At 68.9% G+C, this 115,343-nt stretch carries 86 protein-coding genes (1 of these 86 running past the window's edge); 38 read left to right on the top strand and 48 right to left on the bottom strand.

Annotation, left to right across the window (positions count from 1 at the left end; genetic code table 11):
• Positions 1-532: 532 nt before the first annotated feature.
• From E8A74_RS10735 to E8A74_RS10750, 4 genes are all read left to right on the top strand, one after another.
• Entirely contained in the window at positions 533-742 is a 210-nt protein-coding gene (locus E8A74_RS10735) for a hypothetical protein (protein ID WP_136928870.1), read from the top strand.
• A gap of 27 nt (positions 743-769) precedes the next feature.
• Positions 770-1,846: an RNA polymerase sigma factor gene (locus E8A74_RS10740; protein WP_170229036.1), complete on the top strand. Its 1,077-nt coding sequence runs from the start codon at positions 770-772 to the stop codon at positions 1,844-1,846.
• Positions 1,847-2,196: 350 nt separating this feature from the next.
• The gene (locus tag E8A74_RS10745) at positions 2,197-2,823 is read left to right on the top strand and encodes a hypothetical protein (protein ID WP_136928872.1); all 627 of its coding nucleotides are present in this window, start codon (positions 2,197-2,199) and stop codon (positions 2,821-2,823) included.
• A 31-nt stretch (positions 2,824-2,854) separates the two neighbouring features.
• A complete protein-coding gene (locus E8A74_RS10750) occupies positions 2,855-3,184 on the top strand; it encodes a hypothetical protein (RefSeq protein ID WP_136928873.1) in 330 nt (109 codons plus the stop codon).
• A gap of 43 nt (positions 3,185-3,227) precedes the next feature.
• Here E8A74_RS10750 and E8A74_RS10755 read toward each other — a convergent pair whose 3' ends face one another.
• A complete protein-coding gene (locus tag E8A74_RS10755) occupies positions 3,228-4,562 on the bottom strand; it encodes a DUF6688 domain-containing protein (protein WP_232379488.1) in 1,335 nt (444 codons plus the stop codon).
• Positions 4,563-4,697: 135 nt separating this feature from the next.
• Between E8A74_RS10755 and murA the strand changes: the two genes are divergently transcribed.
• From murA to E8A74_RS10775, 4 genes are all read left to right on the top strand, one after another.
• Positions 4,698-5,969, top strand: a complete 1,272-nt coding sequence (gene murA / locus E8A74_RS10760) for a UDP-N-acetylglucosamine 1-carboxyvinyltransferase (protein WP_136928874.1) — start codon at positions 4,698-4,700, stop codon at positions 5,967-5,969.
• Positions 5,966-6,607, top strand: coding sequence for an ATP phosphoribosyltransferase (hisG, locus tag E8A74_RS10765; RefSeq protein WP_136928875.1), 642 nt, complete (start codon positions 5,966-5,968; stop codon positions 6,605-6,607). The genes murA and hisG overlap by 4 nt, the downstream gene beginning before the upstream one ends.
• A 61-nt stretch (positions 6,608-6,668) precedes the next feature.
• The gene (locus E8A74_RS10770; protein WP_136928876.1) at positions 6,669-8,960 is read left to right on the top strand and encodes an FG-GAP repeat domain-containing protein; all 2,292 of its coding nucleotides are present in this window, start codon (positions 6,669-6,671) and stop codon (positions 8,958-8,960) included.
• A gap of 20 nt (positions 8,961-8,980) precedes the next feature.
• Positions 8,981-10,414, top strand: a complete 1,434-nt coding sequence (locus E8A74_RS10775) for an Ig-like domain-containing protein (protein ID WP_136928877.1) — start codon at positions 8,981-8,983, stop codon at positions 10,412-10,414.
• On the opposite strand, the gene E8A74_RS10780 is transcribed toward E8A74_RS10775, so the two are convergent.
• The 7 genes from E8A74_RS10780 to E8A74_RS10810 all read right to left on the bottom strand — a co-directional run bounded on the left by E8A74_RS10780 (position 10,415) and on the right by E8A74_RS10810 (position 20,184).
• On the bottom strand, positions 10,415-12,007 hold the full coding sequence (locus tag E8A74_RS10780) for a hypothetical protein (RefSeq protein ID WP_136928878.1): 1,593 nt from the start codon (positions 12,005-12,007) through the stop codon (positions 10,415-10,417). It abuts the gene before it with no gap.
• A gap of 127 nt (positions 12,008-12,134) precedes the next feature.
• Positions 12,135-13,658, bottom strand: coding sequence for an NCS1 family nucleobase:cation symporter-1 (locus tag E8A74_RS10785; RefSeq protein WP_136928879.1), 1,524 nt, complete (start codon positions 13,656-13,658; stop codon positions 12,135-12,137).
• A gap of 30 nt (positions 13,659-13,688) precedes the next feature.
• Positions 13,689-15,074, bottom strand: a complete 1,386-nt coding sequence (preA, locus tag E8A74_RS10790) for an NAD-dependent dihydropyrimidine dehydrogenase subunit PreA (RefSeq protein ID WP_136928880.1) — start codon at positions 15,072-15,074, stop codon at positions 13,689-13,691.
• Positions 15,075-15,077: 3 nt separating this feature from the next.
• Positions 15,078-16,433, bottom strand: a complete 1,356-nt coding sequence (locus E8A74_RS10795; protein WP_136928881.1) for an FAD-dependent oxidoreductase — start codon at positions 16,431-16,433, stop codon at positions 15,078-15,080.
• Entirely contained in the window at positions 16,430-17,836 is a 1,407-nt protein-coding gene (gene hydA / locus E8A74_RS10800) for a dihydropyrimidinase (protein ID WP_136928882.1), read from the bottom strand. The genes E8A74_RS10795 and hydA overlap by 4 nt, the downstream gene beginning before the upstream one ends.
• A gap of 24 nt (positions 17,837-17,860) precedes the next feature.
• Positions 17,861-18,736, bottom strand: coding sequence for a nitrilase-related carbon-nitrogen hydrolase (locus tag E8A74_RS10805; protein ID WP_136928883.1), 876 nt, complete (start codon positions 18,734-18,736; stop codon positions 17,861-17,863).
• On the bottom strand, positions 18,736-20,184 hold the full coding sequence (locus E8A74_RS10810) for a CoA-acylating methylmalonate-semialdehyde dehydrogenase (protein WP_136928884.1): 1,449 nt from the start codon (positions 20,182-20,184) through the stop codon (positions 18,736-18,738). Before E8A74_RS10810 ends, E8A74_RS10805 begins: the two co-directional genes overlap by 1 nt.
• Before the next feature lie 294 nt (positions 20,185-20,478).
• Here E8A74_RS10810 and E8A74_RS10815 point away from each other — a divergent pair, with 294 nt between their 5' ends.
• From E8A74_RS10815 to E8A74_RS10825, 3 genes are all read left to right on the top strand, one after another.
• A complete protein-coding gene (locus E8A74_RS10815; RefSeq protein ID WP_170229037.1) occupies positions 20,479-21,684 on the top strand; it encodes a PAS domain-containing protein in 1,206 nt (401 codons plus the stop codon).
• Positions 21,681-22,913, top strand: a complete 1,233-nt coding sequence (locus E8A74_RS10820; protein WP_136928886.1) for a PAS domain S-box protein — start codon at positions 21,681-21,683, stop codon at positions 22,911-22,913. Before E8A74_RS10815 ends, E8A74_RS10820 begins: the two co-directional genes overlap by 4 nt.
• Positions 22,914-23,030: 117 nt before the next feature.
• Positions 23,031-23,690 (top strand): CAP domain-containing protein, encoded by a 660-nt coding sequence (locus tag E8A74_RS10825; protein ID WP_232379489.1) that lies wholly within the window; start codon positions 23,031-23,033, stop codon positions 23,688-23,690.
• A gap of 235 nt (positions 23,691-23,925) precedes the next feature.
• Here the strand turns inward: E8A74_RS10825 and E8A74_RS10830 are convergent, their stop codons facing one another.
• From E8A74_RS10830 to purM, 6 genes are all read right to left on the bottom strand, one after another.
• Positions 23,926-24,861, bottom strand: coding sequence for a sigma factor-like helix-turn-helix DNA-binding protein (locus tag E8A74_RS10830; protein WP_170229038.1), 936 nt, complete (start codon positions 24,859-24,861; stop codon positions 23,926-23,928).
• A 42-nt stretch (positions 24,862-24,903) separates the two neighbouring features.
• Entirely contained in the window at positions 24,904-25,794 is an 891-nt protein-coding gene (locus E8A74_RS10835; RefSeq protein WP_136928888.1) for a hypothetical protein, read from the bottom strand.
• A 256-nt stretch (positions 25,795-26,050) separates the two neighbouring features.
• Positions 26,051-27,106, bottom strand: a complete 1,056-nt coding sequence (locus E8A74_RS10840) for a hypothetical protein (protein WP_136928889.1) — start codon at positions 27,104-27,106, stop codon at positions 26,051-26,053.
• Positions 27,107-27,374: 268 nt separating this feature from the next.
• On the bottom strand, positions 27,375-28,319 hold the full coding sequence (locus E8A74_RS10845) for a hypothetical protein (RefSeq protein WP_136928890.1): 945 nt from the start codon (positions 28,317-28,319) through the stop codon (positions 27,375-27,377).
• A 5-nt stretch (positions 28,320-28,324) separates the two neighbouring features.
• Positions 28,325-29,218 carry an SPFH domain-containing protein gene (locus E8A74_RS10850; RefSeq protein WP_136928891.1) on the bottom strand — a complete coding sequence of 298 codons (894 nt, stop codon included), beginning with the start codon at positions 29,216-29,218 and terminating at the stop codon, positions 28,325-28,327.
• 41 nt (positions 29,219-29,259) lie between these two features.
• Positions 29,260-30,312, bottom strand: coding sequence for a phosphoribosylformylglycinamidine cyclo-ligase (purM, locus tag E8A74_RS10855; RefSeq protein WP_136928892.1), 1,053 nt, complete (start codon positions 30,310-30,312; stop codon positions 29,260-29,262).
• A gap of 50 nt (positions 30,313-30,362) precedes the next feature.
• Between purM and E8A74_RS10860 the strand changes: the two genes are divergently transcribed.
• Both E8A74_RS10860 and E8A74_RS10865 read left to right on the top strand, forming a co-directional pair.
• Positions 30,363-30,788: a (deoxy)nucleoside triphosphate pyrophosphohydrolase gene (locus E8A74_RS10860; RefSeq protein WP_136928893.1), complete on the top strand. Its 426-nt coding sequence runs from the start codon at positions 30,363-30,365 to the stop codon at positions 30,786-30,788.
• Positions 30,789-30,832: 44 nt separating this feature from the next.
• Complete coding sequence (locus E8A74_RS10865) at positions 30,833-32,209, top strand: flavin monoamine oxidase family protein (RefSeq protein ID WP_136928894.1); 1,377 nt, start codon at positions 30,833-30,835, stop codon at positions 32,207-32,209.
• A gap of 7 nt (positions 32,210-32,216) precedes the next feature.
• On the opposite strand, the gene E8A74_RS10870 is transcribed toward E8A74_RS10865, so the two are convergent.
• The 4 genes from E8A74_RS10870 to E8A74_RS10885 all read right to left on the bottom strand — a co-directional run bounded on the left by E8A74_RS10870 (position 32,217) and on the right by E8A74_RS10885 (position 37,351).
• Positions 32,217-32,858, bottom strand: a complete 642-nt coding sequence (locus E8A74_RS10870; protein WP_136928895.1) for a hypothetical protein — start codon at positions 32,856-32,858, stop codon at positions 32,217-32,219.
• A 355-nt stretch (positions 32,859-33,213) separates the two neighbouring features.
• A complete protein-coding gene (locus E8A74_RS10875; RefSeq protein ID WP_232379490.1) occupies positions 33,214-34,878 on the bottom strand; it encodes a sensor histidine kinase in 1,665 nt (554 codons plus the stop codon).
• A gap of 10 nt (positions 34,879-34,888) precedes the next feature.
• Positions 34,889-36,121, bottom strand: a complete 1,233-nt coding sequence (add, locus tag E8A74_RS10880) for an adenosine deaminase (RefSeq protein WP_136928896.1) — start codon at positions 36,119-36,121, stop codon at positions 34,889-34,891.
• 60 nt (positions 36,122-36,181) lie between these two features.
• Positions 36,182-37,351 carry a vitamin K epoxide reductase family protein gene (locus E8A74_RS10885; protein WP_170229039.1) on the bottom strand — a complete coding sequence of 390 codons (1,170 nt, stop codon included), beginning with the start codon at positions 37,349-37,351 and terminating at the stop codon, positions 36,182-36,184.
• Between the two features lie 178 nt (positions 37,352-37,529).
• Between E8A74_RS10885 and rnr the strand changes: the two genes are divergently transcribed.
• Positions 37,530-39,872, top strand: coding sequence for a ribonuclease R (rnr, locus tag E8A74_RS10890; protein WP_232379491.1), 2,343 nt, complete (start codon positions 37,530-37,532; stop codon positions 39,870-39,872).
• Here rnr and E8A74_RS10895 read toward each other — a convergent pair.
• From E8A74_RS10895 to E8A74_RS10905, 3 genes are all read right to left on the bottom strand, one after another.
• Positions 39,869-40,330 carry a 1,2-dihydroxy-3-keto-5-methylthiopentene dioxygenase gene (locus tag E8A74_RS10895; RefSeq protein WP_136928898.1) on the bottom strand — a complete coding sequence of 154 codons (462 nt, stop codon included), beginning with the start codon at positions 40,328-40,330 and terminating at the stop codon, positions 39,869-39,871. The two genes, rnr and E8A74_RS10895, sit on opposite strands and share 4 nt — an antisense overlap.
• 62 nt (positions 40,331-40,392) lie before the next feature.
• Complete coding sequence (locus E8A74_RS10900; protein ID WP_136928899.1) at positions 40,393-41,361, bottom strand: FHA domain-containing protein; 969 nt, start codon at positions 41,359-41,361, stop codon at positions 40,393-40,395.
• A 46-nt stretch (positions 41,362-41,407) separates the two neighbouring features.
• Positions 41,408-43,762 carry a methyl-accepting chemotaxis protein gene (locus E8A74_RS10905; RefSeq protein ID WP_232379492.1) on the bottom strand — a complete coding sequence of 785 codons (2,355 nt, stop codon included), beginning with the start codon at positions 43,760-43,762 and terminating at the stop codon, positions 41,408-41,410.
• Between the two features lie 550 nt (positions 43,763-44,312).
• Here E8A74_RS10905 and E8A74_RS10910 point away from each other — a divergent pair.
• A complete protein-coding gene (locus tag E8A74_RS10910; RefSeq protein ID WP_232379493.1) occupies positions 44,313-46,049 on the top strand; it encodes a sensor histidine kinase in 1,737 nt (578 codons plus the stop codon).
• Between the two features lie 130 nt (positions 46,050-46,179).
• Positions 46,180-48,897, top strand: coding sequence for a TolB family protein (locus tag E8A74_RS10915; RefSeq protein ID WP_136928901.1), 2,718 nt, complete (start codon positions 46,180-46,182; stop codon positions 48,895-48,897).
• A 9-nt stretch (positions 48,898-48,906) separates the two neighbouring features.
• Here the strand turns inward: E8A74_RS10915 and E8A74_RS10920 are convergent, their stop codons facing one another.
• Complete coding sequence (locus tag E8A74_RS10920; RefSeq protein ID WP_136928902.1) at positions 48,907-50,142, bottom strand: aminotransferase class V-fold PLP-dependent enzyme; 1,236 nt, start codon at positions 50,140-50,142, stop codon at positions 48,907-48,909.
• A 141-nt stretch (positions 50,143-50,283) separates the two neighbouring features.
• On the opposite strand from E8A74_RS10920, the gene E8A74_RS10925 reads away from it, so the two are divergent.
• The 3 genes from E8A74_RS10925 (at position 50,284) to E8A74_RS10935 (ending at position 52,648) form a co-directional block, all read left to right on the top strand.
• Complete coding sequence (locus tag E8A74_RS10925) at positions 50,284-51,138, top strand: hypothetical protein (protein ID WP_170229040.1); 855 nt, start codon at positions 50,284-50,286, stop codon at positions 51,136-51,138.
• 43 nt (positions 51,139-51,181) lie between these two features.
• On the top strand, positions 51,182-51,718 hold the full coding sequence (locus tag E8A74_RS10930) for a TlpA family protein disulfide reductase (RefSeq protein WP_136928904.1): 537 nt from the start codon (positions 51,182-51,184) through the stop codon (positions 51,716-51,718).
• Between the two features lie 591 nt (positions 51,719-52,309).
• On the top strand, positions 52,310-52,648 hold the full coding sequence (locus tag E8A74_RS10935; RefSeq protein ID WP_136928905.1) for a helix-turn-helix domain-containing protein: 339 nt from the start codon (positions 52,310-52,312) through the stop codon (positions 52,646-52,648).
• A 63-nt stretch (positions 52,649-52,711) separates the two neighbouring features.
• Here E8A74_RS10935 and E8A74_RS10940 read toward each other — a convergent pair whose 3' ends face one another.
• Positions 52,712-55,516, bottom strand: coding sequence for a radical SAM family protein (locus E8A74_RS10940; protein WP_170229042.1), 2,805 nt, complete (start codon positions 55,514-55,516; stop codon positions 52,712-52,714).
• A gap of 63 nt (positions 55,517-55,579) precedes the next feature.
• On the opposite strand from E8A74_RS10940, the gene E8A74_RS10945 reads away from it, so the two are divergent.
• Positions 55,580-56,929, top strand: a complete 1,350-nt coding sequence (locus E8A74_RS10945; protein WP_136928907.1) for a hypothetical protein — start codon at positions 55,580-55,582, stop codon at positions 56,927-56,929.
• Between the two features lie 3 nt (positions 56,930-56,932).
• On the opposite strand, the gene E8A74_RS10950 is transcribed toward E8A74_RS10945, so the two are convergent.
• Genes E8A74_RS10950 through E8A74_RS10960 form a run of 3 tightly spaced genes read right to left on the bottom strand, consistent with a single transcriptional unit; the run spans position 56,933 to position 62,199 of the window.
• Entirely contained in the window at positions 56,933-59,560 is a 2,628-nt protein-coding gene (locus tag E8A74_RS10950) for a B12-binding domain-containing radical SAM protein (RefSeq protein ID WP_136928908.1), read from the bottom strand.
• A 37-nt stretch (positions 59,561-59,597) separates the two neighbouring features.
• Complete coding sequence (locus E8A74_RS10955; RefSeq protein ID WP_136928909.1) at positions 59,598-60,179, bottom strand: hypothetical protein; 582 nt, start codon at positions 60,177-60,179, stop codon at positions 59,598-59,600.
• Between the two features lie 49 nt (positions 60,180-60,228).
• On the bottom strand, positions 60,229-62,199 hold the full coding sequence (locus E8A74_RS10960; RefSeq protein ID WP_136928910.1) for a serine/threonine-protein kinase: 1,971 nt from the start codon (positions 62,197-62,199) through the stop codon (positions 60,229-60,231).
• 183 nt (positions 62,200-62,382) lie between these two features.
• Between E8A74_RS10960 and E8A74_RS10965 the strand changes: the two genes are divergently transcribed.
• Positions 62,383-63,768: a cystathionine beta-synthase gene (locus tag E8A74_RS10965; protein WP_136928911.1), complete on the top strand. Its 1,386-nt coding sequence runs from the start codon at positions 62,383-62,385 to the stop codon at positions 63,766-63,768.
• Positions 63,769-63,831: 63 nt separating this feature from the next.
• Here the strand turns inward: E8A74_RS10965 and E8A74_RS10970 are convergent, their stop codons facing one another.
• From E8A74_RS10970 to E8A74_RS10980, 3 genes are all read right to left on the bottom strand, one after another.
• Entirely contained in the window at positions 63,832-64,539 is a 708-nt protein-coding gene (locus E8A74_RS10970; protein ID WP_136928912.1) for a glutathione S-transferase N-terminal domain-containing protein, read from the bottom strand.
• Positions 64,540-64,622: 83 nt separating this feature from the next.
• Positions 64,623-65,399 (bottom strand): hypothetical protein, encoded by a 777-nt coding sequence (locus E8A74_RS10975; protein ID WP_211365332.1) that lies wholly within the window; start codon positions 65,397-65,399, stop codon positions 64,623-64,625.
• A 117-nt stretch (positions 65,400-65,516) separates the two neighbouring features.
• A complete protein-coding gene (locus E8A74_RS10980) occupies positions 65,517-65,906 on the bottom strand; it encodes a hypothetical protein (protein WP_136928913.1) in 390 nt (129 codons plus the stop codon).
• A gap of 374 nt (positions 65,907-66,280) precedes the next feature.
• Here E8A74_RS10980 and E8A74_RS10985 point away from each other — a divergent pair, with 374 nt between their 5' ends.
• Entirely contained in the window at positions 66,281-69,508 is a 3,228-nt protein-coding gene (locus E8A74_RS10985) for a protein kinase domain-containing protein (protein ID WP_136928914.1), read from the top strand.
• 6 nt (positions 69,509-69,514) lie between these two features.
• A complete protein-coding gene (locus E8A74_RS10990; RefSeq protein ID WP_136928915.1) occupies positions 69,515-70,504 on the top strand; it encodes a zinc-dependent alcohol dehydrogenase family protein in 990 nt (329 codons plus the stop codon).
• On the opposite strand, the gene pgeF is transcribed toward E8A74_RS10990, so the two are convergent.
• Positions 70,505-71,281: a peptidoglycan editing factor PgeF gene (gene pgeF, locus E8A74_RS10995; RefSeq protein WP_136929037.1), complete on the bottom strand. Its 777-nt coding sequence runs from the start codon at positions 71,279-71,281 to the stop codon at positions 70,505-70,507.
• A 193-nt stretch (positions 71,282-71,474) separates the two neighbouring features.
• Between pgeF and E8A74_RS11000 the strand changes: the two genes are divergently transcribed.
• Both E8A74_RS11000 and E8A74_RS11005 read left to right on the top strand, forming a co-directional pair.
• Positions 71,475-72,842: a serine/threonine-protein kinase gene (locus tag E8A74_RS11000; RefSeq protein ID WP_136928916.1), complete on the top strand. Its 1,368-nt coding sequence runs from the start codon at positions 71,475-71,477 to the stop codon at positions 72,840-72,842.
• A gap of 42 nt (positions 72,843-72,884) precedes the next feature.
• Positions 72,885-75,518 carry a penicillin-binding protein 1A gene (locus E8A74_RS11005; protein WP_136928917.1) on the top strand — a complete coding sequence of 878 codons (2,634 nt, stop codon included), beginning with the start codon at positions 72,885-72,887 and terminating at the stop codon, positions 75,516-75,518.
• A gap of 21 nt (positions 75,519-75,539) precedes the next feature.
• Here E8A74_RS11005 and E8A74_RS11010 read toward each other — a convergent pair whose 3' ends face one another.
• The 11 genes from E8A74_RS11010 to E8A74_RS11060 all read right to left on the bottom strand — a co-directional run bounded on the left by E8A74_RS11010 (position 75,540) and on the right by E8A74_RS11060 (position 85,192).
• Entirely contained in the window at positions 75,540-76,151 is a 612-nt protein-coding gene (locus E8A74_RS11010) for an L-threonylcarbamoyladenylate synthase (RefSeq protein WP_232379495.1), read from the bottom strand.
• A gap of 84 nt (positions 76,152-76,235) precedes the next feature.
• Positions 76,236-77,171, bottom strand: coding sequence for an ATP synthase F1 subunit gamma (atpG, locus tag E8A74_RS11015; RefSeq protein WP_136928918.1), 936 nt, complete (start codon positions 77,169-77,171; stop codon positions 76,236-76,238).
• A gap of 3 nt (positions 77,172-77,174) precedes the next feature.
• Complete coding sequence (atpA, locus tag E8A74_RS11020) at positions 77,175-78,959, bottom strand: F0F1 ATP synthase subunit alpha (RefSeq protein WP_136928919.1); 1,785 nt, start codon at positions 78,957-78,959, stop codon at positions 77,175-77,177.
• A 79-nt stretch (positions 78,960-79,038) separates the two neighbouring features.
• The gene (gene atpH / locus E8A74_RS11025; protein WP_136928920.1) at positions 79,039-79,581 is read right to left on the bottom strand and encodes an ATP synthase F1 subunit delta; all 543 of its coding nucleotides are present in this window, start codon (positions 79,579-79,581) and stop codon (positions 79,039-79,041) included.
• Positions 79,578-80,540 carry a F0F1 ATP synthase subunit B family protein gene (locus tag E8A74_RS11030; protein WP_232379496.1) on the bottom strand — a complete coding sequence of 321 codons (963 nt, stop codon included), beginning with the start codon at positions 80,538-80,540 and terminating at the stop codon, positions 79,578-79,580. The genes atpH and E8A74_RS11030 overlap by 4 nt, the downstream gene beginning before the upstream one ends.
• Positions 80,537-81,079: an ATP synthase F0 subunit B gene (locus E8A74_RS11035; protein WP_136928921.1), complete on the bottom strand. Its 543-nt coding sequence runs from the start codon at positions 81,077-81,079 to the stop codon at positions 80,537-80,539. The genes E8A74_RS11030 and E8A74_RS11035 overlap by 4 nt, the downstream gene beginning before the upstream one ends.
• 296 nt (positions 81,080-81,375) lie before the next feature.
• Positions 81,376-81,768 (bottom strand): PIN domain-containing protein, encoded by a 393-nt coding sequence (locus E8A74_RS11040; RefSeq protein WP_170229043.1) that lies wholly within the window; start codon positions 81,766-81,768, stop codon positions 81,376-81,378.
• Positions 81,769-81,773: 5 nt separating this feature from the next.
• Positions 81,774-82,052 carry a type II toxin-antitoxin system Phd/YefM family antitoxin gene (locus E8A74_RS11045; RefSeq protein ID WP_136928923.1) on the bottom strand — a complete coding sequence of 93 codons (279 nt, stop codon included), beginning with the start codon at positions 82,050-82,052 and terminating at the stop codon, positions 81,774-81,776.
• 48 nt (positions 82,053-82,100) lie between these two features.
• On the bottom strand, positions 82,101-83,438 hold the full coding sequence (locus E8A74_RS11050; RefSeq protein WP_136928924.1) for a hypothetical protein: 1,338 nt from the start codon (positions 83,436-83,438) through the stop codon (positions 82,101-82,103).
• Between the two features lie 5 nt (positions 83,439-83,443).
• Positions 83,444-84,046 carry a tRNA isopentenyl-2-thiomethyl-A-37 hydroxylase MiaE gene (miaE, locus tag E8A74_RS11055; RefSeq protein WP_136928925.1) on the bottom strand — a complete coding sequence of 201 codons (603 nt, stop codon included), beginning with the start codon at positions 84,044-84,046 and terminating at the stop codon, positions 83,444-83,446.
• A 90-nt stretch (positions 84,047-84,136) separates the two neighbouring features.
• Positions 84,137-85,192 carry a hypothetical protein gene (locus E8A74_RS11060; protein WP_232379497.1) on the bottom strand — a complete coding sequence of 352 codons (1,056 nt, stop codon included), beginning with the start codon at positions 85,190-85,192 and terminating at the stop codon, positions 84,137-84,139.
• 805 nt (positions 85,193-85,997) lie between these two features.
• On the opposite strand from E8A74_RS11060, the gene dnaA reads away from it, so the two are divergent.
• Both dnaA and E8A74_RS11075 read left to right on the top strand, forming a co-directional pair.
• Entirely contained in the window at positions 85,998-87,452 is a 1,455-nt protein-coding gene (dnaA, locus tag E8A74_RS11070) for a chromosomal replication initiator protein DnaA (RefSeq protein ID WP_136928926.1), read from the top strand.
• A 53-nt stretch (positions 87,453-87,505) separates the two neighbouring features.
• On the top strand, positions 87,506-89,119 hold the full coding sequence (locus E8A74_RS11075) for a thioredoxin-like domain-containing protein (protein WP_136928927.1): 1,614 nt from the start codon (positions 87,506-87,508) through the stop codon (positions 89,117-89,119).
• 18 nt (positions 89,120-89,137) lie between these two features.
• Here the strand turns inward: E8A74_RS11075 and E8A74_RS11080 are convergent, their stop codons facing one another.
• The 3 genes from E8A74_RS11080 to grpE form a co-directional block, all read right to left on the bottom strand.
• Entirely contained in the window at positions 89,138-93,055 is a 3,918-nt protein-coding gene (locus E8A74_RS11080; protein WP_136928928.1) for a serine/threonine-protein kinase, read from the bottom strand.
• 87 nt (positions 93,056-93,142) lie between these two features.
• Positions 93,143-94,990: a molecular chaperone DnaK gene (gene dnaK, locus E8A74_RS11085; protein ID WP_136928929.1), complete on the bottom strand. Its 1,848-nt coding sequence runs from the start codon at positions 94,988-94,990 to the stop codon at positions 93,143-93,145.
• Positions 94,991-95,074: 84 nt separating this feature from the next.
• Positions 95,075-95,680, bottom strand: a complete 606-nt coding sequence (grpE, locus tag E8A74_RS11090; RefSeq protein WP_136928930.1) for a nucleotide exchange factor GrpE — start codon at positions 95,678-95,680, stop codon at positions 95,075-95,077.
• A gap of 130 nt (positions 95,681-95,810) precedes the next feature.
• On the opposite strand from grpE, the gene E8A74_RS11095 reads away from it, so the two are divergent.
• The 4 genes from E8A74_RS11095 (at position 95,811) to E8A74_RS11110 (ending at position 100,902) form a co-directional block, all read left to right on the top strand.
• A complete protein-coding gene (locus E8A74_RS11095; protein ID WP_136928931.1) occupies positions 95,811-97,064 on the top strand; it encodes an aspartate aminotransferase family protein in 1,254 nt (417 codons plus the stop codon).
• On the top strand, positions 97,061-98,023 hold the full coding sequence (gene argF / locus E8A74_RS11100) for an ornithine carbamoyltransferase (protein ID WP_136928932.1): 963 nt from the start codon (positions 97,061-97,063) through the stop codon (positions 98,021-98,023). The genes E8A74_RS11095 and argF overlap by 4 nt, the downstream gene beginning before the upstream one ends.
• Before the next feature lie 9 nt (positions 98,024-98,032).
• Positions 98,033-100,381 (top strand): HAD-IC family P-type ATPase, encoded by a 2,349-nt coding sequence (locus E8A74_RS11105; RefSeq protein WP_136928933.1) that lies wholly within the window; start codon positions 98,033-98,035, stop codon positions 100,379-100,381.
• Between the two features lie 65 nt (positions 100,382-100,446).
• Positions 100,447-100,902: a Fur family transcriptional regulator gene (locus tag E8A74_RS11110; RefSeq protein ID WP_232379510.1), complete on the top strand. Its 456-nt coding sequence runs from the start codon at positions 100,447-100,449 to the stop codon at positions 100,900-100,902.
• 57 nt (positions 100,903-100,959) lie between these two features.
• On the opposite strand, the gene E8A74_RS11115 is transcribed toward E8A74_RS11110, so the two are convergent.
• Entirely contained in the window at positions 100,960-102,024 is a 1,065-nt protein-coding gene (locus tag E8A74_RS11115; protein ID WP_232379498.1) for a hypothetical protein, read from the bottom strand.
• 300 nt (positions 102,025-102,324) lie between these two features.
• On the opposite strand from E8A74_RS11115, the gene hrcA reads away from it, so the two are divergent.
• The gene (gene hrcA, locus E8A74_RS11120; RefSeq protein ID WP_136928935.1) at positions 102,325-103,374 is read left to right on the top strand and encodes a heat-inducible transcriptional repressor HrcA; all 1,050 of its coding nucleotides are present in this window, start codon (positions 102,325-102,327) and stop codon (positions 103,372-103,374) included.
• Here the strand turns inward: hrcA and E8A74_RS11125 are convergent.
• Positions 103,366-104,463: an RluA family pseudouridine synthase gene (locus E8A74_RS11125; RefSeq protein WP_136928936.1), complete on the bottom strand. Its 1,098-nt coding sequence runs from the start codon at positions 104,461-104,463 to the stop codon at positions 103,366-103,368. The two genes, hrcA and E8A74_RS11125, sit on opposite strands and share 9 nt — an antisense overlap.
• Before the next feature lie 270 nt (positions 104,464-104,733).
• Between E8A74_RS11125 and E8A74_RS11130 the strand changes: the two genes are divergently transcribed.
• The 5 genes from E8A74_RS11130 to E8A74_RS11145 all read left to right on the top strand — a co-directional run bounded on the left by E8A74_RS11130 (position 104,734) and on the right by E8A74_RS11145 (position 112,131).
• A complete protein-coding gene (locus E8A74_RS11130) occupies positions 104,734-105,519 on the top strand; it encodes a response regulator (protein WP_136928937.1) in 786 nt (261 codons plus the stop codon).
• A gap of 194 nt (positions 105,520-105,713) precedes the next feature.
• Positions 105,714-106,448, top strand: coding sequence for a hypothetical protein (locus E8A74_RS52125; RefSeq protein WP_170229044.1), 735 nt, complete (start codon positions 105,714-105,716; stop codon positions 106,446-106,448).
• A gap of 71 nt (positions 106,449-106,519) precedes the next feature.
• Complete coding sequence (locus E8A74_RS11135) at positions 106,520-107,890, top strand: neprosin family prolyl endopeptidase (RefSeq protein WP_170229045.1); 1,371 nt, start codon at positions 106,520-106,522, stop codon at positions 107,888-107,890.
• 834 nt (positions 107,891-108,724) lie between these two features.
• Entirely contained in the window at positions 108,725-111,526 is a 2,802-nt protein-coding gene (locus E8A74_RS11140) for a valine--tRNA ligase (protein ID WP_170229046.1), read from the top strand.
• Between the two features lie 32 nt (positions 111,527-111,558).
• On the top strand, positions 111,559-112,131 hold the full coding sequence (locus E8A74_RS11145; RefSeq protein WP_136928940.1) for a Uma2 family endonuclease: 573 nt from the start codon (positions 111,559-111,561) through the stop codon (positions 112,129-112,131).
• A 4-nt stretch (positions 112,132-112,135) separates the two neighbouring features.
• Here the strand turns inward: E8A74_RS11145 and E8A74_RS11150 are convergent, their stop codons facing one another.
• Together E8A74_RS11150 and rpoN are read right to left on the bottom strand one after the other, a co-directional pair.
• Positions 112,136-113,080, bottom strand: coding sequence for a hypothetical protein (locus E8A74_RS11150; RefSeq protein WP_136928941.1), 945 nt, complete (start codon positions 113,078-113,080; stop codon positions 112,136-112,138).
• Between the two features lie 32 nt (positions 113,081-113,112).
• Positions 113,113-114,648 carry an RNA polymerase factor sigma-54 gene (rpoN, locus tag E8A74_RS11155; RefSeq protein WP_136928942.1) on the bottom strand — a complete coding sequence of 512 codons (1,536 nt, stop codon included), beginning with the start codon at positions 114,646-114,648 and terminating at the stop codon, positions 113,113-113,115.
• A gap of 351 nt (positions 114,649-114,999) precedes the next feature.
• Here rpoN and E8A74_RS11160 point away from each other — a divergent pair, with 351 nt between their 5' ends.
• On the top strand, positions 115,000-115,343 hold the beginning of the coding sequence (locus E8A74_RS11160) for a Crp/Fnr family transcriptional regulator (RefSeq protein ID WP_136928943.1). The gene runs 382 nt beyond the window's last position; only the first 344 of its 726 coding nucleotides appear in the window; it begins with the start codon at positions 115,000-115,002; the stop codon falls past the right edge of the window.

Here is a 115,343-nt window from a genome sequence, read left to right on the forward strand (position 1 = left end):
TGCGCAGACGTCTGCGCGCGCTTGCTGTCGAAGCTCGATGCGCCCGGCGGCCGGACGAACGCGCGTGCGCGCGGCGCCTGCCACGGCAGCGGGCCGGCGTCCAGACGGGGGTGAGCGAGGTGATACGGCGAAGTGCCCGGAGGGAAGCTCGACGCCCTGCGCGCAGTCCGTATCCGTGGGCCCGTTGCCAGGCCCGACGGCCGAAGCCTGCGCTGTCACCACACATCCGTCCCCCGCGTTCTGGAAGGAGACTGGCTGGAAACGGCGTTGGATCGCGTGCCGTGGGAACGTCGACGAACTGCGCTGCGGGGACAGCGAAGCGTGCGCGCCGAATCGCCCCCTGCCCTTCCTCCAATGCGTATGGCGTACCGGGAAGCACTTGCAATGCCCGACGAATTACCAGGACGGTCCGCACGTGCTGTATCCAGAGCTGGCCATCCATGACAGCCGAGACTGCACCAGGTGCGAATGCGGTCCGCCGGTCGGGAGCGCGTGCCTCGCTACCATCCGATTTTACGATGATGCAGCATGCATGTCCGAATTTCCCGGGGACACACTCGCCTCCTACGGCGACCAGTGCAGCAATATCTATCCTGCCGGCCGAGCCATCGGGGCCAAGGCCATCACGGACCTCCACTACGTAGGCGGCTCCTGTCTCGCAAGCGGCGGCGAGCCGATCGGTGAGGCCACGCCCGACGACGCCCAAGCCGTCACGTTCTGCTGTTACCATCCCTTCGACTGACACGTCATGCTGCCTACTGAAGCCTCGGTGAACCGCTCGGCGAAAAAAGTGGGGATCCATTCGCCCCCGGAGCCACTACTAGGTGGCATGAACGCATCCAGGATGACGTCGATGCTCGACGAACTCCCGAGGTTTCGCCGGAAGATCATGAAGTGGCTCGCTGGGTTCGGCGTTCCCGCCGACGACGTCGAGGACCTCACCCAGGAGGTTCTCAGCGCAGCGGTTCGCTACAGCGAATCTTACGATCCGACCAAACCGCTGACCCCGTGGCTGCGGATGATCGCGCGAAACATCGCGATCCAATACTTCAAGGCGAAGGGGGATTGGGCTTCTGTGGAGGCTGTGGAGGAGCCCACGGCGCACGGCGAGACGCCGGAGCGGACCGCGTTCGACAGGGAGATGGTGCGCACGCTGGCCGAGGTCTTCGAGGAGCTGACCCCCGCGGAGCGCGAGCTTTTGACGCTGCGCTTCCACGACGGGCGGTCGACCAAGGAGATCGCCGCGCTGCTTTCGATCCCAGAGCCGACCGTCAAATCGCGCCTTCAGCGCACGCTGGATCGCTGCTTTGAAGGCTTCCGCGCTCGGGGCGTCGCGGATCGCCCCGGCTCCCTCCTCGTGCCGCTCCTCTTTGCCAGCCGTCAGGAGCAGAGGACTGGAGGCGGCGCCGCGAATGGTACGGGCTTCATGGGCTCGCCTCCGGCGCCTGCGGCCCCGCAGCGTCCGCCGTGGCGCCGTGCGCTGACGTCGCGCGGGACGGCATTCGTTGCGGGCGGCGTCGCCGTGTACCTCCTTCTGGCTCGGCAGCCTCCCGAACTCGCCGCTTGCATGACGTGGCTCCGTGCGTTCCCGGTGCCCATCGAGGGGGCCTGCGTCGCGCCGGCCAGCGGCGCCGAGCTGCGCGACGAGCTGCCGGAGCGTGGCGCTGCGCGCGACGGCGAGAGGCCGCGCAAGGCGAGTGCCGCGGGCACACAGGTGGCGGCGCAGGTAGGGGCATCGGAACCGTTCACGGATTTTGCCGATGTGGAAGGGGTCGACACGGGGGACATCGTGCCGGACGACCGTTACGACCTCGAACCCATGATCGACTTCGGATCCGAGAGGTAGGACAAGGTCCCACCAATTTCGCGGGATCCGTCATCCGGTTGGTCCCGGTCCCACTATCAGGAAGCGAGACTCAGACGAACACGGCGCCGCGACGCGGCGGCGCCGCGCTCGGATTTGTCCGATCGTCGCTCGTAGACGGGGCGCCTTTCGCCGCGCGCCCCGACTGCGTCATGTACCGGATGGCCAGGTTCCGAAAAGGGAGCGGTGTGCCCGAAAGGCGCCCCGTCTTCGGGCGACGACCGTTTCAAATAACGACCCCCAGGAGGGGACGATGGGGGAGTGGTTCTCTGGGCGAGCATTCCTCCCTTATCGCCCCCTCCTGGGGGTCGTGTCCTACCGCTTGGAGGCTCATGGATACCTTGCGGGATATCGACGACGACGCAGCAACAACGGTCATGGCGCGGCCAGCGCTTCCGCCGCAGAGCGGGACCCGCGTCAGCACGGCACACTCCGAGCCGCCGGGGGATCCCCTCGCGGATCTGCCCTCCGCGTGGAGCCGCGCCCGTGCTTTCGCGGGCGCCGTGCTCCGCGATTGGCGCGAGCGCGTTCGTAGAGCGCGTCTTTCGGATCGCCTCCCACCGCTTCCGCCGCCGCGATCCGCGAGGGCAACGTGGGTCTCCGCGGGCGCCATCCGCCACGACGAGCGCGGCGAGTTGCTCTTGCTTGAAATCATGCGCGCGCCCCCGACCTACCAGCGCGCCGCCGTCTACGTGGCAAACTACGCTGCGGCCCTCCGCAAGCTCGGAAGCGAGGCGTATGCCGAGGGGCTCGCCCATTTCGTGCTCTCGCGTATGCGGCCGGATGCCGATGGATTCGTCTCGTTTGCGCGATTGCGTGACATCCTGTGCGACATGTCGGTTTCCCGTACACTCGTGCCGGCATTGCTTCGCCTGGAGAAGGCGGGCATCGTCATCATTGAGAGAACCCAGGAAGCGCCGTCGCTGCCGGATCGCGTTCAGCTCCGAATCCCCCTCTGACCAGTAACCCGTGACAACCCGGCTGCCGACCATGGAAACCGAGCTTGTTCTTGCGAGTGACGGAGCGATCTACGTCCGATTCGAAGAGGAGCCGCCCGCCGGCCGGCGCGTGTTCACCGGATACGCGCTGACTGCCGAGGAACGCGCGCTGCACGGCACGCAGGGCTTGCTCCGCTGGGCCTGCCTACAGCTCCTCGCGCTCGGGAGCGATGGCTGCGTGTACGTCCAAGAGGGGCCGCTCGATCCCCAGGGGCGCAAAGAGTTCCGGGGCTACGCCCTGACTCCCGCAGAAACCGAACGCGTCGCCCATGAGATCCACCGAACGGCGTTCAACGTCACCATAGCGGCAAGGGCCACGTGATGGCGAGCCCTCCCAACGGATCCCCGCGGCGCCATGACGCGACCTACCGATACATCCGATCGATCCGCGCCTCCGGCGAGCGCGGATCGAAGAGCACGAGCGCCACGTAGAAGACCCACTCCGCCGGCTTCATCACGAGGTACACCACGTCCGACACCCACGCCGGGCGCAGGTGGTTGCACACCGGCCGCGCGAGCAGGTCGTACGTTCGTCGTGCCAAACGACCGAAGCGGGGCCAGCGCTCGTGGAGCAGGTCCTCGAACGCGTTCGCCACCGCGAGCTGCCGGTTCACCACGATCGGCACGCCGCCGCGCCGGCCCATGCGGAGCGGGCGCACGAGCCAGGAATGGCCCCGCGCCGCCACGGTGCAGAGGTAATGGCAATCGCCGGGGAGCACCTCCACCGGGAGCCGCGAGAGCGTGTAGTCGCACGTCCGCGTGAAGACCTGGAGCGCGCCCGCTGCGTGGCCCAGCCAAACCGCCTGGAGGACCGCGTGCGCGCCGAGCAGCACCGGCGACAAGGCGAGTGCGCGGAGCAGCGTCGGGCGGTGGATCTTCTCGGGCAGGAAGGATTGCTCCGGGCCTTCGCGATACACGGCGAGCGGCTTTCCGATCGCCCGCGCGTCCGCGCCCCGCAAGCGCAGGCGGTGGCGAAGCTCCGCGCCGTAGAGGATCACGGTCAGGACCGGGGACAAACAGGGCAAGAAGGCCGGCGGGAACACCACGCCAATGAGCACCCATTTGCCGAAATGCACCGCGAGCAGCACGTGGATGGTGATGCCCGCGAGCAAAGCCGCGTGCACGAGGAGCTCGGCCATCGCCGGGTGCAGCGCCGCACGCCTGCGCCGCGAGACCATGTAGGCGAGCGCCGTCACGAGGTGAAACGCGAGCAGGCCGAAGACCTCGGGCTCGGCGAGCGGGCGGAAGACCTCGCCGCTCGCCTCGCACTCCATCACCTGGCAGGTCGCGTTGACGATGTGGTTGTAGAGCAGCCCCCACGCGGGGAGGATGCCGAGGACGAGGACGTCCGCCCACGCCAGAGCCGCGCCACGCCCGTGCGTTCGGGTGCGACGGTAGAGCTTGATGACGGCCCAGAGCCCCATGCCGACGGCCGCGAGCCCGAAGCAGATGAACGCGACGCCGCGGGCTCCCGTGGCGAGCGCGACGAGAGCCGCGACGGTCGGCGAGACGTACCCGATGACGAGCAACGTCACGAGCGCGGCGTCCGCGACGCGGCTGTGCGTGGAGGGCGAAGGCGCGGGCGCCTCCGCGAGCGGGGCCTCGGGCGGCGCGAAGGGAAGCATCTCGGCCTTCGGCGGGGCCCCGTCTTCGGCCTTTGCCTCGGGCTCCTTGTCGCGTTCGTGTTCCCCGGAATTCATGCGCTCTCCGATGCCCATCGTACCTTGCGTCCTGCGAGCTGACACGCGGATCCTACCCACGCCTACATACGCGGCACGGTGCGCAACGCGCCAAACGTTCGCCTTCCCGCGCGAATCATGCGAAGAGTCGGAGCCATGGACGTCATCCGGATTCGCGGTGGAAAGCAGCTTCAGGGCAAGATCCGCGTGAGCGGCGCGAAGAACGCGGCGCTGCCGATCCTGTGCGCGACGCTCCTCTCGGACGGCGAGAGCATCCTGCGCAACGTGCCGGCGCTCAAGGACATCGAGACCACGGGGGAATTGCTCCGGGTGCTCGGGCGCAACGTGATGGTCGACCCGCCCCTCGTGCGCGTCGCCGGCGGCCCCGAGGCGAACCCCGAGGCCCCCTACGAGCTCGTCAAGCAGATGCGCGCCAGCGTGCTCGTGCTCGGCCCCCTCGTCGCGCGCTACGGCCGCGCCAAGGTGAGCCTCCCCGGCGGATGCCAGATCGGCTCGCGCCCGGTCGACCAGCACTTGAAGGGCCTCGAAGCGCTCGGCGCGACGATCCGCCTCGCGAACGGCTACATCAACGCCGAGTGCAAGCGGCTGAAGGGCGCCGAGGTCGTCTTCGACATGCCGACCGTGACGGGCACCGAGAACATCATGATGGCCGCGGCGCTCGCGAAGGGCCGCAGCACGCTGGTCAACTGCGCCCGCGAGCCGGAGGTCGAGGAGCTCGGCCGCGTGCTGAACAAGATGGGCGCGCGTGTCGACGGCGCGGGCACGGACGTCATCCACATCGAGGGGCGCGACGAGCTCGACCCGTTCGACCATGCGATCATCTCGGACCGCATCGAGACCGGGACGTACATGGTCGCGGCCGCGGCGGCGGGCGGCGACGTGCTGCTCGAGAACGCGCCGCTCGAGGACCTCGAAGCTGTCGTGGCGAAGCTCCGCGCGACGGGCGTGGAGGTCGGGCGCGAGGGCGACTGCGTGCGCATCCGCCGCGACCCCGACCGGCCGCTGCGCCCGGTCGACGTGGTGACCGCGCCGCACCCCGGCTTCCCGACGGACATGCAGGCGCAGTTCATGGTGCTGATGTGCCTGGCGCGCGGGACGTCGCGGATCAACGAGACGATCTTCGAGAACCGGTTCATGCACGTGCCGGAGCTGCGCCGCATGGGCGCGGAGATCGACACCGACGGGCACACGGCGCACGTGCACGGCGGCCGCCCGCTCTCGGGCGCGAAGGTGATGGCCACGGATCTCCGCGCGAGCGCGTCGCTCGTCATCGCGGGGCTGCTCGCGACGGAGGGCGAGACCGAGGTCTTGCGCGTCTATCACCTCGATCGCGGCTACGAGTACATGGAGCGCAAGCTCGCGACGCTCGGCGCGGATACGGTGCGGATCAAGGGGCAGCCGGGGTGAACGAGGGGCCGCTCTCGATCGCCGTCCCGAAAGGCCGCATTCTCAAGGCGCTCGCGCCCCTGTTTTCCCGGGCGGGCCTCGACGTGGGCCCGCTCGTCGCCGACGACCGGCGGCTCGTGCGCGACGACGCGGCGGGCCGCCTGCGCTACGTGTTCCTGAAGCCCGACGACGTGCCGACGTACGTGGAATACGGCGCGGTGGACCTCGGCATCGCCGGGCGAGATACGCTGCTCGAAAAAAAGGCGGACCTCTACACGCCGCTCGACCTCGGAATCGGCCGATGCCGCCTGGCGGTGGCGGGGCCGCGGGGCAAGCAGGCGCCGGACGTGCCGCGCGTGGCCACGAAATACCCGCGCGTCGCGGCGGACTTTTTCGCGAAAAAGGGGATTCAGGCCGAGGTGATCCCCGTCTCGGGCTCGGTGGAACTCGCGCCGCTCGTGGGTTTGTCGGACCTGATCGTCGACGTGGTCGAGACGGGAAAGACCCTCGAAGAGAATGACCTCGAAGTGATCGAGACGGTCGCCGAGGTGAGCACGATGCTCATCGCGAACCGGGCGGCGTACAAGCTCCGCGCGGCGGAGATCCGGCCGCTTTGTGAGGCGATCGGCAGGGTCGTGGCGGAGGCTCGGTCTCCCTGATCCGGCGTTGACCTCGCTCTCGAAGCCGGCCTACGATATCGTAGAAAGCGAGGAATCCATCATGAACATGCGCGGAACGATGCGCGTCGCGGCGCTCGGGCTGCTCGCGGGCGGAATGGTGTTCGCCTGCGGAGACGGCGGGAGCACGACCTCCACGGGCACGAACACGGGCGGCTCCGGCGGCACGGGCGGCGGCCCGACCGGCGGCGGCGGGACGGGCGGGGACGCGGGGTCGGGCGGCGACGTGTTCACGGACGCCGGATGCCCGCCGGCGCAGATCTGCGGCGATGCGTGTTGTCCCACGGGCGAGACCTGCGCGCTCGGGACGACGTGCGCCCGCGCGCAGCCGCCTTGCACGACGAACGACGATTGCTTGTTCGATAGCTACTGCAACGAGGGGCAATGCGTCCCTTATGGCATTCCCGGCGCGCAGGAGAACGATCCGAGCTGCACGAGCCCCGTGGAGATCGGTGCCATCGTGCCGTCGGAGCAATGCCGCTGGACCGGGCCGCCCGACGGCGACGCGCATCCGAACAACTTCCAGGTGATGGCCACGCCCGTCGTCGTCGATTTCGACTTCGACAGCGACCCGAATACGCTCTCGCCCTCGATCGTCTTCACCTCGTTCCCCACGGCGGGCAGCTACACGAACCCCGGCGTCCTGCGCGTCATCAGCGGGAAGGATTGCTCGCAACAGTGGAGCTTCGACGCCGCGGGGGACGCGACCATGTCGCCCGCGTCGGTGGCCGTGGGGGACCTCGACGGCGACGGCCGGGCGGAGATCGTCGCGGCGCGCCACGGCGGCGGCGTCCTCGCGTTCCGCTTCGATCCCGCGACGAATACGTTCGCGCAGCTCTGGCGCTCCGGCACGTGCCCGGGAGGCTCCGGCCCGCCCACCACGTTCGACACGACGGGCGGATCCGACAAATGGAGCGGGCCTTCGATTCACGACCTCGACGACGACGGCAAACCCGAGATCCTCTACGGGGCCACGGTATACCGCGCCGATGGCTGCATGGCCTCGAACGGACTCGGCTTCCCGGCCTACAGCAAGGGCGTCGTGCCCGTCGTCGCCGACGTCGACGAGGATGGGAAGATGGAGCTCGTGCTCGGCAATGGGATCCATCAATGGGATTCCGCGGCCGGCGATTGGGTCGCGGAGGCCTATTTCACGCCCGGCAACCTCGCCGCGGGTCAGGTGGCCGTCGCCGAGCTCGGCAGCTTCCCGCTCGACGCGTTCGGCGGGCAGGATCGCGCCGAGATCGTGGTCGTGTCGGGCGGGAACATCCGCGTGCAGACGCTCGCCGGCACGGTGGTCTTCGGGCCCGTCACGATCCCGGGCGGCGGCACGGGCGGTCCCCCCACGATCGCCGATTTCGACGGGGATGGCCGGCGCGAATTCGCGAGCGCGGGCGGGACGCAGTACGTCGTCTTCGATTTCGACTGCCTCGCGGGCGGCGACCCCGCGAAATGCGGAGGGCAATCGCCCGGCACGGGCATCCTCTGGAGCCAGCCTTCGAAGGACGCGAGCTCCAACGTGACCGGGTCGAGCGTCTTCGATTTCGATTACGACGGCAAGGCCGAGGCGGTCTACGCCGACGAATGTTTCCTCCGGGTCTACGACGGGACCACGGGGGCCGTCATTTACAGCGTCGCGCGTTCGTCGGGGACGACCTACGAGAACCCCGTGATCGTGGACGTGGACGGGGATTACCACACGGAGATCGTCACGGCCGTGAACAACTACGCGGGCAACCTCGGCTGCCCCGCCACGGATCCGCTCTTCCCGAATGCGACGTTCGCCCAGAACCACGGCATTCTGGTCCTGCGCGACGAGCAGGAGCGCTGGGCGGCCTCGCGGCCGGTGTGGAATCAGCACGCGTACGCCGTCACGCACGTCGGTGATCACGGCGAGATCCCCAAGACGTCGAGCGTGGCGGTCAACTGGAAGGCGCCGGAGCTCAACAATTTCCGCCAGAACGTGCAAGGCGACCTCGAAGCGCTCGGGCAACCCGATCTCACGGCGGGCGGGGACGTGGGCGCCGTGAAATGCGTGGGGACCCTCGCGACGATCGAGGCCCGGGTATGCAACCGCGGCACGCTCCCGATGGTGAGCGGCACCGAGGTCACGTTTTATGACGGCTCGGCGATGGGGCCCGCGCTCTGCACGGCCGCGATCCCGGTCGCGCTCGGCGTGAAGGAGTGCACGATCGTGAGTTGCCAGGCGGATCTCGGCGGCAAGAAGCTCGACATCTACGTCCGCGTCGACCCGCAGACGCAGACGCTCGAGTGCCACGAGAAGAACAACGACGCCCTTTATACCGGCGTCGAGTGCGGCGCCGTGCCGAACTGACGCCCTCCCCTCGCCTTGCCATGTATCATCCCTCCCTGGAGGTGATGATGCACGCCCCCCGCTTTTCCTCGATAAAACGCCCCCTCGCCGCCCTCGGCATTCTCCTCGCGACGCTCGGCGCCGCAAAGACCGCCTCGGCCACGGGCATGCAGGGCCATATCTACATGGCCCACTGCGCCGCCGAGCAGGTCACGGAGCCGCGGCTCCGCGCCGTCTTCGACGCCCACGAGAACGATCTCTCGAACGGCGCCTTTTTCCCCGACTCCGGCTATACCGCGGAGGACCACGATCAAGGCGAAATTCCGCACTGGGAGCGATACGTTCAAGGATACGTCGAGCTGATCCGGACGAAGTACGGAGACAAACCGCTCGACAACCCGGAAGCCGCGGTGCACGTGGCGTTCTTGATGGGGCTCGCGGCCCATGGGATCACGGATTCGACGTTTGATTCGCTGCTCTACGAGCGCGCGGACCAGGTCGACCCGGGAGACATGGATACCTTCGACATGGCGATGGATATCTTCCTCGTCCACGACCATCCGCGGTACTACCTGCCCGAGGTCGCCGTCGACACGAAGGCGCAAAGCGAGATCTTCGAGCAGAAGATCGCCCATCCCGTGACACCCGAGGCGATCCAGAAGGCCATGTCGACGGCCAGGTCCGGCATCTTCTTGGTGGCGAACTACCTGTACATCGGCGCCGACGAGTACGGGGAGCGGTTCCCCTGGGCCCGGCAAAGCCTGCGGGATCCGCGGACGCCCGGCGGATATCCGTTCGGCGCCCAGGTCACGAAGGGGTATTACCGCGAGATCCTCCGCCGGCTCGACGGCGATCTTTCGGCCGACGCCGTGGTCATCGGCCAATACCCGGACGAGGCCTATCCGCTCGCGACGCTCGATAACACGCGGCCCGACGGAAACCTCGTGTTGTTCTTCGGCGAGGGAATGGACCGGGCCACGATCGACGACGCGGTCGTGACCGTGCGCGACGGCGCGGGCGCGGTGGTTCCCACGAAGGTCAGCGTGTATCGCGGCGATCAATGGGCGAACGTCCTGCGCATCTCGGCGCAAGAGCCCTGGCAGCCGTCGACGAAATACACGGCGACCTTGCACAAGTCGATCAAGACGCTCGCCGGTGTCTCCCCGACCGAGGATCACGTCTTTTCGTTCACGACCTGCACGCCGGAATCCCCGGGCGGTGATTGCCCGGCGCAGGTCGGGCCGCCGCCCGCCTCGCCCTGCCCGAAGCTCGACGCGGCGTATACGATGCGGCCCGAGGATACGCCTCCGGAAGAGGAGGAGCCGCCCCCGCCGACGAATGTCGATCCCGTCACGCAAGACGAGAGCGGATGTACGGCCGCGCCGGCCCGCCGCGAGGCGAGCGCCGGGTCGCTCCTCGCGCTCGCCGGCGCATGCGTGGCGCTCGTCGCGCGGCGGCGCGGCCGTCGTCCCTGATCAGCCGCACATCCCGTTCGGCAAGCACCGCTCGCCGACGGCACATTGCGTGCCGCCGCAGGTGCATTGCCCGTTGCCCCCGCAGGTGCCCGCCGTTCCGGCATTACAATCGGCGTCCGCGTCGCAGCGGCACGAGGGCGCCTGCGGGATCATGCCGCCGCAAACGAAGCCGGTCGGGCAGGCTCGGCCACAAGCGCCGCAGTTCGCGGCGTCCGTGTAGGGGTCGACGCAAGCCGCGGGGCTCTGGCAGCAGAGCATGTTCGCGGCGCACGCAGCGCCGCCGTTGCACGTGCATGCATTGCCCATGCACACCTCGCCGGCCGCGCAGGTCGTCCCGTTGCAGCTACAGAGCCCCGTGGCACCGGCGCAGTTGCCACCCCCGCCGCACTCGTTGTTCGTGTTGCAGCCGCAGAACTTCTGCTGAAGGGGACCGCGGTCGCAATCGAGGCCGCCGCTGCAATCGTTGCCGCAGCCGCCGCAGTTGGCGTCGTCTTGCTGGGCGTTACGCTCGCAGCCGTTGTCGTTGCCCATCGCGGGCCTCGAACAGTTCGCGAACCCGAGATCACACGTCGAATCACAGACGCCGGCCGTGCAGCTCTTCGAGGCGACGTTCGTCCCGGAGCACGCGCGGCCACAGGCGCCGCAGTGATTGATGTTCGTCGCCGTGTTCGTCTCGCAGCCGTCTGTCGGATCGTTGTTGCAATCGGCCGTGCCGGCCGCGCAATCGAGCTCGCACATCCCGCTCGTGCACGACGTGCCCGAGGGACAAACGTTCCCGCAGGTGCCGCAGTTCTGCGGGTCGTTCTGGAGGTTCACCTCGCAGCCCGTCCCGTCCATCATGTCGCAATCGCCGAAGCCGCCCTCGCACGCGCCGAGCGTGCACGTGCCCATGTCGCACGTCTCGGCTGCGTTCGCGAAGTCGCACGTGTCGCCGCAGAAGTTGCAATCGAGCAGCGTGCCGAGCATGGTCTCGCAACCGTCGCTCGTGTTCATGTTGCAATCGGCCGTCCCCGGCTCACAGGGGTTCGGCTCGCACTGGCCGGCGATGCAGGACTCGAAGACGGTGCAGGCCGAACCACACCCACCACAATGCAGCGGATCCGCCTGGGTGTTCGCCTCGCAGCCGGTCTGCGCCATCATGTCGCAATCGGCAAACCCCTGCGTGCACGAGCCGAGCCCGCACTGGCCCGCCTCGCACGTCGCCGTCGCGTTCGCCGCCATGCAGACCGTACCGCACGCGCCGCAGTTGCTCGGGTCGGTGGCCGTCTCCGACTCGCATCCGCTCGTCGCGAGGCCGTCGCAATCGAAGAACCCTGCCTCGCACGTGTCCACGGCGCAGGCGCCGTTGGCACACGCGGCCGTCGCATTCGGGACGTTGCAGGGGCTGCACCCGGTGCCGCAGCCGAAGGCCGGATCGTCGGCGGCGACGCACACGTCATTGCAGCTCACCTGGCCGGTCGGGCACGCGGCCGCGCCGCCATTGCCACCGCTGCCCCCCGTCGGTTCGAACTGATCGAAATCCTGGGTACAGCTCGCGACACCCAGGCCCGCGAGGGCCAGGGCCATGAGGGCAGACAAAACACCAAACCGCATCGACGCCTCCGTCGGGGAAAACCGCGACCGCGGCCACGATTATCCAGATCGACGGAAAGTTCAATTGTTTTGTCGATGTACGCCCGGCAGAAGGGCGCGCGCGCCGGCCGCCAAAGCGGAGGTGTCGTCAGGCTTCGGCCTTCACGGCCGTCGCCTCGGTCCTGCCGAAGATCCGCGTGAGGACGACGTAGAGGCCACCCGAGACGAAGAAGCCCACGAACCAGGCATAGTTGTAGAGCTTCATCCACATCGGGTCGACGGTCATGACCTTGATCGTCCCGAGGAAGCCCGGCAGGTTCGGCAGGATGCCCGCGCAGAGGGCGATGATCGCCGCCAGGTTGAAGCCGCCCCGGTACCAGTAGGAGCCCTCGCGCACGTAGAGCTGCACGAGGTCGAGCTTCGTTTTGCGGACGATGAAATAATCCGCGATGAGGATGCCGCCGATGGCGCCGAGCAGCGCCGAATACCCGACGAGCCACGTGAAGATGTATCCCGAGGGGTCCGAGACGAGGCGCCAGGGCTGGATCAGAATGCCAATCACGCCCGTGATGAAGCCGCCCGTGCGGAACGAGATGCCCTTCGGCCAGAGGTTCGCGAAATCGTTCGCCGGGCTCACCACGTTCGCTGCGATGTTCGTCGCGAGCGTGGCGATGCAGAGCGAGAAGAGCGCGACCACGAGCAGGACCGGGTTCTTGAACTTCGTGATGAGCACGACCGGATCCCAGATCGTCTCGCCATAGATCACGGCCGTCGCCGAGGTGACCGCCACGCCGATGAACGAATAGAGGCCCATCGTGGTGGGCAGCCCGAGCGCCTGCCCTACGACCTGATCCCGCTGCGAATACGCATACCGCGTGAAATCAGGGATGTTGAGCGAGAGCGTCGCCCAGAAGCCGATCATGCCCGTGAGCGCGGGGAAAAAGAACGACCAGAACTGGCCCTCTTTCTTCCCGCCCGCAGCAAACGCCGAGGGCGTGTCGAGCATCGGGCCGAACCCGCCCGCCTTGCCATAGGCCCATGCGAGCAGCGCGAGCCCGAGCGCGATGAGCAAGGGGGCTTTGATGTTCAGGAGGACCCGGATCGAGTCGATCCCCTTGTGGATGACCCACATGTTGATCCCCCAGAAAAACAGGAAGCAGAGGAGCTGGGGGAGGCTGATGCCGAGGATGTTCGCGGGCGCGCTCTCCCACGAGGGGACGAACACGGCGATGATCTTGTAAATCGCCCAGCCCCCGATCCACGCCTGGATCCCGAACCAGCCACACGCGACGAGCGCGCGCAGGATCGCCGGGATGTTCGCGCCGAGAATGCCAAACGACGGGCGGCAATACACCGGGAAGGGAATGCCGTACTTGGTGCCCGCGTGCGCATTCAGGATCATCGGCAAGAGGACGATCGTATTGCCGAGGAAGATCGTGACCACGGCCTGCCACCAGCTCATCCCCTCGGCGATGAGCGAGGAGGCGAGCATGTACGTGGGCACGCAGGCCGACATGGAGATCCAGAGCGCGGCGATGTCCTTCATCGCCCACTTGCGATCCTTGATCCGTGTCGGCTCGAGGTCGTGGTTGATGTAGGGCGAGACGATCTCGCCCTCGATCTCGTGAATGTCACCAGAGACGCGGACGGCGATGCGAGCGTCGGTCGTCATGGAGGGCCCCCGCAGAGGTAGGATCAGCCGCTAACGTTTGGCGCGCTCGACCTCGGTGACGTGAAGGCCACCAGGTACGAAATCGGCGCCGCGCTGGACCCGATCGTTCCAGCTCTCGTTGGGTTTGCCCGAGGGCACTTCCTTCATCGTGATGCAGCCCGAGACGGGGCAAACGAGCTGGCAAAGATTGCAGCCGATGCATTCGTCGTCGTCGACGAACGGCACGCGTGCCCCCGGCGCCCCGCCCCTCGCCGTGACCGCGCGGTCCGGGATGAGCTTCGGGATGTGGGTATGCCCCGCCTTGCGCGCCTGCTCCTCGGTGCGGCCAGGCAGGTGGATGCACTGGTGCGCGCCGTCCATGCAGGCGACGTAGCAGAGCTGGCAGCCGATGCATTTGTCGGTCGAGATGTCCGCGACGACGCGATACCCGAGGTCGAGCTCGCCCCAGTTCTTGTATTGCGGCGCGGCACGGCCCCGGAGGTCCAGGATCGATTTCATGCCCTTCGAATCGAGGAAATCGTTCAGGCCCTCGATCATGTCCTCGACGATGCGGTAGCCGTAATGCATGACCGCCGTGCAGACCTGCACGCTCGTGCAGCCGAGCGCGATGAACTCGGCCGCGTCGCGCCAGTTCGAGATGCCGCCGATGCCCGAAATCGGGAGCTTTGAAACGTACGGATGCCGCGTCAACTCGCCGACCATGTGCAGCGCGACGGGCTTGACCGCCGGGCCACAATAACCGCCGTTCGTCGAGGCGTTCCCGACGCGCGGCAAGGGCACCATCCGGTCGAGATCGATGGCCATGATCGACTTGATGGTATTGATCAAAGAAATCGCGTGCGCCCCGGATTCGAGCACCGCCTCGCCCGGCTCGACGATGTCCGTCACGTTGGGGCTCAGCTTGACGATGACCGGCTTCGTCGCGAATTCGACGGCCCAGCGCGCGATCTCCCGAAGCACCTTCGGCTCCGAGCTCACGGCCGAGCCCATCCCGCGCTCACACATGCCGTGTGGGCAGCCGAAATTGAGCTCGTGGCCGTCCGAGCCCGCCTCCTCGGCGCGCTGAATGATCTCCTTCCACTCCTCCTTCGTCTCGACCATGAGCGAAGTAATGACGGCGTGGTTCGGATAACGGCGCTTGACCTCGCGAATCTCGCGGAAGTTCACTTCGAGCGGGCGGTCCGTGATGAGCTCGATGTTGTTGAGCCCCATCATGCGCGTATTGCCGTAATCGATGCCGCCGAACCGGCTCGACACGTTGACGATCGGATTGCCGAGCGTCTTCCACACAGCGCCGCCCCAGCCGGCGTCGAACGCGCGCATGACCTGGTCGCCCGTGTTCGTGGGCGGCGCCGAGGCGAGCCAGAACGGGTTCGGGCTCTTGATACCCGCGAAATCAATCGATAGATCTGCCATGTCTCAGGCTCCCACGCCCATCAGGTACGCGTGCATGCTCGTGACCGCGATCTTCGCCTCGGCGACCGCGTTCACGACCTCCTTGCCGCCATTGACGCAATCGCCGGCGCTCCAGACCTTGGGGTTGCCGGTGCGATACGTCTTCGGATCGACGATGACCCGGCCGCGCATGTCGAGCTCGACGCCCGGAAACGAGCGCGCGACCTCGGTCATGCGACTCTGGCCGACCGCGACGACCACGAGGTCCGCCCGGAGGTCCTCCTCGGTGCCGGCGACGGGCTTTTTGTCCTCGGTCCGGATCACGCGCATACCCGTGATTTTGCCGACGTTGTCCCGTAAAACCGCGACCGGCGAGCGCTCGCAAAGGACCTTCATGCCGTCGACGCGGCCGCTCGCGAGCTCGTGCTCGTAGGCCGAGAGGTCCTCCTCGCCGCCGCGGTAGAGCATGGTCGCGTCGATGCCGAGCAAGGCGAGCTCGTGCGCGACGTCGACCGCCGTATTGCCGCCGCCGACGACGATCGCCCGGTCGACGCCCTTGAAGCGCAGCGTCGGGTCGGCCTTGAGCCGCTCGATGAGGTGCGTCGCGCCCACCACGCCGCCGCCGTCCTCGCCAGGGATCTTGAGGCGCGAATCCGGGCCGAGGCCGAGGCCGAGGAAGACCGCGTCGTATTGCTGGAGCAGCGACGAGGCCGAGACCTCCTCGGACGAGCCCGAGACAGGGACGATCTCCACGCCCTGGTACAGCTCGACATTGCCGAGCGAGAGCACCCAGGTGATCTCCTGGAGCGCCTCCTCGACCTTCATCTTGTACGGGGCGATGCCCAGCGTATTGAGGCCGCCCGGCAGGAGCTTCTTTTCGTAAATGGCCGCCTCGTGCCCTTCGAGCGCGAGCCAGCCGGCCGCCGCGACGGACGCCGGGCCCGCGCCGACGAGCGCGATGCGCTTGCCCGTCGGCGCCTTGGGCTTGAAGATCTGCGGATCCTCGGCGAGCGCCTTCTCGACGGCATACCGCTGGAGCCGGCCGATCTTGATCGGATCACGGTGCCAGTCGTTGTAGACGCAAGCGCCGGCGCAGAGGACCTCCACCGGACAAACCTGGCCGCACGATTTGCCGAGCAGGTTCTGCGAGAGAATGGTGCGCGCCGCGCCCTTGACGTTGCCCGTGCCGATCTTCCGGATGAACGTGGGAATGTCGATCGCGGTCGGGCACGCCTTGATGCAGGGCGCGTCCACGCAATACAGGCACCGGTTCGCCTCGGCGATGGCCTCGGCGTCTTCGTACGGCGGCTTCTTGTCCTCGTACAGGACCTCGAGCCGATCCCCTTCGACGTCCGGGATGTGCGGCGAATGATGGGTCATCGGACCTCCCTTGCGGCAGCCGGCGCCTCGAGCTTGCGCGGGAGATAACGCCCCGCGCCGCGCACGACGTCGAGCTTGCCGTCCTTGTATTGGACGCGGCCGTGGACGATGGTGTGGCTCACCTTGCCCTTGACCTCGAATCCCTCGAAGATGTTGCGATCGCAGCGGTGGTGGTGCGTCTTCGCCGAAATGACGCTCGACCCCTTCGGGTCGAAGATCACGAGGTCGGCGTCGGCGCCCGGCACGATCGCGCCCTTGCGCGGATAGAGTCCAAAGATCTTCGCGGGCTGCGTGGAGAAGAGATCGACGAAGCGGTTCACGTCGATGTGGCCGCCGAGGACGCCGTAGGTCCAGAGCAGGCCGAGGCGATTCTCGATGCCCGCCGCGCCGTTCGGGATCTTCGTGAAATTGTCCCGACCCATGTCCTTCTGGCCGACCTGATTAAAGGGGCAATGGTCCGTCGCGACCACCTGGATGAGCCCCGAGGCGATGCCCGCCCAGAGCGCCTCCTGATGTCCCTTCGGCCGGATCGGCGGGCTCATGACGTACGCCGCGCCCTCGAAATCGGGTTTGTCGTAGACCGAGTCGTCGAGGATCAGGTATTGCGGGCACGTCTCGGCGAAGACGAGCTGGCCGCGCCGGCGCGCGTCGGTGACGGCGTCGAGCGCCTCGCGACACGTGAGGTGGACGATGTAAATGGGCTCGCCGATCATACGCGCCATCATGATCGCGCGGTTCGTCGCCTCGCCCTCGACGGGCGCGGGGCGCGAGAGGGCGTGATATTTCGGGTCGAGTTTGCCCTCGGCGACGAGCTTCTTCTGCAAGGCGACGACGACGTCGCCGTGCTCGGCGTGCACCGTGACGAGCGCGCCGAGGTCCTTCGCCGTCTGCATGACCTGGATGAGCTCGACGTCGTCGACGCCGATCGCGCCGCGATAGGCCATGAACGTCTTGAAGGAGGGGATGCCCTCCTCGCGGACGCATTGCTCCATCTCGGACTTCGTGCGGTCGCCCCACCAGGTGACCGCCATGTGGAAGGCATAATCGGCGACGGCCTTCTTCGCCTTCTCCTTCCACATGGCGAGGCCGTCGAGCAAATGCTGGCCGCGCGCAGGGATGACGAAATCGATGATCGACGTGGTCCCGCCGGCGACGCCCGCCGCGGTGCCCGTCTCGAAATCGTCGGAGCTCTCCGTGCCCATGAACGGCAGCTCCATGTGCACGTGCGCGTCGATGCCGCCCGGGAAGACGAGCTGGCCCGAGGCGTCGATGACGACGTCGTCCGCGCCCTGCTTCACGAGCCCGGACCCGACCGCCACGATCTTGTCGCCATCGCAATATACGTCACCGACGAACTTGTCGGCGGCGGTGACGATCTCGCCATTCTTGATCAGGATGCCCATCTCGTCCTCCCGAACGCCCCTCGATCAGGGCAAGAGCTTGACCATGTCCTCGTACGTCTCGGGCCTGCGGTCGCGATAGAACTGCCAGGTGCGCCGCACTTCCTCGATCAGGTCGAGGTCCATCTCCGCGACGACGAGCTCGTCACGGTCCTCGCTTCCGACGGCGAGGAAATTACCCCGCGGATCGCAGAAATAGCTGGTCCCGTAGAACTTGCCGATGTTCCACGGCGCCTCGGTGCCGACGCGGTTACTCGCCGCGATGTAATACCCGTTCGCCACGGCGTGCGCAGGCTGCTCGAGCTTCCAGAGGTATTGGGACAAACCGGCCACGGTCGCCGAAGGGTTGAAGACGATCTCGGCGCCGTTCAGGCCGAGCAGGCGCGCGCCCTCGGGGAAATGGCGGTCGTAGCAGATGTAGACGCCGATCTTCGCATACCGCGTCTGGAACGTAGGATACCCGAGGTTGCCCGGCTTGAAGAAATACTTCTCCCAGAAGCCGTTCGTCTGCGGGATGTGGTTCTTGCGGTATTTGCCGAGGTAGGACCCGTCCGCGTCGATGACGGCCGCCGTGTTGTAATACACGCCGGCCTGCTCCCGCTCGTAGACGGGAATGATCATCGCCATCTGGTACTTCTTCGCGTACTCGGCGAGCCGCTGGACCGTGGGGCCGTTCGGCACCGCCTCGGCCGTGTCGCACCATTTCGCGTCCTGCGAGGGGCAGAAATACGGGGTGTTGAAGACCTCCTGCAAGCAGAGGATCTGCACGCCCTTCTTGCCCGCCTCCTCGATGTACGGGAGGTGCTTCTCGTACATCGCGTCGCGGATCGCGAGCACCGAGGCGTTCGGATCATTGAGCGGATTGCTACACTGAATGAGCCCGCCGATGACTTTCCTGGCCATTAGAACCACCTCTCGATGACGATCTTGCGCTCGGTGTAAAAGTCGACGCCGGCCGCGCCGTGCGCCTTCGTGTCACCATAGAGGCTCGCCTTCTGGCCGCCGAACGGGAAGAAGGACATGGGCGCCGCGACGCCGATGTTCACGCCGACCATGCCCGCCTCGACACGCGCGCCGAACTCGCGCGCAGCCTTGCCGTTCGTCGTGTAGATGCTCGACGCGTTGCCGTATTCGCTCGCATTCGCAAGCCGAATCGCCTCGTCGAGGTCCTTCGCCCGCATGAAACACGCGACCGGCCCGAAGATCTCCTCGCGCCCGATCACCATGTCGGGGCGCACGTCCTCGAAGATCGTCGGCCCGATCCAGTTGCCGTCCGGCAAGCCATCGACCGTCGCGTTGCGGCCGTCGAGCACGAGCCGCGCGCCCTCCTGGATGCCCTTCTCGATGTACGAGAGCACGCGGTCCTTGTGCGCCCCCGAGACGACAGGGCCGAGCGTGGTGCCGGGCGCCTTGCCGTCGCCGAGCACGAGCTTCTTCGCGTACGCGACGAAGAGGTCGCGCACGCGCTCGTACGCGTCGCCGACGGGGACGATCACGCTGCCCGCGAGGCAACGCTGGCCCGCGCAGCCGTAGCAGGACTCGACCGCGTTCTGCACGGCGCGCTCCATGTCCGCGTCGGGCATGATCACGATGAAGTTCTTCGCGCCACCGAGCGCCTGGACACGCTTGCCGGTCTCGCCGCACTTCCGGTAGACGATCTTCGCGACGTTCGAGGAGCCGACGAAGGAGACGCCCTTCACGTCCGCGTGCTCGCAGATCGCTTCGACGACCTCACGGCCGCCGTTCACCAGGTTCACGACGCCGTTCGGCAGGCCGATCTGCTGGATGAGCTCGAAGATGCGGCGCTGCGAGAGCGGCACCTGCTCGCTCGGCTTGAGCACGAAGGTGTTGCCCGTGGCGATCGCGTACGGGAGGAACCAGAGGGGCACCATCGGCGGAAAGTTGAACGGCGTGATCGCCGCGAAGACGCCGAGCGGCTGGCGCAGGACCTTCGTGTCGATGCCCGAGGCGACGTCCTCGAGGTTCTGCCCCATGAGCAGCGACGGGATGCCACACGCGTGCTCGACGTTCTCGATGCCGCGGCCGAAATCGTTGTACGACTCGGAGAACGTCTTGCCGTGCTCGCTCGTGCAGATGCCCGCGATCTCCTCGCGATGCTGGTCGAAGAGGCTCTTCAGCTTGAAGAGGTACCGCGCGCGCTGCACCGGCGGGACGGCGCGCCACGCGGGAAACGCAGCCTTGGCCGCCTGCACCGCGGCGTCGACGTCGGCCGAGGTCGAAAGAGGGACCTTGGCGAGCAGCTCCCCGGTCGCGGGGTTCTTCACGTCGAGCAACGTGGTGCCCGTCGAAGCAACCCAGGCGCCGTTGATGAAGTTCTCGAGCACGCGCATAAAACGACGATCCTCCTCCTGACTGACGTGGGCCTTCGCCCATCCCCCCGCGCACGCCGCCCGAGCCCCGACGGGGGCCGAGCGAGACACGCCGAGCACAATCAACCGTGATTTTCTCCCCGCGACAAGGCCCAAGGGCGAACCCTCGCACGGCAACGGCGCATGCCGCCCCGCGTCGTCGCAGGCACGGTTCGGGCGCGTCTGGCGCAGCGCGGGCGCTTGCGAGCGCGCCCAGGATGCTCTTACGCTGAGGCGTACATGCCGGGAGCCGAAGTTTCCGCGTTCCGACAGGCGATGTCGCAAAGGCGCCCGGAGATCTTCGCGCGTATCGTGGAGACGAGCGCAAATGGCGGGGCCTGCGAGCTCGGCGAGGTGCCGCCCGAGCTCCACGCCGAGCTCGGCGCGAGCTTCGAGACGTGGCTCGACACCGCGGAAAACCCGGCCACGAGCGAGCTCGAAGCCTGGGTCCACCGCCTCGGCGACGTGGCCAGGGAGCGCGGCTGGGACATGCGCAAGGTGCTCGCATGGCTCGAACGCACAGGCCAAGGCCTGCTCGAAGCCGCGCTCGAAGCCGTGGACGAGGGCGTGCCCGGCGCAGACACGGGCGCGCGGCGCATCATCGGCGCGATGAACGCAGCGGCGGCCACGTTCAATCGGGCGTTCCGGGCGAAAGCGGAAGAAGCGGCGAAGCACGCGACGGTGCTGCGCGCAGTGGCGCAAAACGCGCCGGACGGGATCGGGATCGCCCTCCCCGACGGGACGGTGATCTACGCGAACCCGGCGTTCTGCGCGATGATGGGCTCGGAAGAAGCAGGGCGCGGGCACTTCAAGAACTTCGTGCACCCGGACGAACAAGCAAAGCTCGCGCACATGGCCGAGGTCTCGCAGCGCATGGGGTACTGGGAGGGGAGCCTGCGGTACCTGCGCGCGGACGGGGTGTCGTTCAACGCGCGGCTCAAGGCGTTCCGTGTGAAGTCGGCGTCGGGCGAGACGATCGCGCGGTGCGTGCTCGTGCGCGACGCGACGCCGGAGGAGCGGGTCGAGGAGGAGCGGCGCGCGCTCGAAGAAGAGATGCAAAGGGTGCAGGCCGCGGCGCTGCAGGAGCTCGCGGCGCCGCTCTTGCCGCTCGCCGAAGGGGTGCTCGCGATGCCGCTCGTCGGCGCGCTCGACGCCACGCGGACGCCGCGGATCATCGAGGTGATGCTGGAAGGGATCACGCGGACGGGCGCGGGGCACGTGATCGTGGACATCACGGGCGTGCCGGTGGTGGACGCGGAGGTGGCCGAATCGATCGTGCGCGCGGCGCGGGCCGCGGAGCTCGTCGGCGCGGAGGTGGTGCTGACGGGCGTGCGGGGCGCGGTGGCGAAGACGCTGCTCGATCTCGACGTGGACCTCGGCGGCATGGAGACGTGGAGCACGCTGCGCGCGGGCGTGGCGCACGCGATCGGGCACGAGCGGCTGAAGCGGCAGATGCGCCGAGGGGCGGCGCCGAGGCGATGAGCGAGCCCGTGGGGACGAAGGGCGTGGTGTTCGCGGAGGTGTTCGCCGCGCGCCGGGACAAACTCGTCGATCGGCTGACCGAGGAGGCGCTCGTGGTGCTCGGCGGGACGCTCGGGGCGTCGATGGAGGCCTTCCGCGCCGACCGCGCCATGGAGGTCGACGCGGCCATCGCGGCGCTCCGCGACGGCACCATGCCGTTCGCGGTCGAGAGCTGGAGGCGCTGGATCGACAGCTCGGTGCAGCGCGGCTGGTCGGCGGCGACGCTCCAGGGCGTGCTCGGCGCGATGCGGCAGGTGTTCGTCGACGTGGGGCTCGAGCTCCGCGCGGCGGGCGTGCCGGACGCGACGTCGCGGATCCGCACGTTCATCCGCACGTCGAGCGAGGCGCTTTGCCTCATCGACGAGGAGCTCCGCACGCGGGCGGAGCTCCTGCACCACAAGGCGCAGATCTTCGAGGCGCTGATCCACAACGCGCCGGACGGGGTGGGGGTGGCGGCGCCGGACGGGACGCTGCGCTACGTGAACCCGGCGTTCGAACGGCTGCTCGGGCGCGACGATCTCGTGGGCCGCTCGGTCCACGACACCCTCGCGCCGCAGGCGGAGGCTGTGCATCGCGAGCAAGTGCTGACTTCGGTGCTCCAGCAAGGCTCGTGGAGCGGGGTGCTCCCGTACCAGCGCGGCGACGGCACGACGTTCGACGCGCACGTGACGGCGTTCCTCGTGCGCGACGAGCAAGGTCGGGGCATCGCGCGGTGCGCGATCGTCCGTGATCTGACGACGTCGCGGCGTGCGGAGGAGGAGCGGCGCAGGCTCGCGGCCGAGGTGATCGCGGCGCAACGAGCGGCGCTCGAAGAGCTCGGGACGCCGCTCGTGCCGATCGCGGAGGGCGTGCTCGTGATGCCGCTCGTCGGGGCGATCGAGCCTGCGCGGGCCGAGCGAATGCTCGGCGTGCTCCTCGAAGGGATCGGCCAGCAGAACGCGAAGGTCGTGATCCTCGACTTGACGGGCGTGAAAGAGGCGACCGCGGAGGCGGCCGATGCGCTGCTCCGCGCGGCGCAGGCGGCGCGGCTGCTCGGCGCCGAGGTGGTCACGACGGGGACGGGGCCGGAGCTCGCGCGGACATTCGTGGAAATTGGGGCGGAACTTGGAACGATCGTGACCAAGGGGACCTTGCGCGACGGCGTGGCCTACGCGCTCCGCGTGGCGCGCGGGCAGGCCCCGCGTCGCTGATGGTTCTACGTCCAACGAACGCCGCTGACGACGAACCATTACGAATACGATGGAAGCACGAATGCGGCGCCATTGAGGGATTCGTGAAACGAGGATAGGGTGATACTATCCTTGGCTATGAAAAACATTACATTGTCCCTGCTCCTCGTGATGGGCTCGCTCACGGTGATCGGCTGCGGCGGCCCCATGGAAGCAGAGGACGAATACGCGGACGATTCGGCCGATGAAATCGGCGGGGCGCTGGGCGAGGCCCTGGAGACCACCGCTGCCAACGACGAGAACGCAAAGGCGCTCCCCCAGGAGGCGGACACGGCGGATCTCGTGGCGTGGTGCGACGACATCCTGACCTGGGATCAGGCCTGGGTGGATTACGAGGCGCAGGTGCTGACGCTGGTGAACCAGAAACGCGCCGCCGGCGCGAGCTGTGGAGGCGTGGCCTATCCGCCGGCGCCCCCGCTCGTGGCCGAGGAGCGGCTGCGGTGTGCGGCGCGCAAGCATTCGAAGGACATGGGCGTGAAGAATTTCTTCAGCCACACCGGATCGAATGGATCAACGCCGTGGGCGCGCATCAAGAGCGCCGGCTACACGTACAAGTCGGCGGCCGAGAACATCGCGGCCGGGTATGCCACCCCGACCGCCGTGGTGAATGGGTGGATGACGAGCACGGGGCACTGCAAGAACATCATGAATGCCTCGCTCAAGCAGATCGGCGTGGGGTATTACCAGGGGACGACGGGGTACAAGAAATACTGGACGCAGGATTTCGGGACTCCCTGAAAGTCATAACGTTCTGATGACAACGTGAGGCGAACACGCACGCGCGTCGCAGGCCGCCTCCATCGCTTGATTCCCTCCAGGAGCGATCCGCAGAAGGGGGCGATGGAGACGCGAGGTGCTTGCCCAGAACGCACACCGCCTCCATCGCCCGCTTCTACGGATCGTTCCTCGAACGAAGCTGGTTGGTTCGTCGCGCCAAAAAGGTTCCGCGGCGCGGTCGATTTTCGGGAGGTGCCTACCCTGTGAGGAGCCAACCGAACATCGACCGCGCGCGGATCGGGTCGGTCGGGTACGCGCGGAGATAACGCTCCAAGGCGCTGCGCGCGGCTTGCACGTTGCCCTGCATGACCGCGCGCTCGACCGCCTCCACCATGGCCCGCGGCCGGCTCACGCTCGTCGGCTCGTCGCATACACGAACCGGCGCGGGCGGCACCCTTGACGGCGGTCCTTCACATGGGCTCTCCGCGACGACGCTGACGAACAGCCGCGGCGACGAGGACACAGCGACCATGGGCGGCTCGGCGTGCACGAGGACCCACGTCGCCGCGGAGGCGCCCGCCGCGGCGAGGAGCACCGCCGTCACGCTCGCCCATAGGCCCCCCTCCTTTTGCATCTCCGACGCCACGAGCAGCGCGGGGAAGACCGCGTGGAGCTCATCGCGGTAGTCCTTCAACCGCGCATAGGCCTGCTCGCGAGCCCGGGAGCGCCGCGACTTCACGGTCCCCTTGGGAATGTCGAACGCCACCGCGGCCTCTTCCTCCGACAGCCCGTTCATGTCGCACGCGAGAAGGACGTCGAGCAGCTCGGGGCGCATGCCTTCGAGCCGGGCGAGGACGAACGCGTGCACGCTGCGCGAAGCGACAATGTCTTCGGGCGTGGGAGAGGGGGATGGCGCGGAAAAGCTCTCGCCATGGGATTCGTCGAAGATCTCGCCGTGACGTCGCAGCTCTCGTTTGTGGTTTTTCGAGAGCCGGACGGCAAAGCCGTACACCCAGCTCTTCACCGTGGCGCGCGTGGGATCGTGGGCGTCGGCGCTGGCCGTGGCGGCCGCGATGACCTTCTGCGCGAGGTCTTCAGCGTCCGCGGGCTGGTGGCCGAAGGCGCGCATCCAGAGAACGACGAAGGGCCGCAGCGCGAGGATCGCGTCCCTTGGGCTCGGAACGTGGCTCATGCGCATGCTTGGCGTGTCGCCGGGAAAAGGTTCCCGGGATCGTCAAGGCACGCAGCAGAACGTGATGGGTTCGGAGGGTTCGGCGACGCCTTCCAGCTCGCCGCCGCTCGGAGCGCACGTGCCGGAGGTGTACAGCAGGTCCGTGACGCGCTTGCTGCCGAGGGGCTGGCCCGCGGGGCTCATGTCGATGCACGCGCCCTTGTCCGAGGAGACCGACGTGCCGAGGAGAAACGCGCCGCACGCGTCGTCCTTGTACGCCGTCACCGCGGCTGTGCACGCGCTGCCCTCCACGGCGCCGCACGAGCACACGGAACACGTCCGTGTGTTCGTGAAGGTCCGGTAGTACACGTGCCGCTCCGTGTACCCTTCGATCGGGCAGGTGGCGTCGCCTTCGAGGAAGACGCACGATTGGTAGCCCGCGTTGGCGAGGGGGACGCACATCTCGTCATCCGCGCACGCGGCGAGCCCGGAGTCTTCGAGCCCTTCGCATGCGACGGCCGCCTCTCCCCAATGCGGCTCGGGGAGCGGCAACGTCGAGGGCGCCGAGGGCGCGCAGCCGCCATCCGTCTTGCCCAGCTTCCCGACGGTGAGCGACTGGACGCATGGCACGCCGCCGCAGTCGAGGCTCGCCGGGACGGCGTTCTCCGCGGTGCACGCGCCGTCCCATACGTCGGGCGAGGTGAAGGGAGTCTCGGCAGCGCCGGATACGAGATCACAGACCGCTGCATGCGCCACGAAGGTGCTCGGTGGTGTGCAGCTCCCGGTGGAGGAGCTGCACGTGCACGCATCACACGACGCGGCCGGGACGATGAGTTTACGGTAGCGGGTGAACTGATGGAGAAGATTGCCAGGGCACGTGGGCGCCATGTCTGCCGGGCCGAACCAGACCAGGTGGGGGAAGCTCCACGCATAGTTGGTCGGCCGGAGAGGCACGCACGTGCCATCACATTTTGGGGAGGCGTCCTCCTCGGTGGCGTCAGGGCCGGCGTCTTCGCCTGGGCCGGCATCGCAGAACTCACAGAAACGGCCGTCGATGCAACAGCAGTTATCGAAGCCTGTCGCCGGCGTCCAGCAGTCGGGCGCCTGGCCTACAATCTCGCCGTTCCCACATGCAGGGACTGCTATCGCGACCATCACCGGTAGAAAACAACAACTTAAAACCAGATAAATTCTCGAATTCACACAACCCTCACTTGAACTCGAACCGTGGCGAAATCCCCAAAGTCCATAGGGCTCCGGTTCGCCAGAGGATCACCTCACCCGAGGTAGACCTCATCAGCACTTTCGTCTCCTGAAGCGGCGCCAAAACCTCCCCGAACAGGGCGACGGACATCCGCTCGCCGTGGTACATGAAAAACGTTGCGCGCGCGCCTGCCCATATCAGCGTGTCCGACCAATCGACTGGCGAAATTTCCGTAGCATACATCACATTGAGACTGCCCCCGCCCCCCATGCCGCATAGACCAAACCGCTCATGGGGCGTCACGCAGCCGATCCCGAGCCCAGCCCATGTCGTCGCCTGGACGGGTACCACGCCAACCTCCTGTTCCCATGTACCCATCCCACGGAACTCCACGCCGACAGACCATAAACGCCAGCGCGCGTCAAGGGACAAACCTCCACCCACCCCTATCCCGGGCAAACCCGCGGGGACAAACAGGGCGTTCGCGCCAACCGCCCAGGTCGGACCGGCCAAACCCTGTTCGATCGGCGCAGGCGGCGGAGTCGGCGTCGTCTCCACACGGTAAAACGGATCCAGGGTTCGTCGGCGGAGGGGGGCATCATCATCGTACGCCACGAAGGGACGCAAGGGTGGAGACGGCGCCGCCGTACCGACCTCGATCTCCGGCGCACGCAGGAGCCACGAAGGCGCTTCCTGCTTCTTCAGCTCCCACTTCCCGAGGTTCAGCGAGATCGCATAGGCCGTGTCCTGCATCAGCTCGCGACAGTCGATCGGCCCAGGGATCATGGCCTCCCAGCGCTCCACCCCTGCGTCGTCCAAGGCGGAGACATGCGCCTCCATCTTCCGCCCGCCACCTTTCAGGATGATCCGAACGAGCGCGCGGGCGTCGTCGCGCACGACGCGGTAGCCGAAGTCCCCTTCGAGAAACAACGCCAGCGTGTCGTGATCCATGCACCCGCGCGCCGGCTGGTAATCGAGACGGAAAGCCACCTCCTCAGCAGCACTCACGCGCGCGGGAGCGATGACGAGCAGGAGGCCGAGGAACACGGGAAAGCGACGCATGCCCGAGCTTTACCGCATCCGGGTTGGTCCGGGGAAGCATGCTGATTGGTTTTGGGTCAGGAGCGCAGAACTCCACGCAGGCCTCTGAAGACGACCTTACCCGAGACAAACTCGGATGTCAAGCCCTGGACAAACGTTTTTTGTTCCAGGACGAACGGGAGGTGGGCACTTGCCGTCGAAGCGGAGGAGCCGGGTCTCGGCCCACGAGGGTGTCACGGTAGGGAAACGCCCACCCCGACGCTCGCGACGCCAACTTCGTGAAGACGCTTTAACGAATTTTCGAGGCCCCGAGCGCGGCCACGATGAGGGCGCTCGCCACATCGGCCCGCTCCGCACTCACGAGGACATCGGCCGACACGCGCAGGCGCGGCACCTTCACCTCACCGCGTGTCACCATTGCCTTGTCGGGGCCGGGCACGAGCTCCACGAGCACGACGCCCGAGGCGCCGATCACCGCGAGCCACGTCTCGCCGTCAGGACGCGTGATGGGCACGCAAACGGCGCCCTTCCCGGCGAGCGAATGGGCGAGCCTGGCCTCGGGCTCCGGGAGCTCCGGCACAGGCCCGTCGAGGCGCAGGCCGAAATGAACGGCCGACGCAGGGTCGTCCGCCGTCGCAGCCGCATCCCGCACCGCCGACGTGAGGCTCTCCGCGAGCGGCGGCTCCCGCTCGATCCGCGCGAAATCGGCCGGGTCGAGGCGCAGGAGGAAACGGCGCATCGAGCGGGCCGCGGCCTGCACGTACGATTGCTCCATCGAGGCCCGCCGCAGGATGCCCTCCGCCTCGCGGTTTTTCCGGGCCTTGCAAAGCTCGGCCGCGCCGCCGAGCACGGCCGCAGGCGGAGGCGGCGGCTCGGCGCGCGCAGCCGGCGCGTCGCGGTAGGCGTGGCGATGAAACCCCGCGCCCGTGGGCGGGAGCGCGAGCACGAGCGAGAGGCCCCCAAGCTCGGTCTCGGGCGTCCGCGCAGCCGCGGCAAACGCGTCGCGCAGGGTCGAGAGCCGGTTCGGGTGCGCCGTCAAGAGGACGTGATCCTCCGCGGAGACCGTGAGCACCACGCGATACGCGCGCACCTCGCGCGCGCCCATCGACCAGCGATCGGCCTCGCCCACGAGCTCGACCGCGCTGCGCTCGACGAGCGCCGCGAGCTCGGCCTGGCCCCCCACGTCGAGCAGGCTCCTCGCGCCCGCAGCGAGCGCACTGCCTTCGGAGAGCATCGCGGCTAGATCTTCCGGCCCGTCATGAACTTGCGGGCCTGGAGCTCGGCCTCGGCCTCCGCGATGGCCTCGGCCTCGTGCTGCGCGGCCGTGCGGAGCGCGCCTGCGCCGGGGTTGTCGACGCGCACGCGCTGGTCGGTCGTGGCCGCCTCGGCCATCACGGCCGCCGTGTGCCGGACGTCGTCGTAGGGCTTGGCGAGGTCGAAGATGACCTTCGTGTTGCCCTGGCTCAGGTTCGCGAGGGCCTCGAAGCGCCGCAGCTCCATCGCGCCCGGCGACTTCGAGAGGATCGAGGCGGCCTCGGCGAAGTTCTTCGCGCTCTCCACGTCGGCCTCGCTCTTGATGACCACGTACTTGCGGTCGCGCTCGGCGATCGCGACCTTCGCCAGAACCTCCTGCATCTGCGGCGGGAGCTGCACGTCCTGGAGGCCGATCAGCTCCACGTGCAAGCCCCACTGCGAGACCGTGCTCTCGACCTGCGTGCGCACCTTGGCCGCAACCTCCTCGCGATGCGCGAGAAGCTCGTCGAGGCGCGTCTCGCCGACGACGTCGCGGAGCACGACCTTCGCCCGATCCTTCACCGCGGCCTCATAGTTTTCCACGGCCAGCGTGGCCTTCTCGGGGTCGACGACGCGGTAATAGAGGACCGTGTCGACCATGGTCGTCACGTTGTCGCGCGTGATCACCATTTGCCGCAAAAGGTCGCGGTTTTTCGTGCGCGTGTCGATCTTGCGGAGCGACTGGAAGCCGGGGAGGAAGAGCGTCACGCCGGGCTGCACCCGTCCGGAGAGCTTGCCGAGCGTGAAGCGCAGCGCGACCTCCCACTGGTTGATCTGCCGGAGGCCCGCGAGGAGATACGCGACGAGGAGAAACCCGAACACGAAGAGGAGCGGTTCCATGGTTTCGCCAATGTAACCGGCGAATCCGCGGCCACCACGGTCTATCGGTCGAATCGCACCCGATCCTCGAACGGCACGTCGGCCCCGACCTCGACGACCTCGCCGAGCCGGAAGGCCTGCTCGCCCGCCCCGCGCAGCGCATCGAGCGCAGCCGCCTCGGCCTCGGGCGCGACCACCACGACGAGGCCCACGCCGAGGTTGAACGTGCGGCGCATCTCGGCCTCCTCGACCGGCCCTTGCTCGGCGATCACCCGGAAGATCGCCGGCCGCTCGTACACGGACAGGTCGAGCCGCGCGCCGAGGCCCTCCGGCAGGACACGCGGGAGGTTGCCCGGCAAGCCCCCGCCCGTGATGTGCGAGAGCCCGCGCACGGCCGCAGGCACCGCCGCGAGCAGCTCACGCACCGCGCGCGCGTAAATGCGCGTGGGCACGAGGAGCGCCTCGGCCGCGGTGCGCCCGAGCCCGGGGACCTCGTCGTGGATGCCGAGCCCCATTCGCTCGAACAGCACCTTGCGCGCCAGCGAATACCCGTTCGAGTGGAGCCCACTCGACGCGACGCCGAGCACGACATCACCGGCGCGCGCCTTCGTGCCGTCGAGCATCTTCGCCCGCTCGACGACGCCCACCGCGAAGCCCGCGAGGTCGTACTCGCCCGCCGCGTACATGCCCGGGAGCTCGGCCGTTTCGCCGCCGAGCAGCGCGCAGCCGGCGAGCTTGCAGCCCTCGGCGATGCCCCGCACGACGGCCTCGCCCACGTCGAGCTCGAGCGTCCCCGTCGCGAAATAGTCCAGGAAAAACAGGGGGCGCGCGCCGACGGTGATGACGTCGTTCACGCACATCGCGACGAGGTCCTGGCCCACGGTGTCGTGCACGTTCGCGGCGAACGCGACCTTGAGCTTCGTGCCGACGCCGTCCGTTCCGCTCACGAGGATCGGGTCGACGAGCCCGCTCGGCAGGGCGCAGAGGCCCGCGAAGCCGCCGACGTCGGCGACGACCTCGGGGATGCGCGTCGGGCGCGCGAGCTTTTTGATGCGCTCGACGAGGGCGTCTCCCCGGTCGATGTCCACGCCGGCCTGGCTGTAGGTGATGGGCATGGCGCCGGAATGTCACAGCTTGGGGCGAGGTGCTAGGGTTCGTCGCCGCCATGACCGATGCTTCCTCCCGCCCGCCCGTCCTCGTCGCCGCCGCCGTCCTCGTCGAGGAGGGGCGCGTCCTGCTCACCCAGCGCAAACGCGGCACGCACCTCGCAGGCGCCTGGGAGTTCCCCGGCGGCAAGGTCGAGCCCGGCGAGGACCCGCGCGCGGCCCTTGTGCGCGAGCTACACGAGGAGATCGGCATGGAGGTCTCGGTCGGGGATCCCGTCGAGGTGACGTTTCACCGATACCCGGAAAAATCCGTGCTGCTCCTGTTCTTTGTAGTGACGCGCGCGCCGGGATCCCCCGATCCGCAGGCGCTCGACGTCGCCGACGTGAAGTGGGCCGGGCCGGGCGACCTTCACGACGAGCTCTTCCCGCCGGCCGACGTCGCGATCCTGTCGAAGGTGCGGGCCTTGCTCGCGCCCCATCGGTAAACGGAGCACACGACCGGCCCGAACAGCGGTATCCTGCCCCCGCGATGAAAGAAACCGGGCAAGGAGCGCCGCGCGAGGCATCCGTGGTGGTCGTCGGCGCGGGGCTCAGCGGCCTCGTGGCGGCGCGAAAGCTCGCAGCCGCGGGCGTCTCGGTCGTGGTGCTGGAGGCGCGGGACCGGGTCGGCGGCCGGACGCTGAGCCATACGACGGCGCAGGGCAACCGCGTGGATCTCGGCGCGCAATGGATCGGCCCCACGCAGGACCGAATGACGAAGCTCGTCGCCGAGCTCGGCCTGTCGACGTTCAAGCAATGGGGCGACGGCAAGAAGGTGCTCTCGCTCGGCGGGACGCTGACGACCTACAAGACCTCGATCCCGAGCCTGTCCTTGATCGGCGCCGTCGACCTCGGGATCACGATCCAGCGCATCGAGACGCTCGTGAAGGAGGTGCCGATCGACGATCCGCTCTCCGCGCCGAAGGCGCTCGAATGGGACGGGACCACGGTCGAGGCGTGGAAACGCAAAAACGTGAAGACCCGCGGCGCCAAAGCGATGCTCGACACGGCCGTGCGGGCGGTCTTCGCGGCGGAGCCGTCGGAGTTGTCCCTCCTGTTTTTCTTGTATTACCTGCGCCAGGGCGGCGGGCTCATGCGCTTGACGGAAGTCGAGAATGGCGCGCAGGAGACGCGCCTCGCGGAGGGGTTTCAGGAGGTCTCGAATCGGCTCGCGCGTGGGCTCGGCGAGGAGCGGGTGGTCCTCGGCGCGCCGGTGCGGCGCATCGCGCAGGACGCAGAGGGCGCGACCGTGACCTCGGACGCGGGCACGTGGCGGTGCAAGCGGGTGATCGTGGCGATACCGCCCGCGCTCGCGGGGCGCATCGATTACGAGCCGGCCCTGCCCGCGTCTCGGGATCAGCTCACGCAGCGGTCGCCGATGGGCAGCGTGATCAAATGCGTGGCGACGTACGCGTCTCCGTTCTGGCGGCAAGCGGGATATTCGGGCGAGGCGCTCTCCGACGTGGGCTCCGTCAAGCTCGCCTTCGACGATTCTCCCGAGGACGGCTCGCACGGCGCGCTCGTCGGATTCTTCATGGGCAAGGACGCGCGCGCCATGAGCGGAAAGAATCCCGAGGAACGAAAAAAAGCCGCCGTCGACTCCTTCACGCGTTTCTTCGGCCCGAGCGCGGCCGCCCCGATCGATTACGTCGATCAGGACTGGCCCGCCGAGCGCTGGTCGCGTGGCTGTTATTCGATGGTCCTCGGCCCGGGCGTGCTCACCGCGCACGCCGCGGCGCTGCGCGCGCCCGTGGGACGTGTCCACTGGGCCGGGACGGAGACGGCGCGCGTGTGGACGGGGTACATGGAAGGCGCCCTCGAAGCCGGCGAGCGCGCCTCGGACGAGGTGCTCGCCGTCCTCGGCTGACCCTGATTCAACGCCTCCGCATGGGCTCGGGCTCGCGCGGGGTGCCGTCCGGCGCCGAGACGAAATACAGGAGCCCGCGGCGCGGATCATGAATGCCCGCCGCCCGCTCGACGAAGGGCGTCAGCGGCGAGACCACGACGAGCCGAAGCATACGCCGCGCCTCGGCTTCGAGCAACGCGTCGTCGACCAGCTTGCGCGGGATGTCCGAGAGCGCACCGCGCAAAATCGGCATGGGCACGCCGGGCGCATTGCGATACGCCCCGTAGAGCCGCCCCATCGCCGCGAGGATCGCGGAAATCACGTCCGGGTCGGGCGCCTTGCCGCGCGAAGCGAGCAATCGTTGCGCATGAAGGAGGACATCCCCGAGTTCGCGAATCTCCATCTTTCGGAGAATTTCGTTCATCTCGTCGAGCGGCGTCCGGAGCCTCCGGCTCCCGGGGGCCGAGCGCGGCTCCGTCGAGAGCACATGCACCACGCCCGCGGGCTCGGGCGGAATCGAGAAATAATCCGGCGCCATCGGGCGCATCGCGGAGCGAGGCGCATACCGCTCGGATACGGGCTGCGCCGTCTCGGCCGATGCCGCCGTCACCGTGCCCAGGCGCAACGTGCGGAGCGGCGAACGCGTCTTCGTCCCTGCCTCGTTGTTCATCGGTCCTCTTCGTCAAGCAATGAGCAATGGCCCGACGCCCATTTCTCCGATGCTCGGCCCGCCCAGCTCGACCGCAGCCACGAGGCAAAAAGTCGAGCTCGCTTGGAGGCCGTCCCCGTCGAATGTCGCGCTAGTGCCCAGCCTTGACCGAAGAGGCAGCAAGGGCGCGCGACCGCTCGTCGCGCCTTCGCTTGACGTGTTCACCCGCAAGGAAAGGCAAGAGCGCGAATCCACCCGGGGCCACGATCGCCACCACCCAAAGAACGATACGGAGCCAGGGCGCCATGAACGGGTGACCATTGCAGCGGCCGTGCCACGCAGGGTGTCGCCGTCGTGCACGACGCTTCGCACCGCCTCAAGAAGACCGCGCCTCCTCCTCGTCCGCAGCGAGGGACCGCTCGACCGCAGCACGCGCCTCGGCGCTGTCCGCGCGGGGCAGCCGGATTCGAAAGCGCGCGCCCCCGAGCGGCGACGTCGTGGCCTCGATCGTCCCTCCATGATCGACGACGATTTTCTTCACGATGGTGAGCCCGAGCCCCGTGCCGTCGCGCTTCGTCGTCACGTAAGGATCAAAGAGGACGTCGCGCACCTCGGCCGAAATGCCCGGCCCGTCGTCGTCCACGTCGACGACGTACGAGCCGCCCACGGCCCGCGCCGCGACCACGACCCGCCCCCAGGAGCCCTCGCTCTTGCCGGCGCGCTTGCGCGCATCCCGGAGCGCCTGCGCCGCATTCTGCACGACGTTCGTGAGCACGCGGTGGAGCATTTCCCGATCGAGGACCGCGGGCATCGAGCCCTCGGGCACGTCGAAGCGGAGATCGACCTTCGAGAGGAGCGCCTCCTCGTCGGAGGTCCTGCCCCCCTCCGTCCGCGCCGAGAAATGGTCGCGTTGCTCGCGCAGGAAGGAGCCGAGGTCGACGGGCGCGAGGTCCGCCCGCGGCAGCCGCGCGAAGCTCGAAAACTCGCCGACGAGGCGGCGGAGCGTGCCCACCTCCTCCTCGACGACCTCCAGCGTGGTCTGCACGATGCGGCGGTAATCGGGGTCGTCGCCGGCATACCGGCGATGGCATTCCTGCACGGCGAGCTGGATCGGCGTGAGCGGATTCTTGATTTCGTGCGCCAGGTGCCGCGCCATCTTCTGCCATTCGCTCATACGGCGCAGAAATTCGACCCGAGCGCGGCTCTCGTCGAGCTCCTCCAGCATTCGATTGAACGCGCGCCCGAGGTCGCCGACCTCGTCGTCCCCCGTCACGGCGACCCGCACCGTCAGATCACCCGCTGCCACGGGCCGCGTCGCCGCCGCGAGCTCGGCGATCCGCCGTGTTACCGGCCGCGCGACCACGATGCCGGCGAGCGCGGCGAGCAAGATCAAGAGACCAAACAAAAGGCCAAACGCCCGCGTGTACGTCCGATCGACGTACTCCTCGCGGTGATGTCGTTCGATCTGATGATATGCCTGGACGAACTCCTGCGCGGATTCCATCTCGGCAAACCGCGCGTTTGGCGCAGCAAACGTGGCGACGAGGAAAGGGCCCTCGTCCTCGGAGGCCTCGCCGAGCGGCCTGCGCACGAGCAACGTGCGCTCGGCGGCCGGATCCACGGGCCGCTCCCGCTCGTGTTTGCCGAGGACCGTCCCCGAAGCATCCTCGATCTTGAGCGATACGAGCGAAGGATGCGCCGCGAATTCACGCGCGAGCTCCGCGGCGACCCGCTCCCCTTCCCCCGCCTTCGCCACGCGCGAAAGCTCCGGCCGCATCGCAATGGCGTCGGCCTCGTACCGCATGCCTTGCTTGATCGTCTTGGCGAGGTCCGCATACACGCCGAGCGCCCGGTCGAGGTGCGCGCCGAACTCCGGCTGAAACGCGGTCGCGCTGACGCGGGCCACCATCGCCCGCGCCATGAGCAGCGCGGCGACGAGCGGGATGACGGCGGTCACGAGCACCGCGAGGACGACGCGGCGCTCGATCTTTCGTGTCTTGATGAGGGGAGCGGGGCGAGGAGGATTCGGTGGGCCGGACACGGACGCGATACTAGTTCGCTCCGTCCTCGATGGCGCGCTCGACGGCGGCGTGCACCGGCGAAACGTCCGACGCCGGCTTGGCAACGTCGAAGCTGACCGGCGGCACCACGCCGCGCGGCAGCCACGTCTCCTGCTCGTGGCGCGAGGCGTCGGGCTTGCGCGCCGGCAGGATGCGCCCGTCCGGCTGGAAGCGCTCGAGTTCCTCCGTCACGCGCCGCAGATACGACTGCTTGATGTGGAACGGCATGAACGCGCTCTTGAACCCCGAGACGAGGATCGTCTTGATGTCCCGGAGCGACATGCCCATCTTCGTGTGGCAGAGCCAGAGCTCGTTCGACACCGTCGTGTCCGTCACGAGCCGGTTGTCCGTGTTCACCGTGACGCGCAAACCGAGGTTGTAATAGAGCTTCAGCGGGTGCGACGCGAGATCACGCACCGCGCCGGTCTGCACGTTCGACGACGGGCAGGCTTCGAGCGGGATGCGGTGATCGTTCACGTAATGCAGGAGGTCGCCGTTCTCGCGCAGGCGGCAGCCGTGGCCGATGCGATGCGCGCCGCAGACGTGGATCGCCTGCGCGATCGACTCGGGGCCGTACGCCTCGCCCGCGTGGATCGTGCAGTTGATGTTGTTGTCGCGGACGAGCTGGAAGGCGGCCTTGTGGTGCTTGGCGGGGTTGTCGTACTCGGCGCCGGCGAGGTCGAAGCCGACGACGCCGCGGTTCTTGTAGGCCACCGCGAGCTCGGCCATCTCCAGCGAGGAGTGCGGCGAGATGTTGCGGATGCCGCACACGATGACCGCGCTCTCGATGCCGAGGTTGTCATGCGCGGCGCGCAGGCCCGCGAGCACCGCCTCGACGACGCTCGTGAGCTTGAGCCCGAGCCGCGTGTGGAGCATCGGCGCGTAACGAACCTCCATGTAGCGGACGTTCTCGCGCGCCGCGTCTTCGGCAAGCTCGTAGGCGGCACGGAAGAGCGCTTCCTCGGTCTGCAGGACGCGCAGCGTGACGTCGAACGCCTTCAGGTACTCGACGAGCGAGCCCGTGTTTTGCCCGAGCCGCATCGCACGCCGGAGCTCGGCCGGGTCGTACGACGGCATGTCGACGCCGTGTTTCTTGGCGAGGTCGATGATCGTCTCGAGTCGCAGCGAGCCGTCGAGATGGACGTGGAGGTCCGTCTTCGGGAGCTGCTGGAAGAACTCGAGGGGCAGCGTACCTACGCTGCCCGTCGCTGTATCTGTCTCCATGGTGAAGTGTTACACGGACAGCGATGCAAGGGGAGGCCGATCCGCCCGGCCCGGCCAGCGTCAAGCGGACGGCGAGCGCTCCTTGCGCGGCGCGTCTCCGTCCAGGTCGCCGACCGAGGTCCTCAGCGTCACGAGCGCCGCGAGCAAGAACGCCGCCCCGAGCACGACGAACATGCTCCAGAGCGGCAGCGAGAGGCGCGCGCCCCCGAGCTCCTGCGTCATGGCCATCTCGACGCGATCGGGGTTGTACCCGAGCACCACGCGCTTCCCTACGAACGTGAACGGTAGCCCACGGCCACCGAGCTCCTCGAAGAGCTTTTTGTCCCGTTCCAGATCGGCGATCGTTTGCGGCGCCTTCATGCAGCTCGCGAGGGCGTCGGCTTCGAGGCCCGCCGTCGGAGCGATGAGCTTGGGGAGGGCCTCGCGCGTGAGCTGCTCGGGTTCGGCCGCGTAGAGCTGATCGGCGACGGCCTCGCGTTTTGCCGCGGGCACGCAGAGGTACACGAGCGCCGCGGGCTCCGCGCCCGGGTGGCCCGAGAGCGGCATCATCTTGCGCACGAGCGTCACGCGGTCGCCGTACTTCTCGGCGACGCCGTGCAGCACGGGGTGCATCCGCCGGCAGAAGGGGCACTCGAAATCGGTGAACCCGACGATCGTGACCTTGCCCGGGGCTTGCTCGGCCTGGATCACCGCAGGCAGCGGCGGCTCGACGGGATACCGGCCCCACACGAACGGCACGACCACCGCGAGCATCGCGGCCGTGACCCACGCGGTCGTGACGGACCTGCGTTGCGGCAAGAGGACGCTGCCTTCGTCCTTCCACGCGCGGATCGCGATCCACACGGAGGTCAACGCGATGACGATCGCAGAGAGGTCGACCGCGACGCACCAGGCGCAAAACGCGCCGATCTCGGTCTTTTGCAGCCACAGGAGGAAGGCCGCGAAGAGGCCGCCGGGCACGGCGAGCGAAGCGACGAGCACGTGCTGGGATTTGCGCCGAGCGACGAGGGTCAGGCCGAAGAGGAGTGCGTACGCCGCGAGGCCGAGGCTCGGCAGCGGGGCGAGGCCGAACAGGCGCGACCAGGGGGACATGCGCACCGCGAAGCAGCCCGATGTCACGCCGCAGAACGCGGGATCGCCCGCGTTCGTGTACTCGACGACGAGCGCGGCCGAAGCGGCGATCGCGACGAGCAGGGGCAAACGGAGCAAGAGGACGGGCCACGTGCGCATCGGCTCATGTTTTGCACAAGCGCCGTCCTTTCGCAGCCGGCTTGGTTCGGGACATGCTAGGAAACCGCCCAGCGCGCGCCCCCAACGCGAACAGGAGGGGGTTTGGGGCGTAGCTCGGCCCGTCCGAGCGTAGCCCCAAGCGTTGAAAGGAATGTCCGGCCTCCGGGCACCACGACCCATGACGTCGATCGGCCGCGTAACCATCGCCGAGGTGCTCGCCGAGCACAGTCGCCCGCTGCACATCCACGAGATCGCCAGCCGGCTCGGGCTCACGGAGGGCGCCTACGAGCCGCTCCGACGCGTGCTCGACGATCTGTGCTGGGACGGAAGCGTCATCGCCTTGCCCGGCCAGCGCTTTCGCCTCGCTGTCGCGCGCACCCGCGAGGAGCGGCGCGGCAAAGAGCACGAGGGGACGCTGAACGTGAACCCGCGCGGCTTCGGGTTCGTCACGGTGCTCGACCTACCCGACGACGTCTTCGTGCCGCAAGAGGCGATGGCCGGCGCGCTGCACGGCGACACGGTGGCGATCCGCGTGGTGACGACGTCACGCCGGGGCATCGAGGGCGCGGTGGTGCGCGTGGTGAAGCGCAAGACGACGCGCGTCGCAGGCGTCCTGCGCAAGCGCGGGCGGAGCGCGTGGATCGAGCCCGACGACTCGCGTCTGCGCGGCCCGATCGTCCTCAAATCCGAGCCTCGCATGAAGCTCGAAGACGGCCTCGCCGCCGTCGCCACGATCACGCGCTTCCCGGAGATGCCCGACGAGAATCCCGAGGGCGTGCTCGAAGCCGTGCTCGGCGTGCCAGGCGATCCCAACGTGGAGGTCGCCAAGGTGCTCGTGCGCGAGGCGATCGAGGAGGAGCATTCGGCCGAGGCGATCGCGGAGGCGGAGGGCTTCGGCGACGAGGTGCCGCACGAGGCGCTCGCCGGCCGCGAGGATCTGACGCACCTGCCGCTGCCGACGATCGACCCGGAGGACGCGCGTGATCACGACGACGCCGTATGGGCCGTGCGGAAGGAGGACGGCTCGTACCGCGCATGGATCGCGATCGCGGACGTGTCGCATTACGTGCGTCCAGGGACGGCGCTCGACGCGGGCGCGATGGCGCGCGGCAACTCGATCTACCTGCCGGATCGGGCGATCCCGATGCTGCCGCGCGCGCTCTCCTCGAACCTGTGCTCGCTCGTGCCGAACGTCACGCGCCTCTGCTTGTGCGTGGAGATCGACCTCGACGCGACGGGGACCGTGCTGGGCGCGCGGATCTTCGAAGGCTTCATGCGTTCGCGCGCGGCCCTCACGTATCCGGCCGTGGCGCGCGCGCTCGGGCTCGCGAAACACGCGGTGGCGAACCCCGACGCCGAGGCGATGCGCGACGACCTCGAAGTGCTGTGGGAGCTCTCGCGGCAGCTCCGCGCGCGGCGCATGCGGCGCGGCGCGCTCGACTTCGATCTGCCCGAGGCGAAGGTCGTGCTCGACGTGGAGACGGGCGCGCCGCTCGACGTGGAGAAGCGCGCCCACGATCCCGGCGTGAAGAAGGCGTACGAGCTCATCGAGGAGTTCATGCTCCTCGCGAACGAGACGGTCGCGCGGGAGCTCGTGACGCGAAACACGCCGGCGATCTTCCGGGTCCACGCGCCGCCGAACCCGGAGCGGCTCGAGCGCTTCGTCACGATGTGCGAGACGCTCGACGTGGGCTTCGAGCTCGAAGACGCCTCGGATCCGAAGAAGCTCGCGACGTTCCTGAAGCGCATCGCGAACCATCCGCAAAAGCAGGTGCTGCACTCGCTGCTGCTCCGCGCGATGAAACAAGCGGTCTACGACGTGGGCAACGGCGGCCACTTCGGCCTCGCGTCGACGGCGTACCTGCACTTCACCTCGCCGATCCGCCGCTATCCGGACCTCGTCGTGCACCGGGCGATGCGCGCGCTGCTCCAGAAAGAGCGCATCGACACGAGTGCCGAAGCCGAGGAAAAGCTGCGCCTCGCCGCGTCGACGGCCTCCGACTGCGAGCGCCGCGCGATGGACATCGAGCGCGAGGTCGTCGACCTCTACCGCGCGCTCTTCATGCGCGCGCACATCGGCGATATCTACGAAGGCACGGTGACGGCCGTCGTGGGCACGGGCCTCTTCGTGGCGATCGACAGCCCGTTCGTGGACGTGCTCGTGCGCCTCGACGCCCTCGGCCCCGACGGCTACGAGGTCGACGAGACGGGCCTCTACGTGACGGGCACGCGCAGCGGCGAGCAGATCAAGCTCGGCGACTCGATGCTCGTGCAAATCGAGGACGTCGCCGTGCTACGTCGCTCGATCTATGGCCGGCGCGTGATCGCGGTGGAAGAGGAAGGCGCGCCTCCGCCGAAGCGCAAGGTCCGCCGCACGGCGTCGACGAACGGCCAGGACAAACGCGCCCGCGGCAAGGCGGAAAAGGTGTCGACGAAAGGTCGCGCCGCACGCGGCGGCGCGGATGGCTCGAAAAAGACGAAAACGAAGAAGGTCGCGAAGTCGAAAAAGACGCGGCGTTAGCCGCCGCGTGTATCGTCGCTCGACGCGCGATAGAGCGGCGAGAGGCCCCCGCGCTCCGCGTACGGTTGCAGGTAGCGGAGCGACACGTTCGCGCTCGGCAAGAAGCGGTGATAACGCTTCTCCGGGATCACGAGCGCGTCGCCCGGACCCACCCATATGCGCATCCAGCGCTCGTCGGCCGCGCGCACGTCGTAGACGCCCTCGCCTTCGAGAAAAAGCCGCACCTCGGCGCCGAGGTGCAAATGCTCGTCGATCTCACGCGCGATCGTCGCTTCGTCGCGCGGGTTCGCCACGCTGAGCCGGACGTCGTCCTGCTTGGTAAAACCACGGTCGGCCCGAATGCGTTCGAGGAGCGGCTGCATCGATCCTGAATCGAATGCCTCGGCGAAGATCCCCTCGGCCCGCAGCTCCTCGGGGCTGCAAACGCGCTCACTCGGGCTCATCCACACCGCTCGCATCGCATCCTCCGTACGATCCCCCCCAAATCATCCCGCCCGGACGGAGGCGCGGCGTCAAGGACCTAACGCCGGATCAACCAGAAGAAGCCGACGACGCTGAGGACGAGGACGAAGGCCGCAAAGAGAAACACCACACCATCGGTGAGGCTCCAGCCAGACTCGGGGGCCGGCGTGGCCGAGCGCTGAGGCCGGAGCGGGCGCGAGGCATCGTCCTCCACGGGCGTCGGCTCCGGCGCCGCGGCCGCGGAAGGCGTCTCGTCCTCCGCCATGGGCGGCGGGGGCGCGTCTTCGGGCCGCATCGGCTCATCCGCGCACCGCGACAGCTCCGCGAGCGCCTCGGCCGCGGGATACTCGAACACCACGACATTGCGGCCCATCGCGAGGGTTTGTCCGGACCGCCAGGTGACGTCGGTCGGGCCGAGCGGCGCGCCTTCGAGGAGCGCGGCCTTCGAGCCGAGGTCCCGCACGAGCAGGTGCTCGCCCTTGAGGCCCACTTCCACGTGGCGGAACGCGGTGTCGGGATCGTCGAGCGGGAGGTCTACTTCCCGCGCGCGGCCGAGCACGTACCGCCTGCCCGCGTCCGTGAGCGCGAGCGTCTTGCCTTCATCGGGCCCCGACACGACGACGAGCTTCGGCCCCGCATCCTCGCCCTGCGCGGCGAGCCCACGCGCGACGAGGTCGAGCGCCAGCGCCTTCGTCGTCGCTGGCGTCGCGCGCGCGGTCGCGAGCGGATCGATCTTCACTTCGAGCCACACGCGGCCGAGACGAAAGAGCTCTCCCGATCGGAGGACACGCGGCGATTGCGGCGGCAAGAGCACGGAGCCGAGCGCCGTGCCGTTCGTGCTGCCCTCGTCGACGATCACGTACTCGTGGCCGCGTTGCCGGATCGAGGCGTGACGGAGGCTTACGCTGGGGTCGGGGAGGCGGAGATCGGAGCCTTCGCCGCGGCCGATGAACACGCGCGGCATATCGAAGGTGAGCGCGAGATCGTCGCCCGTCGCCGATGCCCGCACCGTGATCGTGACTGCCATGAAACCTCGGGCGAACGCGCGGCGAGAGGCTCTGCCGCGCGTGCCTTCAGGCGCCGATGCTCCGGCGCACGCGCTCCACGGCGTTGCCGAGCTGGCGCATCGTCTGCTCCTGAATGCGCGCCGCCTCCTCGATCTTCTTGGAGGCGTCGAGGAGCTGCTCGAAGCCGCGGTTCTGGTTGCGCTGCGACGCGTTCAGGTTGTTCACCATCGCGGAGATCTGCTCGATCGAGCTCGTCATCTGCCGGCCCCCGCGGGCCTGCTCCTGGCTCGAACGCTCCACGTGCTGCGTGATCGTGCGCATCTTCTCGGCGCTCTTCATGATGAGCTCCGAGCCGCGCGCCTGCTCGGCCGTGGCCGCGGCGATCTGCTGCACGGTCTCGGCGATGCGGCCGATCGCGTCGGTGACCTGCTTCGAGCCCTTGGCCTGCTCGACCGTGGCGCGCGCGATGGCGCGCACCATGTTCGTGCTCTTCTGCGAGCTGTCGAGGATCTTCTTCAGCGCGCGCTCGGCTTCGTTCGAGACCTCGACGCCGCGGTCGACGTTGTGCGCGCCGCGCTCGACGGCGGCGATCGCGTTCTTCGACTCGGCCTGGATCGTCTTGATGAGGTCCGCGATCTCCTTGGTGCTGCCGCCCGCGCGATCGGCGAGCTCCTTGATCTCGTCGGCGACGACGGCGAAGCCCTTTCCGTGCTCGCCGGCCTGCGCCGAGAGGATCGCGGCGTTCAGCGCGAGCAGGTTCGTCTGCTCGGCGACGTCGTCGATGACCGCGAGGATCTGGCCGATCGCCTCGATGCGGAAGCCGAGGTTCGAGATGACGCTCACCGCCTCCTGGCTCGACTCCTTGATGCGGTAGATCTCGCTGATCGTCTTCAGGATCGCCTCGGCGCCCTTCTCGGCGTCCATGGCGACCTCCTCGGACAGACGCGCCGTCTCGTTCGCGTTCGACTGAACCTGGTCGATGGACACGTCCATCTGGTTCATCGAGGAGCTCGTCTCCTCGGCCGTCAGCGAGAGGCCGTCGACGTTCTTCGCGACCTCGCGGATCGAGTAGGCCATCTCCTCGATCGAGGAGACCGTCTCGCGCACGCTCGCCGCGAGTTCACCGACGTTCTCCGCGACCTCGTCGCTCGTCGCCGTCATCTCGAGGATGCTCGACGAGGACTCTTCCGCGCTCGTCGCGAGCATCTCGATCGACTGCGAGAAGGTCGACAACGAGGCGTTGATGTCGCGCGCGTGCGCCGTCGCCTGCTCGGCCGAGGAGAGCACGGTGCCGAGGCCATCACCGAGCCGCGGCAGGTACTCGTCGATGACGCCGAGCGCCTCACCGAGCTCCGCGCGCCGCTTCTGCTCGCGTTGCTCCGAGCCGCTGAGGCGCTCGCCGATCGACGCGAGCTCCATGTAGATCCGCGCGACCTCGGGCTTCGCGCCCACGGGCGCGCGAACACGCTCGCCCTCGCCGGCGCGTTGCACCGCGGTGACGATCTCGCCTTCGAGGATCTGCATCGCTTCGGCGAGCTCGGCGCGGCGCTTCTGCTCGCGCTGCTCGGCCTGGGTGAGGCGCTCGCCGATCGAGGAGAGCTCCATGAAGATGCGCGCCACCTCCGGCTTCGCGCCGGGCGGGGGACGGACACGCTCGCCCTCGGCGACGCGCTGGACCGCGTCGATCACGTCGGCCTCGACGTTCGCCAGCGTCTCGGCGAGCTCGCCCTTGCGCTGGGTCTCGCGCTGCTCGGCGGTCTGCGCGCGCTGCTCGGCGGCGGAGAGCCCTTGCTCCGCGGCGATCGCGCGCTGCTCGGCGGCCGAGATCCGCGCTTCGAGCGACTGGAGCCGCTGCTCGGCGCTGCCGGCGCGCTGCTCGGCGACGTTCGCGCGCTCCTCGGCGAACTGGACCTTCTTGTCCGCGTCTTTCGTCGCGTCGCGGACCACCTCGGCGACACCCGAGAGCTCCGCGTAGATGCGCGCCATGTCGGGCTTCGCGCCTGCAGGAGCGCGCACGCGCTCGCCGGACGCGGCGCGACCGAGGGCTTCGATCACCTCGTCGACGTTCACGCTGCTCGTGCCTGCGTTCTGTTCGAGCTTCGCGACCTCTTCGTTGAGCTCCGAGGTCTTCTTCGAGAGACGCTGGATCTCCTCGTAGACGTCCGCGAGCTCTCCGGTCACGCCTTCGGGCAACGCCGGCTTCTTGCCGCGGGCTGCGGCCTTCAGCGCGTCGACGAGCCCGCCGAGCTTGACGTTCGCGCCCTGCGACGCGCTGGCGACGAACATCGCGACCGCGGCGCCGAGGCCTATCAGGTAGAAGAGCTCGGACGTGAAGTCCTTGAGGAGAGACTTCGTTCCGATGCCGAAGAGGACGGCGGCGACGAGGACGACGGCGGGGGGGCCGAGCTGCCTTGAGTTCATGGTCTGACGCGGCTTGCGGGTGGCGCGGATCGGGCGACGCTCCGGCCGAGGGGCAGGCGCGAGCCGACACGCGAACGCTCGCCGAGGTTAAGAGCGCCGGGGCCTCCGGTGCAAGGAGAGGGATCATTTCCTCGCGATCGAGGCCTAGGACCCGCCCCGATGGCCGGCCCCCTCGCCGCCCCTGCGCCTTGAATCCCCCGCCCCCTCGGTGATTTTCGCCGGCGTGCTGTAGTCCGGCGAGGTCCCGAAGGGCTTGTCGTATCCGCGACGATGCGGAGGTCTGCGGGTCGGGCCACCGTCGTTCGATCCGATGAACGTGCCGCACCCCACAAGCATCCCGGAAAGAAGCAGCAACCCGACGAGTCTCCTCATGGATGAGCCCTCCCTGCGCTGATGTCGGACCCCGAACTCCGTGGACGTCGGCGGCCCGGGGCACCCTACGGCGCGGGGCTAGAATTTTTTGCCGCATGAAGCCTCACGCGCAAGGGACGTTGCAGCGCGGGAGCGCGGCTGCGCCTATGATGCGGGCCGTTCTGAGGCTTCTTCGCCCGTGACCCTCGCTGCCCGGCTGCTCCTCGCCTTCGGCCTCGTCGCCATTTTCGCCGCGGCGCTCGTGGGTCTGTCGCTGCGCGACGCCTCGCGTCAGATCATCGAGAGCGACTTCGAGGACCGGATCGAGGCCGCCGCGATGGGCGTGCGTCGCGAGCTCGCGCGGGAGGCGCGCGAACTCGAAGGGTTGCTCGGGCCGTTCTGCGCACACGACACGTTCGTGGACAAAGCGCACCTCCTGCTCGAACGCGCGCGGGGCGACGAGGCCGCGATCGAGTCGGACGCGCGGATCTCGATGCGGCACTTCGTCCCCGATCAAGCGCGCGCGCTCGGGCTCGACGACCTCGTGCTCGTCACCGACAAGGGCTTGATTCTGGCTGCCTCGGACGTCTCGCGCACGGGCACGAAGGCCCCCGATCTCGCGAAGCTCTTGCGATCCCCGACGGGCGGCGCGCCGCGGCTCAGGCCCGATCCGAAGGGCGGCGAGGCTTCCCTCGAAGTGCACTGCGCGCGCTCGGGCGGCGGCGTCGAGATCGGGCTGGTCGGTGCGCGCCGCGTCGGCAAGATCCTCGAACGCATCGGCGCCTCGCACGGCGTCGAGCTGCGCGTCGAAGGGCCCGAGCGCGTGAAGACGGTGGGCGACGCGGTCGTCCGGCCGATCGACGTCGTCGAGGTCCCGGGCCTGCGCGTCGTGGCCATCGCCACGCGCGACAAGCTCCACGGCGCGCTCGCGAAGCTCGATCGCGCGATGCTCTTCGCCGGCTCCGTCGCGCTCGTGCTCGGCCTCGCCATCGCGTTCGTCCTCGCGCGGAGCCTCTCGCGCCCGCTCGTCGAGCTCGCCCGCGAGACACGCGAGGTCGTGGCCGGCGCGCCGCGCACCGTGAAGGGGCGCGGGGGCCGCGAGCTCACCGACCTCGCCGACGCCTGGAACCACACGATCGCCGAGCTCGCCGCGATCCGCAGGCGCCTCGCCGCGACGGAGAGGATCGCCGCGCAGCGCGAGGTCGCGCGGCAGATCGCGCACGAGATCAAGAACCCGCTTGCCCCGATCCGCGCCGCCGTCGAGACGCTGCGCAGGCTCCGCGCCCGCGAAGATCCCGCGTTCGACGAGTACTTCGAGGAGGCGACGGTCACGGTACTGCAAGAGGTCCACCGGATCGCGAACATCGTCACCGAGTTCACCCGCTTCGCGCGTCTGCCCCCGCCGAACCCTGCGCCGCTCGATCTCGTCTCCGTGGCGAAGGGCGTGGTCACGCTGCACGTCTCTGCGGGCGAAGGCGTCGAGCGCACGGGGACGCGGCGGGTCGAGCTTTCGTCCGAGCCGATCCCGAAGGTGATGGCCGACCGTGATCAGATGGTGCAGGTGCTGACGAACCTGATCCAGAACGGCCTCGACGCAGCGAGCGCCGTGCGTCCCGACCCGCGTGTGCTCGTGACGATCGGCCCGCTCGCGGAGAACAAGGTCCGCATCGTCGTGCGCGACAACGGCCCGGGCGTACCTGCGGAGATGGTGCCGCGGCTCTTCGAGGCGTACGCGACGACCAAGGAGAAGGGGACCGGCCTCGGCCTCGCGATCGTCCAGCGGATCGTGTTCGAACACGGCGGAGAAATCGCCTACCGCGAGGCGAAAAAGGGCGGCGCGGTCTTCGAGGTCTGGCTGCCCGTGTCGGGTCCGCCGCTGCTCGACAAACCACCGACCCTCGAGACCACGCTCCGCGGGCCGGACAAGGCCGCCTAGAACCGGGGCCAAGCCCGGACGATTCCCCCCGAGACGAAGCTCGCTTCGTGATCGCGCAGAGCGCCGAATCGTTCGGCGCCCTGGGGCCTCGGCGCTGGCGAGCGTCGATCGCCTCTGGCATGGTCCGGCCATGCGAAGTTCGACGGCACGCGTTGCGTTCGCCCTCTCGCTCGTGGCTCTCACCTCGCTCGCGCCGGGTTGCGGCGGCGCACCTCCGAAGCAGACGCGCACGTCGCGCCCGAAGCCTACGCTCGGCCCCACCACGAACCCCAAGCCCGCCGTCACGATCCAGGGCCCTGCGCTCTTGCCCTCGTACGTCCTCACGCGGCTCGACGACGAGAACACGTCGCCGTACGTCGCGCGACGCGGCGACGACACGCTCGTCTTCTACGACGCGCGCGGCCACCTCTACACACGCCTTTGCGGGCCGGAAGGGAAGCCCAGGACGGCCGAGCCCATCGACGTCGGCCCCGCCTCGGCCGAGATCCCCGTCGCGGCGATCGAGGCCGTCGGCGACGGCTACCTCGCCGCGTGGGTCGAGGGCATGAAGAGCAACGCCGCGGTGAAGATCCTGTCCCTCGACGCGACGGGGGCCGCGCGCGGCGCGCCCATCACGCTCGCGCAGTCGGCCGACGAGGTGAGCTGGGTCGAGATCGTCGCGGGCCCGAGCTCGGCGCTCGTCGTCTGGGAGGTACCGCGCGACGACCACTTCGACGTGCTCGCAGCGCCCGTGACGCCCGGAAAAACCCCGTCCGCCGCCGTCGTCCTCGCGCACGACGCCCTCGGCTGGGATCTCGTCGCGACCGAACGCGGCGCCGCAATCGCGAGCGTCGTCGCCGGCGCGAACGGCGCGCAGAACGAGGCCGAGCAAGGCCGCGTCGGTCGCGTGCTCTACGCCGACGTCGATCTCTCGGGGAAGGTCTCGGCGCCCGTCGTCGTGAACCCCGAGGCCACGGCGCAGAACGACATCATCGTGGGCCTCGCGGGCGGCCGCACGCTCATCGGCTGGACCGACGTCCGCAACATCGACTCCAGCGTGTACGTCGCGGCCGTCGAGCCCGGCGGCAAGATCGTCACGCCTCCGAAGCGCGCGACCACGCCGGTCGGCGAGCAGGCGCTCGTCTCGCTCGTCTCGGGCGCGGGCGCGGGCGCGGGCAAACGCGCGCTGCTCGCGTGGGAGGATCTGCTGCGATCGCCGCGCGATGGACGCCTCATCCACCTCGCCACGATGGACCCCGACGGCAAGCTCGGCGCCGAGCGCGCGACGCTCGTCTTCAGCGCGAGCGGCCCGCCCGACATCACCGCCGACGGCGACGGCTTCGCCGCGCTCACGCTCGCGCCCGCCTCGACCGGCGCGGGCCCGCTGCCCAAGGACGCGCCGATCTGGCCTGCGTTCGTGCGCTTCGGCCCGGACCTCCAGATCCGCGCCTCCGAGCCCGTGCGCGCCGAGCCCTTCGCGAGCAGCGAGGGCATCCCCTACCTCACGCGAAGTTTGTCCTGCCACTCCGGCGCTTGCATGATGCTCGCGTCGAGCGAGGGCTCGCCCGCGACACTCGCGGCGGTCGGCTTGCCCGTGCGGCAGAGCCCCTGGCGCGCGCCGGCATCGCGGGATCCCGAGGAGACCCCGCCGCGCCCGCTCGGCGTCACGGCCCTCTACGACGGCGAGCACCTCGCCCGCGTGGCCGCGACGGAGCGCCCCTCCGGCGGCTCGCTCGCCGCGTGGGTCACCTACCACATCGAAGCGAACAACGACCGCGACGGCGGCAAGCCTGCGCGCAAGGACGACCCGCTCGCCACCGTCGGGGTGCGCGCCGTCTCCGCGGCCGGCGTTCCTGGAAAAACCCAGGTTCTCTCCCGCCGCGCGCTCTCGATCGGCGGCGTCGCGATCGCCTCCGCGCCGGGCGGCAAGACCGAGGAGAGCGCGCTCGTCTGGGCCTCACGCGACAAGAACGAAGCGCAGGTCCAGATCGCCAAGCTCGGCCCCGAGGGCGACAAACTCGCGCAAAAACCGCTCACCACGATCGCGCGCAAGCTGAGCAAGGACGGCGTTCCGAGCGAGGTCTCCGACGTCGCCGTCGCCTACGCGCCTCCGTCGGATCCGGGCAAGACCGACGACGGCTTCATCGTCGCGTGGGTCGACACGCGCGACGGCAACGCCGAGGTCTACGCCGCGCGCGTCGATCGCACGCTGCGCAAGGTCGTCCAGGACCGACGCATCACCGAGGCCCCCGGCGACTCGGCCGAGGTGCAGATCGCGGTGCGCGGCAAGGAGACGTTCCTCGTGTGGTCGGATGCGCGCAGCAACCCCGACGAGGGCGCCGGCGACATCCACGTCGTCCGCCTCGACACGCGCACGCTCCAGAAGGTCGGCCCCGAGACGCGCCTCTACGCTTCCCCCGCGCACTCGCGCTCGCCCTCGGTCACGCTCGCCGGCGATCGCGTGGTCGTCGCGTGGATCGAAGAGGCCGCCCCCGACGCGAAACCCGAAGCATCCGATGCAGGCGTACGCATCGCGATCCTCGACGAGCGCGGCACCCTCGCCGGCAGCCCTCGCCTCGTGCGGGGCGAAGAGCAGAGCGCGGTCACCTCCGTGGCCCTCGCGTGCGGGCCCTCGAAGTGCCGCGGCGTCCTCACCTCCGTGCTCCGCGACAGCATGCTCCTCGACGCGTTCGAGCTCTCGCCCGGCGCGCCCCCCGGACCGCTCAAGGCCCTCGCCGCGCTCACGGGCGGCGCCAACGCGGACGTGTCCCCTGCGTTCGCCGGCCGCGAGGGCACCTCGCTCTTCTTCGGCGACGACGCCATCGGCGGCACCGGCCGCGTCCGGTTCATGACGATCGGCTGGCCCTAGACCGTTCTCCTACCAATCCTCCGATCGCGCCCGCGGCGCGCCTCGCAGCTCGGCGAGCGCGTCCTCGGTCGAGAGGAGCACCTGCTCCGCCTCGTCCACGTGGTTCGGCCAGTGCGGGCTGAACCGCAGCACGCCGTCCGGGATCGCCGTGCTGATCCCACGGGTGAGCAGCGCGCGCTGGAGCGCCACCACGTCGATGTCCTTCGGCGGCAGCACCGCGAGGATCCCGCTCCGCCGGTTCGCCTCGGGCGCGCGCAGGCTGGTGAAACCTCGCTCCACGAGTCCCGGCTCCACCGCGTCGCCCCAGCGCACCACGTGCGCGTGGATCGTCTCCACGCCGAGCTCGACCACGAGATCCACCGCCGCTTCGAGCCCCACGAGCCCGATCGCGTTGATGCAGCCGACCTCGAACACCTCTGCGCGCTTCTTGAACGGCCGGTCGTACCGCATGTGGCCCGGCCCTTCGAGCAGGAAGCGCACCGCGTCCTCGTGGCTCAACCACCCCGCGACGTGCGGTTGCAGCGCCTCCACGCGCTCCTTCCGCACGTACAGCATCCCCGTCCCCTCGGGGCCCATCAGCCACTTGTGCCCGCCCGAGGCCCAGTAATCGATGCCGAGCGCGCGCACGTCCACCGGCACCGCGCCCGTCGCCTGGATCCCGTCGACGAAGAGCTCCGCCCCGTGCGCGTGGCAGAGCCGCGCCATCTCCCCGAGCGGCATCCGTAACCCCGTCCGGAACTGCACCGCGCTCACCGCCACGAGCCGCGCGCCCTTCGCGAGCTCCTCCGCGAGCCGCCCGAGCCCTCGCTCGTCGCTCTCCTGGAAATCCGACAGCGGCAGGAACACAGGCTCCACGCCGAAGAGCTCCCCCGCGCGCATCCACGGCGTCACGTTCGCGGGGAACTCCCCTTCGAACAGGATCACCCGATCGCCGCGCTTCCACGGGAACGACAGCGCGATCGCCGTCACGCCCGACGACGTGTTCGGGAGGAACGCAATCTCCTCAACCGACGCGCCGATCAGCCGCGCGAGCTTCTCGCGTAGCCGCGCCCGCTGCGCCCCGTAGGTCCCGAAGGCCTGCGACCCGCGCCGCCCCCAGTCTGCGATCGCGTTTTGCATCGCGCGCCGCACGGGCCAGGACGGCGGCGAGATGGCCGCGTGGTTGCAATAGACGAGCGGCTCCAGATCCGGGAAATGCTCCCGATCACCGAGTTTTGCCGTGAATTTGACGTCGTCGCGACCCATGGGCGAGAGGATGCCCCTCCCCGAGGCCTCCTGGCAAGGCGCGGCGCTCGCGCACGGCGCGCGGCTCGGATACCCTCCCAGGCCGACGTGCGCGGCAACGACGGTGCTTACCGAGATCCGCTCCAGGGCTTGCGTACCCGTGTGCAGGACCTCGCTCGGGAGGTCGAAGAACGCGAGGCCACGCTGACCGACGCGCTCCTCGACCACCTACCTCCCAAGCTCGCCGAGGCCCTCCGCGACGGCCGCGCCCGCGCGCGCCTCCCGGCGACCACCGAGGCCGAGCTCCTTGCCGCCGAGGCCACACTCCTCGTGTATCGGGACGCCCTCGATCACGCGATCGAGCTCGCGCCCGACCTCGAGGACGAGCAACGCGCGCTCCCCGAGGAGGCGCCCGATCCGCAGCTCTCGGGCTCGTTGCGCCCCTTCATCGACCTCTTCATCGCCCGCATCGTCCTCGAGACCTGCGAGGCCGCCGAGCGTGGGCTCCGCCTGGCCGCGCTCGCCCTCGCCAAGGACGCCGAGGTCGAGGCCGAGACCAAGTACGCCTTTCGCGCCCGCTTCCACGCGCACGACGCGCCCTTCTCGATCCTCGCCCAAGTCGCCTACGCGCAAAACGACACCCCGGCCGAGGTCCATGTCTTCGTCGCGACCTCCGTCGCCGCCGGAACACCGCCATTGCGGATTCGCCCCCAGACGTTCTTGCATGGTGTCGGCAAGGCGATCGGCCTCGTGCGCGAGGCGGAGGTCGGGGACGAACGTTTTGATGATTTGTTCTTCATCGAGGCCGAGCCCGACGACGCCAAACGCCTCCTCGGCCCCTCGGTGCGCAAGGCGCTCCTCGGCGTCGCCTCCTTCGACATCCCCGATCTCGACGTGCGCGGGGGCCGCGCCTTGCTCCACTTCCGCTTTGAGCCGAACGAGCGCCTCCTTCGCAACGCCACCCTCGCGCTCGCGGGCATCCGCAAATCCCCCGTCTCGGTCACGCTCCTGCGCTGATACCCGCGTCTTCCTTCGTTTTTCGCGTGGTACATTGCGCGCGATGAAGGCCGCATCGAAGTGGAAATGTTTGGCGCTATCGTTCTCCATGGCCGCGATCCTGGGCGCCGCGGCATGTTCAAACGACCCGACCCCGACGCCAGAGCCCAAGCCGGCTGCATCCGCGGCGTCGAAGGGACGTGTCGAGTGGGTCCGTGCGACCGAGGGGGAGGACGTCGCGACGTCCGTGCGGCGCGAGATCGAGCGTGCTCGCAAGGACGGACGAGATCTCCTCGTCTACGTGGGCGCGACGTGGTGCGAGCCCTGCCAAAGGTTCCATCACGCGGCTGAGAAGGGGGAGCTCGACGACATCTTTCCTCGCCTGCGGATCCTCGAGTTCGACCTCGATCGTGACGCCGAGCGGCTCGCCGTTGCTGGTTACGCATCGCGCCTCATCCCCTTATTTGTCGCGCCAAACGATGACGGCACCGCCTCGGAGCGGCGCATCGAGGGCTCGGTCAAGGGCGAGGCGGCGGTCATGGAGATTGCGGGCCGGCTCCGCCGCATCTTGCCGCGCGCCTCGGCCGGCCCTACCGGCTGAGCCGCTCGCCATTCACGGACCCGCCACGGACCGAAGCGCCGGGCCGACTGCTACGTTCTTTTCGCACCCCTCGCGTCTCGAACGAAACCCGCGAGGGCTGTGGGGGTCCCTTTCGGTGCGCCCATCGCTTCCGCGCGGGGTACGAAGGTTCGGCCGAGCCGATCATAACGATCACGTCAAAGGCCGCCGGCGCGTCATCGTTGCACGCGCCGCATCATCGAGATCTTCGGGAAGACGCGCGTGTTCCCTCGCGTTTTGCGCGCGTCTGCCGGTCACCGAGGCGAGCGCATCGCCTCGGGAGGGGAGCGTGCGCGCATGCATCGATACGTAACACGAATTACAACCCTGAGTTCCTTTGACAAACGGGGCGCGGGGTCGGTTCCATCAATAAAACCGTATTTTCCAGTGCCCAGGTTCGTCGGAACGGTGCATAGTAGGGGCGTGCTCGCCCAAAAGCATAACAGGGTGGACGTGGGGCCTGCGCCCGCCCGACGACAAACCAGGTTCCAGGTCCTGCAATCAACCACTTCCTTGATCCGGCACGTGGAGGGCCGGCGGGGTCGTCCGTGAGGATGTCCCGAAAGAAACGCCATGCCGCGACGAACCGTACCGGATCCTTTCGCAACGCAGGTGGGTGGCCGCATCCGTGAGCTTCGTCTGGAACGAGGCATGTCCCTGGCCGAGCTCGCGGACGCGAGCGAGCTGTCGAAGGGACACCTTTCCAGCGTCGAACACGGGCTCGCAGCCATCACGATCCAGACGATCTCCCGGCTCGCCCGGGGGCTCTCGCTGCCGCCCCTCTACTTGCTGACCTTCCCGGGGGAAGACGAGCGCGCGCACGCCGCGGAGCTCGTTCGCAAGCTCCCGACCGATCAGGTCCGCAAGCTCCGCCGTCAGCTCCAGGTGCAGCTCGGTCTGCGCAAACGCTGATCCCGGCGTATACCTCGTGCTGATCCCGTAATCGGGGCCGCCCTGAAAAGCGGCCCCGATTTTTTAGGTCGACCGCGACGAACGGCGCTCGATCGGCGCGACGCACGTTTCCCCGAAGCGCTCGACATCGATGTGCCGAACGCCGAAGCACGCCGATTGAACGGCGCAACGCTCGCACGCGGGGACCTTCCGGCGAAACTCGACCGGCCCGGGGATGGGTTTGCCCGAGAGGACCCGTTCGTCGGCGTCGAACGCGCAGAGGGGCGGGCCGCAGGGCCCATCGAGCCCGCGCACCACGATCCCCAGGACAAACGCGCGATCGAGCGCCTTTCGCAGCGCGGCCCGGAGGCGCGCGGGATCCGGCACGATCGTCCCGACGAGCGCACGATCGAACGGCATCGTCGGGTACGAGATCATGAGATGCATCAGGCTCGGATGGCGGCCAAACGTGTCGTGGATGAAATCGGGCAACGCTCCGAGCGCGTCGATGCCCTCCGCCGTCGTCACGGCGTTCAGCGCGACCGGGATGCCCGCGTCGAGCAGCGCATGGATGCCCCGCACGGTCCGCTCGTGCGTGCCGGGCGCTCGCGTGATGGCATCCGAGACCGCGGGATCGCCGCTATGGAGCGAGACGAACGCCTGCGTGACGCCCGCCTTCGCGAGGCGCGAAGCATACCCCGGCTTGCTCGCCTGGATGGCGTTCGTCTCGAGCGTCACCCCGGTAAAACCGAGCGCGCGCGCTCGCTCCACGTAACGAATGAGCTCGGGGTCGAGCATGGGCTCGCCGCCCGAGACGATGAGCGCACGCGCGCCGGCCGCCCATAGGTCCTCGATCCATCGAACGACCTGCTCGGGCCCGTAGCGCCCCCAATCGCGGCCCTGCCAGCACATGCCGCAGTCCTGGTTGCAGCCGAAGCCCGTCCGCACGATACCCTCGGGCGGCTCGATGCCCGCCACGATCTGGCGGAAGAAGCCGAGCGGCACACCCACGGGCAGCCGCGCGAGCTCCTTTCCGAGCCCCGCGGCGCGCTCCCATCGCTCTTTCGTCGTCGCCACGACGAGCCGCGCCGCCATCGCCTCGAACGCCTTCGCCCACCGCGCGGCCTCGGGTACGCTCGAACAAACCTCCACCGTGGCTTTGCCCGCGGCCTTGTCCCAGCCGAGCCGCAGGCGCGCGATCGGATCCCGTTTCCCGAGCACGAGCTCGACGTGATGTTTGTCCGCATTCACGTCGAGCAGCGTGAGCCCGAACGCGGGCAGGTCCACGGGCAGCGACGGCGCGTTCACGATCGTCCGGGCGAGCTCGCGCTTCTTCGCGGCCGCCTCGCCCTCGACGCTCGGCGGATCCCGAAAGACGACGCCGTTTGTCTCGGCCACGTCCCGGCCGCGCGCGCGGCCCTTCGCGGCCATGGCGCGCTCGACGTCGTCCACCGTCACGAGCGCCGGATCGGCCGCGGACGAGACGAGCGCGAGCAACGTCTCGAAGAGCGTGAGCTCGTCCCGGCCCCCGCTTCGCCGGATGGATGCGGCCGCGAGCTCGGCGATGGCTCGGACACGTTTGTCCTGGAACCGCCATGGGCGCGCCGGCAGATACCCATAACGCGCGCTCGCGTCGTCCTCGGGGCTCTCGTAGGCGTCAGCGAGCAGCCCGTCGCGCTCGGCGAGATAGTAGAGCGCCGTGTCGGGATAAAGCCGCACGCGCGAGAGCAAGAGGTGCCCGCGAAGCTCGTGCATGCCGGTTTGTCGCATGCATGCGAGGTTTGTCCGGAGGTCCAAAAGCGTCGTCCACGGCGTGAACAGGATGAAGCCGAAGGCCGCGTGCGAGAGATCCATCGCGGGCGCGTATTCGGTGTTCCAGCGGCGGAGCGCTTCGAGGAAGCGGACGAGCGTCTCCTGCGTCGCGCCTTTGTTGAAGCGATCGAGCTCGGGCTGGGAGAAGTTCTCCACGCCGACGAGGAAAGGCGCGAGGCGGATCGACGAGCGCCGCGCGGACGCGAGCGCGCGCGTGAAGCGGGTCGTGTTCTGGAGCCACCAGTCGGCGCGTGATTCGATGAGCAGCGTGAAGGGCCCGAGCTTTTCGGCCTCGGCCGCCTCGACGAGCTCGGTGAGGTAATAAAACGGGTTCTGGTCGCGCAGGACGAGCGCCTCTATCTCCGGCGCGTTCGCGCGCAGATACCGGAGCTGGACGAGCGCCCAGGCGAGCGCCTCGTCGCGCGATTTGTGCTCGTAATGGTTGCCCGTGGTGCAGAACCCGCAGCCGCGGCCCGCGCCCTCGGGGATCTTCGTGCCCGCATAAAGCGGGTTCTCCCGCGCGTCGGCCTGGTACGGGCAGCCCGTGTTGCCCGTGATCGGAAACGAGGGGAACCGCGGGCGCGCGTCCGCGGTCGCGTACACGGGCCGGAGCAGCGGGGCATACCGCGGCAGCGGCTCATCCGGGAGCGCCCGGCCCGCGAGCGCGGAGAGGAGCGCGACCACCGCCTGTGGTTCTGCCGGACAAACGTGGTTCGCCGGCGCGTCCGAGAGGTCGTGCTCGCCGACGAGGCGGACGAACGTCGTTTCAGGCAATTCGCGGGCGAGCCGCGCGACGATCGCCGTGCTCCAGAGCCGCTCGTAAAGGATCGTCGGGTACGGGCGAAGCGCACGGACGAGCGCGTCCCAGGCCGCGCTCGCTTCTGCCTCTGCGCCGCGCGGCAGGTGCGCCACGACGAGGTCGCCCGGGATCCCCGCGGCGCGCATCGCGCCCGCGATGTGGTGGAGCCCCACGTCGTCGAGGAACGAGCGGTCGCGATGGCTATGCAAGCTGAGGACGGCCGCTGGCAGCGCGCCTTCGCCGCGCGCATCTTGGGCAGGCAGAGAGAGGGGCGGCACACCCGCCTCGCGAACGAGCGGCAAGGATCGCATCGGGGCCCGGAAGCCCGTAGGCTACACCGGGTGCGGCAGCCCGTCATCCTCCTCGGCAAAGGCGACGTCTCGCTCGCGGCGGCGGATGGGGACGTGCTCGTCGAGCCCGAAGGCGGCGGCCTCGAAGCGATCGAGGCGCTCTTGGCCCGGAGCCCGCGCGCGGCCGTCGTGACCTCGGGGGGAGACGAAGGTTTTTTCCGGGCGAGCCTGTGCCTCGAACGAGGCGTGAAGGCGGTGATCCTGCGCCGCGGTGCGTTCTCCGAGGCGCACGAAAAGGAGCTCGCCGCGCGGGCGCGGAGCTTCGGGCACGAGCTCTTCCTGCACGACGATTCGCGCGGATACGGGCGCGTGCGCGCAGGCGGCGAGCGTGTGCAGGTGGGCGCGCCCGAGGTCGCCGCGTGGGAAACGGCGGCACGCGGAGCGCTTGGGCAAAGCAGGCGGGCGGCCGCGATCGGCCTCGACGTGGATCCCGCCTGGGAAGAGGCCGCAGAGGCCGCGGAGCCGCTGCCCATGGACGCGCCCGTGCCGGGTTTGTCCGAGAACCTGGAGGAGGTCGCGTTCACGAACGGGGACAAACCCGTGCTGTATCTGGTGGTCCCCGCCCGCTCGCTCGAAGCCGCGCGCGCGCGGCACCCGGGCGCGGCGATGGCCCTCGCGCGCGCGGAGGCAGCGCCGCTCGCGGTCGAGGGCGCGACGGGCCGGCGCATCGAAGGCGCCTCGGGCGAGGCGACCGTGCATGCGTTTTTCTCGACCGACCCGGATCTCGCCGCGCGCGCGGCATCGCTCTGGGAGCAGGGTTCGTCCCGGAACGCTCTTGGGATCGGGGAGCTGCTCGGCTATCCGCCCTGCTGCACGGCCGCGTTCGTGGCGCTCGCCGATCGCCGGAACAACGCGGCGCTCGTGTACGTCACGGCCGCGCGCACCCGCGCGCTCGGCGCGTCGTTTCATCCGCTGCTCGACGTGGCCGTGCGGCGCGTCGTCCCCTTCACCCCGTGCTCGTTCGGCTGCGAACGCGCCGCGGCCGTGGCCTCGCGTGTCGTCGCCGCGCTCCCGCGCGTGCAAGCCGAGGCGCTCACCCGCGCGCTTACGCGGCCCGTGCTTTACCTCGACGAGGCGCGGGCCGTCGCGCTCGAAGGCGCCCGGGTGGACGGTGCCGCGCTCTCCTTCGAATCCGCGGTTTTCCTCCCCGCCCCGGCCCCGCTCGACCCCGACGGCGAGATGTTCGCGCGAAAGCTCTTGGGGGCATTCTTCAAGGGCGGCGGCACGCTCGTGTGCACGGACGATGGATTCGAGGTGCGCAGCGCGTCGTTCACGCGGCGCCTCGGACGAACCTCGCCGCGGCTCGGGGTGCTCTTGCCGTTCGGCAGGCTGTCCGGGTAAACCTCAGCCGAGATAGCCCGAACCGCCCGGAGTCACGTCCACGCGCCCTCGCTGGCCGCCCGGGGCCATCGCCGCTTGGTTGCGCCGCCCCACGGGCCGCGGCGGGATTTCGAGCAGGTACTTCGTCACGGTCGCCTTGTCGTACCGTCGCGACATCCAAAAAAGATCATACTCGTTGATCTTGTCGAGCGTGCGGATGCCAAGCTCGCCCATGCGCGCGAGGATTCGATTGCGCGACGCATCGATCACGTCGCGTTTCTCCTCCCATTTCAATCCGCCGATCTCATCGTACGCGAGCGTCACCTGGCCCGTCTTCAATCGGTCGAAGCCCGGGCGCAGCACGATGCCGGCGTCCTCCGGGTCGACGCCCATGCCGGGGAACAGGTAAAACCCCTGGAAACAGCCGACGATGTCGATCTCCTCGGCGAGCGTCTCCACGAGGTGCACCGTGGCGTCGACGTCCTCCTCGGTCTCGTGGAAATAGCCGGAGATGAAATTGACGCGGTTGATGATGCCGGCACGATGCGTATTCTGCAGCGTCTCGATGATGTCCCGCGAGAGCAGGCCCTTCTTCATCAATTCGAGAATCTTGTCGCTGCCGCTCTCGGCGCCGTAGTTGAGCAGGAGGCAGCCGGATTCGCGCATGAGCGCGGCGAGCTCGGCAGAGATGTCGGTGGGGCGGCAGGAGTCGGTCCATTGCAGGCCCGCCTTCGAATCGACGAGCCGCCGGCACATGCGTTCGAGCAAGCGCGGGCTCACGTTGACGAGGTTGTTCAGGAACATGAAGTCCCGCACCCCGTATCGCTCCGCGAGGGCCATGAGCTCGTCCGCGGTCTTCTCCGGCGACTGGACGTCGAGCCACTCCTTGGCGCTGCAAAATTCGCACTTCGCCGTGCACCCCTTCACGAATCCATAAGGGAGATACACGAAGGGCTCGATGGGCTCGCCGTGGTAGAGACCGTCCCGCGCGAGGGCGTCGAGCAGGCGCTCGGTGGGTTTGCCGCGGTAGAGGTCGAACGGGACGTCGTCGAAATCGGGCCGCGGCATGGCGTTGAGGTGCGAGCGAATGAGCTTGTTTTTCGTGACGCTCTCGCCCTCGCGGGACCAGACGCCCGGAATGTCGGCCGCGCGGCGATCCCGGTACGCTTCGAGGTGCAAGAGGCCGAGGAGCGGGACCTCGCCGTCGCCGTCGACCACGTAATCGAACGTTTTCGGGGTGCCAAGCGCACGGTCGCCGTCGACCTGATCCCGCTCGCCGCCGAGCACCGTGGGAAACCCCGTCCGCTCCTTGACGAGCCGCGCGAGGCACGCCGCGATGTTCATCTGGAAATGGCCGAAGTAATCGACGATGGAGAACCCGACCAGCGCCCGGCGGCCGGATGCAGCGGCGACCACAAGCTCTGGGCCGAAGGAATTCCACATGTGCTCGGCCGCCGCCGCGACGGCGGGGCTCTCGGCGCCGGCGAGCCAGCCGTCGACGGCGGCGTCGTCCACGAAGCCATCGAGCCGGTCGTCGGCGTGCGAGATCTGCAAGTCGAAGATGCGCGTGGAAAAACCGTGGCCGCGGGTGAACGCCGCGAGCCGCGCAGCCGCGAGCGAGGGCAATTCGAGCTCGTCGTAGCTGTTGCGATAACGCGGGACGTGCACGAGGACCATTTCGATCGGTCGGTTCGTCGCGCGCGTCGCATATCGTTCGACGCTCGCCTGCGCGAGGGCGACGGACGCCGCGGCGCCGGCGAGCGAGGCCGGCGAGGGCGTCTCCGCGATGCGCGGCGCCGCCAAGGCGTGGCGCGTCGCGACTTCCAAGGGGTTCGGGACGACGTCGAGCCGCACGGGGCCGTCCCGAAGGAGCGCCTTTCGCGTCAACGATGCGCCCTGCTTGCTCCAGCGACAAACCAGCGCGCCGCGTCGCATGACGACCTCGACCTCGAAGGGCCCCTCGCCCTGCATCTCCTCGTCGAGATCGACCTCGACGACGACGTCGCCGATACGCGCGTGGCAGACGAGCCGATCGGCGCCGACGGCCGCGACGGCCTCGGTCACTTCGAGCCCCCGCGCGGCGCCCGGAACGACCGCGTCCGCGAGCGCGAACGGGCCGGCGGCGAGGCGAGCGAGCCGCGCCGCGACGTCGGCAGGAAGCTCGAACGGGATGCGCGCGCCCGCGACGAAAGGCGTGCGCGTCGAGGCCGCGCGCAGGATGCGGCGGCCCGCCGGCGCGCGTACGGACAAACCCACGAGCGCGCCCATCGATTCACGCCGCGCTTCCTCGACGAGCGCGAGGAACATCGGTTCGAGCACGAGCGCGCCCGCGTCGATCACATCGGGAGACGCCGTGTCCCGAAGCGCCCGCGCGAGCGCCGTCGGGACGACGATACGAACGCCGGACGTCGCCGCGATGAGGGCACGCGCGGCGTCCTCCGGCACGTCCTCGCCGAGGACGAGGCAGCCGCCTTCGCCCGCGAGCTTGGCCGCGAGATCGGGCGCGCGGCGGACGGCTTCGGCCGCGGTCGTGGGCACGACACGCGCGGCGCGCGCGAGGCGCGCGAGGGGCGAGGCGACCCGAGGCGCCGATTCCGGCTTCCCGGCGACGGCGACGAGGAGAGCTTGCCGCTTGCCGTGCGCGTCCGTCATCCCGATCGACTCTACCACCACGAGGGGCGGAGGCGGATCACCACTCCACGACGAACGTGCAGCGAGGCGCGCCCTCGATGCGGCACCCCGGGACGTGCGTGATCGTGGCGCGTGGCTCGAACCGCTTCGCCATCCCGAGCACCATGCCGACCTCGGCCGCGCAGTCGTACGGCGTGTCGACGTTCATCTCGATCCGGCGGTCAGGGAGGGAAGCCCGGGCCAAGGCGTAATGGCCGATGCCTTCGAGCGTCGTGCCGTCCTTCGGGTCGAGCATCAGCCGGCCGCCGAGGCGATGCATGGCGTGGTAGGCGACGTCGATCGACGCGAGGGCCGCCTGGACGTCGCGGAGGTCCGGCGGGAAGGCGGCATTCGCCATGATGCTCTCGCCGCACTTGTAGAGCGCGTTCGGGCCGATCTCGCGCTTGATGCTGGCGAGCGTGGCGAGCCAGTCGCGCAGCGAAAACCACTCGTCGACGAAGGACGCGCCGCCCTTGCCGTCGTCCACGCAGATGCCGTGCTGCACGAGGATGCGATGCGCGAGCCGAGGGAAATTCTCGAAGGCGACGATGAACGGCAAGACGCCGTTGCGATGAACCTCGACCGAGCTGGTGGAGAGCACCGGACCACCTCCCTTCTTTCTCGCCGCACGCGCCGCGCAGGCCGCGATGCTACCAGCGGAACCCAGCCCGCGCAGCCCGCTCGGCGTGGAGCGAGGCGCGGGCACGATCCCCGGCGCGGTAATAGTGCTCGGCGAGGACCCCGTCCCGCTCGCCCTTCTGCTCCAGCCACGCCGCGGCGAGCGCGTGTCCGAGCGCGCGATCGGCCTCGGTGAGCATGCCGTAGGCCGCCTCCCGCACGAGCGTGTGGCGAAAGGCGAGCTCTTGCTCCCCGGCAAAACGGCTGCCCGCGTGAGGCACGACGAAGCCGCGATCGACGAGCACGCGGAGCCTGCCGCTCTCGGTCGTCGTGCGCGTGTGGCCGAGCAGCGCCGAGAGGCCGCCCGACCAGAAGACGTCGCCGAAGATGCTCGCCGCGCGCAAGGTGCGCCGCGCTTCGGCGTCGAGCGCGCCGATCTGCGTCTCCAGGAGCGAACGCGCCGAGGTGGGAAGCTCGTCGCCGCGCCCTTCGACTGCAGCACGCGAGAGCTCTTCGACGACGAGCGGCAGGCCCGCCGCGCGCTCGACGACGCGATCCACGCGCGCGGCCTCGGCCCGATCGCCGAGCCAGCCGCGCGCGAGCTCGACCGCGGCCTTGCGCGGAAGCGGCGCGAGCGGCATCACCTGCGTGAACGTCACGCCGGCCGTGTGGCCGAACTCGTCGAAGAGCTCCGGCCGCGCGAGGGCGAGCACGAAGAGCGGGCGATCGTAAAGCTCGCAAAGGACGTCGCCGAGCGCGTGGATGGAGCGCGCGTCGCACCACTGGAGATCGTCGATGAGCAGGAGCGCCGGGCGCCCCGCGCGGGCCATGGCGAGCGCTTCGGCGCAATCGACCGAGGCGTCGGCCGTCAAGCGCCCCGCCTGCGTGATCGCCACGTTCGTGATCCCGCGCGCCCGCGCCTCGCGCACGAGCTCGCGCCCGAGCCGCGATTTGCCGATGCCCGGCGGACCCGTCACCAGCACCGCGCGCGGCGAGACCTCTTCGAGGCACGCTTCGAGCGCCGAGAGCAGCGCCCCGAGCTCGCGCTCCCGGCCCACGAAAGGCGCGCCGAGGAGCATCACGGAGGCCTCGACGTACGTCCGCGCCGCCGTGATGTCGCGCATGCGCACCTCGCGCTCGGTGAGCGCAGGCGGCGCGCCCGAAGGTCGCTCCGAGATGGCCTCCTCGACGTCGATCGCGGCGAGCGCGCGCAGCACGGCCGCCGCGCTCTGCGGCCTCGACGCCGGGTCCTCGGTGAGCAGCCGCGCGACGAGATCGTCGAGCGCAGGCGGCACGTTCGGTACGATCGTGGAGAGGCGCGGCGCGGCCGTGTGCAGCACCGCGGAGAGGACCTCGCCCTCGCTCGCGCCCGCGAAGAGCCTGCGCTGCGCGATGCATTCGAAGAGCAGGCAGCCAAGCGCGAAGAGGTCCGTCCGCGCGTCGATCTCACCTTCGCCGCGGGCCTGCTCGGGGGCCATGTACCCGAGCGTGCCGATGACGAGCCCGTCGCATGTCAACGCGCGCGCGGGGCTCGTCGCGCGGGCGATGCCGAAGTCGAGCAGGCGCGCATCGTCGGGCCTGCCCGCGGCGAGCAGGACGTTCTCCGGCTTCACGTCGCGGTGCACGATCCCGAGCGCGTGCACGGCCTCCAGCGCCTCGGCGACGCGCGTCGCGATGTGGATCGACTCGGAGATCGTGAGAGGCGCAGGCTCGGCGAGGCGCTCGGCGAGCGTCATGCCTTCGAGCCACTCCATCACGAGGAACGGCTCACCCGCCTCGGTCGTACCGTGATCGAGGTACCGCACGATCGCTTGGTGATCGAGCGTCGCGAGGATGCTCGTCTCCCGCGCGAAACGCGCTGCGTCATCCGGCGTCGCGCCGCGGAGGATCTTGACCGCGACGGCCTTGCCCGTGACGCGATCGAGCGCGCGGAAGAGGCTCACTGACGCGCCGTGGGCGTCTCCGAGCAGCTCGTATCTCGCGCGTATCTCTCGATCCGCCATGGTGAGGGATGGGCCACCTCGCGCGCTTCGCGCCCCGCGACCACCCTTCGAGGGTAAGACGTTTTGCAGGCGATCGCGGCACTTTTTCCGGTCCGTCCGCACGCGCACACCGACCCTCCGGCGCGCGCGGGTGTGCCCGACAAAGCTTGTGTCGGTTCTCGTGGCCTACTAGAAACGTCCCCCATGATGCGAGGCGCCCTGAGTGACATCACGAAGGCCGTCGGTCGGACTCCCGTCGTCAAGCTGAACAAGGTGACCGAGGGGATCGCGAGCGACATCTACGTCAAGTGCGAGTACCTGAACCCCGGCGGCAGCCACAAGGACAGGGTCGCGATCAACATGATCCGGGACGCCGAGGCGGCCGGTCTCAAGCCGGGCGGCACGATCGTCGAGGCGACGAGCGGCAACACCGGCGCGGCGCTCGCGATGAACGCGGCCGTCAAAGGCTACAAGTGCGTCTTCGTGATGCCCGACAAGATGTCGCAGGAGAAGGTCGACACCCTGCGCGCGTTCGGGGCGAAGGTCGTCGTTTGTCCCACGGCCGTCGAGCCCGATGATCCGCGCAGCTACTACCAGGTCGCCAAGCGCATCGCGGAGGAGACGCCGAACTGCTTCTACGCGAACCAGTACCACAACCCCTCGAACCCGGGCGCGCACTACCTCTCGACGGGCCCCGAGATCTGGGAGCAGGTCGGCGAGGACCTCGACGTGTTCGTCGCGGGCATGGGCACGGGCGGGACGATCAGCGGCACAGGCAAGTACCTCCGCGAGAAGAAGGCCTCGATCAAGCTCGTCGGCGTCGATCCCGTGGGCTCGCTTTATTACGACTTCGTAAAGACGGGCCGCATCACGAAGCCCTTCAGCTACAAGGTCGAGGGCATCGGCGAGGACTTCTTCCCGAGCACGATGAACCTGGAGATCCTCGACGAGGTCATCCGCGTCGACGACAAGGAGTGCTTCCTGATGACGCGTGATCTCGTGCGTCTGGAGGGCCTGTTCGTCGGCGGATCCGGGGGCGCGGCCGTCGCGGGCGCGATCAAGTACGCGCGGCAGAGCGGGCGGAAGGAGAACATCCTGATCCTGCTACCCGACGCGGCCTCGAAGTACCTCGGCAAGATCTTCAACGACAACTGGATGCGCTCGAACGGCTTCCTCGAAGAAGAGAAGAGCCTCGGCACGGTGCGTGATCTGCTCGCGGGCAAACCCCTCGGCGAGGTCGTCTCCGCGCGGCCGCAGGACCGGGTCGGCGAGGTCATCAGCAAGCTGAAGACCCACGGGATCAGCCAGATCCCCATCGTCGACGAGGGCAAGCTCTGCGGCCTCGTGCACGAGGTCGACCTGCTCCGTCACCTCGTCGGCGGCAAGGGCAGCCTCGACTCGCACATCAAGGAGCTCATCGAGAGCGAGTACGCGACGGTCACCGTCGACACGAAGGTCGAGCTCTTGAAGGGCGTGCTGAACGACGCGCGCGTCGCCATCGTCACCGATGGCACGAAGGTCGTCGGCATCATCTCGAAGATCGATCTGATCGACTACCTGGCGAAGCGCGCGGCCGAGCCCGCGGTCTGAGCCTCACCTACCCCAGCCCTCCCTCTCCACGCGCCGGAGAGGGAGGGAGCACGGGACATCCTCTCAGCGGCCGCGCACCGTGGCGGCCGATTGTCCGAACAGAAGCTTTTTCGCCTCGTCGTCCATCGTCTGGCTCGGGTTCTGCACGAGCTCGCGGCCGACGTCGCGGCCGCGGTTGACCGCCGGGCGGGCCTCGATCGCGTCGAACCAGCGCTTCAAGTGCGGGAAATCGTCGAGGTTTTGCCCCTGCGCCTTCCACGGCACGACCCACGGCCAGGCGGCCATGTCCGCGATCGAATAGTCGCCCGCGAGGTAGTCACGATCCGAAAGGCGTTTGTCCATGACGCCGTAGAGGCGGTTCACCTCCCGGGTATATCGATCGATCGCGTACTCGATCTTCTCGGGCGCATACATGCGGAAATGGTGAGCCTGGCCGGCCATGGGGCCGAGCCCGCCCATTTGCCAGAAGAGCCATTGCAATGTCTCGGCCCGGCCGCGCGCGTCCTTCGGCAGGAAGCGGCCGGTCTTCTCGGCGAGGTAGACCAGAATGGCGCCCGATTCGAAGACGCTGATCGGCGCGCCGCCGCCCTCGGGGTCGTGATCGACGATGGCGGGCATGCGGTTGTTCGGGCTGATCGCCAGGAACTCGGGCTTGAACTGGTCGCCGCGGCCGATGTTCACCGGGACGACCCGGTATGGGAGCCCCACCTCTTCGAGCAGGATCGTGACTTTGCGGCCGTTCGGCGTGGGCCAAAAATGAAGATCGATCATCGTGCCTCCTCGGGCGCCGCGGGCCGGCGCGAGGACATCTTACCCCCGCCGAGGGACGATGCACGGAGCCGGGCGTCCGGAGCTCAAAACTCACCCATGAATCCGAGCGCCGGATAGACGATGAAGCTATTGTGGTCGAGGTCGCGCACGGGCTTGGCGAGCACCTCCAAGGTGCCGCTCGAGATGAGCTGCACCAGCGTGAGCTCGAAACCGAAAAATACGTGCTTGTAGCCGACGGCCACGCCGCCCTGTCCGCCCACGTAAAACGCATTTCCGCCGAACGACGCGAGCTCCGTGCGGCCCGCGATCGCCTTCGAGACGACCTCCGGGATCGCGAGCTTCAGCGACGTGCCGAAATGCGTGTACATGAACCGCGGCCCGCCCCAGAGCCGATACCAGCTCCCGTGCGTGCCGAATGCGATCGGAATGTCGACCTGATACCGCGAAAAATCCTCGAGTTCGATGATCTGGAGCGTGTCTCCGAGCGGTAGAGGCAAGACGTAATAGCCGAGCCCGAGCCCGACCGTGGCGTCGACGCCGTGCCGCTCCTTGTTCAAGAATTGATACCGGCCGCCCAGGCGAATGGAGCTCGTGGCGAAGCGGAGCGAGATTTCGAGGTTGTCGACGGCCGTATAACCGACGCCGATGTGCGGCGTCACGGAAGGCGGGTTCAGGAAGAGGCCGCCGGCCGCAGCGTAAATCTGATCGACCTCCGCCTGGGTGAGCTCGCGATCGTCGGCGGCATCGACGAGCACCGTGGCGACGTCGATGACGTCCGAAATCGGGCCTGTCGGCACCGAGACGTCCATCCCGATCTCGGCCTGCACGTGGCCTTTGGGCGCCACGTGCGCCGGCTGCATGCTGGAGAGCGCAGGCGCGCAGCCGGCAGCGAGAAAGGAGGCGAGAAGCGCACAAAAAGGCGTCGAGGTCGAGCGGAGGACAAGCACGACCCCGAAGGTATCAGGAAGGCAGCGAAATCAGGAAGACGCGACGACCGGCGGGCTCGCCCCGAAGAGCGGCGCGAAGATTCGCGAGAGCGCGGCGCTCGCGTCCTCGAGCGACGGAGGCATCTTGCCCACCGCCGAGAGCCGAAGGATGCGGCCATGGACCGGGACGTCGAACGAGACCATCCCCTCGCCGCGCGTGATCTCCTCGATCACGTCATCGAAATGGGGCTCACCCGTCACGACGCCAAGCGCCGCGAGCCAGTCGTGGTCGTACCCGGCCCCGGCCCCGGCCACGAGGAGCCCCTCGTCGCTCGCGAGCGCCAGGGCCTTGATCCGGTTCCGCTCGATCACGGCTTCGAGATACAGGCTGGCCGCCTCCTGGATCATCTCGCTCCGTTTCCTGCGTCGTTCCTTCGTCATGTAGGACAACCTCCCGTCGCGTACGACACGACACTACCTTGGAGGCCTCGCCGCGGCCAAAAATGGAGCGATCGATCCAGAGGCGAACGATCCGAGGGCGTCATCCGAAAAACCAGAGGGGACCTCTTCCGCGCGAGGTGGCAAGGGTCGTGACCAGGCGCGAAGAATTTGCCGACGTTCCGTAAGGCGAGCACGTGCGGAGGGGCGAACGATCCGCATGTAGGAGGCTGGTAAGCCGCAAAGAGGAAGAATACGATGCTCGGGATGTCCTTCCCCGTCCCAGCCGCGCGCGCCTCGAGGCATGCCTGCCAAGCGCACGTGTACGGGAACGAAGATGCCCGGCCAGCCGCCCGGTGTGGTGTGCGTCGCTGACTATGCTGCCGGAGAAGATCCCCGAGCTCATCGCATCTCGATATCGCGTCGTTCACCCCATTGGCGAGGGGAACATGGGGACGGTGTACCTCGTCGAGCACGTGTACACCGGCGAAGAGCTGGCGATGAAGGTGCTGCAAGCGCACGTCGGCACCAATGCGAAGCTCGTCAAGCGCTTCAAGCGCGAGGCCTGGCTGCCCGCCCGGATCCGCAGCGATCACGTGGTGCGCGTGATCGACGCCGACGTCGCCGCCGAGCTCGGCAACGCGCCGTTCCTTGTGATGGAGCTGCTCCGCGGCTCGGATCTCGAAGCCTACGTGCAGCGGATGCAAAAGGTGCCCGCCGCCGAGGTCGTGGGCATCTACTGGCAGGTCGCGGACGCGCTGAGCAAGGCGCACGCGCTCGGGATCGTCCATCGCGATCTCAAGCCCGAGAACATCTTCCTGCACGAGCACTACGACGGCCGCGTGATCGTGAAGGTGCTCGATTTCGGCATCTCGAAGATGGCCGGCGACGACGGCAACATCGAAGAGGCGCGCCTGACCCGCACGGGCGCGGTGCTCGGGACGCCGCTCTACATGCCGCCCGAGCAAGCCACCGGCGACACGCCGCGTGTGGGGCCCCCGGCGGACATGTGGGCGCTCGGGCTGATCGCGTTCCGGCTGCTCACGGGGCAGGTCTACTGGAAGGCCCACACGATGGCCGAGCTGCTCGTCGAGATCCTCACGCGGCCGATGGAGGCGCCGTCGGTCCGCGACGAGAGCCTGCCGACGTCGTTCGATGCGTGGTTCTTGCGCTCGTGTGATCGGGATCCGAAGAAGCGGTTCCCGACCGTGTGGGATCAGGTCAAGGCGCTGGCGGAGAGCCTCGGGATTGGGCCGCCGGAGAAGACTGAAGCGCAGCGGACGATGCTCACGGGCCAGGCGCCGAAGGTCGAAGGGGATCCGATCCGGATGACCGAGCACGCCGAGACGTTGCGCCCGCAGGCCCTGCCGAAGACGCCGAGCAACCCGCCGCCGGCAACGATGCCCTCGGGCGCGCTCGCGCGGTCGGAGCGGGAGCGGACGCACACGCGCCCCTCGTCACGCTCGCGGCACAACATGAAGAAGGTCGCCGAGGCCGAGGCGAAGGCCGAAGCCGAGGCGAAGGCGCAGCCGACTGCCGCGGCGAAGGGCTCGGAGCCGATGCAGGTGGGCATCGGGACGGTGCTGCGCGCGGGCACCGACACGCTGATGCCCGAGGGCGAGCGCCGGCAGCTCACGATCGTCTCGTACGAGCTTTTGCCCTCGACGGAGAACGCCTCGAAGCTCGATCCGCAGAAGCTGCGCGAGTCGATGAAGGAGTACGAGGACGCGTTCGCGCAGGTAATGAAGGGCTACAAGGGCCAGCCCGCGCAGCCGCTCGGCGAGGGACAGATCGCGTACTTCGGCTACCCGATCGCGCGCGAGGACGATGCGCGCAGGGCCGTGAGCGCAGCGCTCGAGCTCGTGGAGACGGCGCAGAAGCTGAACAGCCGCCACGACAAACCGCTGCTCGACGTGCGGGTCGGTGTGCACACGGGCCTCGTGCTGACGTGGGAGATCGTCGACGACGCGGCGACGAGCAAGCCGGCCGCGATCGCGGGCGCGACGCCGACGATGGCCTGGCGCCTGGCGAACCTCGGGCGGCGCAACACGGTGCTCATCAGCGGAACGACGTACCGGCTCGTGCGCAACTACTACCAGTGCGCGAGCCTCGGCCTGCGCACGCTGAAGGGGTACGCGCAGCCGGTCGAGACGTACCAGGTGAGCGACGAGAGCGGCGCGAAGAGTCGCATCGAAGGCATGACGACGGGCCGGCTCACGCCCATGGTCGGCCGCGATCTGGAGCTCGGCCTGATGCTCGATCGCTGGGCCCGCGTGGAAGAGGGCTCAGGGCAGTTGCTCCTGATCTCGGGCGAGGCGGGCATCGGCAAGTCGCGCCTGACGCGCGTGTTCCGCGACAGACTCGAAGCGTCGCCCCACACCTGGGTCGAGACACGTTGCCTGCAAGATCAGCGCGACCGCTCGCTCTTCCCGATCGCGGGCCTCGTGAACCAGCTCTTCGTGCTGGTCCCGCGTGACAGCCCCGAGGAGAAGATCAGCAAGATCGAGCGAGCGCTCACGCACTACGGCTATCCGCTGCCGGAGGTGATGCCGATCTTCGGCGCGCTGCTCGGCCTGCCGGTCTGGCATCGCTACCCGCCGACGGCGATGAGCACGGAGGATCAACGCACGAAGCTGCAAGAGGTGCTCTTCAGCGCGATCGACTCGCTCGCGCGGCGCCGTCCGCTCGTGATCATGTTCGCGGATCTGCACTGGGCCGATCCCGCGACGCTCGCGATCCTCGGCGACATCGTGCACGACCTGCCGACCGTGAGCGTGATGCTGCTCGGAACAGCGCGCCCCGGGTTCGTCCCGCCGTGGCCCGCGCGCTCGCACGTCAGCACCGTCACGCTGAGCCGCCTCACGCCGAAGCGCGTGAAGATGATGGTCGAGGAGATCACGAAGGGGAAAGAGCTGCCCTCGGAGGTCTTCGATCAGCTTGTCGAAAAGACGGACGGCGTGCCGCTCTTCGTCGAGGAAGTGACGAAGATGCTGCTCGAATCGGGGCTGCTCGAAGAGCGCGGCGGTCGCTTCGAACTCACGGGTCCGCTGCCCGCGTTCGCGATCCCCGCGACGCTGCGCGACTCGCTCATGGCGCGCCTCGACCGGCTCGGCTCGGCCAAACGCGTGGCGCAGCTCGGCGCGATCCTCGGCCGCGAGTTCACCTACGACCTCATCGAGGCCGTCTCGCCGATCGATCCGGCGACGCTCCAGCGCGAGCTCGATCGGCTCGTCGAAGCGGACGTGCTCTACCAGCGCGGCCGCATCCCGCGCGCGACGTACACGTTCAAGTACGTGCTCGTGCAGGACACGGCGTACGAGTCGTTGCTCCACAACACGCGCCAGGCCTACCACCGCAAGATCGCGCAGGTGCTCCTGCAGCGCTCGATGGCGGCCTCGCAGCTCGGCGACGCGAAGGGAAACCGTGATCCGAGCGCGAGCGGCAACCAGCCGTCGCAAGCGGGGAGCGGCGAGAAAAAGGTTCCCTCGGACGACCCTCGGCCGCCTCAAAAAGACGTGAAGGAAGTGCTACGCGGGCTCATGAAGGACAAACCCGAGGAGAGCCCGCTCGGCAACGTGAAGGACCTGAAGAAGCGTCCCTTTTAGCGAGACATGAAGGCAATTCGAGTCGATGCGTTCGGGCCCCCGGCCGAGGCGGTCCGTTTCCTCGAGGTGCCCGAGCCGGAATCGCCGCGCGAGGGCGAGATCACGGTCTCGGTCGAGGCGACGCCGATCAACCCGTCGGACCTCTTGATCCTGTCAGGCATCTACGGCGCGCTGCCGCGGCTGCCCACCGTGCCCGGGAAAGAAGGCGTGGGCCGCGTGATCGACGTGGGCCCTGGCGTGCGCGGGATCGAGCGCGGCATGCGCGTGCTCTTGCCGATCGGCGCGGGTGCGTGGCGCGAGCGGGTGAAGGTCCTCGCCGAGGACGTGATCCCCGCGCCGGAAGGCGTGCCGGCCGCGCAGCTCGCGATGGCGACGTTGAACCCGCTCGCTGCGCATTTCCTGCTGACGGCGCTCGTGAACCTCGGGCCCGGCGACTTCCTCGTGCAGAACGCGGCGAGCTCCGCGATCGGCCGATGGATCGTCACGCTCGCGAAGGAGCGCGGCATCAAGACGGTGAACGTGGTGCGGCGCGCGTCGCAGGTGAATGCGCTGCGCGAGCTCGGCGCGAACGTGGTGCTCGTCGACGGCGCAGAGCTCGGCAAGCGCATCACGGCAGCGACGCGCGGCGCGTCGATCAAGCTCGGGCTCGACGCGGTCGCGGGCGGCGCGACGACACGCATCGCGGGTTGTCTCGGCCGCGGCGGCACGGTCGTGAGTTACGGGATGCTGAGCGGACAGCCGGGGCACATCGCGACGAACGACCTCGTGTTCCGCGACATCCACCTGCGTGGCTTCTGGCTCGCCTCGCACCTCGCGACGATCCCGAAGGAGGAGCTGCGCGAGCTGTGGAAGCGGCTCGCGGGCCTCGTCGCGAGCAGCGCCGTCGCCGTGCCGGTGGAGGCGACGTACACGCTCGATCGGATCAAGGAAGCCGTGACGCACGCCGAGCGCGAAGGCCGCAGCGGCAAGATCGTCCTCGTCCCGCAGGGCGGCTGATCAGGCGCGCGCGACGATCGCGGAGAGGAGCCGTCCGCTCTTCGCAGCGTCGCGTCGATACGAGAACCAGCGCTCGGCGTCGCACACGGTGCAGCCGCGGACATCGTCGATGCGCGCGGGCTCGACGCCCGCGGCCGTGAGCTGCGCGCGGACGATGCGGCGAAGATCGACGTGCACGCGCGCACGGCTGCGATCGACGACGTCGTCACCTGCGTCCGACGCGCCGAGGAGCGAGGCCGCGACGTCGTCGCCGACTTCGAAGCAACAGGACTCGATGTGCGGGCCGATCGCCGCGACGATGCTCGGCGAAGGCGCGAGGGTGCGAAGGACGGCGACGCCTGCAGCGGTCGCGTTCGCCACGGTGCCGCGCCAGCCGCTGTGCACGGCGACGACGGCGCCGCTCTTTCGATCGGCGAGCAAGACGGGCACGCAGTCGGCCGAACGCACGCCGCACGCGACGCCGTGCGTGCGCGAGGCGGTGATGTCGCCGTGGCGCTTCACGACCTCATCGCGGTCTTCGGTGCCGTCGAGGATGTGCGCGTCGGTCCCGTGAACCTGGCTGAGGATGTAGAGGCGCGGCAGGGGCACACCCAGGGCCGCGGCGCAACGACGAATGTTCTCCTGCACGGCGGCCGGGTCGTCCCCGGTGGCGGCAGCGGCCACGTTGAGGGAGTCCCACGGGGGAAGGCTGACCCCGCCCGAGCGCGTGAAGAACGCGTGGCGGAAGCCCTCGGCGTCGAGAAGTGCCGAGAAAACAGGGCTCGGCGCGCCCGCCAGGGGGGGCCCGGAGGGGGGGGCGTCGAGGGGGCTGCCGAGGGCTTCGACTGGGGGGTTACCGGAATCCCGGGTTGGCGTGGGGCGTTGGGACGCCTGCTCTCCATTCGGGCTTTTCACGGATCTTCCTCGCCGGACGTGAGGCTGTCATGGACGAGCGAGGCCGGCGAGGTGATATTTTCCCGCTGAAGCTCCGATGCGCCCGCAAGACCCGAACATCGGCCGAGACATTCTGGGCGGTCAGTTCCAGATCCTGCAGAAGATCGGCTCGGGCGGGATGGGATCCGTCTACAAGGCCGCGCAACCGGCGATGAACCGGATGGTGGCCGTGAAGATCCTCCATCCGAAGCTCGCGAACCGCAAAGACCTCGTCTCGAGGTTCCGCCGCGAGGCGCGCGCGATGAGCCACCTGACGCACCCGAACACGGTGAAGGTGTTGCTCTACGGCGAGCTCGAGGACGGCTCGCTCTACATCGTGATGGAGTACCTGGAGGGGAAAAACCTCAACCAGATCGTCCGCAAAGAAGGGCCGATGGGCCTCGACCGCGCGATCCCGGTGCTCATCCAGGTCTGCGGCGCGCTGCAAGAGGCGCACTCGCAAGGGATCGTCCATCGCGACCTGAAGCCCGAGAACATCTTTTTGTCCACCAACGGAGGTCTGCGCGACTTCCCGAAGGTGCTCGACTTCGGCCTCGCGAAGGTCACCGAGCGCGAGCTGCGTCCAGGCTCCGTGATGCTCACGCAAGAGGGCATGGTCTTCGGGACGCCGGAGTTCATGTCGCCCGAGCAAGCCCAGGGCAAACCGCTCGACGCGCGCAGCGACATCTACTCGCTCGCGGTGATCCTCTACGAGATGCTCACCGGCAAGCTGCCGTTCGACGCGCGCACGCCGATGGAGTTCATCCAGCACCACGTGACGAAGCCGCCGCTCGCGCTGGAGACGCGCGTGCCGGGAAAGACCTTCCCGCAAGGGCTCGGCGCGGTGATCGCGAAGGCGCTCGAGAAACGGCCGGAGGATCGATACACGACGGCCGCGGACTTCGCCGACGCGCTGAAGCCGTACGCGCCGGGCGGAGGCAAGGGTTTCTCCGGGCTCTTCCCCGCGAGCAGCATGGAGGTGCTCGAGAAGGCGTCGCGCTCGCACGCCGAGCTCGCGCACGTGCCGGAGCAGAAGCCGGAGTCGCAGCGGCAGCCCCCGCCCGCGCCCGCGCCCACCCCCGCGTCGTCGCGGCAGGGAGGAGGCGCATCCGCGCCGGCGGCGATGGATGGCGCGCCCTCGAACCGCAAGCCGAACGGCGCGAATCCGATGACGAGCACGGGCAACCCGCTCTCGTCGCCAAGGCCGATGCCATCCCCCCACGCGGTCCGGCCGCCGACGAAGTCCGGGACCAATGAGGGTCCGTCGTCGCTGCGCATCGCGCCGCCGGTGTCGAGGCCGGCGCCAGCACCTGCGCCCGTCGTCGTGAAGGGCAGCCCATCGACGCTGACGCTCGTCGGCGTGGCGGTGGGCTTCTTGATCGTCGGCGTGCTCCTCGCGGTCATCGTCCTCAAGCTGCTCCGCTAGCGGACGATCTGAAGCGCGCTCGGCGTTTCCGAGACACCCACCATGCCGGCCGATCGCCCCTCCGAAGAGCAGAACGGTAGCGACGCTCGGAAGAGCGCGCCCTCCACGCCGAACGAGGTGAAGAGCGCGCCTTCCACGCCGAACGAGACGAAGGACACGAGCGACGACGAGCGCGAGAAGCGGCGCGCCGCGCGGAGGCGCAAGCGCACGATCCAACGATGGGTGCGGCGCGCGGGGATCACGATCGTGCTGCTCGCGGCAGCGGCGATGCTCGGCGTGGCGTTGACGATCCGGCACTACGAAGCGGACCTGCCGTCGACGGAGGAGCTGAAGAGCTACCGCCCGCCGCAGGTGACGCGCGTGATGGCGCGGGACGGTCAGCTCGTGCTCGGGGAGCTCTTCGTCGAGCGGCGCACGATCGTCGACGTCGAGGCGATGCCGGATCGCGTGCGCTACGCGGTGCTCGCCGCAGAGGACGCGTCGTTCTACGAGCACAAGGGCCTCGACTATCCGGGGATGCTGCGCGCGCTCTACAAGAACCTGCGCGGCGCGAGCGCGCGGCAGGGCGCGAGCACGATCACGCAGCAGGTCGTGAAGAACGTGCTGCTCACGTCGGAGCGCACGTTCGACCGGAAGATGAAGGAGGTCATCCTCGCGCGGCGCATCGAGCAGGAGCTCACGAAGAACGAGATCCTCGGGCTCTACCTGAACCACATCTACTTCGGGCACGGGCGCTACGGGATCGAGGAGGCCTGCCGGTACTACTTCGGCAAGTCGATCCGCGACGCGACGCTCGCGCAAGCCGCGCTGCTCGCAGGAATCGTGAAGGGGCCGAGCATCTACTCGCCGCGCGTGAGCCTGGAGCGCGCGAAGAAGCGGCGCGAGTACGTGCTCGGGCAGATGCTCGCGAAGGGCTTCGCGTCGGCGGAAGAGGTGGAGCGCGCGCGCGCGGAGGAGGTGAACCTCGCGCCCGCGCAGGAGGAGATGCGCGAGCTCGCGCCCGAGGTCGTCGAGGAGGCGAAGCGCACGTTGCGCGCGCTCGTCGGTCCGGATGCGGATCGCGGCGGCTACACGATCACGACGACGATCGATCCGACGATGCAGTCAAAGGCGCGCGGCGCCGTGCGCACGAGCCTCGACGGGTACTTGAAGCGGCACAACATGCTCGCGCCGCTCGCGCCGGGGAAGCGCGAGCCGCCCGCGTTCGAGGGCGCGCCGAAGCCGAGCGGTCATCGCGTGTACGCGGGCGTCGTGACGGGGCACGACGACACGAAGGGGCTTTTGTTCGTGCGCATCGGCGCGCTCGCGGGCGCGGTCGATCTGCGCGGCAAGAGCCGGTACAACCCGAAGGATCTCTTGCCGAGTCAGTTCGCGAAGGTCGGCAAGGTGGTGCGCGTGAGCCTCGTGGATCCGAAGGAGGCCGCCGCGTCGGCCGCGGATCCGCGCCAAGGCGCGCCCGAGCCAGGGACGGAGGAGCCGGCGCTGGAGCCGGCGCCGAAGGAAAAGGCGCAGCCGGCGGGGCTACGGCTGGAGCTCGGGCCGCAGTCGGCGCTCGTGGCGATCGACGTCGCGTCGCGCGAGATCGTGGCGCTCGTCGGAGGGTACGAGGGCGTGCGCGGCGGGCTCGATCGGACGCTTTCGAGGAGGCAGCCGGGCTCGACGTTTAAGGCGTTCGTCTACGCGTACGGGATCCACACGCGCAAGTTCACGCCGGCCACGCTGCTGGAGACGAACCCCGCGGCGCTGAAGGGCTACCAGCCGAACAACTACGACGAGAGCGAAGGGAAGACGCCGGCACGTTTGCGCGAGGCGCTCGCGCACAGCGTCAACGTCGCGGCCGTGTGGTCGATCCAGGAGCTCGGCGCTGCGCACGTGATGGCGTTCGCGCAGGACCTCGGGATCGAGTCGAAGCTCGGCGCGGATCTGTCGCTCGCGCTCGGCGCCTACGAGGTGACGCCGCGCGAGATGGCCGCGGCGTACGCGGCGTTCGCAGCCGGTGGCGAGTACAAGAAGCCGCGGCTCATCACGCGGATCACCGGGCCGAACGGGGTGGACATCCCGCTCGGATCGGAGCCGGAGCCGAAGCGCATGCTCACCGAGGACGAGGCGTTCCTGGTGAACAGCCTGCTCCGGACCGTGGTGGAGCGAGGCACGGCGACACGCGCGAAGGCGCTCGATCGGTGGGTCGCAGGCAAGACCGGGACGAGCAACCAGTCGAAGGACGCGTGGTTCGTCGGCTACTCGATGGACATCGCGTGCGCGGTGTGGACGGGCTTCGACGATGCCGCGCCGCTCGGCGCGGGCGAGACGGGCGCGGTCGCGTCGTTGCCTGCATTCGTGGACTTCATGCGCGAGGCGCACGCGGGCAAACCGAAGCGCGCGCCGACGGAGCCCGCGGGCCTCGAGCACAAGCGGATCGATCCGGAGACGGGCCTGCTCGCGTACGAGGGGCAGGAGAACGCGATCGACGAGGTGTTCCTGAGGGACACCGCACCCGACGCGGGCGTCGACGCCGCGCCGGACGGGGAGGCGGACGCGGAGACGGACGAGGCAGGCGCCACGGACGAGGGCGCGGAGGCGGGCGCGGAGGAGCCGCTCCCGGTCATCCCGGTGCCGACGCTGAAGCACGAGGGGCCGCCCGGCGAGGGCGAAGGGGATCACGCCAAGGAGCCTTGAGGCTCCGGCGTTCGTTCGAGCTCAAACGAGTTCGTCGATGGGGCCTGCGCCCTCGCGCAGGATGCGCACGTCGCCTTCGCTGAGGTCGACGATGGTCGTGGGCAGGTTGCCGCCGGCACCGGCGTCGAGGACGAGCTCGAGGGCGGGGAAGCGTTCCTTGATCTCCCAGGGATCAACCATGGGATCCTCGCCGGGCGGCGCGGCGGTGGTGCTGATGATCGGGCGCCCGAGTTCACGCACGATCGCGAGCGTGACGGGGTTCGAAGGCACGCGGATGCCCACGGTCTTCTTGTTCATCTGCACGATCTTCGGCACTTCGCGCGTCGCTTGGAGCACAAAGCAATACGGACCGGGCAGGAAGCGCTTGAGCACGCGGTAAGCGGCGTTCTCGACGACCGCGTACCGCGCGATGTCCCCGAGATCCGGGCAGATGAAGGCGAGGTTCTTGTCTCGCTGCATCCCCTTGATCTGGTAGAGCGTCTCGATCGCCTGCTTGTTGAAGAGGTCGCAGCCGAGCCCGTAGACGGTGTCCGTCGGGTAGCCGATGACGCCGCCCTTCTCCAGGATCTCGACGGCGCGCCGGATCTTGCGGGGCTCGGGGTGCTCGGGGTTGATGGGAAGGAGGATGCCCACGGTTACGGCTCGTGAAGGAAGGCCTGCGGCAGTGGGGCGCGGCTCGGCTCGTCCGAGCAACGCGCCCCCGGGCGTGACGAGGACCTAGTCCTTCAGCGCCTCGCTGCCACCGATGATCTCCATGAGCTCCTTGGTGATCGCAGCCTGACGCGCGCGGTTGTACTGGAGCGTCAGGCGCTCGACCATTTCCTTCGCGTTCTTCGTGGCCGCATCCATCGCCGTGAGCTTCGCGCCGAACTCGCTCGCCATCGACTCGTAGAGCGCGCGGAGGAGCGAGATGTCGACGTACATCGGCGCGAGTACGTCGAGCAGCGCCTCGCGGTTCGGCTCGAAGATGAACTCGGTCGCCGACGTCGCCTCGGCCTGCTCCCCTTCGGCGAGCGGACGAACGGGCAAGAGCCGCTCGACCACGACCTGCTGCGTGACCGCGCTCTTGAACTCGTTGTAGATGACGTAAATGCTGTCGATCTCGCCCTTGAGGAAGGGATCGAGGATCTCCTTGCCCACGCGCTGCGCCGTTTCGAGGGCGAGCTTCTCCCATACGCCCGGGAGGTAGCCGAGGTTCGGGGCGTTGCGACGGCTCATGTAGTCCCGGCCTTTGCGGCCGATGACCTTCATGATCACCTCCTGCCCCTGCTCGACGCGGCTCTTCCACTCGCGCTCGGCGCGCTTATTGATGTTCGTGTTGAACGCGCCGCAGAGGCCACGATCACTCGTGAGGATCAGGAGCATCACGCGGCGCTCGGGGCGCTCGACGAGCAGCGGGTGGAGCGGGCGATCGAGGACGACGTCGGCCTCCGCCGGGACGCCTTGCCCGCCGTCCGGCGCGCTCGCCGCCCGCGCCGACGCCGTGATCGCCGCGAGGACCTCCTGCGTCTTGATGGCGTAGGGGCGCAGCTCCGTGATGCGCTGCTGGGCGCGGTTGAGCCGCGCGCCAGCAACCATCTTCATCGCGCGCGTGATCTTCTGCGTCGAGCGGACGCTGGTGATGCGCTTGCGGATCGCTTTGAGCGAAGGCACGGCTTACTTCGCTTTCTTGGCGGCCTTCTTCGGGGCCGCCTTGCCATCGGCCTTCGCCTCGGCCTTCGGGGCCTCGGCCTCCTCCTCCTCGACGGCAGGCTTCGACTTGCCGCCGGGGACGAAGTTCTTCTTGAAGGACTCGATCGCCTTGTTGATCTTCTTCTTGAGCTCGTCGTCGAGCGCCTTCTTCTCGGCGATCTCCGGCAAGAGCGTCGAGTGCTTCGACTCGAAGTACTTGTAGAGCTCCTCCTCGAACTGCGCGAGCGCCTCGACCGGCAGGTCGTCGACGTAGCCGTTGATGCCGGCGTAGATGATGAGGACCTGCTTCTCGACCGAGAGCGGGACGTACTGGCCCTGCTTCAGGATCTCGACCATGCGCGCGCCGCGCTCGAGCTGTTTGCGCGTCTTCGCGTCGAGGTCGCCCGCGAACTGCGCGAACGCCGCCATGGCGCGGTACTGCGCGAGGTCGAGGCGGAGCGTGCCGGCGACGCTCTTCATCGCCTTGATCTGCGCGTTGCCGCCGACGCGGCTGACCGAGATGCCGACGTTGATGGCCGGACGAACGCCCGAGTAAAACAGGTCGGCTTCGAGGAAGATCTGACCGTCCGTGATGCTGATGACGTTCGTCGGGATGTACGCCGAGACGTCACCGGCCTGCGTCTCGATCACGGGAAGGGCCGTGAGCGAGCCGCCGGACCACTTGTCCTTGATGATCTCGTAGTCGCTGCCCATTTCCTTCAGGCTGTGGTGCGACGACTCCTTGCCCTGCTCGCCGATGTGGATCTTGCCGTCGGCGCCGCGATAGTCGCGGTCTCCGTGCGGCGGCGCCGGCGTGCCCTTCTTCACGACCCAGAAGACGTCCGCCATCTTCGCCGCGCGCTCGAGCAAGCGGGAGTGGAGGTAGAAGACGTCGCCCGGGTACGCCTCGCGGCCCGGCGGGCGGCGCAGGAGGAGCGAGAGCTGGCGGTACGCGACGGCCTGCTTCGAGAGGTCGTCGTAGATGCAGAGCGCGTGGCGGCCCGTGTCGCGGAAGAACTCGCCCATCGTCACGCCGGTGTACGGCGCGATGTACTGGAGCGGCGCCGTCTCGCTCGCGGTCGCGGCGACGACGGTCGTGTACTCCATGGCGCCGTAGCTCTCGAGCCGATCGACGACCTGGCGGACCGTGCTGAGCTTCTGGCCGATCGCCACGTAGATGCAGTGAACGCCCTTGCCCTTCTGGTTGATGATCGCGTCGACCGCGACGGCGGTCTTGCCGACCTGGCGGTCGCCGATGATGAGCTCGCGCTGACCACGGCCGATCGGGATCATGGCGTCGATCGCCTTGATGCCCGTCTGGAGCGGGTCCTTGACCGGTTGGCGCTGGATGATGCCGGGCGCCTTCACCTCGACGCGGCGGCGCTCCTTCGTCTCGATCGGGCCCTTGCCGTCGATCGGCATGCCGAGCGCGTTCACCACGCGGCCCACGACGGCCTCGCCCGCCGGCACGTCGAGGATGCGGCCCGTGCGCTTCACGGCGTCGCCTTCCTTGATGATGCTCGTGTCGCCGAAGATCGCGCAGCCAACGTTGTCGGCCTCGAGGTTCAGCACGAGACCGGCGAGCGTCTCGCCGCCCGCGCCCACGAACTCGACGAGCTCACCGGCCATCGCGCGGCTGAGCCCGTACACGCGGGCGATACCGTCGCCGACCGTGAGCACCGTGCCCACCTCGGTGACGAGCGCGGCCTTGTCGATGTTCTGGATCTGCTTCTTGATGATCTGAGAAATCTCTTCGGCTCTGAGCTGCATGGGGGAAGTCCTTGATCCTGTTTCGACCCGGCCCGTGCGAGGGGCGGTGGAAGTTTTGGGGCCTCGGGCGGCCTACCGACTAGGTGCGGAGCAGCGACTCGCGGAAGCTCTCGAGGCGGGCCTTGACGCTCCCGTCGATCACCTGGTCGCCGATGCGGGTGACGATGCCTGCGATGAGCGAGGGATCCTGCACGTGCGTGATGACGACCTTGCGGCCGGTCGATTTCTCGAGCTCGGCGCGGAGCTTCGCAAGGTAGCTCTCGCTGAGCGGACCGGCGCTCGTGACCGTCGCGCGGAGCGTGCCCGCGTCCTCGTCCACGAGCTTCTCGAGCTGACGGACCATGTCCGGCAGCGCAGAGAGGCGCCTGCGCTTGGCGAGCAGGCGCAACGTCGAGAGCGCCGTCTCCGAGAGGCTCATGCGCTGGCCGACCTCCTTGAGGAGCGCCTCGCGTTGATCCTCCGCGATGAGCGGGCTCTGAAGGACCATCCGCAGCTCGTCCGACTTCTCGAAGCTCGCCGAGAAATCCGCGAGATCCCGCGCGACCACGGGCAGATTCTTGAGCTCCTTGCCGAGCTCGAAGACGGCACGCGCATACCGCCTGGCGATCGTCTCGCTGCTCATCGCGCACCTCCCGCAGGCCCGCTCGAAGCGAGCGCCTCACGCACCGAGGTCAGGTAGTCCTCACTCATCCGATCGAGGTCGGCCTGCGCCGTGCGGCTGCGGATGATCTCCTCGGCCGCCGTCGTCGCGCCCTGCACCGCGTCACGCATGAGCTCGATCCGCGCCGTCCGGAGCTCCTGCTCGATGCGGAACTCGGCGTCGCGACGCATGCGCGTCCGGCGCTCCTCGGCCTCGGCGAGGATGTGCTTCTTCTCGAGCTCGGCCTGCGCCGCGTACTCGGCCTTGAGCGCCGTGAGCGTCTCGGCCATCTGCTCGAACTTGCCCTCGTACTCGTCGAGCCGCTTCTGCGCCTCGTTCTTCAAGCGCGACGCGTTGTCGATCTCCGACATGATCGACTGCTTGCGCTTCACGAGCGCATCGCCGATCGGCTTCTTGCCGAAGCGGTAGAGGATGAACCCGAGCACGCCGATGTTCAGGATCGCCGCGAGGAAGGGCGGAGGCTCGTTCTTCGGATCGCAGGGATCCGCGTGGTTCTCGTACCGCCAGAGGAGCTTGTTCACGAAGCCCGGCTGGACGGCCTTCTCGTTGTTCACGGAGATCATGCCGTGCCACCAGTTGATCTGGTCGAAGTGCGGCACGTCGTGCGGGCCATGGCCGGGGCAATGCCCGCCGTGCCCACCCGCCTCGGCGTGCGCCGGCTCGGGTGCGCGCTGCGGCTGCTGCCTCTGCATGCCCGGGGGGAACCCAGGACGCCCCGGCATTCCCTGCCCCGGCATCCCTTGCCCGGGCATCGGCCGGCCCATCTGCCCCGGCGCCGGCCGCGCCTGGCCCGGCGGGACGTCGAGCGGCGGATGTCCCGCCGGCAGCCCCTGGTTCGGGTTCGTCTGCGCGAACGCCGACGCGCCCGCGAGCCCCACCGCGAGCGGGAAGGCGACCTTCGCAAGCCTTCGCGACATCATCGACCGACCTCCCGACCGAGGACCCGAGACGCGATCTCGGCGGCGAGCGCCGGCTGCGCGTCCTTCAGCTCCTTCCTCATCTGCTCGACCTCCGCGGCGATCCGCGCCTTGCCCGTTTCGAGGATGCGCGCCGCCTCGTCACGCGCCTCGCCCATGATCTTCGTCTCGAGCTCTTTGGCCTCGCGGCGCAGCTTCTCGCGCTCGAGATTCGCCTCGCGCCGGACCTTCTCGAGCTCCGCTTCGTACTTCGTGAGCAGCTCGCCGGCCTTGGCGTCCATCTTGCGCGCGTCGTCCTTGGCGCCTTCGGTGCGCTTCTCACGCTCCTCGAAGACACGCAGCAGCGGATCGAAGAGCAAGGGCCGCAGCACGACGACGAACGTCGTGAAGAGGATGAACTGGGCGATGAACGTCGGGTCGAAATCGACGTTGATCGCCGAGGCGAAGAGCTTGGCTGAGGCGAGGTGGTTCACGGGATCCGGCGGTCTCCGGAGGGCCTCGATGTCTCGATCGGCTCGAGAGGCGGGGAGGCCACGGGTCATGGCCCTCGGTTGATCCCGAGGAGACAGCCTCCGAACGTCACGGGCCGCGCGAGAGGCAAAAAGACACCCTCTCGATGGGCGCGGGGGCAACTAGCACGTGGCGAAGGGAACGGGAAGGCCCCTTTTGTTCGCCGGAGGCAGGCCCACCAGCGCGCGGCAAAAAGGGGGCAATGGACCCGGGTTCGCGCCCGCCCTTTCCCGAAAAAAGTGCGTCGTGTGCGAGGTCGGCCCTGACGGAACGCCCCGCGAATGCAGGGGCTCGCGCGGACGAACCCGCTCAGCCGCCCGCTCCGTCGTCAGAGCGTCCAGTCCTCGACGCGCAGGTGCGGATAGATGCGGAACGCAGCGGGCCTGCGCGTCACGAGCGTGAAGTCGTGCGTGACGGCGATGGCCGCGATCATGACGTCGTCGGTGTCGACGTCGGGCGCCACGGTCGTGCGAAGCTTGGCGAAGGACTGCGCCGCGAGCGTGTCGAAGGGCGCCACCTTCACCGCGGCGACGAGGCGGATGACGTCCTGCATGAGCTTCGGGTGCCGCGTGCGGCGCGCGGCGATCAGGATCTGGCTGACCGTGATCGACGTCGTCCAGCGCTCCGACGTAGGCACGCCGGAGAGGCGCTTGACGAGCAGGCGCGAAGGGACCGTGCGGAGGACCTCGGCCAGCGTGGCCGTATCGAAGAGGTAACCCACGTGCGCTAGCCCCGATGCCAGAGCCCGGTCTGCGAGATGTCGACGAGGAGCGAGTCGACGAACTCGTCATGGCGGCACGTGCCGCACAAGGAGAGCAGCGGGTCGACGCCGTCGACCGCAGGATCGGGCGGATCGATCTTGTCGAGGTCACTCATCGGGACGATGGCCGCGATCGGATGCCCCTCGCGCGTGACGAGCGTGCGCGCGCGGACGCGTTCGGCCGCATCGACGGCGTCGAGGCAGTGACCCGGCAGGTCGGCGATGGGGATCCCGTACTTCTGCACCACGGCATGATACCTACCGGATCGAGCGTCCGGAGTCACGAGCGCGCATCAGCGGAAGAGCTCGGCGAGCAAGCGCGAGAGCTCACCTAGGCCCGCTTCGATCGCAGTCTCGGGGCTCGTCGGCTCCCGCGGAAGGACGGCATGCTCCTCACGCAAGGCGAGCGCAGCGCGCGGGTTCTGGAACCAGTCCTCGTCGAAGCGCTCGAGGAGCGCGCGGCGATCCGACAAGGCGAGGAGCGCACCCGCGAGGCGCGTCGGATCCTGCGGTTCGAACGCGGGGAGGACGAACGCGAGCCCACCGGGGATCGAAGCGCCGAGGGCACGATCGGTGAGCTCTTCGAAGCGCTCACGCCGGGCGCGGTGCGGCAGGGTGACGGTGCCACGAAGGAGGACACGGGCCGCGTCGAGGCGGAGCGAGAGGAGGAGCGCGCGGGCGACGTCTTGTGCTTGCACGCGCGCACGCGAGCGGCCGAGGCCGAGCGAGCGCACGCCGAACGTGGGGTCGGTAGGCAAGGCGCCGAAGAGCGCGGCCCTGCGCGCGCGACGGAGATCAAACGGCGGACGCGCGAGGACGAAGGGCGCCGCGCGCGGGACGTCGGCCTCGGCGAAGGCTTCGCCGAAGCGAGCGAGCGCGCGCACGAAGGAGGACGCGCCGAGCAGGCGCGGGAGCGTGAACGGCGGGATCGAGAGTCCGTCGAGGAGGCCCGTCTTGCCGAAGAGCTCCTTGAACCAGCGCGGCGAGAGGCGCGCAGGCCAGCCCTCGCCCGCGTCACGCGCGAGCATCACGGCGAGCGCATCGTCCCAGCGCGGCGCGCGCTTCGGCAGGAGCTCGGCCGTCACGTCGAGCAGGCGTTCGGCGATCCGCGCGAGCGAGGCCGCGGGCTTCACGGGGATCTCGAGGGCATCGACGTCCTCGATCCCGAGGCGGCGGAACGCCTCGGCGCGGCGCTCCTCGTGGACGAGCGCGGCGTCGGAGAGATCGCCCGCGCCACGCGCGAGCGCGTCGGCGAGCACGTGGCGCCGCGCGGGCACGGTCTCGTCGAGCAGACGTGCGAGCGTGACGCGCGGGCTCACGCGCTCGGGCGCGGGGCCTTCGATCTCGATCGTGGGCGCGTGCCACGCCTCGGCGAGGCGCACGCGCTCGGCCCAGGTGACGCGCGTGATCGTGAGCGCTGCGACGTGCGCCTGCGCGGCGGCGAGGATCGGATCCTTCGCGCCCCGCTCGCCGAGCTCGATCCACATCGAGCGTGTGCTCACCGCGCGGAAGGCTTCGAGCACATTGCCACGCGCGGCGGGTCCCTCGACGCGGAAGGCGCGATCCTTCTGGCGGAGCTCGTCCGTGGCGCGTGCGATCAGACGATCGATCTCGTGCGGAGGTAGATCCATGTGCGTCACCCGTGCACGGTGGGCTCTTTGCCGAGCACCTCGACGAGCTTCCCCTCGGCCCGCGCGATCTCTTCGAGGCGCGCGCGCACGGCGGCGGGATCCGCCTTCACGCTCGTCGCGAGGTCGACGAACGTTCGGTAGTGCCGCGCCTCGCAAGCGAAGAGCTCCTCGTAGAACGCGAGCAGCTCGGGCTCGTCGCCGCGCGCCCGCAAGGCCTCGCAGAGGAGGCGAAACCGCTCGCACGATCGCGCCTCGATCACGGCGCCGACGAGCAGCCGATCGACGAGCGGATCCTCCGGCGCGCCTTTGCGACCGACGCCGATCGCCTTGCGCAGCTCGGCCGCGTAGACGTCAACCTCGGGCTTGCCGAGCGTGAGACCTCGGCGGGTGAGCTCGTCGAGCACGCCTCGGAAATGACGCAGCTCCTCTTCGGCGAGCTCGACGAGCGCGCGCGCCACCTCCGTCCGCTCGGGCCAGCGCGCCGCCAGCGACAGCGCGTTCGACGCCGCCTTCATCTCGCAGTGCGCGTGATCCCGGAGCAGGGTGGCGAGGTCCGCGAGGGCCAAGGTCGCCCAGGCGGGATCGGTCGGTCGGGTCAGGCAGAGCACGAGGCCCGAACTATGGCACGACGACTCCGGGCGCAAGACGCGGCAAGCGTCCTTCCGTCCGGGATGCGCCCGCGCGTCGGGGCGCTTCGGTCACTTCTCCCCTTCGCCGCTCGCCGCTTCGCTCGCCGTCCCTTCGCCGCTCACCCGGTTGCGCGTCAGGCCGCTCGACTCGAGGTGATACGTCAGGCCGATGGCGATCATCGTGCTGTTGATCGTGGTCGAGAGCGTCCGGCGGACGGAGACCTCGGCGGCGATCTCCTGGCCGATGTAGCCGAAGCCGCCGGAGATCTGATGGACGCCCGCGCCTTGATCGAAGCGGTAGCCGAGGCGGATCGGGTAATGGTCGGCCGCGAGGTACTCGCCGCCTGCCATGACGCGCGCCGTCGCCTTGTTCCATGAATCGAGATCGGCGACGCCGTCGACCTCGAGCGTGAGGCTCTCCGATCCGTAGCCGAGCGCGGCGCCGATCGTGGTGGGCAGGAGGCCGTGGCCTGGGTGCGTGAGGTTCTGCCCGACGACGCCGAGGTGAACCGACTGCGTGATCTTGATGGTGACCCCCGCGTCGAAGGTCAGCGTGTCGACCGACGGCATGCGCTTGCCTGCCGCGTCGACGAGCCCGCCTGACACGGGGCTGTAACGTGCCGTCGCGGCGTCATCGAGCGGACCGAAGCCGTCCTGGATCATGCGCAGGTAGCGACCGCCGATCCCGAGGAAGACACGATCGCCGACGGGGTACGCAGCGGCCGCGCGCGCGTCGATGAAGCCGCGATCGGCGCCGTCGGGATCGATGATGCCGCCCATGAACGCGAGGCCGCCAGAGATGCGGGTCGACGACGTGATCGAGTCGACGATGGCACCGCCGCCGATGGCGCGTGTCACCTCGGGCGTGAACTGCCCGATCGCCTCGATGTGGTAGAGGCGCGTGAGCGCCATGTTCGCGGGGTTCGAGAAGATCGCCGTCGTGCCGTTGCCGACGGCGCGTGTCGCGCCGGCCATGGCGAGGCTCCGCGCCGTCTCGTTCTCCCCGTAGGAGTAGGCGAGCTGCGGGGCGAGGGCGATTTCCTGCGCGTGCACGATCGAAGCCGACGATCCGACCACCAGCGCGGACAAGACCGCGGTGGTGCCTGCTCTGCTCACCGGACGCATGAGGGGGCCTTAGCCACATGTCGAGGTCCAGGGCAACTTCTCGGACCCGCCGCGAAGAGGCGGCGGAACCGGTCGTGGCCGTTGCGGGCAAACGTCGGAAATCATGGACAATCTTCCCTCTTGACGGACGGACGCGTCTGCCAATGCCCGCCACTCGCGGGCGTCCGAGGACGCGCTTCCTCCGGACGCTATGGTTTCGGCCCTCCCCGCAACGTGACGCCCGGCAGAGCGCGAACGGCGCTACGCGTCGAAACGTCGAACTCGGAAAAACTGCCGTAAAATCCGGTGGTTGGGGCATTTGTTTTCGTTGGGGATGGACGCCCGCCCATCCCCGGTGCTACCTCCGGTTCGTCTTCGCCGCGGCCCCTGTGGGGGGCCCGTCGGGTCTCGGATTTTTCCTGACGATCGTGAAGGAAACCTCCCAAGGGCTTACGCAGGGGAGGCTTGATCCTGTATTGTCGTTTTCGCGTTCCGTGATGAACCATTGCGCGAAGCTCGAACAGCCCCCCTGGAAATGGGCGGGTCACCCCCGCGGGTCGACCCCCATCCCCGAGCCGGGCGAGCCCCGAGGTGTCGCCGGGCCGCCGGCTCCTGATCGTGCCCTTCGCGCCCACAGCATGCGTCCCCCTCGGCATTCTGTGGATATCTTGTGGACAACGCGGGGGATTCGTCACGGGCTTCGAACTTCCCGTATTGATTCCGCACGATAGCGAGACGAATCGCTGATGCGGGTTGTGGAAAACTTGGGGGCGATCCTGCACGAGGATCGCCACGGCACTGTATTCGCAGCGATTTCTGGGCTGGAATGACCACTTCGAGAGACGAATCGCGAGCGATTTTCGAACGGGCGATCGAGCATACGCGCGGGCTTTCCCCTGCGACGTTCGATCAGTGGTTCGGCGGCGTGCAGTTTGACGACCTCACGGACGGGGTCCTCTCGCTCCGGGTGCAGAACGAGTTTGTTCTCGAGTGGGTCAAGACCAATTTCCTGCCCACGATCACGGACAAGATCCGTGAGATCACCGGCTGGAGCGTCCAGGTCGCGTGGACCATCGACCAGCACCTCGAGGCTCCCATCGCGAACGTCCCTCAGATGCCGCCCGTGCGCCCCCGCTCCCTCGTCGTGCGCAGCTCGACGAACCCGCCGGCCGCGCCCGCATCCCCGAGCGCGCCCGTCGCCGCCGAGCCACGCGCCCCGGCGCCCGCGCCTGCGCCGCTGCGCAGGCCCGCCCTGCCCGATGATCTGAACCCGAAGCACACCTTCGCGACGTTCGTCGTCGGCCCCTCGAACCAGCTCGCCCACGCCGCCGCGATCGCGGCCGCGGGCGGCGGCGGCCGGCGGTACAACCCGCTCTTCATCTGCGGCGGCACTGGCCTCGGCAAGACGCACCTCGTCCACGCGATCGCCCACCGCGTCCTCGGTGAGCGCCCGGGCGCCCGCATCATCTACGTCTCCGCCGAGCGCTTCACGAACGACTTCATCACGGCGATCCAGCACCATCGGATGGACGACTTCCGCGCGAAGTACCGCGTCCATTGCGACCTGCTCCTCGTCGACGACATCCAGTTCCTCGCCGGCCGCGAGCAGACGCAGGAAGAGTTCTTCCACACGTTCAACGCGCTCCACGGCCTCGATCGGCAGATCGTCGTGACGAGCGACAAGTACCCGCAGAACCTCGAGCGCATGGAGGAGCGGCTCGTCTCGCGCTTCTCGTGGGGCCTCGTCGCTGACATCCAGGCACCCGAGCTCGAGACGCGCGTGGCGATCGTGCGCAACAAGGCCGCGCTCGAGGGCATCGTCCTGCCCGACGACGTCGCGCTCTACCTCGCCCAGGTGATCCGCTCGAACGTGCGCGAGCTCGAAGGCACGCTGATCCGCCTCGCCGCCAAGTCCTCGCTCACGGGCCGCCCCGTGGATCTCGCCTTCGCCCGCGCCGAGATCACGGCCGCCACGCCCCGCGCGCAGATCATGAGCGTCGAGGACATCCAGCGCGCGGTCTGCCACCATTTCCACCTCCGCTCGATCGATTTGACCTCCAAAGATCGCCACAAGAGCATCGCCTTCGCGCGGCACGTGGCGATGTACCTGTGCAAGCAGCGGCTCAAGGTCTCGTTCCCCGAGATCGGTCGTGCGTTCGGCAACCGCGACCACACGACCGTCATGAGCGCCGTCCGGAAGATCGAGGCCCAGCGCGATACCGACCCGCAGGTCCGCGCCCACCTCGAAGCCCTGGAGCGCAAGCTCGCCGGCGATTCCTGAGCGTCCGGCGGGACGCCCCATCCCCGAACGCCCTCCGCGCGTAGACTGGGGCCATGCGCTGGATCCCGTCCCTCGCGCTGCTCGTCGCCACGAGCGCCTGCGCGTCCCCTCCCCCCGCGCCCGCCACGACGCCCGCTCCGAAGATCGCGTTGCCTGTCCTCGACGCGGCTCCGAAGGAGACGAGCGCGCCCAAGGAGAGCTTGCTCCTGCCGCCGGGCGATCGGCCTTCGATCCCGGAATGGAACGGCGCGACGGCGTGGCTGAACGTGGATCGGCCGCTGCGCCGCGACGCGCTGCGTGGTCACGTGGTGGTGGTCGATTTCTGGACGAGCTGCTGCATCAACTGCCTGCAAACGCTCCCCACGCTGGCCGCGATCGAGCGGCGTTTCGCGAAGGATCCCGTGCTCGTCGTGGGCGTGCATTCGCCCAAGTTCGACGAAGAGAAGAACGCGGCACGCCTGCGCGACACGCTGCGTGATCTGGAGATCGTCCACCCCGTCGCCGTCGACGCGGACATGACGATCTGGGACGCGTGGGGCGTACGCGCGTGGCCCACGGTCGCGCTGATCGACGCGGAAGGAAGGCTCGCGTGGGTGGGCTCGGGCGAGCCGGATCCAGCCGACCTCAGCGGCGCGGTCGAAGAGGCGCTCGCCGAAGGGCGGGCCACGAACGTGCTCGCGAAGGGGCCGCTCGAAGGGCTGCGGCCCGATCGCGGTCCGGCCGGCGTGTTGCGATATCCGGGCAAGGTGCTCGCGCTGCAGAACGGCGGCCTCGCCATCGCCGACACGGGCCATCACCGCATCGTGCTGACGAACGCCGCGGGCGTGGTGGAGGCCGTGTTCGGATCGGGCGAGGCGGGCGCGAAGGACGGCGCCGCGGAGCGCGCGACGTTCCAGCGTCCGCAGGGGATGACGGAGGTCGGCGCCGATCTCTATGTCGCCGATACGGGCAACCACCTGATCCGCAAGATCGATCGCACCACGCGGCAGGTCATCACGGTCGCCGGCACGGGCGAGCTCGGCGCCGAGCCGCTCGGCTTGCAGGAGCACACCGGGCGGACGGCCCCGCTGCGCTCGCCCTGGGATCTGTTGCACCACAAAGGATCGATCTACGTCGCGCTCGCCGGCTCGCATCAGATCGCGGTCTTCGATCCGAAGATGGGCACAGTGCGCCTCTACGCGGGCAGCGGGCGGGAGGCGCGTGAGGACGGGCCGGCCCAGGCCGCCGCGTTCGCCCAGCCGAGTGCGCTCGCCACCGACGACAAGAGCCTCTTCGTGCTCGACAGCGAGACCTCGAGCGTCCGCGCGATCGACTTCGCGACGGCCACCGTGCGCACCGTGATCGGCGTCGACCTCTTCGTGTTCGGCGACGTCGACGGCGAGGCCGCAAAGGCGCGGTTGCAGCACCCGATCGGCATGACGTACGGGCAAGGCGCGTTGTGGGTCGCCGATTCGTACAATGGAAAGGTCAAGCGCGTGGACCCGGCGAAGGGCACGACACGCACCGTGCTCACGGGCCTCGCGGAGCCGGCCGGGATCACGGTCGCGGGCAAAGACCTCGTCGTGGTCGACACGAACAAGAGCCGCATCGTGCGGCGCGCGATCACTGCCAGCGGTGAGGCCGCGCCCGTCGCCTTCGCCGGCCTCACGCCTCCCAAGGCGCCGTGAACGTCAGAACCGATCGAGCTAGCCGAGCTTCGCGAGCGCCTCACGCGCGTCGTCGGCGATGAAGCCGTTGCCGTAGGCATCGGCCATCCGGAGCACGAGTTCAAGCTCTCGCCTCGCTTCGTCCCGCGCGCCGTGCTCGGCGAGCAGCGAGGCCAGAAGCGAGCGGCCTTCGAGCGCATCGGCGTGGTAGCCGCGCGCCTCGGCGTACTTCACGAGCTCGCGGATCCGCCCCTCGGCGCCCGGCTTGCCGCTCTGCCCGTCGAGGTACGCGAGGTGGACGCGGTTGAGCGATGCGATGCGCTCGTAGCCCGCCTCCTCGGCGATCTGCAGCGACTCGGTGAGCGTGGCGTAGGCGCGCGGAAAGTCGCCGAGGCGCCGCGTCGTATCGCCGAGGTTGTGCAAAGACGCGGCCATCTCGGCGCGCAGCCCCGCAGCACGAGCGAGCTCGACCGCGCGCGCCGAGGCCTCCGACGCAGCGCGAAAATCGCGCATGAACGCGTACACGAGCACGCGCTCCTTCTCGCGCTCGCTCGCGAGCGTGGGGTCGCCGCTCGGGCTCTTCGCCTCGGCGCGATCGATCGCGAGCAGCGCCGCCGCAGCGACGCCGGTCGCGGCGCGCACGTGGGCGATGGCGAGGAGCGTGCGCGGATCCTCGGCCGGCCCCATGGCTTCGAGCCGATCGGCGGCGCGCGCCGCGCGGGCGAAATCACCACTGCGCGCACCGAGATCGATCTCGGCGACGAGCGCACAACGCTGGAGCTCTTCGTTCTGCGCGGCGAGCTTGAACGCGAGGTCGATCTCGACGTACGCCCGATCGAAGCGGTTCACGGCGCCGAGCGCACGCGCGACGTCGACCCGGGCGGCGACGCGTTGTTCGAGCGTGCCCGCCGCATCGATCCGACGCAGCGCCCGCGCGGAAAGATCCTCCAGCGAGGGCGCCGCGCGCACGGGCAGGACCGCGGCGCAGAGCTCGCGCAGCCAGCTCGTGATCTCGGTCGCGGGGCGCCGGTCGAGATCGGCGAGGTCGATCGCGCGGAGCAGCAGGCGGATGCTGGGTTCGAGCTGGCAGAGGCGTATGCGGTGCGAGGCCGCGCGTGCGTAAAACGTGGCGGCGCGATCCCGATCGCCCGCGTGGTAGAGGTGCGTCCCGACGCGCTCGCCGTGCGCCTCGGCGACCTCGTCACCGAAGACGGCGCGGTACGCCTCGGCCGCCTTGCCGTGCAGATCCCGCCGCGCCTCGTGCGGGATCGTGTCGAGGACGATCTCGCCGTGCATCGGCGACGGGAAGCTCACCTCCGCGGGGCCCGCCGAACGCAAAAAGCCTCGCGCGACGAGCTCGCCGATGCCTCGATCGACAACGGAAAAACTCTCGCCGAGCAGCGCCGCGAGCACCTGCGTGTGCACCGGATCGCCGAGGATCGCCGCGGCGTTCAGCGCCCCGCGCTCCCGCTGCGGCAGGCGGCTCACGCGCGCCTCCATGAGCGCGCGCAGCGCTCGCGGCACCGCGCGCGCGCCGTCGAGCCGCAGGCGGACGCGGCCGTCCTCGACCTCCACGGCGCGCGCGTCCACGAGCTCCTTCAACAGCTCCTCGATGAAGAGCGGGTGCCCCGCGGCGCGCTCGCGACAGAACGCGGCGAGCTCGCGGGGCGCCGCGCGCACGCCGATCCGCTCTGCCACGAGGCGCTCGCTCTCCTCACCGCCGAGCGGGCCGAGCGCGACCACATGGTGACGCGCGAGCGGCAAGAGCACGCTCGGCGGCGCCGTGCGCGTCGCGAGAAGGAACACTGCGCGGATGGCCGACGCCGCGCCTTCATTGCGGCTCGCCACGCTCGCGATCACCTCTGCGGTCGCCGCATCCATCGCCTGCGCGTCGTCCCACGCGAAGCAGTGGATCCGATCCTCGCAGAGCTTGTGCACCATGCGCGTGAACGCCGCGCGCAGCGTCGTCCCCATCCCGCCGACGTGACGCGAAGGCCGATCGCCGAGCCGCGCGCCGAGCTGACGCAGCACCGCCGACGACTCCTCCTCTTGCAGGCCGAGCGCGCGGAGCCGCGGCAAGGTCGCGAGGATCGCCTGCTCGCCGTCGCCCTCCTGCACGCCGCAGAGCACCTGCAGCATCGCCTGCAGCCCGCTCCACGGCAGCTCGGCGCCGCTCGGCGGGCAGCTCGCCGCGTAAAACCCGACCGACCAGTTGCCGCGCCCGAGCCGCCGCTCGATCTCGGCGCAGAGCCGCGTCTTGCCGATGCCCTTCTCGCCGAGGACCGTGATCACCTGCGCGCGCTTGCGCGTCGCGGCCGCGAGGATCTCGCCGATGCGTCGCAGCTCCTCCTGCCTCCCGACGAACTTGCCGCTCGTGCCGATCGGCGGGCGCGCCGAGGTGATCACACGCCCGCCCTCCGGCACCGAGCTTGCTCCGTCCGGAAGCTCGTCGAAGCCAAACGCCCCGCGCACGATCCGCGCCGCCGGGTGTGACGCCGCGACCTGCTCCGCGACCGCGCGCGCGAGCCCCTGCGCCTGCGCGACCAGCGTCCCGAGCCGCGCGTCGACGATCGGCATTCCGCGCGCATCCACGAGCACGCGCCCCACGTGAACACCCGCCGACGCGCCTCGACCTTTTTGCGCACGAAGGATCACCAGCGCGGCACGCACGGCCGCCTCCGTGTCGCGCCCGTCCGCGTCTTCGAGCCCGAAGAGCGCCACGACCTGCGAGGGCTCCTGCTCCAGGATCACCCCGCCGTACCGCGTGATCACCTCGCGCGCGCCCTCCACGTCGAACGGCAGCGCCGGGATGCGGCACGTCCCCGCGACCACGAGCACCGTCCCCTCGCGCCGCTCACCCACGGGCTCCAGAAAATTCGCCGTCGCGACGTTCTCCACCGCGACCTTCAACGACGCCGACGTCGTCGGCACCTCGACCGGCGTCCGCTCGTGCTCCGTGCCTTGCGGGTCCCCGAGCACCGAGCCTGCCTCGATCTCGGGCGTCTTCCTCGCGTCGTCGTGGAACGACGCGACGAGCTCCGCGAGATCGTTTGAACCAAAACGATCACCCGTCGCGTAAAAGTACCCGAGGAGCTGCTCGTGCAGCCGACCCGCGTCGGCCACGCGCTCCTCGGGCCGCCGCGTGAGCAGGCGTCGTACGATCGCCGCGAGCTCTCGGGGAACGTCGGACCGAGCGAGCTCGAGCGGCGGCGCCTCGGCCGCGCGCACGCGCCGGAGCGTCTCGGCGTCGCCCGCGCCGGCGAACGGGTTCGTCCCGGCGACGAGCTCGTAGAGCACCGTGCCGAGCGAGAACAGATCACTCCTGCCGTCGAGCGGCTGCGCGAGTGACTGCTCCGGGCTCATGTACGAGAGTTTCCCGCGAACACGCAGCACGGATTCGCCCGCGTGCTCGTCCTCGCGCATGAAGCCCTTCGCCTTCGCGATGCCGAAGTCCGTGACCTTCACCTCGCCTTCCCAGGACACGAGGATGTTCTGCGGCGAGACGTCGCGGTGCACGATGCCGAGCGGCTTGCCTTGCTCGTCGCGCCGCCGGTGCGCGTGATCGAGCGCCTTCGCCACCTCGGCCGCGACGAACACGGCCATGCCGAACGGCAGCCGCGTCTTCGTCCGACGAAACCGCGCGAGCAGCGTCGCGAGGTCGAGCCCCGCGACGTACTCCATCGCGATGTAGTAGCCCGGCGGCTCGCCCTCCTGCTCGACGAAGCCGAGGTCGAAGACCTGCACGATGTTCGCGTGCGAGAGGCGCACCGAGAGCTTCGCTTCGTGCACGAACATCTCGAGCAGCTCGGGCTCGCGCGCGAGCTCCGGCAGGATGCGCTTCAGCGCGAGCGTCTTCTCGAAGCCCAAGGCGCCGAAGCTCTTCGCCTTCCAGACTTCGGCCATCCCCCCGGCGCCGAGCCGTTCGAGGAGCACATAACGCCCGAACTGTCTCTCCAAGTTCGCCCCCCGAGCATGCCCGCGGCGGGAACGAATCCTACCACCTCGCTCGTGTCCGGGGACCCCAAACCAAGCCGAAATCCGCGCTCACGCGGTGCCGGCGCTGCCGCCGTAGATCGCCTCGGAGAGGAGGTAGGCGGCGGCTTCGAGCCTGCCGTACGCGCCCCGCAGATCGCTGCTCGACGCATCCTCGTCGAGCAGCTTGCGCAGGATCACGCAGCCCTCGCGCACGCCGGAGAGCGTGGCCTCGTCGACGAGCTCGGCGTACGCCTCGAGGGCCTGCTCGGTCGTGTAGAGCAGCGTCTCGGACTGGTTCTTGAGCTCGGCCCGATCACGCCGCTTCGTATCTTCCTCGCGGAATTTTTCGGCCTCGCCGATGAGCCGCTCGACCTCCGACGGCGCGAGCCCACTCGTCGGCGTGACGCGCACCTTCTGCGCGCGCTTCGTGCCGAGATCCGTGGCCTCGACGTGGACGATCCCATCCTCGTCGATGTGGAAGACGACCTGGATCTTCGGCACGCCGCGCGGCGCGGGTGGGATGCCCGAGAGCTCGAAGCGCGCGAGGCTCTGGTTGTCGGCGGCCATCTCGCGCTCGCCCTGCAAGACGTGGATGGGCACGAATGTCTGCCGATCGAGGCTCGTCGTGAAGATCTCGCCGCGCGCGGTGGGGATCGTGGTGTTGCGCGGGATGAGCCGGGTCATGATGCCGCCGCCCGTCTCCACGCCGAGCGAGAGCGGCGTGACGTCGAGCAGGAGGATCTCGTCCGCCTGCCCCGAAAGCGCGGCCGCCTGGAGCGCCGCGCCCACGGCCACGACCTCGTCCGGGTTCACGCCCTTGCACGGATCCTTGCCGAAGAGCTCCTTCACGGCCGCCTGCACCGCCGGCATCCGCGTCATGCCCCCGACGAGCACCACGGTCTGGATCCCGCTCGGCGCGATCTGCGCGTCCCGCAAGACGTCGCGTGAGACCTCGATCGTGCGCTCCACGAGGTCCTGCGTGAGCATCTCGAGCTCGTTGCGCTGCATCGATCGTTCGAGGTGCAGCGGCGCGCCGTCCGGCCCGACCGCGATGAAGGGCAGGTTGAGCTGCGTCTCGAGCGAGGAGCTGAGCTCGTGCTTGGCCTTCTCGGCGGCCTCCTTCAAGCGCTGCATCGCCATCCGGTCCGTGCGCAGATCCACGCCGAATTCGAGCTGGAACTCGCCGACGAGCATGTCCATCAGCCGCCCGTCGAAGTCCTCGCCGCCGAGGTGCGTGTCGCCGCCCGTCGCCTTCACGTTGAAGACGCCGCCGCTGATTTCGAGGACCGAGATGTCGAACGTGCCGCCGCCGAGGTCGTAGACCGCGATCGTCTCGGCGCCCGTGGCCTTCTTGTCGAGCCCGTACGCGAGCGCCGCCGCCGTGGGCTCGTTGATGATGCGGCGCACTTCGAGGCCCGCGATCTTGCCCGCGTCTTTCGTCGCCTGCCGCTGCGCGTCGTCGAAGTACGCGGGGACCGTGATCACCGCCTCGGTGACCGGCTCGCCGAGGAAGCGCTCGGCGGTCTCCTTCATCTGCGCGAGGATCATCGCGCTGACCTCGGGCGGCGAGTGCGCCTTGCCGCGCAGATCGACCCACGCGTCGCCGTTCGGCGCGCGCACGATCGGGTACGGCACGAGCGAGATGGCTCGCTCGACGTCGGGCGTGTCGAGCTTGCGCCCCATCAGGCGTTTGACCGCGTAGACCGTGCTCTGCGGGTTCGTCACGGCTTGCCTTCGGGCCACCTGCCCGACGAGCCGTTCGCCGCTCGCGACGATCGCGACGACCGAGGGCGTCGTCCGCGCCCCCTCGGCGTTGGGGATCACCTTGACGTCGTTCGCCGACGAAGCCGACGCCACGTCGACAACGGCCACGCATGAGTTGGTGGTCCCGAGGTCGATGCCGACGATCCTTCCCATGGCGAGGGCGAGGATATCAAAGACGCGGCGAACGATGGTCCTCGGTGGACCGAGGACCGGGTTTTGCGTGGCGTTCGAGGGAAATCAGCTCGCCGCGGTCGCGCCGCCGCCGGGCGGGCCCTTCGAAACGACGACCATCGCCGGACGGACGAGGTAGTCCCCCATGCGATAGCCGGGCTGCACCTCGTACAGGACCACGCCGGCCGGATGCTCGGGCGATTCGAGGTGCTGGATGGCCTCGTGTTGCGCGGGATCGAAGGGCTGGCCGACCGCGACGACGCGATGGATCCCCATCTTCTCCAGCGTGTCGACGAACTGCTTCAGCACCATCCGCAGGCCCTCGGCCACGGCTTTCCCGTCGGCGGAGCCCTCGGCGTGCACGAGCGCGCGCTCGAAATTGTCGAAGACGGGCAGGAGCTCCTTCACCGTGGTCTCCCGGCCACGCCGCTGGGCGTCGTCGACCTCACGCCGCGAGCGCTTGCGGAAGTTGTCGAAATCGGCCGCGGTGCGCAGGAGCTGATCACGCGTCCGTGCGGCCTCGGCCAGGGCGTCCGCGAGGCGCTGCTCCACCGTGGGCGTCGGAGGAGCCGAGGGCTCCGCCGCGGCCGACGGCTGCTCGCCGTTCGTCGCTTCGCCGTTTTGACCGTTCGGATCCTGGGCAGACTTCGTCGTGGACTCGGCTTCGGACATGGGTGCGGGCCACTATAACCTCCAAAGATCGACTGGCAACGGGCGCCCCCCACCTGGCGACCCGAGCGAGCCACGCCGCGAGGGCGCGTGGCATTTGCCCCGGCGGGGCGACCGGCGTAGATCGCCTCGCATGACCCTCGCCCCCGCCTACGGAGCCGAGAGCCCCATCGCCGAGCTGCTCGAACCCGAAGACCTCCTTCCCCTCGCCGAGCGCAGGCTCGTGGGCAATTACCGCCAGGCCCCGTTCGTCCTCGATCGAGGCAAGGGCTCCGAGGTCTGGGACACCGAGGGGCGCCGTTACCTCGACTTCTGCGCCGGCGTCGCGGTCTGCTCGCTCGGCCACGCGCACCCGCGCCTCGTCGCCGCGATCGCCGAGCAGGCCGCGCGGCTGATGCACGTCTCGAACTACTTCTACAACGCCGAGAACGCGCGCCTCGCCGACGAGCTTTGCAAGAGGAGCGGCATGGACCGCGCCTTCTTCTGCAACTCGGGCGCCGAGGCGAACGAGGCGATGCTCAAGCTCGCGCGTCGTTGGTTCTTCACGAAAGGCGAGCCCGATCGCTACCGCATCATCGCCTTCGACAACGCCTTCCACGGCCGCACGATGGGCGCCGTCGCGCTCACCGGGACGCCGAAATACCGCGAAGGGTTCGGCCCGCCGCTCACCGGCGTGACGCACGTGCCCTACGGGGATCTCGACGCCGTGAAGGCCGCCATGGGCCCGGACGTCGCGGCGCTCTTCGTCGAGCCCGTGCAGGGCGAAGGCGGCGTGATCCCGCCCCCGAAAGGCTTCCTCCCCGGCCTGCGCAGCCTCTGCGACGAGCACGGCGCGCTGCTCTGCCTCGACGAAGTGCAGACCGGCGTCGGCCGCACGGGCGCCTTCCTCGGCGCGCAACACGACGGCGTCGAGGGCGACGCGGTCGCGCTCGCCAAGGGCCTCGGCGGCGGGTTCCCAATCGGCGCGCTCCTCATCAAAGAGCGCCTGAACGGCGTGCTTTCACCGGGCACGCACGGCTCGACGTTCGGCGGAAACCCGCTCGCGTCGCGGGCCGCGCGCACCGTGCTCGCCGTCCTCGACGAGGAGAAGCTCATCGAAGGCGCCGTCACGAAGGGCCAGCGCCTCGCCGAGGGCCTCGCGGCGCTCGTGAAGGAGCACCCCACGCTCTGCGTCGGACAACGCGGCCGCGGCCTCTTGCAAGGCCTCACGCTCGCGCAAGGCGTCGACACGCGCGCCGTCCTCGGCCGCGCCCGCGCCCAGGGCCTGCTCCTCACGGTCGCCGGCGCGAGCACGCTCCGCTATACGCCTCCGCTCGTCGTGCGCGAGGCCGAGATCGACGAAGCCCTCACCATCACGAGCCGTGCGCTCCTGGAGATGAAGCCGTGAAGCGTGATCTGTTGCGACTTGCAGACCTCGGGGACGGCGGCATCGTCGACATCCTGGATCGCTCGGCCTTTTATGCCCGCGTGCGAGGCAAGGCCGACCACCCGCGGCCGCTCGCCGGCCACGCCATCGCTCTCCTCTTCGACAAGCCCTCGACCCGCACGCGGCTCTCGCTCGAAGTCGCGACCGTCGAGCTCGGCGGCCACCCGATCATCGTCACGCCCGACTCCACCCAGATGAGCCGCGGCGAGCCCACCGAGGACACCGCGCGCGTGCTCGGTCGTATGGTCTCTGCCGTCACGTACCGCACGAACACCACGGCGCGCTTCGAGGCCATGGCCCGCGCTTGCCGCGCGCCCGTGCTGAACGCGCTCACCGACGACGCGCACCCGATGCAGGTCCTCGCCGATCTGCACACGACGCGCGAAGCACGCGGTCGGCTCGACGGCCTGCGCATCTGCTGGGTCGGCGACGCGAGCAACGTGGCCCGCTCGTGGATCGAGGCCGCGGGCTTGCTCAAGCTCGACATGACGCTCGCCACGCCGCCCGCCTTCGCTCCGCCCTTGCCCGAGGTCGACGAGGCGCGCGCCCGCGGCGCTCGCATCACCGTCACGACCGACGCGCGCGAGGCCGCGAAGGATGCCGACGTCCTGCTCACGGACGTGTGGGTCAGCATGGGGCAGGAGGCCGAGCGCGACTACCGCATCAGCGCGCTTTCGCCGTATCGGATCACGCAGGAGCTCGTCTCGCTCGCCTCGCGCGAGGTCGTGGTGCTGCACTGCCTGCCCGCGCATCGCGGCGAGGAGATCGACGCCGACGTGCTCGAAGGCCCGCGGAGCTTCGTGTGGGACGCCGTCGAGTCGCGGCTGCACACGAGCAAGGCGCTGCTCGAATGGGCCGCGCTCGGGCCCGGCTTCGGCCCGCCGCCGTTCGCTGTCGGCCGCGGCGGCGCGGCAGGCTGAGGCTCGGCGTTGCGAGCACTCGGACCCGTTGCCGATCCCGTGCCGTGCTCGGGGTGCGGCAAGCTGCTCGATCCGCTGCGCGCCGGTCACGTCGCGATCTTCGACAGCAAGTTTCACTTCTTCTGCGATCGTCACGCCTGCCGCGCGTGTTTCCTCGGTGAGCCCCCCGGCGAAGCCGAGACCACGCGCCCCGCGCGGGTCCCGCTCTCCCTCTTCGCGCCCCGCCGATCCGGCGCCGAGCCCGAGCCCTCGCGCAGCAGCCTCGACGCGCCCATCGTCCCTTTTCACGCACCCGCGTCGCGCGACGCTGCGCTCCCCGAGCCGCCCGCTCCCTTCGACGATCGGACCCTCGTCGAGCCCATCGCGCACGCCATCCTCACCGAGGAGCCGTCCCGCCTCGATGTGCCCGAGCCGCGCGACATCGGCGCGCTCCTGCTCGTCATCGCCACGATCGCCGGCACGCTCGCCGTCGCGCTCGGCCTCGCCGGCGATGCGGCCCTCGTCATCGGCGCCCGCATCGTGCTCGCGTCCGTCGGCGCCGGCATGCTCGTCGGACGCGCAGCCACGACCCCACGCGAGCCCTCCGATCCGCACCCCGCGCCGATCCTCGCGCCCTCGATCCTCTCGCTCGTCCTTGCCATCGGCGCCGCGCTCCGCGCTGTTCCTTCGCTCGGCGCCGAGGCGGCTTCGCTTGCGGGCATCATCGTCACCGCGACGGCCGTCGGCGCCTGGCTGCTCGAAGGCGCGCGGCACGCCTCTCTCGCCGAACGTGCCTTCGTCGCGCAGTCGCTCGCCGTCCCTGGCAGGCGCGCGCCCGACGACGGCTCGCCCGGCGAGATCGCGAAGAACAAAGTCTTCGACCTCTGCCCCGGCGAGCAGGTCCTCGTCGAGCCGGGCGAGGTCGTCCCCGTCGATCTCGTCGTCGTCTCGGGTGAGGTCTTCGTCCTGCCCTGGCTCGGCGCGACCACGCCCGTGCGCAGGCGCGCGGGCGAGCCTGTCGTCGCGGGCGCGAAGGTCGTGCGCGGCCGGCTCCGCGGCACCTGCACGTTCGCCGGCAACGACCGCGCGTTCGCGCGTGTCCTCATCGATCCACGCCGCCGCGCCGACGCCCTCGCGCCCATCGCGCGCGCCTCGCGTGCGCTCGCCGAACGCTGGTCGCTCGCCGCGCTCGTGACCGGCGCGCTCTCGGCCTTCATCGCCGGCGGCCGTACCTATGTCGAGATCGCGATGACCGCGGTCGCGTCCCACGCCGCGCTCGCGACCACGCTCATCGCGGGCGTCGCCGGCGTGCACGTCGCGCGCGGCATCTTGCACGCGCAGCGCCGCGGCATCGCCTACAAGAGCGAAGGCGCGTGGGACCGCGCGGCGCGCGTCAACGTCGCCGTCTTCTGCGCGCGCGGCACGCTCCTCCTCGGCGAACCCGAGCTCGCGGAGCTCGAAGCCCCGGGCGGCAAACTCGAACCGCTCGACGTCCTCTCGCTCGCGGCCGGCGCCGAGCGCGGCGAAGAGCACCCGATCGCCACGGCGATCGTGCGTGCTGCCGTGACCCGATCGGTGCGCCCCGACGGCGTGCGCAACGCGCATCATGTCCCCGGCCTCGGCGTCACGGCCGTCACGAGCTCGGGCGAAGACCTCTGCGTCGGAAGCCGCGCGCTCCTCCTCGCGAACCGCATCTCCATCGCCGCGGCCGAGCAACGCATCGCCGAACTCGAAGCCCTCGGCCGCACGGTCGTCCTCGTCGCGGTCGGCGCGCGCCTCGTCGGCATCCTCGGCTTGCAGGACGGCCTGCGCCCCGGCGCGCGTGCCGCGGTGCAGCACCTGCTCGACGCGCAGATCGAACCCGTGATCATGTCGGGTGACGCGCGGGAGACGTGCGAGGCCATCGGCCACTCGCTCGACGTCGACCACATCCGCCCCGAGGTCTTGCCGAACGAACGTGGGGCCGAGGTTCGCAGGCTCATCGACGCGGGCATGTCCGTCGCGGTCCTCGGTCATCCGGGCGTCGACGAGGGGGCGCTTGGCGCGGCGGACGTCGCGGTCGCGCTCGGCGCGGCTGGCTCCTCGCCGGGTGATCTTTCCGTCGCGCTGGCCTCGGACGACGTACGCGACGCGGCGCTCGCGCTCGCCATCGCGCACCGCGCGCGCCTCGAAGCACGCGTGGGGCTCGCGATTGCCGTCCTACCTGCGCTTGTCGGGGCGATCGCGGTGGCGTTCGGCGTGCTTCCGCCGGCCTACGCGCCGCTTGCCTCCCTGCTCGGAGGGGCGATGGCGGTTTTGCACGTGCGAGCGCTCGATCGCGTGCGAGAGTCTGGACCGACGCGAGGACACACGTGGGAAAACGGCCCAAGCGACCCTTGACGCACGGAAACCTGGACGGGATAAATGACGCCATGGTCGCGAGCGTGAGGGAGGAAGCCGTGACCCTGGACCGGGCCGCCGTGGATCGCTTGCGGGCTCGACTCCAGGCGTACATGGCCAAAAAGGGCCTGCGCTCGACGGCGCAGCGGCGGCTCATCGTCGACACGTTCTTCGAGGGTGCGTCGCACATGACCATCGAAGACCTGCTCACCGAAGTCCGCGTGCACGACAAAGGCATCGGCTACGCGACCGTCTATCGCACGCTCAAGCTCCTCGCCGAGTGCGGCGTGGCCTCCGAGCGGCGCTTCGGCGACGGCCTGAGCCGCTACGAGCTCGCCGACGACGCGAAGGCGCACCACGACCACCTGATCTGCATCTCGTGCGGCACGATCGTCGAGTTCGAGGAGCCGCGCATCGAGACGCTCCAGGACGAGGTCGCGCGTCGGTACGGCTTCCAGGTCACCTCGCACAAGCACGAGATGTACGGCACCTGCGCCGACTGTCAGAAGAAGGTGTCTTGAGGCGCGAGCCCCTCTCCTCTGCGGGAGAGGGGCCCTCGACGAGAACGCGGCGGGGTTTTACTCGCCGACCTGCGCGACGTAGCTGACGCGCGCGATCGGATCGTAGAGCGGGTTCAGCACCTGCACCGGCGGCGCCACGAGGCCTGCGTACTGCGTGTTGTCGAGCACGACGTAGTAGAGCCCCGGCGCGAGGTTGAACTTCCGTGTCTGCGCCGGCCCTGGCGCGAGCGGCGCGCCGCCGAGCACCGGCCCCGGCGCGACCCCGAGCGGCTGCCCCGTCTGGTAGCCCTCGCGCCACGGATCCCCGACCATCTTGCTGACGATCATCACGTCGAGCGTCGGCCCTTGCACGCTCATCGTCAGGTAGAGCGCTTGCCCCGAGCCGACCTCGAAGGGGCCGAGGAAGTCGCGCGCGTTGCCGTGGACGTCGACGGTCTCGTTCGCGAACGTGAAGCGCTCGTCGTCTTGCACCTTGAACGGCTTGATCGGCTTGTTCGGCGGCGTGAGGATCCCGAGCGCGAACTCGTTGCCGCGGTCCTCGTTCGCCACGACGGTGAAGCCGCGCGTGAGCTCGCCCGTCATCACCTGGTTGCCGAAGAAGTTCGTCAGCGTGCCGAAGGGTGGGATGTTCGAGGCGATGTTGAACGCCGCGTTCTCGATGTACCCGACGCGGAAGTCCGGCCCCGAGATGATGCGGTTCAGCCGCCCCCACACGTAGATGTCTTCGTCGGCGATGGCGAAGTCCGGCCGCAGCTCGATCGTCGTCGACGCCGAGAACCCGACGCGCTTGGCTGGGTTCATGTAGCCGTAGCCCGTCCCCGAGAAGCTCACCGCCACGGTCTGACGCGCGTCATCGACGGTGTAGTTGCACGTCATCGGGAAGAAGCGGCCGATCGCGGGCGAAGCCGAGTCGGTCTTCAACGACACGCCGAGCTTGAGCATCTCCGGGCAGATCCGACTCGCCCCGAAGTTCGAGAAGAGCCACCAGCGGAGCTGCGGGTTCGCGTTCACCACGGTGCCGGCGCAAGGGCAGCCGGCCACGGCGAAGGAGAGCGCGAGCACGAGCAGGACCAAGAACGCGCCCGCCGGTCGGGCGGACGACTTGCGACGGGATCGCAGCACGCGGATTACCATAGCGACAGAGCGGGCGAGCGTGTCCTGGAACCTGCAGGAAGCCGGGATCCAGGGCGCGCTCCGTTGAAGGTGGAGGAAGGCGAGAGAAGACGTTTCTTGGACGATCCGGAAGGCACCCTCCCTAAAAACAGGGCACGAATCCGGCACTTCGGAGTCATCTGGAGAATTTGCCCGGGATTCGTCGGTCGGATTTGACGCCCCCATCCAACAGGCCTACAAAAAGCGAAGCAAGCTAGCACAGGGGAGGAAAACGACGGCCCCGGGTGACTCGTAGGGACGGATGCGATCATGAGTGACCTGACGAACCGCTCTCGCAAAATCCTGCTCGCCGTCGTCACCGAGTTCATCTCGACAGGCGCGGCGGTGGGAAGTCGCACGCTCGCGCGTAAGTATGGCCTCGATCTGTCGGCAGCCTCCGTTCGTAACGTGCTCGCCGATCTCGAAGAGGCCGGGTACCTGAAGCAGCCGCATACCTCCGCCGGCCGTGTCCCCACGGATCGCGCGCTGCGCCTCTTCATCGACACGCTCGTCCAGGCGCGCGCCTACAGCCCCGAGGAGCAGGCCAAGCTCGGCAAACGTTTCGCCGAGATCTATGCGGTCGCGACAGACCCGATGCGCGAGGCCGGGCGGTACCTGTCCGAGCTCTCCGGCACGGCCGCGGTCATCGCCTCGCCTCGCACCGAGCTCCGCGCGCTCTCGCAGCTCCGCTTCATCCCCACGCGCCCCGGCCAGCTCCTCGCCGTGCTCGTCTTCTCCGACGGCACCGTCGAGAACCGCTTCATCCAGATCGAAGAGGTCCCCGCCGAGCCGGAGCTCACGCGCATCCACAACCTGCTCGCCGACGTCATCGAAGGCCGCTCGCTCGGCGAAGCGCGCGACCTCTTCGCGCGCCGCCTCGCCGACGAACGCATCGCGCTCGACGCCCTGCGTCGTCGCGCCTTCGAACTCGGCAGCCGCGCCACCGCTGACGTGAACCGCCGCAGCGGCGACGTCGTCATCGAGGGCCAAGGCAAGCTCATCGACTTGCCCGAGTACACCGACGCATCGCGTCTCAAGAAGCTCTTGCGCACGCTCACCGAACGCGAGGATCTGCTGACGCTCCTCGACAAGGTGATCGCCGCGGGCGCGGTGACGGTGTTCGTCGGCAGCGAGGCCGGCGAGCTCGGCGAAGGGGATCTCAGCCTCGTCGTCGCGCCGTACACCGAGCATGGGCGCGTCGCCGGCACGGTCGGCGTGCTCGGCCCGACGCGCATGGACTACGCGAAGGTCATGCCGCTCGTGGATGCGACGGCCACCGCGATGAGCGAAGCGCTCGGCGGAAGGCGCGGCTCATCCTGACGCGCGCAGCCGCTCGAGCACGCTCTGAAAATCTTCGGGTGCGGGTTCTTCAAAAAAGACCTCGTCGCCCGTCTGCGGGTGGATGAAGCCGAGCTCCGTCGCGTGCAGCATGAGCCGCGGTGCGTCGATGCGCGTGCCCGCAAAACCACGCACGTACACGTTCTCCCCGACGATCGGATGTCCCGCCTCGGAGAGGTGGATCCGGATCTGATGCGTCCGTCCCGTCTCCAGCCGGCATGCGACCAGCGTCGCGCCGCGCAGCCGTTCGAGCGGCTCGACGTGCGTCACGGCGAGCTGCCCGATTTGACGCTCGGGGGCTTCGCTCGGACGAGCCGAGCTGCGCCCCCGAACCCCCGCGCCGCGGCGCTCGCCTTCTTCGAGGGATCCTCGCAGCCCATCGCCGCGATCCGCGATGAGCCTTGATCGAAACGTCCGCTTCCCGATCTCGCCGTGCACGATCGCCAGGTAGACGCGACGCACCGAGTGCTCGCGGAACTGCTGCGAGAGGTGCTTCTTCGCCGCGAGCGTCCGCGTGAAGACGAGCAGCCCGCTCGTCGCCTTGTCGAGCCTGTGCACCACGCCGAGCGGCGCGCGTCCGCGGATCTTGTCGCGCCGCGCGAGCAGATCACGCACGAGCGCGTCGAGCGTCTTTTCGCGCTCCGCGGGCGACTCGTCGCCGAACGGGATCGTCGAGATCCCCGCGGGCTTTCGCACCACGACGAGGGCCGGATCCATGTGCACCACGAGCTCCTCGCCGATCTCCGCGAGGCGCGCGACCTTCGGCGAAGGCGCGCGCGGGTGCCGCGTGATCTCCGCGCCGGCCCGCGTCTTTCGCGTCGGATCGAGGATCTGTGTCCCGTCGATCGCGATCTTGCCGGTCTCGATGAGCCTTCGTGCGTCGGACCAGGACACCGCGGCGAGCGTCCGGACGACGCCGTCGAGCGGACGACCGCCGAGGTCGGGCGGGACGACCCAGGTCGCGTCGGGCGAACCGAGCGTGCTCGCGGGCTGACCGGCGGGCGGCGGCGTACGAGGGGAACCACGCGGGGCGGCGCGGGGGCGGGAACGAGGCGGGAGACGTGGGGACATGCAGGAAATCAGCGGGGATGCGGACCAACCGTGCGCGCACGATGACGTACCGTGCATGAATATGCCGCTCGATTTTTCCTCGCGGGCCTCGACTGCGCTATGCTCGGCCCGCTCTTCGGAGCAACGCTCGATCGTGGGTGCCCGACATCGAACGCCGCATGGGCGCCCGCGGCGGAAAATCATCCGGCTTGTTGACACGCTGCGCGCGCGAGACCGAAGATAGCGCGAAAGACAGCCCTAGCGGCGCTTTACCCCAGAGGAGACCGTTCCGTGGCCAGCACCATCCTCGCCGTCGACGACAGCGTGACCATGCGCAAGGTCCTCGAGATCACGTTTGCGGGTCCCGAGTTTCGCTGCGTCGCGGTCAATGGGCACGACGCGGCCCTGGAGAAGCTCAAAACCGAAAAACCTGCCCTCGTGATCGCGGACGTCACGCTCGAGGGCAAGAGCGGTTACGACCTCTGCAAGGCGATCAAGCAGGCTTCGCCCGCGACCCAGGTCCTCATCCTGTCGTCCAAGCAAAACCCCTACGATCAGGCCAAGGGCTCGTCGGCCCAGGCCGACGACCACATCGACAAGCCGTACGACAGCACGGCGATGATCGACAAGGTCAAGAAGATGCTGGCGTCGCCCGCGAAGCCGGCCGAGGCCCCGAAGGCCGCCGCGCCGATCGCCGCGCCGACCCCGGTCCCCGCGGCCCCCGCCAAACCTGCCGCGACCGTGCCCGCCGCAGCGGCCGCCGCGCCGCCCCAGCGCGCGAAGACGATGCTCTACAACCCGGGCGGCGTGAACGCCGGCCTCCCGGGCGCGCCCGCCGCCGCCACGAAGCCCGAGCCCGCGCTCGCGAAGACGGACGTCTCGGCCAAACCCGCCGTCGCCGCCGCCGTGAACGGCGGTCAGCTCAGCGCGCGCCTCGAAGAGATGGGCCTGACGCCCGTGCAGATCGAAGGCGTGCTCGCGCTCTCGCGCGAGGTCGTCGAGCGTGTCGTGTGGGAGGTCGTCCCCGTCCTCGCCGAGACGCTCATCAAGGAAGAGATCGCGCGACTGACGAAGTAGGCCCCGTGCGCGAGCACGAACCACGGCCGACGTCAATCCTCCCGTAGTCTTTCCCTCCTGCCGTTCCACGGACGGCGGGGGGCGTGCCTTGGGTGACTCCTGGTTACGAGGGAGGCTCGTGGTGCGGCCTCCGTCCATCGTGTGTTTCCAGCGTTGCTTGCTTCCATGACGGGGCGACTTTTACCATCCCCGGCATGAGCAACGCCGAACACCTCAGCCGTCAAACCCTCGAAGAAACCCCAGCCCGCGTCCTCGCCTTCCTTCGTGGCGTGGGCACGTCCGCGGTCATCCGCACGGCCCTCGCCGGGCGGGGGTATTCGTCCGAGGAGCACGCCCAGGGCTGGGAGCTCCTACATCGTGTCTCGGGGTATCGGGATCCGAGGGCCACGCCGACGGACGCGACGGACGCACAGAAGGCCATCGTCGAGCTCGATGCGTGGGACGAGCCAAACTTTCGCGTGAGCCGCGCCGCGCTGGAACGGCTGCACCCGGAGCAGGCGGCGTTCGTCTTCGAGGGCCTCTCCGCCCAGGTCGGCGCGGGCGCGGTCCTCTCGGTATGCACCTTCCTCGATCGGCTCGACGCCCTGGAGAGCGCGCCCGAGCGCATCACGACGCGCGATGCCGACCATGCGGCGCTGACGACGCTGGTGAAGCGAGGCATCACGAGCGCCGAGCGAATGCGCGTCCGAAAGCTCGTGCAAATGGCGCAAGCCATCGGCGCGCCGGCCGAAGCGGAGATCGATTCGACGGCCGACGCGCGGCGGGCGGACCTCGTGGCATTACGTGCCTGGTTCGACGATTGGTCGGAGACGGCGCGGACGGTGATCACGCGGCGGGACCATTTGATTCGGCTGGGGCTCGCAAAGCGAAAGAAGGCGGCGAAGCGGGCGGAGGGCGGCGAGGAAGGGAAGGGCGGGACGGAGGGATAACGTTTTCCGTCGAGGCTCGCCGTGGAAGAACCGGATGCTGTGGCAGCCCCCGCCACGAGGAGGATGGATCCATGAAATCGAATGCAAGGTATGCTCTTGTTGGGGTCTTTGCTCTCCTCGGCGCGGGCTGCCTGATTGCCGACGACGAAGAGGTCTGCGTCCTCGGCGAAAGCAACGGCGAACCTGCTTTGATCGTGGAGGCGTCACCCGCGCCCCTCGATCCGGCAGACCGGATCGTCTCGCAGGAGGTGCGCGAATACCTCGAATCACGGCGCCAGCAGCGGGGGATCGTCGCGACGACGGTCACGAAGTGGGGCCACGTCTACGACTGGATCGACATCAACTCGCAGGTGCCGGGCGGGGACATCGGAACGCCGCCGCCGATTGATGCACCGAACGACGCGAGCGGAGGAGACTGCAACCCGATCGCGGTCCGCAGCGAGCTGGAGGAGGATCCGGAAGCGATGGGACCGCCCGGGACCGTGCCGGTCCTCTGGGTCGATCCAGATCTGATCCATGCGCCGGGGACGGTGGCGGACTTCTTATCGCGGTACGGACGCGCGGGGGAGTTGCCTTCCTATTTGGAGGACGCGCCTCCCCCGTCGGTGGACGGACACGGACACTTTCATGCGCGGGCCAATTTGAGGAAGGATCCGGCCGGAGCGGGGTACTACGGGGGCGAGGGGTACTTCAACGTCTGGACGCCGTTTGCAATCGTCCCCAACGAGCAGTCGACGGCCCAAGTTGCTATCGGTCGGCTGTACCATAAGACCTTACCCCATGAGACTGTCGAAGCCGGGTGGCACGTCCTCGGAAGTATCAACGGCGATTACACCACGCGTTTCTTCGTCTTCTACACCACCACTGGTTACGCGACGGCGGGTGATTTCAAAGGAGGTTACAACATGAACCAGGCGGGGTGGGTCCAGGTCTCGCGCACGATGACTCCGGGCGTGATGCTCACGCCCACGAGCGTCCTCGGGGGGGAGCAGGTGGACATGTACCTCCGCGTCGAGTTGCACCAGGGGAGATGGTGGGTCCGGGTGAACGACGAGTTTGTCGGGTACTATCCGGCGTCGATATACGCGCAGGACGGGCTCGGCACGGAAGCGTCGGACATTCATTTCTTCGGCGAGACGAACGACGACCCGACGACCCCAGAGATGACCCACAGTGACATGGGAAGCGGGAAGTTCCCCACGATCGGGACCTGGAGAAGGAACGCAGCCTACATACGCAATCTCCAGTATCAGTGGCATCCCAACGGAGACAGGACGAAATTCTTCACGGCGGATGATCAAGTCAAGGCGACGAGGTCGGAATGTTATGATGTGCTCGCCAATTTTGGTTTCGATGCCAACGATCCTTGGGACAGCCAGATCTATTTCGGTGGACCTGGATACAACCCCGCTTGCCAATGCCCCACTCCCAAGTGCCCATGAACGAGACACAGCGCAATCTGGCACGTCGGGCAGCGGTCATCTTCGCGTTGTTCGTGATCGTGTACGCCCTCGTGGGCGCAGCATTCCGATGGCATCGCAGCCACGAGCGAAGGAAGCAGGAAGCCGCGGAGGCAAAGGCGCACGAGGAGGAATACAACAAATTCATGCAGGCGTGGGGGAAAGGCCGCCGCAGAGCATTTTTGATTTGCGACGACGATGATCCCGAATGCCCTCCCGACACGCTCTGCGATCGGAGGCAGTGCGTGCCTATCGGGGCTGCGTCGTCCTCTCCGCACATGCAGCCATGCGACAACAACGACGCGTGCGTCGAGAAGGATGGCACGCATCTCGTCTGTTTCCGCGGACGCTGCCGGCACTGCCTGAAGGACGAAGAATGTGGTCCGGGCCTTTCCTGCAAACCCAGCAGCGGTTTGTGTGTGCCCTCGGCCCCAACAGACGCCCCCCTCCCCCCGCCCAGCGCCTCTCCCTGAACCGCTCCGCCCCCTCCACCCTTGTCGACGCGCCCCCATCCCCGTCGAACCCGCCTCCCGCCTTGTCACCCCTCCCCCACCGCGTGCCGCCTCACCAACCTGCCCACGCCCTCGTCACACGGGACGAAATTCCTGCCTCGACACGCGCTCCTTGACATCCGACGAGCCTCCCTGTCCGGCGCCGGCGCCCTCGCCCCGCCGCCGACAAGCTCCGCACTCGTCTGACAAGCCTCCACCGGCCCCCGACAAGCCGTTGCAGCGCTCGGGGCTGCGCTCGGACAAGCCGAGCTGCGCCCCGAACCCCTTCCCCTCGTGCCGCGGTGTGGCAATGTGCCTGCCCCCGATGAGCACTGCCGAACTCGCAAAAGCTTACGAGCCGAAGGACGTCGAACCCCGCTGGTACGCCTACTGGGTCGAGCACGACGTCTTCGCCGCCAACCCCGATCCGGCGGATACGCGACCCGTGTACGTCCTGCCCATGCCGCCCCCGAACGTCACGGGGTCGCTCCACATGGGGCACGCGCTCTTCGTCACGCTCGAGGACGTCCTCACCCGCTGGCATCGCATGCGCGGGTTCAACACGCTCTGGCAGCCCGGCATCGATCACGCGGGCATCGCCACGCAGACCGTCGTCGAGCGTCAGCTCCGCCGCGAGGGCAAGAGCCGCCACGACCTCGGCCGCGCGGCGTTCATCGAGCGCGTCTGGCAGTGGAAGGCCGAGAGCGGCGGCCGCATCGCGCTCCAGCAGCGCGAGCTCGGCGCGAGCCCCGACTGGCCGCGCAGCAAGTTCACGATGGACGCCGACATGTCGCGCGCCGTGCGCGAAGCGTTCGTTCGCCTCTACGAGCAAGAGCTCATCTACCGCGGCACGCGCCTCGTGCACTGGGACTGCGAAGCGCAGACCGTGCTCTCGAACCTCGAGGTCGAGAACGAGGACGCGAACGGCGAGCTCTTCAAGTTCGCTTATCCCGTGGCCGGAGAGGAAGGCGAGATCGTCGTGGCCACGACGCGCCCCGAGACGATGCTCGGCGACACGGCCGTCGCGGTGCACCCCGACGATCCTCGGTACAAGCACCTCCACGGCAAGCGCCTGCAGCACCCGTTCCTCGATCGGCAGGTCCCGATCATCACCGACGCGATCCTCGTCGATCCGAAGTTCGGCACGGGCGCCGTGAAGGTCACGCCCGCGCACGACTTCAACGATCACGAGACGGGCAAGCGCCACGGGCTCGAGATGATCTCGATCATGAACAAGGACGGCACGCTCAACGCAGAGGCGGGGCCGTTCGCGGGCATGGAGCGCTTCGCCGCGCGCAAGGCGGTGAAGAAGGCGCTCGAAGACAAGGGACTCACGCGAGGGACCGAGCAACACAAGCTCGTCCTCCCGCGCAGCGAGCGGAACGGCTCGATCGTCGAGCCGATGATCTCCACGCAGTGGTTCGTGAAGATGAAGCCGCTCGCGGGCCCGGCGCTCGCCGCCGTTCGTCACGGGCACGTGAAGATCATCCCCGAGGACTGGACGAAGACCTACGAGCACTGGATGACGAACATCCTCGACTGGTGCATCTCGCGCCAGCTCTGGTGGGGCCATCGGATCCCGGCGTTCTACTGCGACACTTGTGGCCACCTGATGGTCACGCGCGAGGATCCCGCTGCGTGTGAGAAGTGCGGCAGCGACAAACTCCGCCAGGACGAGGACGTGCTCGACACGTGGTTCTCGAGCGGCCTCTGGCCCTTCGCGACGCTCGGCTGGCCGAACGAAACGGACATGCTCCGCAAGTTCTACCCCGCGAGTGATCTCGAGACCGGCTACGACATCCTGTTCTTCTGGGTCGCCCGCATGATGATGATGGGCATCCACTTCATGGGCGCGCCGCCGTTCAAGCGCATCCTCCTGCACGGGATGGTCGTCGACGAGACCGGCGACAAGATGGCCAAGGTGAAGGGCAACGTGATCGACCCGCTCGACCTCGTGCACGGCGCGACGTTCGAGTCGGTCGTCGAGAAGACGCTGCCCGGCGCGCCGCGCGAGGAGGCGCTGAAGAAGTTCAAGAAGGCGTACCCCTCGGCCGCGCAGATGGGCACGGGGTTCTCCGCGTACGGCGCCGACGCGCTCCGCTTCACGCTGAGCACGTACGCCCCGCAGGCGCGGCGCATCCCGCTCTCGCCGAAGAAGATCGAGGGCAACCGGCACTTCTGCAACAAGATCTGGAACGCGGTGCGGTACTCGCTGCCGTACCTCGAAGGCGCGCGTGTCGGGCGCGAGCCGCCGAAGGCCACGACGCTGACGAACCGCTGGATCCTCTCGCGGCTCGGCGCGGCGCTCGAGACCACGAAGCGCGGGCTCGACGAGTTCCGCTTGGATGAGGCTGCGCTCGCGCTCTATCACTTCTTCTGGGGCGAGCTCTGCGACTGGTACCTGGAGCTCACGAAGCCCGTGCTGAACCCGAGCGCGGGCGCGGTTCCGGGGCCGGAGCAGGATGAGACGAAGGACGTGCTCGCGTACGTGATCGAGGCGTCGATCCGCGCGCTGCACCCGTTCATCCCGTACATCACGGAGGAGCTGTGGCAGCGTCTGCCGCGGCCTTCGGGCGCGCCGAAGTCGATCGCGCTCGCCGCGTATCCGGAGTCGGGCACGGCCCCGCGCGATGAGGAGGCCGAGCGCGAGATGGGCGTCGTGATGGCCGTGATCTCGGCCGCGCGAACGATCCGCAGCGAGCACGAGGTGCACCCGGGCGCCGAGGTGCCGCTCTTGCTCCGCGCGGAAGGGGAAGCGACGTTGTCGCTGCTGCGGGCCGAGGCGCGCGCGATCAAGACGCTCGTGAAGACCGCGGCGGAGCCGGGGATCGAGGCACGCGGCGGGGCGCGGCCGAAGGGCGCGGTGATGAGCGTGGCGGCGGGCGTCGACGTGCTCGTCGACCTGCGCGGCCTCGTCGAGGGCGCGAAGGAAGCCGCGCGGATCGAGCGCGAGATCAAGAAGACGGAGAAGGACGTCGCCGCGCTGGAGAAGAAGCTCTCGCTTCCGAGCTTCGCGGAGAAGGCGCCGCCCGAGGTCGTGGCGGAGTCGCGGAGTCAGCTCGACGAGCTGACGAAGAAGCGCGTGGCGCTGGAGGAAGCGAAGAGTTTGGCGGCGGAGCTCGGATGAAAGAGGTAAGGTTTGTCTCCGGAGGTCCTGGGATGAACGAACCGGCGCACAAGCTGAAGTACACGTTCGCGGAGTACGTGGCGTACGACGAGGCGAGCGAGATCAAGCACGAGTACGTGGACGGCGAGATATTCGCGATGGCGGGGAGTACGGCCCGGCATTCGCTGCTCACGACGGGGATGAGCAGCGCGCTCAGCCAAGCACTCCGCGATCGCGGATGCCGCGTCTTCAGCCCGGATATGCGCATCCGCGTGCAGGAGACCGGCCTCGCGACCTACCCCGACGTAAGCGTCGTCTGCGGCAAACTCGAGTTCGACCCCGAGAGCTCGACCACGCTCACGAACCCCCTTCTGATCGCCGAAGTCCTCTCGCCGAGCACCGAGAAGTACGACCGGCGGCAGAAGTTCAACCACTACCGGCGCATCCCCACGCTCCGCGAGTACCTGCTCGTCTCGCAGGACGAGCGGCACATCGCGCACTACACGCGCAACGAGGACGACACCTGGACGCTGCGCGACGTGCGGCTCTCGCAGCCCCTCGCGCTCCGAACGCTCGGAGTCACGCTCTCGCTCGACGACATCTACCGCGGCGTCTTCGACGACTGAGGCTTCACGCCCCCCACCAGAGCATCTCGTGCACCTGCATCTGCCCCTGGATGCTCACGATCACCCGTAGTTTGTCCCCGTCCGTCTCCACCACGTGCGCCGGGAACGCGTCTGCCGGGTAGAACGCGCTCTTCACGAACCCCTTCGCGTCGAGCCAGAACAGGTGCACACCCTCGGGCGTCGGCCCGTGCAGGAGCAGCATCCGCCCGCCGCCGAGCCACACGAAATCCAGCCACTTGAAGCCGAGCTCCGTGAAGCGCTCCGCCGACGGGAAATCCTCGCCCACGTCGCGCAGCTCCGGCAGGTGCGCGCGCAGGTGCTTGTAGAGCAGGTCGTACCGCACCTTCGCGAGCCTCGGCATGCGCCGATCCGGAGGCGCGATCACGGGCAACGCCTCCGCGTCGAACGTCGGCACCTCCACGTGCGTTCGGTACCGATCGACGAGCCGCGGGAGATCGATCTCATCGTCGGAGAGCGCCTTCAGCCACCACCCGAAGATCGAGAGATCCCCCGTGCCCGCGCGTGACGTGAGCCGCACGAGCGACTCCCACAGCGGCCGCCGCACCTGCCACACGCCCCCGTGGTTCTTCACGACGCACGCGCCCACATACAGCGCTCCGTGCGTCACGAACTGCACGAGGAACGGTGGTTCTCCTTTTGCCTGGGGCTCGAGCCAGGCATCCCGCTTCTCGCGCGAGAGCTTCGCGCCGAGCCGATGCACCGACGCGTCCGAGTAGTCGAGCACGAGGTCCGGCGCGCCGAGGGCCTTCGGCGCGAGGTGCGCGAAGGTCTCGGCGATCGCCTCGATTTGCCCGACGATCGTCGCGTTCCCGGCTGGGTTTGCGTCCTCGGTTCGGGCCTTGGTCAGGTCGAACCGGACGTCCTTCGGGTAGTACGGCTGGAAAAACCTCGCGAAGAGGAGCTCGGCGGTGCGTTTTTCGGCGCTCATGGAGGAGGGCGAGGAGGGCGAGGAGGGCGCGCTCAGAACATCTTCTTGCGCTTCGAGGACGACAGAATCCCGAGCATCTCCCGGTACTTCGCGACGGTCCTCCGCGCGATGCGGATGCCGTCCTGATCCTCGAGGATCTTCACGATCGCCTGATCACTCAGCGGGTTCGACTTGTCCTCCGCCGCGATGATCTTCTTGATCGCCTGCTTCACGCTCTCCGAGGCGATGTCCTCGTCCGCGACGCGGTGGATCGACGAGTTGAAGAAGTACTTCAGCTCGAAGAGCCCCTGCGGCGTGTGCACGTACTTGTTCGACGTCACGCGCGAGATCGTCGACTCGTGCATCCCCACGCTCTCGGCCACGTCGCGAAGGATCATCGGCTTCAGGTAGGCCACGCCTCGTTCGAGGAAGTCCTTTTGCTTCTCGACGATGCACTCGGTCACCTTGATGATCGTCCGCCGCCGCTGCTCGATGGCGCGGATCAGCCACTGCGCGGACCGGAGCTTCTCGCTGATGAACTCCTTCGCCTTCGGGTCCTTCAGCATCCGCTGCGCGAGGCCCTCGTTGATGAAGAGCCGCTGCAAACCCTTGTCGTTGTCCGTCACGACCCACAGGTCGCCGTCCTTGATGACGTAGACGTCGGGCGTGATGGCGATCGTCTTGTCGTCCACCTCGGCGAAGTTTCGCGCCGGGACGCTCTCGAGCTTCTGGATCTCCTGGACCGCCTCGTAGACCTCTTCGAGCGGAATCTTCAGCGCCTTGGCGATCGCCGGAAAGTTGCGCCGTTCGACGTTGTGGAGGTGATCCTTGATGATGGCCATCTCGACGGCGTCGTAGCCGAGCACCTCTGCTTGGATGCGCAGGCATTCCGAGAGGTCCCGCGCCGCGACGCCCACCGGGTCGAAGCGCTGGAGCATGGCGAGCACCTCCGGCGCGTCCTCCGGGTTGAGGTCCGCCTCGTTGGCGAGGTCGTCGAGCGTCAGGTCGGGCCGCTTCGTCCCGTCCGGGTTCTCCCCGCCCGACATGTCGAGGTAGCCGCGGTCGTCGAGGTTGCCGATGATGAGCTCGGCGAAACGACACTCGTTCTCCACGAAGTCGCTCATCTGGAGCTGGAAGAGCAGGTGCTCCTGCAGGCTCAGGTTCCGGGTCAGGTTCTGCTCGATCGGCGGCAGCTCCTCGAACCCCCCGCGCTGCGAGGGCATCGCCTGCTGGAGCTGCCGGTTCTCGAGGAACTGCTCCCAGTCGACCTCCTTGACGCGTTTCTCCGTGTCACGCATCGCGAGGTCGGTGTCGGAGTGCTCCGAGCCTGGCCTCTCGAGGTTGTTCGGGTTCCCCCGACCGTCGAGCTCCGGCGCCTCCCGGTTCGTCGTCCCCGACGTGTCCCTCGACTTCGAGGTCACCGAGTCACCCGAGTCGTCGGCGAGCAACGGGTTGCCGTCGAGCTCCTTGCGGATTTCCTCTACCAGCTCAAGGCGCGACAGCTGTAGCAGCCGGATCGCCTGCACCAGCTGTGGTGTCATCACCAACTGCTGGGACAGCTTGAACTGGAGCTTCATCTCCATGCCCATCGAGAGCTCCTACCTGGTCGAACACCCTGAGGTCCCACGCCGCCGACAGCGTCGGGAGCGAGGTTCGGGCCGACAACGTGCCCGGTACCGCATCCCACCCTAGCACCGAAACCGGTCTCGGCCCGAGTCTTGCTTTGACTCGTCGACAACTCCTGGTTCAAAAATTGCGCATCCCCAGGACCACGACAAGCCTTGTCATACGGTGTTCTGAAGCACAATTGCTGGAGAAGCTCCCTCACGACTCGGGAAAATCCTGATGGAACGCTCAGTCAGGGATGGACGTGAGGGCCGACCCATGGTGTTGTACGAGCAGCCCAGCTCACGCGCTGTGCTGTCGGACAGGGGGGTACCATGGGTTTGCAGGAAGGCGAGGCACAAACCACGACAACCAGACCGAACACCCGCGCCCTCGAAATTCTCGAGCGCTCCGGCCTCCGCGGCCTGCCTGAGCCCACACGCCGCGCCTTGCTCGACGTGGGGAAGGTCGAGCGCCTCGCCCGCCGCCAGCGCCTCGCCCAGCAAGGCGAGCCCGCCCAAGCCCTGTTCCTCCTCGGCAAGGGCCGCGTGAAGCTCGAGCGCGCCGGCAGCGGACACGTCTTCCCGGTCGGTCATCGAGGTCCGGGCGACCTCGTCGGAGAGGCCGCGCTCACGGGCAACGTCGCTCCGGAGCACGCCATCGTCGCCGACGAGGCCGA

This window comes from Polyangium fumosum (assembly GCF_005144585.1).
Classification (GTDB): domain Bacteria; phylum Myxococcota_A; class Polyangia; order Polyangiales; family Polyangiaceae; genus Polyangium; species Polyangium fumosum.

Coding starts and splice junctions, on each gene's coding strand:
- E8A74_RS10735 (WP_136928870.1), top strand. CDS start 533: ATGTCCGAATTTCCCGGGGACACACTCGCCTCCTACGGCGACCAGTGC.
- E8A74_RS10745 (WP_136928872.1), top strand. CDS start 2,197: ATGGATACCTTGCGGGATATCGACGACGACGCAGCAACAACGGTCATG.
- E8A74_RS10750 (WP_136928873.1), top strand. CDS start 2,855: ATGGAAACCGAGCTTGTTCTTGCGAGTGACGGAGCGATCTACGTCCGA.
- E8A74_RS10755 (WP_232379488.1), bottom strand. CDS start 4,562: ATGAATTCCGGGGAACACGAACGCGACAAGGAGCCCGAGGCAAAGGCC.
- murA (WP_136928874.1), top strand. CDS start 4,698: ATGGACGTCATCCGGATTCGCGGTGGAAAGCAGCTTCAGGGCAAGATC.
- E8A74_RS10770 (WP_136928876.1), top strand. CDS start 6,669: ATGAACATGCGCGGAACGATGCGCGTCGCGGCGCTCGGGCTGCTCGCG.
- E8A74_RS10775 (WP_136928877.1), top strand. CDS start 8,981: ATGTATCATCCCTCCCTGGAGGTGATGATGCACGCCCCCCGCTTTTCC.
- E8A74_RS10780 (WP_136928878.1), bottom strand. CDS start 12,007: ATGCGGTTTGGTGTTTTGTCTGCCCTCATGGCCCTGGCCCTCGCGGGC.
- E8A74_RS10785 (WP_136928879.1), bottom strand. CDS start 13,658: ATGACGACCGACGCTCGCATCGCCGTCCGCGTCTCTGGTGACATTCAC.
- preA (WP_136928880.1), bottom strand. CDS start 15,074: ATGGCAGATCTATCGATTGATTTCGCGGGTATCAAGAGCCCGAACCCG.
- E8A74_RS10795 (WP_136928881.1), bottom strand. CDS start 16,433: ATGACCCATCATTCGCCGCACATCCCGGACGTCGAAGGGGATCGGCTC.
- hydA (WP_136928882.1), bottom strand. CDS start 17,836: ATGGGCATCCTGATCAAGAATGGCGAGATCGTCACCGCCGCCGACAAG.
- E8A74_RS10805 (WP_136928883.1), bottom strand. CDS start 18,736: ATGGCCAGGAAAGTCATCGGCGGGCTCATTCAGTGTAGCAATCCGCTC.
- E8A74_RS10810 (WP_136928884.1), bottom strand. CDS start 20,184: ATGCGCGTGCTCGAGAACTTCATCAACGGCGCCTGGGTTGCTTCGACG.
- E8A74_RS10815 (WP_170229037.1), top strand. CDS start 20,479: ATGTCGCAAAGGCGCCCGGAGATCTTCGCGCGTATCGTGGAGACGAGC.
- E8A74_RS10820 (WP_136928886.1), top strand. CDS start 21,681: ATGAGCGAGCCCGTGGGGACGAAGGGCGTGGTGTTCGCGGAGGTGTTC.
- E8A74_RS10825 (WP_232379489.1), top strand. CDS start 23,031: ATGAAAAACATTACATTGTCCCTGCTCCTCGTGATGGGCTCGCTCACG.
- E8A74_RS10830 (WP_170229038.1), bottom strand. CDS start 24,861: ATGAGCCACGTTCCGAGCCCAAGGGACGCGATCCTCGCGCTGCGGCCC.
- E8A74_RS10840 (WP_136928889.1), bottom strand. CDS start 27,106: ATGCGTCGCTTTCCCGTGTTCCTCGGCCTCCTGCTCGTCATCGCTCCC.
- E8A74_RS10845 (WP_136928890.1), bottom strand. CDS start 28,319: ATGCTCTCCGAAGGCAGTGCGCTCGCTGCGGGCGCGAGGAGCCTGCTC.
- E8A74_RS10850 (WP_136928891.1), bottom strand. CDS start 29,218: ATGGAACCGCTCCTCTTCGTGTTCGGGTTTCTCCTCGTCGCGTATCTC.
- purM (WP_136928892.1), bottom strand. CDS start 30,312: ATGCCCATCACCTACAGCCAGGCCGGCGTGGACATCGACCGGGGAGAC.
- E8A74_RS10860 (WP_136928893.1), top strand. CDS start 30,363: ATGACCGATGCTTCCTCCCGCCCGCCCGTCCTCGTCGCCGCCGCCGTC.
- E8A74_RS10865 (WP_136928894.1), top strand. CDS start 30,833: ATGAAAGAAACCGGGCAAGGAGCGCCGCGCGAGGCATCCGTGGTGGTC.
- E8A74_RS10870 (WP_136928895.1), bottom strand. CDS start 32,858: ATGAACAACGAGGCAGGGACGAAGACGCGTTCGCCGCTCCGCACGTTG.
- add (WP_136928896.1), bottom strand. CDS start 36,121: ATGGAGACAGATACAGCGACGGGCAGCGTAGGTACGCTGCCCCTCGAG.
- E8A74_RS10885 (WP_170229039.1), bottom strand. CDS start 37,351: ATGCGCACGTGGCCCGTCCTCTTGCTCCGTTTGCCCCTGCTCGTCGCG.
- rnr (WP_232379491.1), top strand. CDS start 37,530: ATGACGTCGATCGGCCGCGTAACCATCGCCGAGGTGCTCGCCGAGCAC.
- E8A74_RS10895 (WP_136928898.1), bottom strand. CDS start 40,330: ATGCGAGCGGTGTGGATGAGCCCGAGTGAGCGCGTTTGCAGCCCCGAG.
- E8A74_RS10900 (WP_136928899.1), bottom strand. CDS start 41,361: ATGGCAGTCACGATCACGGTGCGGGCATCGGCGACGGGCGACGATCTC.
- E8A74_RS10905 (WP_232379492.1), bottom strand. CDS start 43,762: ATGAACTCAAGGCAGCTCGGCCCCCCCGCCGTCGTCCTCGTCGCCGCC.
- E8A74_RS10915 (WP_136928901.1), top strand. CDS start 46,180: ATGCGAAGTTCGACGGCACGCGTTGCGTTCGCCCTCTCGCTCGTGGCT.
- E8A74_RS10920 (WP_136928902.1), bottom strand. CDS start 50,142: ATGGGTCGCGACGACGTCAAATTCACGGCAAAACTCGGTGATCGGGAG.
- E8A74_RS10930 (WP_136928904.1), top strand. CDS start 51,182: ATGAAGGCCGCATCGAAGTGGAAATGTTTGGCGCTATCGTTCTCCATG.
- E8A74_RS10935 (WP_136928905.1), top strand. CDS start 52,310: ATGCCGCGACGAACCGTACCGGATCCTTTCGCAACGCAGGTGGGTGGC.
- E8A74_RS10950 (WP_136928908.1), bottom strand. CDS start 59,560: ATGACGGACGCGCACGGCAAGCGGCAAGCTCTCCTCGTCGCCGTCGCC.
- E8A74_RS10960 (WP_136928910.1), bottom strand. CDS start 62,199: ATGGCGGATCGAGAGATACGCGCGAGATACGAGCTGCTCGGAGACGCC.
- E8A74_RS10965 (WP_136928911.1), top strand. CDS start 62,383: ATGATGCGAGGCGCCCTGAGTGACATCACGAAGGCCGTCGGTCGGACT.
- E8A74_RS10970 (WP_136928912.1), bottom strand. CDS start 64,539: ATGATCGATCTTCATTTTTGGCCCACGCCGAACGGCCGCAAAGTCACG.
- E8A74_RS10975 (WP_211365332.1), bottom strand. CDS start 65,399: ATGCAGCCGGCGCACGTGGCGCCCAAAGGCCACGTGCAGGCCGAGATC.
- E8A74_RS10980 (WP_136928913.1), bottom strand. CDS start 65,906: ATGACGAAGGAACGACGCAGGAAACGGAGCGAGATGATCCAGGAGGCG.
- E8A74_RS10985 (WP_136928914.1), top strand. CDS start 66,281: ATGCTGCCGGAGAAGATCCCCGAGCTCATCGCATCTCGATATCGCGTC.
- E8A74_RS10990 (WP_136928915.1), top strand. CDS start 69,515: ATGAAGGCAATTCGAGTCGATGCGTTCGGGCCCCCGGCCGAGGCGGTC.
- E8A74_RS11000 (WP_136928916.1), top strand. CDS start 71,475: ATGCGCCCGCAAGACCCGAACATCGGCCGAGACATTCTGGGCGGTCAG.
- E8A74_RS11005 (WP_136928917.1), top strand. CDS start 72,885: ATGCCGGCCGATCGCCCCTCCGAAGAGCAGAACGGTAGCGACGCTCGG.
- atpA (WP_136928919.1), bottom strand. CDS start 78,959: ATGCAGCTCAGAGCCGAAGAGATTTCTCAGATCATCAAGAAGCAGATC.
- atpH (WP_136928920.1), bottom strand. CDS start 79,581: ATGAGCAGCGAGACGATCGCCAGGCGGTATGCGCGTGCCGTCTTCGAG.
- E8A74_RS11030 (WP_232379496.1), bottom strand. CDS start 80,540: ATGATGTCGCGAAGGCTTGCGAAGGTCGCCTTCCCGCTCGCGGTGGGG.
- E8A74_RS11035 (WP_136928921.1), bottom strand. CDS start 81,079: ATGACCCGTGGCCTCCCCGCCTCTCGAGCCGATCGAGACATCGAGGCC.
- E8A74_RS11050 (WP_136928924.1), bottom strand. CDS start 83,438: ATGGATCTACCTCCGCACGAGATCGATCGTCTGATCGCACGCGCCACG.
- E8A74_RS11060 (WP_232379497.1), bottom strand. CDS start 85,192: ATGCGTCCGGTGAGCAGAGCAGGCACCACCGCGGTCTTGTCCGCGCTG.
- dnaA (WP_136928926.1), top strand. CDS start 85,998: ATGACCACTTCGAGAGACGAATCGCGAGCGATTTTCGAACGGGCGATC.
- E8A74_RS11075 (WP_136928927.1), top strand. CDS start 87,506: ATGCGCTGGATCCCGTCCCTCGCGCTGCTCGTCGCCACGAGCGCCTGC.
- dnaK (WP_136928929.1), bottom strand. CDS start 94,990: ATGGGAAGGATCGTCGGCATCGACCTCGGGACCACCAACTCATGCGTG.
- grpE (WP_136928930.1), bottom strand. CDS start 95,680: ATGTCCGAAGCCGAGTCCACGACGAAGTCTGCCCAGGATCCGAACGGT.
- E8A74_RS11095 (WP_136928931.1), top strand. CDS start 95,811: ATGACCCTCGCCCCCGCCTACGGAGCCGAGAGCCCCATCGCCGAGCTG.
- hrcA (WP_136928935.1), top strand. CDS start 102,325: ATGAGTGACCTGACGAACCGCTCTCGCAAAATCCTGCTCGCCGTCGTC.
- E8A74_RS11125 (WP_136928936.1), bottom strand. CDS start 104,463: ATGTCCCCACGTCTCCCGCCTCGTTCCCGCCCCCGCGCCGCCCCGCGT.
- E8A74_RS52125 (WP_170229044.1), top strand. CDS start 105,714: ATGAGCAACGCCGAACACCTCAGCCGTCAAACCCTCGAAGAAACCCCA.
- E8A74_RS11135 (WP_170229045.1), top strand. CDS start 106,520: ATGAAATCGAATGCAAGGTATGCTCTTGTTGGGGTCTTTGCTCTCCTC.
- E8A74_RS11140 (WP_170229046.1), top strand. CDS start 108,725: ATGAGCACTGCCGAACTCGCAAAAGCTTACGAGCCGAAGGACGTCGAA.
- E8A74_RS11145 (WP_136928940.1), top strand. CDS start 111,559: ATGAACGAACCGGCGCACAAGCTGAAGTACACGTTCGCGGAGTACGTG.
- E8A74_RS11150 (WP_136928941.1), bottom strand. CDS start 113,080: ATGAGCGCCGAAAAACGCACCGCCGAGCTCCTCTTCGCGAGGTTTTTC.
- rpoN (WP_136928942.1), bottom strand. CDS start 114,648: ATGGGCATGGAGATGAAGCTCCAGTTCAAGCTGTCCCAGCAGTTGGTG.